Origin of the sequence: Enterobacter sp. ODB01, from assembly GCF_001623605.1 — a bacterium.
Classification (GTDB): domain Bacteria; phylum Pseudomonadota; class Gammaproteobacteria; order Enterobacterales; family Enterobacteriaceae; genus Enterobacter; species Enterobacter kobei.
The window spans coordinates 4,190,863-4,306,205 of the sequence record NZ_CP015227.1; the positions used below are offsets into that span (position 1 = coordinate 4,190,863).

The 115,343-nt window shown below is 56.0% G+C and carries 107 protein-coding genes and 1 tRNA gene (2 of these 108 only partly in view); 28 read left to right on the forward strand and 80 right to left on the reverse strand.

Annotated elements, in window-relative coordinates; translation table 11 throughout:
- A protein-coding gene (rcsB, locus tag A4308_RS19945) for a response regulator transcription factor RcsB (protein WP_003859405.1) crosses the window boundary here: on the forward strand, positions 1-617 show its 3' portion. It extends 34 nt beyond the left edge of the window; only the last 617 of its 651 coding nucleotides appear in the window; its start codon lies beyond the left edge, outside the window; its stop codon occupies positions 615-617.
- Between the two features lie 79 nt (positions 618-696).
- On the opposite strand, the gene rcsC is transcribed toward rcsB, so the two are convergent.
- Positions 697-3,543 (reverse strand): two-component system sensor histidine kinase RcsC, encoded by a 2,847-nt coding sequence (gene rcsC / locus A4308_RS19950; RefSeq protein ID WP_023330948.1) that lies wholly within the window; start codon positions 3,541-3,543, stop codon positions 697-699.
- Positions 3,544-3,677: 134 nt separating this feature from the next.
- Positions 3,678-6,314 (reverse strand): DNA topoisomerase (ATP-hydrolyzing) subunit A, encoded by a 2,637-nt coding sequence (gyrA, locus tag A4308_RS19955; protein WP_014884608.1) that lies wholly within the window; start codon positions 6,312-6,314, stop codon positions 3,678-3,680.
- Positions 6,315-6,460: 146 nt separating this feature from the next.
- On the opposite strand from gyrA, the gene ubiG reads away from it, so the two are divergent.
- The 4 genes from ubiG to yfaE all read left to right on the forward strand — a co-directional run bounded on the left by ubiG (position 6,461) and on the right by yfaE (position 11,307).
- Positions 6,461-7,189, forward strand: coding sequence for a bifunctional 2-polyprenyl-6-hydroxyphenol methylase/3-demethylubiquinol 3-O-methyltransferase UbiG (ubiG, locus tag A4308_RS19960; protein ID WP_014884609.1), 729 nt, complete (start codon positions 6,461-6,463; stop codon positions 7,187-7,189).
- A 347-nt stretch (positions 7,190-7,536) separates the two neighbouring features.
- A complete protein-coding gene (gene nrdA / locus A4308_RS19965; RefSeq protein ID WP_014884610.1) occupies positions 7,537-9,822 on the forward strand; it encodes a class 1a ribonucleoside-diphosphate reductase subunit alpha in 2,286 nt (761 codons plus the stop codon).
- Between the two features lie 100 nt (positions 9,823-9,922).
- The gene (gene nrdB, locus A4308_RS19970) at positions 9,923-11,053 is read left to right on the forward strand and encodes a class Ia ribonucleoside-diphosphate reductase subunit beta (protein ID WP_014884611.1); all 1,131 of its coding nucleotides are present in this window, start codon (positions 9,923-9,925) and stop codon (positions 11,051-11,053) included.
- Positions 11,053-11,307 carry a class I ribonucleotide reductase maintenance protein YfaE gene (yfaE, locus tag A4308_RS19975; protein WP_008500234.1) on the forward strand — a complete coding sequence of 85 codons (255 nt, stop codon included), beginning with the start codon at positions 11,053-11,055 and terminating at the stop codon, positions 11,305-11,307. Before nrdB ends, yfaE begins: the two co-directional genes overlap by 1 nt.
- 81 nt (positions 11,308-11,388) lie before the next feature.
- Here yfaE and glpQ read toward each other — a convergent pair whose 3' ends face one another.
- Together glpQ and glpT are read right to left on the reverse strand one after the other, a co-directional pair.
- Positions 11,389-12,444: a glycerophosphodiester phosphodiesterase gene (gene glpQ / locus A4308_RS19980; protein WP_045268969.1), complete on the reverse strand. Its 1,056-nt coding sequence runs from the start codon at positions 12,442-12,444 to the stop codon at positions 11,389-11,391.
- Between the two features lie 11 nt (positions 12,445-12,455).
- Entirely contained in the window at positions 12,456-13,808 is a 1,353-nt protein-coding gene (gene glpT / locus A4308_RS19985) for a glycerol-3-phosphate transporter (protein ID WP_045281818.1), read from the reverse strand.
- 252 nt (positions 13,809-14,060) lie between these two features.
- Between glpT and glpA the strand changes: the two genes are divergently transcribed.
- Genes glpA through glpC form a run of 3 tightly spaced genes read left to right on the forward strand, consistent with a single transcriptional unit; the run spans position 14,061 to position 18,083 of the window.
- Positions 14,061-15,689 (forward strand): anaerobic glycerol-3-phosphate dehydrogenase subunit A, encoded by a 1,629-nt coding sequence (gene glpA / locus A4308_RS19990; protein ID WP_045134327.1) that lies wholly within the window; start codon positions 14,061-14,063, stop codon positions 15,687-15,689.
- The gene (gene glpB / locus A4308_RS19995) at positions 15,679-16,896 is read left to right on the forward strand and encodes a glycerol-3-phosphate dehydrogenase subunit GlpB (protein WP_014884615.1); all 1,218 of its coding nucleotides are present in this window, start codon (positions 15,679-15,681) and stop codon (positions 16,894-16,896) included. Before glpA ends, glpB begins: the two co-directional genes overlap by 11 nt.
- A complete protein-coding gene (gene glpC / locus A4308_RS20000) occupies positions 16,893-18,083 on the forward strand; it encodes an anaerobic glycerol-3-phosphate dehydrogenase subunit GlpC (protein ID WP_014884616.1) in 1,191 nt (396 codons plus the stop codon). The genes glpB and glpC overlap by 4 nt, the downstream gene beginning before the upstream one ends.
- Positions 18,084-18,115: 32 nt before the next feature.
- Here glpC and A4308_RS20005 read toward each other — a convergent pair whose 3' ends face one another.
- From A4308_RS20005 to tctD, 4 genes are all read right to left on the reverse strand, one after another.
- Entirely contained in the window at positions 18,116-19,315 is a 1,200-nt protein-coding gene (locus A4308_RS20005; RefSeq protein ID WP_045281816.1) for a nicotinamide mononucleotide deamidase-related protein YfaY, read from the reverse strand.
- 93 nt (positions 19,316-19,408) lie between these two features.
- A complete protein-coding gene (locus A4308_RS20010) occupies positions 19,409-19,948 on the reverse strand; it encodes a YfaZ family outer membrane protein (protein ID WP_023330955.1) in 540 nt (179 codons plus the stop codon).
- Between the two features lie 129 nt (positions 19,949-20,077).
- Positions 20,078-21,487: a sensor histidine kinase gene (locus A4308_RS20015; protein ID WP_023330956.1), complete on the reverse strand. Its 1,410-nt coding sequence runs from the start codon at positions 21,485-21,487 to the stop codon at positions 20,078-20,080.
- Positions 21,474-22,148: a transcriptional regulator TctD gene (gene tctD / locus A4308_RS20020; protein ID WP_014884620.1), complete on the reverse strand. Its 675-nt coding sequence runs from the start codon at positions 22,146-22,148 to the stop codon at positions 21,474-21,476. The genes A4308_RS20015 and tctD overlap by 14 nt, the downstream gene beginning before the upstream one ends.
- A 141-nt stretch (positions 22,149-22,289) precedes the next feature.
- On the opposite strand from tctD, the gene A4308_RS20025 reads away from it, so the two are divergent.
- The 3 genes from A4308_RS20025 to A4308_RS20035 are packed head-to-tail and all read left to right on the forward strand — an operon-like array spanning position 22,290 to position 25,239.
- Positions 22,290-23,270 carry a Bug family tripartite tricarboxylate transporter substrate binding protein gene (locus A4308_RS20025; RefSeq protein ID WP_045281815.1) on the forward strand — a complete coding sequence of 327 codons (981 nt, stop codon included), beginning with the start codon at positions 22,290-22,292 and terminating at the stop codon, positions 23,268-23,270.
- 11 nt (positions 23,271-23,281) lie between these two features.
- On the forward strand, positions 23,282-23,713 hold the full coding sequence (locus A4308_RS20030; RefSeq protein WP_014884622.1) for a tripartite tricarboxylate transporter TctB family protein: 432 nt from the start codon (positions 23,282-23,284) through the stop codon (positions 23,711-23,713).
- Between the two features lie 11 nt (positions 23,714-23,724).
- Positions 23,725-25,239, forward strand: a complete 1,515-nt coding sequence (locus A4308_RS20035) for a tripartite tricarboxylate transporter permease (protein WP_045281814.1) — start codon at positions 23,725-23,727, stop codon at positions 25,237-25,239.
- On the opposite strand, the gene menE is transcribed toward A4308_RS20035, so the two are convergent.
- The 8 genes from menE to A4308_RS20075 all read right to left on the reverse strand — a co-directional run bounded on the left by menE (position 25,240) and on the right by A4308_RS20075 (position 33,151).
- Positions 25,240-26,601: an o-succinylbenzoate--CoA ligase gene (menE, locus tag A4308_RS20040; protein WP_045281813.1), complete on the reverse strand. Its 1,362-nt coding sequence runs from the start codon at positions 26,599-26,601 to the stop codon at positions 25,240-25,242. It lies immediately after the preceding gene.
- On the reverse strand, positions 26,598-27,563 hold the full coding sequence (menC, locus tag A4308_RS20045) for an o-succinylbenzoate synthase (RefSeq protein WP_045281812.1): 966 nt from the start codon (positions 27,561-27,563) through the stop codon (positions 26,598-26,600). The genes menE and menC overlap by 4 nt, the downstream gene beginning before the upstream one ends.
- On the reverse strand, positions 27,563-28,420 hold the full coding sequence (gene menB / locus A4308_RS20050) for a 1,4-dihydroxy-2-naphthoyl-CoA synthase (protein WP_013098093.1): 858 nt from the start codon (positions 28,418-28,420) through the stop codon (positions 27,563-27,565). Before menB ends, menC begins: the two co-directional genes overlap by 1 nt.
- Entirely contained in the window at positions 28,417-29,193 is a 777-nt protein-coding gene (gene menH / locus A4308_RS20055) for a 2-succinyl-6-hydroxy-2,4-cyclohexadiene-1-carboxylate synthase (protein ID WP_045281811.1), read from the reverse strand. The genes menB and menH overlap by 4 nt, the downstream gene beginning before the upstream one ends.
- Complete coding sequence (gene menD / locus A4308_RS20060; protein WP_045281810.1) at positions 29,190-30,860, reverse strand: 2-succinyl-5-enolpyruvyl-6-hydroxy-3-cyclohexene-1-carboxylic-acid synthase; 1,671 nt, start codon at positions 30,858-30,860, stop codon at positions 29,190-29,192. Before menD ends, menH begins: the two co-directional genes overlap by 4 nt.
- An 88-nt stretch (positions 30,861-30,948) precedes the next feature.
- Positions 30,949-32,244 (reverse strand): isochorismate synthase MenF, encoded by a 1,296-nt coding sequence (gene menF / locus A4308_RS20065; protein WP_045281809.1) that lies wholly within the window; start codon positions 32,242-32,244, stop codon positions 30,949-30,951.
- An 86-nt stretch (positions 32,245-32,330) separates the two neighbouring features.
- A complete protein-coding gene (gene elaB / locus A4308_RS20070; RefSeq protein ID WP_008500219.1) occupies positions 32,331-32,636 on the reverse strand; it encodes a stress response protein ElaB in 306 nt (101 codons plus the stop codon).
- A 53-nt stretch (positions 32,637-32,689) separates the two neighbouring features.
- Positions 32,690-33,151, reverse strand: coding sequence for a GNAT family N-acetyltransferase (locus A4308_RS20075; RefSeq protein WP_045281808.1), 462 nt, complete (start codon positions 33,149-33,151; stop codon positions 32,690-32,692).
- A 71-nt stretch (positions 33,152-33,222) separates the two neighbouring features.
- On the opposite strand from A4308_RS20075, the gene rbn reads away from it, so the two are divergent.
- Together rbn and A4308_RS20085 are read left to right on the forward strand one after the other, a co-directional pair.
- Positions 33,223-34,140: a ribonuclease BN gene (gene rbn, locus A4308_RS20080; protein ID WP_045281807.1), complete on the forward strand. Its 918-nt coding sequence runs from the start codon at positions 33,223-33,225 to the stop codon at positions 34,138-34,140.
- Between the two features lie 64 nt (positions 34,141-34,204).
- Complete coding sequence (locus tag A4308_RS20085) at positions 34,205-35,209, forward strand: chemotaxis protein (protein WP_014884631.1); 1,005 nt, start codon at positions 34,205-34,207, stop codon at positions 35,207-35,209.
- Positions 35,210-35,312: 103 nt separating this feature from the next.
- On the opposite strand, the gene nuoN is transcribed toward A4308_RS20085, so the two are convergent.
- The 14 genes from nuoN to lrhA form a co-directional block, all read right to left on the reverse strand.
- Positions 35,313-36,770: an NADH-quinone oxidoreductase subunit NuoN gene (gene nuoN, locus A4308_RS20090; RefSeq protein WP_014884632.1), complete on the reverse strand. Its 1,458-nt coding sequence runs from the start codon at positions 36,768-36,770 to the stop codon at positions 35,313-35,315.
- A 6-nt stretch (positions 36,771-36,776) separates the two neighbouring features.
- Positions 36,777-38,306 (reverse strand): NADH-quinone oxidoreductase subunit M, encoded by a 1,530-nt coding sequence (gene nuoM / locus A4308_RS20095; protein WP_014884633.1) that lies wholly within the window; start codon positions 38,304-38,306, stop codon positions 36,777-36,779.
- A gap of 76 nt (positions 38,307-38,382) precedes the next feature.
- Positions 38,383-40,224, reverse strand: a complete 1,842-nt coding sequence (nuoL, locus tag A4308_RS20100) for an NADH-quinone oxidoreductase subunit L (RefSeq protein WP_014884634.1) — start codon at positions 40,222-40,224, stop codon at positions 38,383-38,385.
- Positions 40,221-40,523 (reverse strand): NADH-quinone oxidoreductase subunit NuoK, encoded by a 303-nt coding sequence (gene nuoK / locus A4308_RS20105; RefSeq protein WP_003861496.1) that lies wholly within the window; start codon positions 40,521-40,523, stop codon positions 40,221-40,223. Before nuoK ends, nuoL begins: the two co-directional genes overlap by 4 nt.
- Positions 40,520-41,074 (reverse strand): NADH-quinone oxidoreductase subunit J, encoded by a 555-nt coding sequence (gene nuoJ, locus A4308_RS20110; protein ID WP_008500212.1) that lies wholly within the window; start codon positions 41,072-41,074, stop codon positions 40,520-40,522. Before nuoJ ends, nuoK begins: the two co-directional genes overlap by 4 nt.
- A 10-nt stretch (positions 41,075-41,084) precedes the next feature.
- Positions 41,085-41,627, reverse strand: coding sequence for an NADH-quinone oxidoreductase subunit NuoI (gene nuoI, locus A4308_RS20115; protein ID WP_003861491.1), 543 nt, complete (start codon positions 41,625-41,627; stop codon positions 41,085-41,087).
- A 13-nt stretch (positions 41,628-41,640) separates the two neighbouring features.
- Positions 41,641-42,618, reverse strand: a complete 978-nt coding sequence (gene nuoH, locus A4308_RS20120) for an NADH-quinone oxidoreductase subunit NuoH (RefSeq protein WP_008500211.1) — start codon at positions 42,616-42,618, stop codon at positions 41,641-41,643.
- Positions 42,615-45,338 (reverse strand): NADH-quinone oxidoreductase subunit NuoG, encoded by a 2,724-nt coding sequence (nuoG, locus tag A4308_RS20125; RefSeq protein ID WP_023330966.1) that lies wholly within the window; start codon positions 45,336-45,338, stop codon positions 42,615-42,617. Before nuoG ends, nuoH begins: the two co-directional genes overlap by 4 nt.
- A gap of 54 nt (positions 45,339-45,392) precedes the next feature.
- Complete coding sequence (nuoF, locus tag A4308_RS20130; protein WP_006811381.1) at positions 45,393-46,730, reverse strand: NADH-quinone oxidoreductase subunit NuoF; 1,338 nt, start codon at positions 46,728-46,730, stop codon at positions 45,393-45,395.
- Complete coding sequence (nuoE, locus tag A4308_RS20135) at positions 46,727-47,227, reverse strand: NADH-quinone oxidoreductase subunit NuoE (RefSeq protein ID WP_014884636.1); 501 nt, start codon at positions 47,225-47,227, stop codon at positions 46,727-46,729. The genes nuoF and nuoE overlap by 4 nt, the downstream gene beginning before the upstream one ends.
- Positions 47,228-47,229: 2 nt before the next feature.
- Positions 47,230-49,032 carry an NADH-quinone oxidoreductase subunit C/D gene (gene nuoC / locus A4308_RS20140; RefSeq protein ID WP_014884637.1) on the reverse strand — a complete coding sequence of 601 codons (1,803 nt, stop codon included), beginning with the start codon at positions 49,030-49,032 and terminating at the stop codon, positions 47,230-47,232.
- A gap of 89 nt (positions 49,033-49,121) precedes the next feature.
- Positions 49,122-49,796, reverse strand: a complete 675-nt coding sequence (nuoB, locus tag A4308_RS20145) for an NADH-quinone oxidoreductase subunit NuoB (RefSeq protein ID WP_003861482.1) — start codon at positions 49,794-49,796, stop codon at positions 49,122-49,124.
- A gap of 15 nt (positions 49,797-49,811) precedes the next feature.
- Positions 49,812-50,252 (reverse strand): NADH-quinone oxidoreductase subunit NuoA, encoded by a 441-nt coding sequence (nuoA, locus tag A4308_RS20150; RefSeq protein ID WP_014171000.1) that lies wholly within the window; start codon positions 50,250-50,252, stop codon positions 49,812-49,814.
- Between the two features lie 630 nt (positions 50,253-50,882).
- Positions 50,883-51,821 (reverse strand): transcriptional regulator LrhA, encoded by a 939-nt coding sequence (gene lrhA / locus A4308_RS20155; protein WP_014884638.1) that lies wholly within the window; start codon positions 51,819-51,821, stop codon positions 50,883-50,885.
- 940 nt (positions 51,822-52,761) lie between these two features.
- On the opposite strand from lrhA, the gene alaA reads away from it, so the two are divergent.
- Positions 52,762-53,976, forward strand: coding sequence for an alanine transaminase AlaA (alaA, locus tag A4308_RS20160; protein ID WP_003861471.1), 1,215 nt, complete (start codon positions 52,762-52,764; stop codon positions 53,974-53,976).
- 80 nt (positions 53,977-54,056) lie between these two features.
- Here the strand turns inward: alaA and A4308_RS20165 are convergent, their stop codons facing one another.
- Entirely contained in the window at positions 54,057-55,214 is a 1,158-nt protein-coding gene (locus A4308_RS20165; protein ID WP_045282386.1) for a DDE-type integrase/transposase/recombinase, read from the reverse strand.
- A gap of 177 nt (positions 55,215-55,391) precedes the next feature.
- Between A4308_RS20165 and yfbR the strand changes: the two genes are divergently transcribed.
- Positions 55,392-55,991: a 5'-deoxynucleotidase gene (gene yfbR / locus A4308_RS20170; protein ID WP_014884639.1), complete on the forward strand. Its 600-nt coding sequence runs from the start codon at positions 55,392-55,394 to the stop codon at positions 55,989-55,991.
- A 52-nt stretch (positions 55,992-56,043) separates the two neighbouring features.
- Here the strand turns inward: yfbR and A4308_RS20175 are convergent, their stop codons facing one another.
- From A4308_RS20175 to yfbV, 4 genes are all read right to left on the reverse strand, one after another.
- Positions 56,044-57,876: an SLC13 family permease gene (locus A4308_RS20175; protein WP_023338572.1), complete on the reverse strand. Its 1,833-nt coding sequence runs from the start codon at positions 57,874-57,876 to the stop codon at positions 56,044-56,046.
- A 75-nt stretch (positions 57,877-57,951) separates the two neighbouring features.
- Complete coding sequence (locus tag A4308_RS20180; protein ID WP_014884641.1) at positions 57,952-58,611, reverse strand: sugar phosphatase; 660 nt, start codon at positions 58,609-58,611, stop codon at positions 57,952-57,954.
- A gap of 11 nt (positions 58,612-58,622) precedes the next feature.
- Positions 58,623-59,117, reverse strand: coding sequence for a YfbU family protein (locus A4308_RS20185; RefSeq protein ID WP_008502874.1), 495 nt, complete (start codon positions 59,115-59,117; stop codon positions 58,623-58,625).
- A gap of 92 nt (positions 59,118-59,209) precedes the next feature.
- On the reverse strand, positions 59,210-59,665 hold the full coding sequence (yfbV, locus tag A4308_RS20190; RefSeq protein WP_014884642.1) for a terminus macrodomain insulation protein YfbV: 456 nt from the start codon (positions 59,663-59,665) through the stop codon (positions 59,210-59,212).
- A 337-nt stretch (positions 59,666-60,002) separates the two neighbouring features.
- On the opposite strand from yfbV, the gene ackA reads away from it, so the two are divergent.
- Positions 60,003-61,205, forward strand: a complete 1,203-nt coding sequence (ackA, locus tag A4308_RS20195) for an acetate kinase (protein ID WP_014884643.1) — start codon at positions 60,003-60,005, stop codon at positions 61,203-61,205.
- A gap of 76 nt (positions 61,206-61,281) precedes the next feature.
- Entirely contained in the window at positions 61,282-63,423 is a 2,142-nt protein-coding gene (gene pta / locus A4308_RS20200) for a phosphate acetyltransferase (protein WP_014884644.1), read from the forward strand.
- Positions 63,424-63,537: 114 nt separating this feature from the next.
- On the opposite strand, the gene A4308_RS20205 is transcribed toward pta, so the two are convergent.
- The 5 genes from A4308_RS20205 to A4308_RS20225 all read right to left on the reverse strand — a co-directional run bounded on the left by A4308_RS20205 (position 63,538) and on the right by A4308_RS20225 (position 67,519).
- On the reverse strand, positions 63,538-64,491 hold the full coding sequence (locus A4308_RS20205; protein WP_045281757.1) for a transketolase family protein: 954 nt from the start codon (positions 64,489-64,491) through the stop codon (positions 63,538-63,540).
- On the reverse strand, positions 64,484-65,314 hold the full coding sequence (locus A4308_RS20210; protein WP_023338574.1) for a transketolase: 831 nt from the start codon (positions 65,312-65,314) through the stop codon (positions 64,484-64,486). Before A4308_RS20210 ends, A4308_RS20205 begins: the two co-directional genes overlap by 8 nt.
- Positions 65,311-66,702, reverse strand: coding sequence for a PTS ascorbate transporter subunit IIC (locus tag A4308_RS20215; protein ID WP_014884647.1), 1,392 nt, complete (start codon positions 66,700-66,702; stop codon positions 65,311-65,313). Before A4308_RS20215 ends, A4308_RS20210 begins: the two co-directional genes overlap by 4 nt.
- A gap of 21 nt (positions 66,703-66,723) precedes the next feature.
- Positions 66,724-66,996, reverse strand: coding sequence for a PTS sugar transporter subunit IIB (locus A4308_RS20220; RefSeq protein ID WP_014884648.1), 273 nt, complete (start codon positions 66,994-66,996; stop codon positions 66,724-66,726).
- A gap of 79 nt (positions 66,997-67,075) precedes the next feature.
- Entirely contained in the window at positions 67,076-67,519 is a 444-nt protein-coding gene (locus A4308_RS20225) for a PTS sugar transporter subunit IIA (protein ID WP_014884649.1), read from the reverse strand.
- A gap of 232 nt (positions 67,520-67,751) precedes the next feature.
- On the opposite strand from A4308_RS20225, the gene A4308_RS20230 reads away from it, so the two are divergent.
- Positions 67,752-68,771: a LacI family DNA-binding transcriptional regulator gene (locus A4308_RS20230; RefSeq protein WP_045281758.1), complete on the forward strand. Its 1,020-nt coding sequence runs from the start codon at positions 67,752-67,754 to the stop codon at positions 68,769-68,771.
- 3 nt (positions 68,772-68,774) lie between these two features.
- Here A4308_RS20230 and yfcD read toward each other — a convergent pair whose 3' ends face one another.
- Genes yfcD through yfcF form a run of 3 tightly spaced genes read right to left on the reverse strand, consistent with a single transcriptional unit; the run spans position 68,775 to position 70,649 of the window.
- Positions 68,775-69,341: an NUDIX hydrolase YfcD gene (gene yfcD, locus A4308_RS20235; RefSeq protein WP_006811396.1), complete on the reverse strand. Its 567-nt coding sequence runs from the start codon at positions 69,339-69,341 to the stop codon at positions 68,775-68,777.
- Between the two features lie 55 nt (positions 69,342-69,396).
- On the reverse strand, positions 69,397-69,948 hold the full coding sequence (gene yfcE / locus A4308_RS20240) for a phosphodiesterase (RefSeq protein ID WP_014884651.1): 552 nt from the start codon (positions 69,946-69,948) through the stop codon (positions 69,397-69,399).
- 56 nt (positions 69,949-70,004) lie between these two features.
- Positions 70,005-70,649: a glutathione transferase gene (yfcF, locus tag A4308_RS20245; RefSeq protein WP_014884652.1), complete on the reverse strand. Its 645-nt coding sequence runs from the start codon at positions 70,647-70,649 to the stop codon at positions 70,005-70,007.
- A 141-nt stretch (positions 70,650-70,790) separates the two neighbouring features.
- Here yfcF and yfcG point away from each other — a divergent pair, with 141 nt between their 5' ends.
- From yfcG to A4308_RS20265, 4 genes are all read left to right on the forward strand, one after another.
- Positions 70,791-71,420: a GSH-dependent disulfide bond oxidoreductase gene (gene yfcG / locus A4308_RS20250; RefSeq protein ID WP_014884653.1), complete on the forward strand. Its 630-nt coding sequence runs from the start codon at positions 70,791-70,793 to the stop codon at positions 71,418-71,420.
- A 75-nt stretch (positions 71,421-71,495) separates the two neighbouring features.
- On the forward strand, positions 71,496-71,864 hold the full coding sequence (gene folX, locus A4308_RS20255; RefSeq protein ID WP_014884654.1) for a dihydroneopterin triphosphate 2'-epimerase: 369 nt from the start codon (positions 71,496-71,498) through the stop codon (positions 71,862-71,864).
- Positions 71,865-71,877: 13 nt separating this feature from the next.
- Positions 71,878-72,771, forward strand: coding sequence for a TIGR01777 family oxidoreductase (locus A4308_RS20260; protein ID WP_023330978.1), 894 nt, complete (start codon positions 71,878-71,880; stop codon positions 72,769-72,771).
- A gap of 44 nt (positions 72,772-72,815) precedes the next feature.
- Positions 72,816-73,325, forward strand: coding sequence for a GNAT family N-acetyltransferase (locus A4308_RS20265; RefSeq protein WP_045281759.1), 510 nt, complete (start codon positions 72,816-72,818; stop codon positions 73,323-73,325).
- A gap of 122 nt (positions 73,326-73,447) precedes the next feature.
- Here A4308_RS20265 and hisP read toward each other — a convergent pair whose 3' ends face one another.
- The 15 genes from hisP to pdxB form a co-directional block, all read right to left on the reverse strand.
- A complete protein-coding gene (gene hisP, locus A4308_RS20270) occupies positions 73,448-74,221 on the reverse strand; it encodes a histidine ABC transporter ATP-binding protein HisP (RefSeq protein WP_014884660.1) in 774 nt (257 codons plus the stop codon).
- A gap of 8 nt (positions 74,222-74,229) precedes the next feature.
- On the reverse strand, positions 74,230-74,946 hold the full coding sequence (locus A4308_RS20275; RefSeq protein ID WP_008502590.1) for an ABC transporter permease: 717 nt from the start codon (positions 74,944-74,946) through the stop codon (positions 74,230-74,232).
- Positions 74,943-75,629 carry a histidine ABC transporter permease HisQ gene (locus A4308_RS20280; protein ID WP_014884661.1) on the reverse strand — a complete coding sequence of 229 codons (687 nt, stop codon included), beginning with the start codon at positions 75,627-75,629 and terminating at the stop codon, positions 74,943-74,945. Before A4308_RS20280 ends, A4308_RS20275 begins: the two co-directional genes overlap by 4 nt.
- Before the next feature lie 88 nt (positions 75,630-75,717).
- Positions 75,718-76,500, reverse strand: a complete 783-nt coding sequence (gene hisJ / locus A4308_RS20285) for a histidine ABC transporter substrate-binding protein HisJ (RefSeq protein ID WP_045281760.1) — start codon at positions 76,498-76,500, stop codon at positions 75,718-75,720.
- 226 nt (positions 76,501-76,726) lie between these two features.
- A complete protein-coding gene (gene argT, locus A4308_RS20290) occupies positions 76,727-77,509 on the reverse strand; it encodes a lysine/arginine/ornithine ABC transporter substrate-binding protein ArgT (RefSeq protein WP_014884662.1) in 783 nt (260 codons plus the stop codon).
- 290 nt (positions 77,510-77,799) lie between these two features.
- On the reverse strand, positions 77,800-78,369 hold the full coding sequence (locus tag A4308_RS20295; protein ID WP_014884663.1) for a UbiX family flavin prenyltransferase: 570 nt from the start codon (positions 78,367-78,369) through the stop codon (positions 77,800-77,802).
- An 89-nt stretch (positions 78,370-78,458) separates the two neighbouring features.
- A complete protein-coding gene (gene purF, locus A4308_RS20300; protein ID WP_014884664.1) occupies positions 78,459-79,976 on the reverse strand; it encodes an amidophosphoribosyltransferase in 1,518 nt (505 codons plus the stop codon).
- Positions 79,977-80,009: 33 nt separating this feature from the next.
- Positions 80,010-80,498, reverse strand: coding sequence for a colicin V production protein (gene cvpA, locus A4308_RS20305; protein WP_000262116.1), 489 nt, complete (start codon positions 80,496-80,498; stop codon positions 80,010-80,012).
- A gap of 219 nt (positions 80,499-80,717) precedes the next feature.
- On the reverse strand, positions 80,718-81,404 hold the full coding sequence (gene dedD / locus A4308_RS20310) for a cell division protein DedD (RefSeq protein ID WP_045281761.1): 687 nt from the start codon (positions 81,402-81,404) through the stop codon (positions 80,718-80,720).
- Positions 81,394-82,662 carry a bifunctional tetrahydrofolate synthase/dihydrofolate synthase gene (gene folC, locus A4308_RS20315; RefSeq protein ID WP_014884666.1) on the reverse strand — a complete coding sequence of 423 codons (1,269 nt, stop codon included), beginning with the start codon at positions 82,660-82,662 and terminating at the stop codon, positions 81,394-81,396. The genes dedD and folC overlap by 11 nt, the downstream gene beginning before the upstream one ends.
- Positions 82,663-82,732: 70 nt before the next feature.
- Positions 82,733-83,638 (reverse strand): acetyl-CoA carboxylase, carboxyltransferase subunit beta, encoded by a 906-nt coding sequence (gene accD, locus A4308_RS20320; RefSeq protein WP_014884667.1) that lies wholly within the window; start codon positions 83,636-83,638, stop codon positions 82,733-82,735.
- Positions 83,639-83,792: 154 nt separating this feature from the next.
- A complete protein-coding gene (locus tag A4308_RS20325) occupies positions 83,793-84,452 on the reverse strand; it encodes a DedA family protein (protein WP_014884668.1) in 660 nt (219 codons plus the stop codon).
- A 28-nt stretch (positions 84,453-84,480) separates the two neighbouring features.
- Positions 84,481-85,293, reverse strand: coding sequence for a tRNA pseudouridine(38-40) synthase TruA (gene truA, locus A4308_RS20330; protein WP_014884669.1), 813 nt, complete (start codon positions 85,291-85,293; stop codon positions 84,481-84,483).
- Positions 85,293-86,306, reverse strand: coding sequence for an aspartate-semialdehyde dehydrogenase (locus A4308_RS20335; RefSeq protein WP_045281762.1), 1,014 nt, complete (start codon positions 86,304-86,306; stop codon positions 85,293-85,295). Before A4308_RS20335 ends, truA begins: the two co-directional genes overlap by 1 nt.
- Positions 86,307-86,373: 67 nt before the next feature.
- On the reverse strand, positions 86,374-87,510 hold the full coding sequence (gene pdxB, locus A4308_RS20340; protein ID WP_045269240.1) for a 4-phosphoerythronate dehydrogenase PdxB: 1,137 nt from the start codon (positions 87,508-87,510) through the stop codon (positions 86,374-86,376).
- 113 nt (positions 87,511-87,623) lie between these two features.
- Between pdxB and flk the strand changes: the two genes are divergently transcribed.
- Positions 87,624-88,628, forward strand: a complete 1,005-nt coding sequence (gene flk, locus A4308_RS20345; RefSeq protein ID WP_014884672.1) for a flagella biosynthesis regulator Flk — start codon at positions 87,624-87,626, stop codon at positions 88,626-88,628.
- Between the two features lie 84 nt (positions 88,629-88,712).
- Here flk and A4308_RS20350 read toward each other — a convergent pair whose 3' ends face one another.
- Together A4308_RS20350 and fabB are read right to left on the reverse strand one after the other, a co-directional pair.
- Positions 88,713-89,885 (reverse strand): MFS transporter, encoded by a 1,173-nt coding sequence (locus tag A4308_RS20350; protein WP_045281763.1) that lies wholly within the window; start codon positions 89,883-89,885, stop codon positions 88,713-88,715.
- Between the two features lie 68 nt (positions 89,886-89,953).
- The gene (gene fabB, locus A4308_RS20355; protein WP_014884674.1) at positions 89,954-91,171 is read right to left on the reverse strand and encodes a beta-ketoacyl-ACP synthase I; all 1,218 of its coding nucleotides are present in this window, start codon (positions 91,169-91,171) and stop codon (positions 89,954-89,956) included.
- Positions 91,172-91,329: 158 nt separating this feature from the next.
- On the opposite strand from fabB, the gene mnmC reads away from it, so the two are divergent.
- Positions 91,330-93,327 carry a bifunctional tRNA (5-methylaminomethyl-2-thiouridine)(34)-methyltransferase MnmD/FAD-dependent 5-carboxymethylaminomethyl-2-thiouridine(34) oxidoreductase MnmC gene (mnmC, locus tag A4308_RS20360; RefSeq protein WP_045281764.1) on the forward strand — a complete coding sequence of 666 codons (1,998 nt, stop codon included), beginning with the start codon at positions 91,330-91,332 and terminating at the stop codon, positions 93,325-93,327.
- 97 nt (positions 93,328-93,424) lie between these two features.
- Here mnmC and A4308_RS20365 read toward each other — a convergent pair whose 3' ends face one another.
- Genes A4308_RS20365 through prmB form a run of 6 tightly spaced genes read right to left on the reverse strand, consistent with a single transcriptional unit; the run spans position 93,425 to position 97,973 of the window.
- A complete protein-coding gene (locus A4308_RS20365; protein ID WP_014884676.1) occupies positions 93,425-93,700 on the reverse strand; it encodes a YfcL family protein in 276 nt (91 codons plus the stop codon).
- Between the two features lie 13 nt (positions 93,701-93,713).
- Positions 93,714-94,259, reverse strand: a complete 546-nt coding sequence (locus A4308_RS20370; protein ID WP_063308759.1) for an elongation factor P hydroxylase — start codon at positions 94,257-94,259, stop codon at positions 93,714-93,716.
- Positions 94,259-95,068 carry a sulfite exporter TauE/SafE family protein gene (locus A4308_RS20375; protein ID WP_023330989.1) on the reverse strand — a complete coding sequence of 270 codons (810 nt, stop codon included), beginning with the start codon at positions 95,066-95,068 and terminating at the stop codon, positions 94,259-94,261. Before A4308_RS20375 ends, A4308_RS20370 begins: the two co-directional genes overlap by 1 nt.
- Entirely contained in the window at positions 95,068-95,892 is an 825-nt protein-coding gene (mepA, locus tag A4308_RS20380) for a penicillin-insensitive murein endopeptidase (protein WP_045281765.1), read from the reverse strand. The genes A4308_RS20375 and mepA overlap by 1 nt, the downstream gene beginning before the upstream one ends.
- A 2-nt stretch (positions 95,893-95,894) precedes the next feature.
- On the reverse strand, positions 95,895-96,980 hold the full coding sequence (aroC, locus tag A4308_RS20385) for a chorismate synthase (protein ID WP_014884680.1): 1,086 nt from the start codon (positions 96,978-96,980) through the stop codon (positions 95,895-95,897).
- Between the two features lie 60 nt (positions 96,981-97,040).
- Positions 97,041-97,973, reverse strand: a complete 933-nt coding sequence (gene prmB / locus A4308_RS20390) for a 50S ribosomal protein L3 N(5)-glutamine methyltransferase (RefSeq protein WP_014884681.1) — start codon at positions 97,971-97,973, stop codon at positions 97,041-97,043.
- 145 nt (positions 97,974-98,118) lie between these two features.
- Here prmB and smrB point away from each other — a divergent pair, with 145 nt between their 5' ends.
- Complete coding sequence (smrB, locus tag A4308_RS20395) at positions 98,119-98,670, forward strand: endonuclease SmrB (RefSeq protein WP_045281766.1); 552 nt, start codon at positions 98,119-98,121, stop codon at positions 98,668-98,670.
- 47 nt (positions 98,671-98,717) lie between these two features.
- Here smrB and sixA read toward each other — a convergent pair whose 3' ends face one another.
- The 4 genes from sixA to A4308_RS20415 all read right to left on the reverse strand — a co-directional run bounded on the left by sixA (position 98,718) and on the right by A4308_RS20415 (position 103,391).
- Entirely contained in the window at positions 98,718-99,203 is a 486-nt protein-coding gene (sixA, locus tag A4308_RS20400) for a phosphohistidine phosphatase SixA (RefSeq protein WP_014884683.1), read from the reverse strand.
- A gap of 209 nt (positions 99,204-99,412) precedes the next feature.
- Positions 99,413-101,560: a fatty acid oxidation complex subunit alpha FadJ gene (fadJ, locus tag A4308_RS20405; RefSeq protein ID WP_045281767.1), complete on the reverse strand. Its 2,148-nt coding sequence runs from the start codon at positions 101,558-101,560 to the stop codon at positions 99,413-99,415.
- Positions 101,560-102,870 (reverse strand): acetyl-CoA C-acyltransferase FadI, encoded by a 1,311-nt coding sequence (gene fadI, locus A4308_RS20410; protein WP_032635967.1) that lies wholly within the window; start codon positions 102,868-102,870, stop codon positions 101,560-101,562. Before fadI ends, fadJ begins: the two co-directional genes overlap by 1 nt.
- A gap of 236 nt (positions 102,871-103,106) precedes the next feature.
- Positions 103,107-103,391 (reverse strand): YfcZ/YiiS family protein, encoded by a 285-nt coding sequence (locus A4308_RS20415; protein ID WP_014884686.1) that lies wholly within the window; start codon positions 103,389-103,391, stop codon positions 103,107-103,109.
- 372 nt (positions 103,392-103,763) lie between these two features.
- Here A4308_RS20415 and fadL point away from each other — a divergent pair, with 372 nt between their 5' ends.
- Positions 103,764-105,047 carry a long-chain fatty acid transporter FadL gene (fadL, locus tag A4308_RS20420; protein WP_014884687.1) on the forward strand — a complete coding sequence of 428 codons (1,284 nt, stop codon included), beginning with the start codon at positions 103,764-103,766 and terminating at the stop codon, positions 105,045-105,047.
- 44 nt (positions 105,048-105,091) lie between these two features.
- Here the strand turns inward: fadL and mlaA are convergent, their stop codons facing one another.
- Positions 105,092-105,844: a phospholipid-binding lipoprotein MlaA gene (mlaA, locus tag A4308_RS20425; RefSeq protein ID WP_014884688.1), complete on the reverse strand. Its 753-nt coding sequence runs from the start codon at positions 105,842-105,844 to the stop codon at positions 105,092-105,094.
- 315 nt (positions 105,845-106,159) lie between these two features.
- On the opposite strand from mlaA, the gene A4308_RS20430 reads away from it, so the two are divergent.
- Positions 106,160-107,089 carry a formate/nitrite transporter family protein gene (locus A4308_RS20430; RefSeq protein ID WP_014884689.1) on the forward strand — a complete coding sequence of 310 codons (930 nt, stop codon included), beginning with the start codon at positions 106,160-106,162 and terminating at the stop codon, positions 107,087-107,089.
- A 75-nt stretch (positions 107,090-107,164) separates the two neighbouring features.
- Positions 107,165-107,236 (forward strand) — tRNA-Arg (locus tag A4308_RS20435).
- A 44-nt stretch (positions 107,237-107,280) separates the two neighbouring features.
- Here the strand turns inward: A4308_RS20435 and A4308_RS20440 are convergent.
- The 9 genes from A4308_RS20440 to tssA all read right to left on the reverse strand — a co-directional run.
- Positions 107,281-108,600 (reverse strand): VasL domain-containing protein, encoded by a 1,320-nt coding sequence (locus A4308_RS20440; RefSeq protein ID WP_045134523.1) that lies wholly within the window; start codon positions 108,598-108,600, stop codon positions 107,281-107,283.
- Between the two features lie 95 nt (positions 108,601-108,695).
- Entirely contained in the window at positions 108,696-109,166 is a 471-nt protein-coding gene (locus A4308_RS20445) for a hypothetical protein (protein ID WP_045134524.1), read from the reverse strand.
- Positions 109,167-109,180: 14 nt separating this feature from the next.
- Positions 109,181-109,633, reverse strand: coding sequence for a type VI secretion system baseplate subunit TssE (tssE, locus tag A4308_RS20450; RefSeq protein WP_063308760.1), 453 nt, complete (start codon positions 109,631-109,633; stop codon positions 109,181-109,183).
- Positions 109,626-110,162: a type VI secretion system lipoprotein TssJ gene (tssJ, locus tag A4308_RS20455; RefSeq protein ID WP_023331002.1), complete on the reverse strand. Its 537-nt coding sequence runs from the start codon at positions 110,160-110,162 to the stop codon at positions 109,626-109,628. Before tssJ ends, tssE begins: the two co-directional genes overlap by 8 nt.
- Positions 110,143-111,246 carry a type VI secretion system baseplate subunit TssG gene (gene tssG / locus A4308_RS20460; protein ID WP_045281768.1) on the reverse strand — a complete coding sequence of 368 codons (1,104 nt, stop codon included), beginning with the start codon at positions 111,244-111,246 and terminating at the stop codon, positions 110,143-110,145. The genes tssJ and tssG overlap by 20 nt, the downstream gene beginning before the upstream one ends.
- Positions 111,201-112,964: a type VI secretion system baseplate subunit TssF gene (gene tssF / locus A4308_RS20465; protein WP_023331004.1), complete on the reverse strand. Its 1,764-nt coding sequence runs from the start codon at positions 112,962-112,964 to the stop codon at positions 111,201-111,203. Before tssF ends, tssG begins: the two co-directional genes overlap by 46 nt.
- 21 nt (positions 112,965-112,985) lie before the next feature.
- On the reverse strand, positions 112,986-113,516 hold the full coding sequence (locus A4308_RS20470) for a DUF805 domain-containing protein (RefSeq protein ID WP_023331005.1): 531 nt from the start codon (positions 113,514-113,516) through the stop codon (positions 112,986-112,988).
- A gap of 64 nt (positions 113,517-113,580) precedes the next feature.
- Positions 113,581-114,312 carry a hypothetical protein gene (locus A4308_RS20475; RefSeq protein ID WP_023331006.1) on the reverse strand — a complete coding sequence of 244 codons (732 nt, stop codon included), beginning with the start codon at positions 114,310-114,312 and terminating at the stop codon, positions 113,581-113,583.
- Positions 114,313-114,342: 30 nt separating this feature from the next.
- A protein-coding gene (gene tssA, locus A4308_RS20480; RefSeq protein WP_045281769.1) for a type VI secretion system protein TssA crosses the window boundary here: on the reverse strand, positions 114,343-115,343 show its 3' portion. 595 nt of this gene lie beyond the right edge of the window; the window shows 1,001 of its 1,596 coding nt (coding positions 596-1,596); the start codon falls outside the window, past its right edge; it ends in the stop codon at positions 114,343-114,345.

The window sequence follows — 115,343 nt, forward strand, 5'->3', positions numbered from 1 at the left end:
ATCCGATTGTACTGTTCGGTATTCGCAAATCGCTTGAACAGATCGAGTGGGTGAATGTAGTCGGTGAATTTGAAGACTCTACAGCACTGATCAATAACCTCCCAAAGCTTGATGCGCACGTGCTCATTACCGATCTCTCCATGCCTGGAGATAAGTACGGTGATGGGATTACGCTCATCAAATATATCAAACGTCACTTCCCGGACATCTCGATCATTGTTCTGACCATGAACAACAACCCGGCGATCCTGAGCGCCGTGCTGGATCTGGACATCGAAGGGATTGTGCTGAAACAAGGCGCACCGACCGATCTGCCAAAAGCGCTCGCTGCGCTGCAGAAAGGCAAGAAGTTCACGCCTGAGAGCGTCTCTCGTCTGCTGGAAAAAATCAGCGCGGGTGGCTACGGTGACAAACGTCTGTCACCGAAAGAGAGCGAAGTTCTGCGCCTGTTCGCTGAAGGTTTCCTGGTGACCGAGATTGCCAAGAAGCTGAACCGCAGTATTAAAACCATCAGCAGCCAGAAGAAATCCGCAATGATGAAGCTGGGTGTGGACAACGATATTGCCCTGCTGAACTATCTCTCCTCCGTGACGCTGAGCGCAACGGACAAGGATTGATCACCGCAGTAAATGCCGGGTGGTGTTCGCGCAAGCGAAGCGCCGCCGGGCAAATAAAAAAGGCCCGAAAGGGCCTTTTTTATATCCTCGTTTTCCTGACGCGTTCCGCATAGACCGACAAGGTCTGCTTCAGCACGTCCAGCGTGACCGGTTTCGACAGACAGCTGTCCATGCCTGACTCCAGGCATCGCTGTTTCTCTTCCGCCAGCGCGTTCGCCGTGACGCCCACCACCGGCAACGTCAGGCCAAGCTGGCGGATACGTTGCGTCAGACGGTAGCCGTCCATGTTAGGCATGTTGACGTCACTGAGAACGATATCAATATGATTTTTACTCAGCACATTCAGCGCATCCACGCCGTCATTGGCCGTTTTGCACTGGTAGCCAAGCGACCCGAGCTGGTCTGCCAGCAGTCGGCGGTTAATCGGATGGTCATCCACGACCAGAATCATCATATCGTCATTCACTGACGCCAGACCTTCCGGTGACGGCAATTCACCGGCTCCGTCGTTCTCTTCCAGCTGCACTTTGTAGATGCGTGCCAGCAGGCTCAACAGCTCATGCGGCGTGGCGACACTGTGTACCCACTCTCCCGGCGCACGTTCAACCGGTATGCCAATGTGGCGACGACAGAAGAGTACCGTTCCTCTCCCCTGCCACGCCTGTTCCGGCATCTCGTCGGCGATCAGCACGTCATCCGCGTCCGGCGTCTGGTCTTCATAGCGGCACACCCTCACGCCGCTATGGGTAAGCAGCGCCGTCAGGTAATCATTCAGCGAAGCGTTATTCACCGCCAGCCAGCAGCGCTTATCGCTCAGCCCGTCAACCGTCGCTTTTGCCGGATACTGCGCCGAATAGAGCGGAATACGGATGGTGAACTGGCTGCCCATGCCGGGCTCGGTATCCACCGAGATATCACCGTCCATCATGCTGACGAGCTTCTCACAAATCGCCAGCCCCAGACCGGTGCCCTGGAAGTTACGCTGCACGCCGGTGCCGACCTGGAAGAACGGGTCGAACAGGCGAACCACTTCCTTCGCCGGGATGCCCACACCCGTGTCACGGACGCGAATGCTCAGGTAATCCCCCGCCCGGCAGACGTGTAACACGATACAGCCAATATCGGTGAATTTGATGGCGTTGCTAAGCAGGTTAGAGATGACCTGCTGCAGGCGCATCGGATCGCCGTGCAGCGTCAGCGGCACATCCGGTTCAATAAAGCAGTAGAGCCCCAGCTGTTTACGCACCACCAGCGGCAGATAGTTGGCGCTGATGTGGTTCATCACTTCACGCGGCGAAAACTCCCGCGGTTCGATTTTCAACTGCTCAGACTCAATTTTAGAGAAATCGAGAATATCGCTGATGATTTTCAGCAGCAGACTGGAGGAGTTGTTCATCGCCGTCACCAGCCTGTCGACCCCTTTCGGCAGCTCTTTCGTCTGCAACAGGTCGAGGTTACCGATAATCCCGTACAGTGGCGTACGCAGCTCGTGGCTGACGGTGGCAAGGAACATAGATTTCGACTGGCTGGCCTGCTCCGCCGCCTGCGCCATCTCCTGCAACGACTCCTCCATCTTAACGCGTGCGGAGACATCCACCAGCACGCAAATCGCCACGTTTTCATTACGATAGCGGGAGTGAACAAAGCTGATCTGCAGGTTGGTATGGGTGCTGGTGAGCACGTCGACAAAGTTTACCTGCTGACCGCAGATGATTTGCGTCAACCTTTGACGATCCTCATGCGTCAGCATGTTCAGATAGTTGTGCGCCAGCTCGTTACTCAGGATGTTGGTCCCGTCCTGAGTACGCAGAATACAGATCCCCACCGGTGCCGAGGCGACTATCTTACGGTTAAACTGCTCGTGCTCTTCCAGACGCTGGGCGTCGCTTTCGGCGGGAATAAAGATTCTTCGCTCATACATGCGCGCCAGCGTAAACAGCGCCCCTCCCACCAGCAGGTTGAGCAGAATTGCATTCATAATCAGAATGCGTATCCGCTCCAGCACCATATCGACCGGCAGCGAGTAGACGATACTCAGCGACGACGGTGGCAGGCTTTTTTTCAGCACCAGCTCACGAAAGCCGGAGGTGTAACCAAACCACGAGCGTTCCTGCATCCAGTGCGGATCGACGTTCAAACGGTTATCCGGCCCGGCAAGCGAGATCAGCTGATGTCCGTTTTCATCCAGAATGGTCACACCCATCGGCAGGCTGCCTGGCGTGAAGAAGTTTTCCATGCGGATAGTCTGCTCAATGCCCAGCAGCGCCTGCAGGCGGTTACCGAGGTAAACCGGCGTCAGCGCGTAGAAATAGCCCACGCCCATGCGCGGCCCCTGGCTAATCCAGAAGATGTTATTCCCGCGCTCGTCCTGCGGCGCATTGCGATATTTCACAATACGCTCATGCAGGCTTTTCAGCGCATCATCACGCTCGACGGGCACGTCGCGCAGGCCGAAGTCAGCCATGCAGAGATTTTCGCTGCCAATCAGGAAGACGCGATTGAGATCGTAGGCGGCGGAAAAATTGTCGCGCCAGTAGCGCATAAACCAGGCGAGGGATTCCAGCGACCCGCGCCAGGTGTTGCTCATGGTGGAGCAGTCGGAGTCCGGGAACAGCGGCTGGAAGTCCGGCACTTCGGTTTTGTCATTACGCCCGCGAAGCGCCAGGATGCCGTTTTCCGCCGTCAGTCGGTTTTCGGCAATATACTTCAGCTCCTTCATTACATCAGATGTTCGCTGAATGTAACGCTGGGCCTGATCGGAGCTTAAATTAAACTCCTGGCGGATCTCCGCTTCTTTCTTGTGCAGCGCGTTGACGATGTAGAACACCGACAGCAGGACCACCAGCAACCAAAGCAGGAGCGCCAGCGCCCGGAACAGATAGCGAGAAACTTTCAGCGTGGTACGAAAGGAGACGAGGTATTTCAAAGGGGCGAGGCTCCGCCGTCGGGGTCAAAAGAATGTGGTTAAGGTAGCGGTAAACGCGGCTTGCCGCAACGTTCACTTGTCTGCTTACGTAAAAGAAAAGGGCCGGAATCCGGCCCTTTTTGCGTCAGGAGACATTACTCGTCAGCGTCATCCGCTGCATCATCGTCGGTGTCCGCTTCCGGCGCGATTTCATCGTCACCTTCCGCAACGCTACCGTCGATGGAATCGAGCTCTTCGTCATCCACCGGCTCAGCCACGCGCTGCAGACCCACCACGTTTTCATCTTCCGCAGTACGGATGAGGATAACGCCCTGGGTGTTACGACCCACCACGCTGATCTCAGATACGCGTGTACGCACCAGCGTACCGGCATCAGTGATCATCATGATCTGGTCGGCATCATCGACCTGTACCGCACCCACAACGGAACCGTTGCGCTCGGTAACCTTAATAGAGATAACGCCCTGCGTGCCACGTGATTTGGTCGGGTATTCGCTTTCCGCGGTACGTTTACCGTAACCGTTCTGGGTGACGGTCAGGATTGCACCTTCGCCGCGAGGAACGATCAGGGAAACAACGGAATCTTCACCCGCCAGTTTGATACCGCGTACACCGGTCGCTGTACGACCCATTGCGCGCACGGCGTTCTCTTTGAAGCGCACCACTTTACCGGCCGCAGAGAACAGCATGACTTCATCAGAACCGGAGGTCAGATCCACACCGATCAGCTCGTCGCCTTCGTTCAGGTTCACCGCGATGATCCCGGCGGAACGTGGACGGCTGAACTCGGTCAGCGCGGTTTTCTTCACGGTACCGCTGGCGGTCGCCATAAAGACGTTCACGCCCTCTTCGTACTCGCGTACCGGCAGAATGGCGGTGATACGTTCGTTCGCTTCCAGCGGCAGCAGGTTGACGATTGGACGACCACGCGCGCCACGGCTCGCTTCAGGCAGCTGATAGACTTTCATCCAGTACAGACGGCCACGGCTGGAGAAGCAGAGGATCGTGTCGTGGGTGTTGGCCACCAGCAGACGGTCAATAAAGTCTTCTTCTTTAATACGTGCCGCAGACTTGCCCTTGCCGCCACGACGCTGTGCTTCATAGTCGGTCAACGGCTGATACTTCACATAGCCCTGGTGAGACAGGGTGACCACCACATCTTCGCGGTTGATCAGATCTTCAATGTTGATATCAGAGCTGTTCGCGGTGATTTCGGTGCGGCGCTCGTCGCCAAACTGGTCGCGGACCAGCTCCAGCTCTTCGCGGATCACTTCCATCAGGCGCTCTGCGCTGCCCAGAATGTGCAGCAGCTCGGCAATCTGCTCCAGCAGCTCTTTGTATTCGTCGAGCAGTTTTTCATGCTCAAGGCCGGTCAGTTTCTGCAGACGCAGATCCAGAATCGCCTGGGCCTGCTGTTCAGTCAGGTAGTACTGACCGTCACGTACGCCGAACTCAGGTTCCAGCCACTCAGGACGCGCCGCGTCATCACCCGCACGCTCCAGCATCGCCGCCACGTTACCCAGATCCCACGGACGGGATACCAGTCCGGCTTTTGCTTCTGCCGGGGTTGGCGCGCGACGGATCAGTTCAATGATCGGGTCGATGTTGGCCAGCGCAACCGCCAGCGCTTCAAGGATGTGCGCACGGTCGCGCGCTTTGCGCAGTTCAAAGATGGTACGGCGGGTCACCACTTCGCGGCGGTGACGCACGAACGCGCTCAGGATCTCTTTCAGGTTCATGATCTTCGGCTGACCATGGTGCAGTGCCACCATGTTGATACCGAAGGAGACCTGAAGCTGAGTCTGGGAGTACAGATTGTTCAGTACAACCTCACCCACCGCGTCGCGTTTGATCTCAATCACGATGCGCATACCGTCTTTGTCAGACTCGTCACGCAGCGCGCTGATGCCTTCAACACGTTTTTCTTTTACCAGCTCGGCGATTTTTTCAATCAGACGGGCTTTGTTCACCTGATACGGGATCTCGTGAACAATAATGGTTTCACGGCCGGTTTTAGCGTCCGCTTCCACTTCGGCGCGGGCACGGATGTAAATCTTGCCGCGACCGGTGCGGTACGCTTCTTCAATACCGCGACGACCGTTGATGATCGCCGCCGTCGGGAAGTCCGGGCCCGGGATGTGCTCCATCAGCCCTTCAATGCTGATGTCTTCATCTTCGATATAGGCCAGGCAGCCGTTGATCACTTCCGTGATGTTGTGCGGCGGAATGTTAGTTGCCATACCCACGGCGATACCGGACGAGCCGTTCACCAGCAGGTTAGGGATTTTCGTCGGCATGACGTCAGGGATTTTTTCCGTGCCGTCGTAGTTATCAACGAAATCAACCGTCTCTTTTTCCAGGTCGGCCATCAGCTCATGGGCAATCTTCGCCAGACGGATTTCCGTATAACGCATTGCCGCGGCGGAGTCGCCGTCGATAGAACCAAAGTTACCCTGACCATCTACCAGCATGTAACGCAGCGAGAATGGCTGCGCCATACGGACGATAGTGTCGTACACCGCGGAATCACCATGGGGATGGTATTTACCGATTACGTCACCAACGACACGGGCAGATTTTTTGTAGGCTTTATTCCAGTCATTGCCCAATACGTTCATGGCGTATAGTACGCGACGGTGTACCGGCTTCAGGCCATCGCGGACGTCCGGCAGCGCACGGCCAACAATGACCGACATCGCATAGTCCAGATAGGAGCTCTTCAGCTCTTCCTCGATGTTAACCGGTGTAATTTCTCTCGCAAGGTCGCTCATCTAACCGCTATCCCTCTACTGTATCCCGGATTCAAAGGTCGCAAATTATAACACAGCCGCGGTGATTGAGGTAAACCTATACGCTTTATTCATGGGGATTGCCTGATATACTCCTTTGTCTTGCTAAATAAGGAGTAAAAGCGCCCATGAATGCCGAAAAATCCCCGGTGGCTCACAACGTTGACCACGAAGAGATTGCCAAATTTGAAGCGGTGGCGTCCCGCTGGTGGGATCTCGAAGGTGAGTTCAAACCGCTGCATCGCATTAACCCGCTGCGTCTGGGCTATATCGCGGAGCGTTCCGGCGGCCTGTTCGGTAAGAAGGTGCTTGATGTCGGCTGCGGCGGCGGCATCCTGGCGGAGAGCATGGCGCGCGAAGGCGCGACGGTCACCGGTCTGGATATGGGCTTTGAACCCTTGCAGGTGGCCCGTCTCCATGCGCTGGAGTCAGGGATCCAGGTTGAATACGTGCAGGAAACCGTGGAAGAACACGCGGCAAAACATGCCCACCAGTATGATGTGGTGACCTGCATGGAGATGCTGGAACACGTTCCCGATCCGCAATCCGTGGTGAACGCCTGCGCAAAACTGGTGAAACCGGGCGGTCAGGTCTTCTTCTCAACCATCAACCGTAACGGTAAAGCCTGGCTGATGGCCGTCGTCGGCGCGGAATATGTGCTGCGCATGGTGCCAAAAGGCACGCACGACGTGAAGAAATTCATTAAGCCTGCTGAATTACTGAGCTGGGTTGATCGGACGTGGCTTAAAGAGCAGCACATTACCGGCCTGCACTACAATCCGCTGACCGATAAATTCAAACTCGCCCCGGGCGTGGATGTTAACTATATGTTGCATACAACCGCCAAAAACGACTAACGTCATTCGTTATTCTTATAAAGATTGCGCGACATCATGTTGCGCAATTCTGCCCTCCCGTTGAAGAAATCAGCACTCGATCAAATTTTGAATTTTTTTTCTTAATTATTGACATGTCGTCCAGGCCTTACGGTACGAGGACTTAGCCTTTTTTACCCTTTCACAACCTCAATTTAACGTCAAAATCAACCCTTGTGCTGAAAAGATTCGATACTAGAATACTCACCATATAGCGTTTTTCTTATCGCAAACCCCCTATATGTAGTATTTATCCACAGAGTTAGTCACAAGACGATTCTGTGGATAAGCGGGGGATATTTTTTATTTCACGGACAGGTAAAACCCACATGAATCAGAGTCTGCTGGTGACAAAGCGCGACGGGACGACCGAGCGTATCAATCTGGACAAAATCCATCGAGTTCTCGACTGGGCAGCAGAAGGACTGAACAACGTATCTATCTCCCAGGTTGAACTGCGTTCCCACATTCAGTTCTACGACGGCATCAAAACGTCTGATATCCACGAAACGATTATCAAAGCAGCGGCAGATCTGATCTCCCGCGACGCACCGGATTATCAGTACCTTGCTGCACGTCTGGCGATTTTCCACCTGCGTAAAAAAGCCTACGGCCAGTTTGAGCCGCCTGCGCTTTACGATCACGTGGTGAAAATGGTTGAGCTGGGCAAATACGACACGCATCTGCTGGAAGACTATACGGAAGAAGAGTTCGAGCAGATGAACGGGTTTATCGATCACTGGCGCGATATGAATTTCTCCTATGCGGCGGTGAAGCAGCTCGAAGGCAAATACCTTGTTCAGAACCGCGTTACCGGTGAGATCTACGAAAGCGCCCAGTTCCTCTATATTCTGGTGGCCGCCTGCCTGTTCTCAAACTACCCGCGTGACACCCGTCTGGATTACGTGAAGCGTTTCTACGATGCGGTATCGACGTTCAAGATTTCTCTGCCAACGCCAATCATGTCTGGCGTGCGTACCCCTACCCGTCAGTTCAGCTCCTGCGTACTGATCGAGTGTGGCGACAGCCTGGATTCCATCAATGCGACCTCCAGCGCCATTGTGAAATACGTCTCCCAGCGCGCCGGTATCGGCATCAACGCCGGTCGTATCCGTGCACTGGGCAGCCCGATTCGCGGCGGTGAAGCGTTCCACACCGGCTGTATCCCGTTCTACAAGCACTTCCAGACGGCAGTGAAATCCTGCTCTCAGGGCGGCGTGCGCGGCGGTGCTGCGACCCTGTTCTACCCAATGTGGCACCTGGAAGTGGAAAGCCTGCTGGTGCTGAAAAACAACCGTGGCGTGGAAGGCAACCGCGTGCGTCACATGGACTACGGCGTACAGATCAACAAACTGATGTACACCCGTCTGCTGAAAGGGGAAGACATTACCCTGTTCAGCCCGTCCGACGTCCCGGGCCTGTACGACGCGTTCTTCGCCGATCAGGACGAGTTCGAGCGTCTGTACACCAAATATGAAAAAGACGACAGCATCCGCAAGCAGCGCGTGAAGGCGGTCGACCTGTTCTCCCTGATGATGCAGGAGCGTGCCTCTACCGGCCGTATCTACATCCAGAACGTTGACCACTGCAACACCCATAGCCCGTTTGATCCGGTGGTTGCGCCAGTACGCCAGTCTAACCTGTGCCTTGAGATCGCCCTGCCGACCAAGCCGCTGGAAGACGTGAACGACGAAAATGGCGAAATTGCACTGTGTACGCTGTCTGCGTTCAACCTGGGTGCAATTAAAAGCCTGGACGAGCTGGAAGAGCTGGCCGTGCTGGCGGTTCGCGCGCTCGACGCCCTGCTGGACTACCAGGATTACCCAATTCCGGCCGCTAAACGTGGCGCGATGGGTCGTCGTACCCTGGGTATCGGCGTGATTAACTTCGCCTACTGGCTGGCGAAAAACGGTAAGCGTTACTCCGACGGCAGCGCCAATAACCTGACGCACCAGACGTTCGAAGCCATTCAGTATTACCTGATGAAAGCGTCTAACGAACTGGCGAAAGAGCAAGGCGCATGCCCGTGGTTCAACGAAACCACCTATGCAAAAGGCATTCTGCCGATCGACACCTACAAGAAAGACCTGGATGCGATCGTCAGCGAGCCGCTGCACCTTGACTGGGAAGGCCTGCGCGAGTCCATCAAGACTCACGGTCTGCGCAACTCCACGCTCTCTGCCCTGATGCCGTCTGAGACCTCTTCGCAGATCTCCAACGCCACTAACGGTATTGAGCCGCCGCGCGGCCACGTCAGCATTAAAGCGTCGAAAGACGGCGTGCTGCGTCAGGTGGTACCGGACTACGAAACACTCGGGAACAACTACGAGCTGCTGTGGGAAATGCCAAACAACGACGGCTACCTGCAGCTGGTGGGTATCATGCAGAAGTTTATCGACCAGTCGATCTCTGCCAATACCAACTATGACCCGACGCGTTTCCCGTCTGGCAAGGTACCGATGCAGCAGCTGTTGAAAGACCTGCTGACCGCCTACAAATTTGGCGTGAAAACGCTGTACTATCACAACACCCGTGACGGTGCAGAAGACGCGCAGGACGACATGGTACCGTCAATTCAGGACGATGGCTGCGAAAGCGGCGCATGTAAGATCTAAGCACTTCGCCGGGTGGCACTACGCATACCCGGCCTACGGTTTTGTAGGCCCGGCAAACGCAGTGTTGCCGGGCAATAAAATCTCAACAGGACTCACCGCAATGGCATACACCACATTTTCACAGACGAAAAACGACCAGCTCAAAGAGCCGATGTTCTTTGGCCAGCCGGTCAACGTGGCACGCTACGATCAGCAAAAATATGACATCTTCGAAAAGCTGATTGAAAAGCAACTCTCCTTCTTCTGGCGTCCGGAAGAAGTAGACGTCTCCCGCGATCGCATTGATTACCAGTCGCTGCCGGATCACGAAAAGCATATCTTCATCAGCAACCTGAAGTACCAGACGCTGCTGGATTCCATTCAGGGCCGTAGCCCGAACGTAGCGCTGCTGCCGCTGATTTCCATTCCCGAGCTGGAAACCTGGGTGGAAACCTGGGCGTTCTCCGAGACGATTCACTCCCGCTCTTATACGCATATCATCCGCAACATCGTGAACGATCCGGCGGTGGTGTTTGACGATATCGTCACCAACGAGCAGATCCAGAAGCGTGCGGAAGGCATTGCGCACTATTACGACGAACTGATCGAGATGACCAGCTACTGGCACCTGCTGGGCGAAGGTACCCATAACGTGAACGGTAAAACCGTTACCGTGAACCTGCGCGCGCTGAAAAAACAGCTGTACCTGTGCCTGATGAGCGTCAACGCGCTGGAAGCGATCCGCTTCTACGTGAGCTTCGCCTGCTCCTTCGCCTTTGCCGAGCGTAAGCTGATGGAAGGCAACGCCAAAATCATCCGTCTGATCGCCCGCGACGAGGCCCTGCACCTGACCGGCACCCAGCACATGCTGAACCTGCTGCGCAGCGGCACGGATGACCCGGAGATGGCGGAAATCGCCGAAGAGTGCAAGCAGGAGTGCTATGACCTGTTCGTGCTGGCAGCTCAGCAGGAGAAAGAGTGGGCAGACTACCTGTTCCGCGACGGTTCCATGATTGGCCTGAACAAAGACATTCTCTGCCAGTACGTTGAGTACATCACCAACATCCGTATGCAGGCTGTCGGTCTCGACCTGCCGTTCCAGACGCGTTCTAACCCAATCCCGTGGATCAACACCTGGCTGGTGTCCGATAACGTGCAGGTTGCGCCTCAGGAAGTGGAGGTGAGTTCTTACCTGGTCGGTCAGATTGATTCTGAAGTCAACACTGACGACCTGAGCGACTTCCAGCTCTGATGTCACGCGTTACGTTAAGTCTTTCCGGCACTGAGGTGCTGTGTCGGGAGGAGCATCCTTCTCTGCTGGTGGCGCTTGAGGCGCATCAGGTAGAAGTAGAGTACCAGTGTCGTTCCGGCTATTGCGGCTCCTGCCGCTGCCGTCTGGTCGCCGGCCAGGTGGACTGGCTGACTGAACCGCTGGCCTTTATCAACGAAGGGGAAATTTTGCCCTGCTGCTGCCGGGCAAAAGGCGATATTGAGATCGAGATGTAATTGCCCTGGTTCCCTCTCCCTGTGGGAGAGGGTTAGTTCGTAGGCCGGGTAAGGCGCAGCCGCCACCCGGCAATTCCAGTGTTAATCCTTCAAAAAACTCACCGCTTTATCCGGGAAATCCGTAAACAACCCGTCCACGCCCGCCTGGTTATACAACACCTCATAAAGCTGATTCACGTCCGTGGCATACGGCGGCAGCTGGTCTGCACGCACGGTATACGGATGGACCTGCATCTTGCTGGCATGCGCCTCTTTCACCATCGCCGTCAGCTTGACGTGACCCGGCGTGGAGCCTTCTGCCACCAGCATGTGGTAATCCGGCCCGATGCCGTCAGCGTACTGCGCAATCTGCTTCATCGCGCCCGGCTTAAACATCCAGTCGTAGTTGTAGTTCACCCACTTCCCGTCTGGCTGTTTCTCCTGGGTTTCATTCCAGTCGGTGTAGGCAATCAACTGCACCAGATTGAGATCCATCCCCATCTTCGGCTCCAGCTCGGTTTTAATGCGCTTCAGCTCGGCGGCGTCAAAACACTGCAGGTAAACTTTGTCCTTCTTGCTGGTGTAGCCGTACTGCTTCAGGACCTCCAGGGTTTTCGCGGCAATATCCTTCCCTTCCTGATGATGGAACCACGGCGCTTTGATTTCCGGGTAGATACCGATATTTTTACCGGTCGAGTGGTTCAGCCCCTGAACAAACTCTATCTCCTCCTGGAAGGTGTGAATACGGAAGTCAGATTTGCCCATCGGGAAACGTCCCGGATAGACCTGTAACTTCTTGCCGTTTTCAATCTCGAACCCTTCGGTAAACTTCAGGGAGCGGATCTCCGCCAGGGTGAAATCAATGGCGTAGAAACGGCCATCTTTACGCGCGCGGTCCGGGAAACGCTCCGCCACGTCCGTTACGCGGTCAAGATAGTGATCATGCAGGACGACCAGCTGGTCGTCCTTCGTCATCACCAGATCCTGCTCCAGATAATCCGCGCCCTGCGCATAGGCCATTGCTTTCGCCGGCAACGTATGCTCCGGCAGATAGCCGCTCGCGCCGCGGTGGGCAATCACGATTTTATCCGCCGCCAGCGCGGAGCCTGTCATCAGGCCCGCCAGCAGCAGACCGGTGGTTAAATGAGATAATTTCATGGTCATGTTCCTTATTGACGACGCACCAGCACTTCAGCGTGGTGACGTTTCTCACCGATCATTACGACAATCAACAGCAGTACCGCCAGCACGCTACCGCCAATCATCACCATAAAGCCGCCGTCCCAACCGAAGAAGTCCACGGTGTAGCCCACGATGGCGCTCGCCGCGACTGAACCGCCCAGGTAGCCGAACAGACCGGTAAAGCCTGCCGCCGTGCCCGCCGCTTTTTTCGGTGCCAGTTCCAGGGCATGCAGGCCAATCAGCATGACCGGGCCATAAATCAGGAAGCCGATGACGATCATACAGGCCATGTCTACGCCCGGGTTGCCCGGCGGGTTGAGCCAGTACACCACGGTGGCGATGGTCACCAGGGTCATGAAGAATACGCCTGTTGCACCACGGTTACCTTTAAACACTTTGTCCGACATCCAGCCGCAGATCAGCGTGCCCGGGATCCCCGCGTATTCATACAGGAAGTAGGCCCAGGAGGATTTATCCAGCGCGAAGTGTTTCACCTCTTTCAGGTAGGTCGGTGACCAGTCCAGAATGCCGTAACGCAGCAGATAAACGAACACGTTGGCCACCGCGATGTACCACAGCAGTTTGTTAGGCAGCACGTACTTCATGAAGATCTGCTTCGCGGTCAGCTCTTCTTCGTGCTTCTCGCTGTAATCATCCGGATAGTCGTCTTTATACTCTTCAATCGGCGGCAGGCCGCAGGATTGCGGCGTATCGCGCATCAGCGCGAAGGCAATAATCGCCACCAGAATGGCGCCAAACGCAGGCATGTAGAGCGCAGCGTGCCAGTCGTTGAACCAGGCCATCCCCAGCAGGAACAGCAGCGGCGGAATACCGCCACCCACGTTATGCGCGCAGTTCCACACCGACACAATGCCGCCGCGCTCTTTCTGCGACCACCAGTGCACCATGGTACGTCCGCATGGCGGCCATCCCATCCCCTGGAACCAGCCACAGAGGAACAGCAGCACGAACATAACGGCAATGCTGGAGGTTGCCCACGGCACAAAACCCATGAACAACATCACCGCAGCCGCCAGAATCAGACCGGCGGGCAGAAACACGCGCGGATTCGAGCGATCTGACACGGACCCCATAATGAACTTGGAAAAACCATACGCGATAGAGATCCCCGACAGCGCGAACCCCAGATCGCCGCGTGAAAAGCCCTGCTCCACCAGATACGGCATGGCGAGCGCAAAGTTTTTACGCACAAGATAGTACGCCGCGTACCCGAAGAAGATCCCCAGGAAAATTTGCCAACGCAGACGACGGTATAGCGGATCAATCTCTGCCTCTGGCAGACGCGCCCGATGCGGCGCGGGTTTGAAAATACTGAGCATGACAGCCTCCGTGGCCTTGAATTGAATGAGCAGGTGGCTCGCACCTGAATTCCAGAGCCGGGGATGTTAAGAAATCATGGTGATTGTTACTGTGAATCAACGCACAGATTGTTACAGAAATATGACAGGATGCGCAAAAAAGCGCATGAAATCACGTTTCACTTTCGAATTTCGCGCGTTTATGTTCGAAATCAAACAAACCACAGTTTTCATGTGGCTAAATGATAAAAAAACGAACATTAAGGGAAGACAATGACAATTCACGATCCTCGCTACAGCGATGTGATTATCATTGGCGGTGGTGCCACCGGCGCCGGTATCGCTCGCGATTGCGCCCTTCGCGGATTAAGCGTCACGCTTCTGGAACGCCACGATATTGCCACGGGCGCGACCGGGCGTAACCACGGCCTGCTTCACAGCGGCGCACGATACGCCGTCACTGACGGTGAGTCGGCACGGGAATGTATTGCGGAAAACCAGATCCTCAAGCGTATCGCCCGCCACTGCATTGAACCGACCGATGGCCTCTTTATCACCCTTCCCGAAGATGACCTCGCCTTTCAGGAAACCTTTATCACCGCCTGTAACGCAGCAGGTATTCAGGCGGAGGCCATGGATCCGGCGCGGGCACGGCAGCTGGAACCGTCGGTCAACCCGGCGCTTATTGGCGCAGTGAAAGTCCCGGATGGCACCGTCGATCCGTTCCGCCTGACCGCCGCCAATATGCTGGATGCCCGGGAACATGGGGCGCGCATTCTGACCGGACATGAAGTGACCGGACTTATCCGCGAAGGCCATCGCGTCTGCGGCGTGCGGGTGTTTGATACGCAATACCACGAACACAGCGAGCTGTTTGCCTCCGTCGTCATTAATGCCGCGGGGATCTGGGGGCAGCGCATTGCAGAATACGCTGACCTGTCGGTGCGCATGTTCCCGGCGAAAGGCTCGCTGCTGATCCTCGACCATCGCATCAATAACCATGTGATCAACCGCTGCCGCAAACCGTCTGATGCCGATATCCTCGTGCCGGGCGATACCATTTCGCTGATTGGTACGACCTCAACCCACGTCGACTACAGCGACATTGACTACAACCGCGTGACCGCCGAAGAGGTGGATATCCTGCTGCGTGAAGGCGAGAAACTGGCCCCGGTGATGGCCCAGACGCGTATTCTGCGTGCCTACGCGGGCGTGCGTCCTCTTGTCGCCAGCGATAACGATCCGAGCGGACGTAACGTTAGCCGGGGCATCGTGCTGCTCGACCACGCCGAACGCGACGGCATGGACGGATTTATCACCATTACAGGCGGCAAATTAATGACCTACCGCCTGATGGCCGAATGGGCCACCGATGCAGTCTGCCGCAAGCTGGGGAATACCAAGCCGTGCGTGACGGCAGAACAACCGCTGCCAGGATCGCGTCAGTCCACCGAAAAAACGTTGCAAAAAATCATCTCCCTGCCCGCCCCGCTGCGCGGTTCCGCGATTTACCGCCACGGGGACAGAACGCCGGTCTGGCTCGGCGAAGGTCGGCTGAGCCGCAGCCTGGTGTGCGAGTGCGAAGCCGTCACCGCGGGCGAGGTGCAATACGCGGTGGAGAACCTGACGGTCAAGAGCCTGCTCGATCTCCGCCGTCGCACCCGCGTCGGCATGGGAACCTGCCAGGGTGAACTGTGCGCCTGCCGTGCGGCGGGTCTGCTGCAGCGTTTTCATACCACGACTGCCACCCAGTCGCTCGATCAGCTCAGCGCCTTTTTAAACGAGCGCTGGAAAGGCATTCAGCCTGTCGCCTGGGGCGATGCCCTGCGTGAGAGCGAGTTTACCCGCTGGGTCTACCAGGGGCTTTGCGGTCTTGAGAAGGAGCAACACGATGAAATTTGATACCGTGATTGTCGGCGGCGGGCTGGCGGGCTTGCTCTGTGGCATCAAGCTCACGAAGCAGGGGCTGCGCTGCGCCATTATCACCCGGGGGCAGAGTGCCCTGCACTTCTCGTCGGGATCGCTGGATCTGGTGGACGACACGTACCGCGACAAACTGCCGCCGGAGCACCCGTATCATCGGGTTGGCGCGCAGCATATTGACCGCTTTGCGCTGGAAACCGAAGCGCTGCTGGCTGACTGCGGTGCGCGTCTGAAGGGGAGCGCCAGGCAAAATCATCAACGCATCACGCCGCTTGGCACCCTGCGTTCCGCATGGCTCAGCCCGGAGGAGGTCCCCGTTGCCCCTGTGAGCACAGGACGGGTACGGGTCGTGGGTATTAGCGGCTTTCTGGATTTTCAGCCCCATCTTGCGGCGGCGTCACTGTGTCGCCAGGGCGTGAACGCCGAGACGGCAGAGATAGAACTGCCTGAACTGGATGTCCTGCGCGAAAACCCGAGCGAGTTTCGCGCGGTGAATATCGCCCGCTTTCTGGATAACGAAGACAGATGGCCGCTGCTGTATGAGGCGCTCAGACCGCTCGGTGAAACCTGCGATACGCTGTTGATGCCTGCCTGCTTTGGACTCAGCGATAACCGCCTGTGGCGCTGGCTGTCGGACCGTCTGCCCTGCTCGCTCGGCCTGCTGCCAACGCTTCCCCCTTCCGTGCCCGGCATTCGCCTGCATACCCAGATCCAGCGCCAGTTTGTGGCGCAGGGCGGCGTGTGGATGGCGGGTGACGAGGTGAAAAAAATCACCCTGACGGACGGCGCGGTGAGTGAAATCTGGACCCGCAACCACGGTGATATTCCGCTTCGCGCCCGCTATACGGTGCTGGCAAGCGGCAGTTTCTTCAGCAACGGGCTGCTGAGCAGCCGGGAGGGCATCCGGGAAGCCATTATGGGGCTTGATGTCCGGCAAGGCGCGTCCCGCGCGGACTGGTATCAGAGTGATTTCTTCTCGCCGCAGCCCTGGCAACAGTTCGGCGTGATGGTTGATAACCAACTGCACCCGCAACTGTCCGGTAAGCCCGTCAGGAATCTCTTTGCCATTGGCTCGCTGTTGGGCGGGTACGATCCCATAACTCAGGGGTGCGGTGGCGGGGTCTGCGCCGTCACGGCGCTGTATGTGGCAGAGCAGATTAGCCAGCGCGCGGAGGCGGAACAATGAACGATACCCGTTTTGAAAGCTGCATTAAATGCACGGTCTGCACAACCGTCTGCCCGGTCAGCGGCGTGAACCCGCGCTATCCCGGACCGAAGCAGGCCGGGCCTGACGGCGAGCGTCTGCGCCTGAAGGACGGTAAGCTGTACGACGAGGCGCTGAAATACTGTATCAACTGCAAACGCTGCGAAGTTGCCTGCCCGTCGGATGTGAAAATCGGCGATATCATCCAGCGCGCCAGGGCGCGCTACAGCACGCAAAAGCCGTCCCTGCGCGATGCCATCCTCAGCCATACCGACCTGATGGGCAGCGTCTCAACGCCGTTTGCCCCGCTGGTCAATGCCGCGACCGCCCTCAAACCGGTGCGCCAGCTGCTGGATGCCACGCTGAAGATAGACCATCACCGCAGCCTGCCGAAATATTCTCACGGCACCTTCCGCCGCTGGTACAAATCCGTCGCGGCGGAGCAGGCGCAGTACGCCGACCAGGTGGCCTTTTTCCACGGCTGCTATGTGAATTACAACCACCCGCAGCTGGGCAAAGATCTGCTGAAGGTGCTAAACGCCATGGGAACGGGCGTTCAGCTACTGAACAAAGAGAAGTGCTGCGGCGTACCGCTGATCGCCAACGGGTTTACCGATAAAGCGCGCAGGCAGGCTCAGAGCAATGTCACGTCACTGCGCGAAGCGATTGTCGATAAAGGTATTCCGGTGCTGGCGACCTCGTCCACCTGTACCTTCACCCTGCGCGATGAGTACCCGCATCTGCTGGACGTGGATAATACCGGCCTGCGCGAGCACATCGAGCTGGCGACACGCTTCCTGTGGCGCAAGCTCGATAGCGGGCAGACGTTGCCGCTGGGGAAATTGCCCCTGAAAGTGGTGTATCACACCCCGTGTCATATGGAGAAAATGGGCTGGTCGCTCTATACGCTTGAGCTGCTGCGGTTAATTCCCGGACTTGAGCTGACGGTGCTGGATTCGCGCTGCTGCGGGATTGCGGGAACCTACGGCTTTAAGCGCGAAAACTACGCAACCTCCCAGGCGATTGGCGCCCCGCTGTTCCGACAGATCGAAGAGAGCGGCGCGGATATCGTGGTGACCGACTGCGAAACCTGTAAATGGCAGATCGAGATGTCCACCAGCAAGCGCTGTGAGCATCCGATTACCCTGTTGGCGAACGCGCTGGGCTGAACATGGCCGGGGCGAACGCCCCGGCACAAACATTACTCGACGAACAGCGACTCAACAACGTTAATCCAGCCGTGCTCGCTGGCGACCTCTTTGCCATTGAGCCAGCGGCGCAGCATATTCAGCGCCATCATGGCGCAGACTTCCTGACGCACCGCCAGACTGTGGCGAGTGATGCTCATTTTGACCCTCAGAGCCCAGGTCCCCTCCGGCGTCGCCAGCGCGACGTTAAGGTGTTCCTCATCCAGCCCACCCACGAACAGCGCCAGACCGGCAAAATGTTTAACCCGTCGCTCCGAGGCCCAGCGGGCGGTTTGCGCCAGGGTCTCCTGCTGGAACGGCACCACTTCGCTGGCCAGCAGCGGCGCGCTGGCGCGCGACAATTGCAGCGCCAGCAGGCCACCGGTGAACTGCTCGCTTAAGGTCACGCTCAGCTGACGATCCTGCAGGTGCTTCGCAATCTGCGCAGGCAACCCCTCCGTCCCTTCAAAGATCAGGCTTTCGCCCGCCACGCGCTGCACTTCGGGCCACAGGGCCAGCATCGCCGCTTTCTGCGTCGCCGGTCCTGTCAGCTTGAGCTCAATGATCGGCATAGAGGAGCGATAGCCCATGGACACGCCCGGCGGCAATTGCAGGTGGTCAAGACTCTGGGCCAGATCGCTTTCAGAACGGCCAAACGTGGTCAGTCGCAGGCACAGCGGAGGTTCAGGCAGGGTAAAACGGTCGCGAAGGCGCGGCAGGATCTTCTGCTCAACCATCACTTTAAATTCGGAAGGTACGCCGGGCGTGAAGAACATCAGGCAACGGTTCAGCTGCAGGGCAAACCCGCACGCGGTGCCGACCGGGTTATCAACCAGCTCAGCACTGGCGGGGATTTCAGCTTGCTTGCGGTTGCTGGGGGCCATAACGCGGCCACGTTCGGAGAAAAAGCGTTCCATCTGTGAAAGCCATGCCTCATGCAGCACCAGCCCTTCACCTTTTGCGGTTGCGGCGGCCAGCGCGCTGAGATCGTCACTGGTAGGACCGAGTCCGCCATTCACGATCAGCACATCGCAGTGTTCGCTCCGCTCACGCAGAATGCTGACCAGCGACTCAAGATTGTCGCCTACCGTATTGCGACGCGTTAACGGTAATCCTTGCTCAAAGAAAAGATCGGCAAGCCAGGCAGCATTGGTATCAATAATTTGTCCATGCAGCACTTCGTCGCCGGTGGATAACATCTCCACGTTAATCATTGTGTTCTCCCGCTTATTTGGTGAAAACACTATAGCGCAAACGCGGGAGGGAGAAGAGAGAAACTGGCGCGACGGAACGCCGCGCCGACAGGATTAGAAGCCTGCGCTTACGCCCACATAGGGACCGTCGGCCAGCGCGTTGTCGCGGTTGCCGTCTTTGCCCGCCAGGTTCAGGTAGCGATAGCCCGCCTCGATGGTAATCGGACGCATGATGGTCCAGCGCGCGCCGGCGTTGGCTTCTTCATAGCTGTCGATACCGCTGGAGAGCGAGTCCGGAGAGTAGTAATACTCGCCAAACAGACCGAAGCTGTCGCCAATTTTCCACTGCAGGCCGCCACCCACCGCTGCCGCATACCCTTCGTCACCGTCGTTCGGGTTGGTATAGATACCTTTACCGCCGACGGTCGCCAGGAATGGACCAAGAGGAATGTTCAGACCCAGACCGAGGCTTGCCGCATCGCCGTCGTCATCGTTATGCGTCCAGCCACCGGTCATCGCCAGACCGGAAGTCTCTGTTCCCAGGCCAAAGCCCAGGTGGGTATAGTCCTGACCCGCCGAGCCGTTGAAGCTGATGGCGTTAGCCGCCGCAGATACAACCATCAGGCCGAAGCCCAGTAATGCCACTTTTTTCATTGTCATGATCCCGCGCAATTTTATAGAGAAGTCCCAAAACCGCGAGATTTTAACCTGAGTCTCCCGGGGATCAAGCACTCTGCGTGCGGCGGGGGGGAAGATTGTAACGATTTGAAACTTGCGGCTTTTTTATGCAAGCAACAGAAAGCGCATTTTGACACACAGGCCACCCAGGGATTCACTGCGGTTGAGTTGCAAATGGCTGCGGTGCAGCCGGGCAATGTCACCCGCCAGTGCCAGCCCGATCCCGGAACCGGCAGCGTCCCCAACGTTGTCCAGGCGGTGGAAAGGGAGCATTGCCTGGTGAATTTGATCCTCTTCAATGCCGGGGCCGCTGTCTTCAACGCGCAGCTCAACGGCACCGGCCTCCGCGCGCAGGAAAACGGTCACGGTCCCGCCTGCTGGCGTATATTTAATCGCGTTCTCCAGCAGGTTAGCGCACAGTTCGCCCAGTAGGACGTCATCGCCTTCGATCATGACCGGCTGCTCCACACCGTCGTAACCCAGATCGATCCCTTTGCTCCGCGCCTGCGCCAGTCGGGAGAAGCAGCAGTTCTGCACCACCTGAACCAGATCCACAGGCGAGAACTGACGATCGCCCTGCTCTCTCCCCTTCACCGCCGAAAGCTGCAACAGCCGCTCGGTGAGTACGATAGTCTCATCCAGCGTGGCGTTCATTGCCCGCAGACTCTCCTGCCACAAAGCGGGATCCTGGCGAGTAAGCGCGACAGACACCTGTGTTTTAAGTACCGCCAGTGGCGTTTTGAGCTGGTGCGATGCATCCGCGTTGAAACGTTCCTGACGCGAAAGCACGCCGCGCAGACGGTCGATATAGCGGTTAAAAGCCACAATCAGCAGCCGGGTCTCGGACCAGGGCAGCAGCTCCGGCAGCGGTGCCAGCAGGCCCGGCTCGCGCCGCACCATCAGCGAGGAGAGCTGGCGCATCGGGCGCAACACGCGGCGCAGCATCCAGGCGGTTAGCACCAGCGTCAGCAGCACCAGCAGCCCCTGCGAAACCCAGGATGAAAAGAGCAACTGGCTGGCGAGATAGCGGCGTGACTGGAGCGTCTCCGCAACGTAAATTTCCGCCATGCCAAAAATAGAATCTTGATTCACGGGCTGCAGCAGACGCGCCACCCGAATCGCCTGCCCGCGATATTCGGTATGGTAAAACCACGCCAGCGCGGGGTAGAGCGTGGTACGCGACGTTGCAGGCGGCATCTTCGGCAGATCGTCATAGCCGGAGATCACCCGCCCGTCGGGGTCGACCACCTTGTAATAGAGCCGGTCGTTCATGTTGAGCTCAAAGCTATCAAGCACCACCCAGGGCACGTCCACCGCCAGCTTGCCGTCGCGCACCTCCAGTCGTTCCGAGATGGTGCGGGCAGAGGATAACAGCGTGCGGTCGTAAGCCTGCGTGGCCGCCTGCAACGCGCTGACGTAGCTGTTAAAGGCTGACAATCCCCACAGCAACAGTAGCGGCAGGCCAAGAAAAAGCAGCAGTTGCAGGTAGAGCGACTGCGGCTTAAACCCTCTCATCGCCGCACTCCAGCACGTATCCCAGCCCCCGCAACGTGGTGATCCGCACGCCGCTGCCGGTGAGCTTCTTTCGCAGGCGGTGAATATAAAGATCGATACTTTCAGGGCTGACGTCGTCGTTCAGGCTGAACACCTGGTCAAAAAGCTGCTGCCGCGAAACCGGACGGGTGCGGCGGTGCATCAGCACTTTCAGCAGAGAGAGCTCGCGCGGCGTCAGGGAAAGCGGTTCATCGCGGAGCAGGAAAAAGCCCTCGTCGTCATACTCCAGCTCCCCAAGACGCTGGCGTTCCTGCGTGCGCCCCTCGCTTCTGCGCAACAGGGCACGCAGCCGGGCGTCAAGCTCCTCCAGCTCAAACGGTTTTGGCAGATAATCATCCGCCCCGGCGTTCAGGCCCTTTACCCGGTCCGCCACGTTGCTGCGCGCAGTCAGGAACAGGACGGGCAGCGTCTGCCCCCGTTTTCTGAGGCGATGGACCACTTCCAGGCCGTCAAAACCGGGCATGCCGATGTCCAGAATAGCAACCGCGTAATGTTCTCCCTGCAGCAGATGGTCGGCGGCACGCCCGTCAGACACGCAATCCACGGCGAAGCCCTCCTGCACCAGCGCTTTCTCCAGCCAGTGAGCCAGCTCACGATTATCTTCTGCGAGTAAGAGACGCATGTCACATCCTGTAAAGTTGGTTCCCCATTGAAAGGGAAATGAAAGGTTATTGTTTTAACAATCACGCAACGGAACCGCTACAAGGCGGTTCACATAATCAGAAAAAAGACCCATACCCGTACCCCGGCGTGAGGATAAACGATGAAAAAACACTTACTTTCTACCCTTGCTGCAAGCGCATTCCTGTTGAGTACCTCTGTCGTTCAGGCGCAGGACGCCCCGTCCCGTACCGAATGTATCGCCCCGGCCAAACCGGGTGGCGGTTTCGATCTCACCTGCAAATTGATTCAGGTCAGCATGCTGGAGACGAAGGCCATCGAGAAACCGATGCGCGTGACCTACATGCCCGGCGGCGTGGGCGCGGTGGCCTATAACGCCATCGTCGCACAACGACCTGCGGAAGCGGGGACGGTGGTGGCCTTCTCCGGTGGTTCACTGCTGAACCTGTCTCAGGGCAAGTTTGGCCGTTATGGCGTGGATGACGTGCGCTGGCTGGCGACCGTCGGTACCGACTACGGGATGATTGCCGTGCGTGCCGACTCACCGTGGAAGTCCCTGAAAGACCTGCTCACCGCCATGGAAAAAGATCCGAACAGCGTGGTGATTGGCGCAGGCGCGTCGATCGGTAGCCAGGACTGGATGAAAGCCGCCCTTCTCGCGCAACAGGCGAAGGTTGACCCACACAAAATGCGCTACGTGGCCTTTGAAGGCGGCGGCGAGCCGGTTACGGCACTGATGGGCAACCATGTTCAGGCCGTTTCCGGCGATCTCAGCGAGATGGTGCCCTACCTGAACGGGGACAAAATCCGCGTGCTGGCGGTCTTCTCGGAAAACCGTCTGCCGGGACAGCTGGCTAACGTGCCGACCGCCAAAGAGCAGGGTTACAACCTGGTCTGGCCGATCATCCGCGGGTTCTTCGTCGGGCCAAAAGTGACCGATGCCGAGTACCAGTGGTGGGTCGACGCGTTCAACACACTCCAGCAGACCGAAGCGTTTAAGAAACAGCGCGATCTGCGCGGGCTGTTTGAATTTAACCTGACCGGTAAGCCACTGGATGAGTACGTCAAAAAACAGGTGAATGACTACCGCGAGCAGGCGAAAGCCTTTGGCCTGGCGAAATAACCGGAGGCGCTATGAGCGATCGTATTTTTGCCGGGATATGGCTGCTGCTCTGCGTTGGCGGGATGTTTGTCGCCTGGCAGATCCACAGCGAATACAGCTATGAACCCGTAGGGCCACGCCCCTTCCCGATGGGCATTGTCGGCCTGATGCTGCTCTGCTCGGTGGCGCTGCTGTTGCGCCACCCGGACACCGTCGAGTGGCCACCGCGTCGCATTCTGCAGCGTCTGCTGGTGATGGTCATTGTCCTGCTGATGTACGCCTGGGGCTTTGAATGGCTCGGCTTCCCGGTGGCGACCGCCATCCTGACGATGGTGATCGGCATGCTGTTTAACGCCACCCTGCCTGCGGCAGGGATCTCAGGCGTGGTGATGGGGATTTTACTGTGGTACGCCTTTGACCGCCTGCTGGACGTGACGTTACCGCTCGGCGCCTGGCTTAATTAACGGAGCACGCTATGGATACCTGGATTTACCTCTCACAGGGGTTCGCCGTGGCGATGACCCCGGAAAACCTGGTGATCGCCCTGATCGGCTGTTTCGTGGGCACGATTGTCGGCCTGCTGCCGGGTCTTGGGCCGATCAACGGGGTAGCAATTTTACTTCCGCTGGCCTTTGCCCTGCATCTGCCTGCGGAATCGGCGCTGATCCTGCTGGCAACGGTCTATATCGGCTGTGAATATGGCGGGCGCATCTCGTCGATCCTGCTTAACGTGCCGGGAGATGCGGCGGCGATCATGACCGCGCTGGATGGCTATCCGATGGCGCGACAGGGTCGTGGGGGCGTGGCGCTCTCCATTTCAGCGGTCAGTTCGTTCTTTGGCTCGCTGGTTGCCATTGGCGGCATCATTCTGTTTGCACCTGCGCTGGCCCAGTGGTCTCTGGCGTTTGGTCCGGCAGAATATTTTGCCCTGATGGTGTTTGCCATTGCCTGTCTCGGCAGCATGATGGCGCAAAATCCGCTCAAGTCGTTTTTGTCCGCGCTGATTGGCTTAGGGTTAGCCACCGTCGGCGTGGATGCCAACACCGGGGTCTATCGCTTTACCTTCGACAGCGTTCACCTGTCCGACGGCGTGCAGTTTATCGTGGTCGTGATTGGTCTGTTCTCTGTCTCTGAAATCTTACTGATGCTGGAACATACCAGCAGCGGGCAGACGCTGGTGCGCAAAACCGGCCGGATGCTCTTTAGCGCTAAAGAGGGCGCGCAGTGCATCGGCACCACGCTGCGCTCATCGGTAATTGGCTTCTTTGTCGGCATCCTGCCGGGCGCCGGGGCCACCATCGCCAGCGCCATTACCTACATGACCGAGAAAAAGCTCAGCGGCAACAGCGACAGCTTTGGTAAAGGCGATATTCGCGGCGTGGCGGCGCCTGAGGCGGCCAATAACGCCTCGGCCTGTGGCTCGTTTATCCCGATGCTGACCCTTGGCGTACCGGGCTCCGGCACCACGGCGGTGATGATGGGCGCCCTGACGCTCTACAACATCACGCCGGGACCGGCAATGTTTACCGAGCAGCCGGATATTGTCTGGGGGCTGATTGCCGCCCTGCTGATCGCTAACGTGATGCTGCTGGTGATGAATATCCCGCTGATTGGGCTGTTCACCCGCATGTTGACCATTCCCCTGTGGTTCCTGGTCCCGGCGATTGCCGCCGTCTCTGCTGTAGGGGTGTACGCGGTGCACAGCACCACGTATGACCTGGTGCTGATGGTGGTCCTGGGCGTGCTGGGATACATACTCCGTAAGATGCACTTCCCGATGTCACCGCTGATTCTGGGGTTCGTGCTTGGCGAGATGCTGGAGCAGAACCTGCGCCGCGCGCTGTCCATCAGTAACGGCAATATGTCGATCCTGTGGGACAGCAGCGTCGCGAAGGTCCTGTTAGCGCTGGCAATCATGGTGATTGTGGTGCCGCCGGTATTACGCCTGCTGCGCCGTCGCCAGCGCAAACCGGAGCCGGATATCGGATAATTACGCCGACAGCTGGGCATTCACCCACTGTTTTAACGCCTGGCGGGAGATCTTAATCCCGCCATTTTTTAGCTCAGCCGGCAGTACCAGCCAGTGGACCGGCTGCTCAAAGCGCGCCAGTCTGCCCTGGATCCAGTCAGGAAATTGCGCGATATCCGTTCCCGGCTCGCACTCCACCACCGCCACCGGACGTTGTCCAAACTCGGCATCGTCCAGCGGGACGATAAACACCTGGTTAATCTGCGGGTGTGCGGCGATAACACGTTCCAGCGATTCCGGCTGGATCCCCTCTCCTCCGCTGAAAAAGAGATTGTCTATGCGGCCTAAAATCGTCAGTCGCCCGTTATGCCATTCCCCACGGTCGCGGGTGGCGAACCATCCCTGCGCATTGGTCAACGGCATCAGCGCACCGTCCCGCCAGTAGCCGGAAGCCATACTTTCCGCCCTGATCCAGACTTCACCGTCAACGACCTGCACCTCTCTGCCCGGCAGCGCATACCCTACGTCCTGCTCGCCGTCTGCCTCTTTCGCACAGACGGTAGAGGCAAACTCGGTCAGGCCGTAACCGCAGAAGGAGTGAATACCCTGTTCGCGCGCCTGCTGTGTTAAATCAACGGGGATTGCAGCCCCGCCCAACAGCACCGCTTTCAGTGCAACAGGCTTGTGACGATTAAGCAGACGCCAGAGCTGGGTCGGCACCAGCGAGGCGTGGGTGCAGCCGCGTAACGCCTGTTCCAGAGGTTGTTTCTCGCGCACCGTTAAGCGTGCCCCGGCCACCAGCCAGCGCCATAAAATTCCCTGACCGGAAACGTGAAACAGCGGCAGCGAAAGGAGCCAGTCGTCGTTGTCCCCATAGGGCATCAGCGACAACACGCCGCGTGCGCTGGCAAGGTGGGCGGCACAGGTATGCACCGCCGCCTTCGGTAGCCCGGTCGAGCCGGAGGTGAGCGTCATCGAGGCCAGCCGCGCCGGTTGCCATGCAACGCGGTACGCGTCGGCTGGCTCACGCATGCTCAGGGCAGGAAGAGCGTCGTAGCTGCCGTCCAGCACCAGCGCAAAGCGCAGGGTCATCTGGGGGAGCAGCACGTCCAGCAGCGGACGCGGCAGCTGTGGATTCACTGGAAGAATACGCGCGCCGCACTGGAGCAGCGCCAGCCATACCATCAGCGTTTGCGGGTGGTTATAGGCCAGCAGCAGAACACCGTCACCCTCCTCCACCCCCTGCTGATGAAAGCCCGCTGCAAGGCGATCGATACGCGTGCACAGCTGTTGCCAGCTCAGCGCGTCGTCGTTCAGCCTGAGAGCAGGTTTGTCGGCAAACTGCGCACACCAGTGCCGCCATGGCCAGTCGGTAAAACTCATAGCAGCGGCTCCAGCGCCTCAACGCTGAGGCACGGCAGCGCGCTGTCCGGCCACTGGCGGAGAAGCTGAGCCTGCATCAGGTTCAGCGTATCGAGGCCGGGGACAGCGTCAGGCGTTAACCAGGCGGCAATACGTGCCAGCTGAGTCAGCCCAAGGCTGGACTCAATCGACGAACTGATCACCGCCGTCAGACCCAGCGCATGCGCCGCGGCAACCTGCTCGCGGACCTTCGCCAGGCTGCCGGTTAACGTCGGTTTAATCACCACCGCGCTGACGCCCGGCTCAGCAATAAATTCAAAATCGTCTTCGCGCAGGCTTTCATCCCAGGCGATAGCAATCCCCGTTTCACGAGCAAACGCGCGCGAATCGTCGCGGGTTTTGCACGGCTCTTCCAGGAAGGCGATGCGGCTGCGGTACGCCGGGTTGACGTATTTCGCAAACTGCTGCGCCTTAAGCGGCGTCCAGGCGCGGTTTGCGTCAAGACGCAGGTGCAAATCGGGAATCGCTTCCAGCAGCAGGTTGGCGACCATTCCGTCGCGCACCGCTTCGTAGAGACCGACCTTAATTTTCGCCACTTTCTCGCCCGGCATGGTGGAGAGCAACGCAAAGAGCTCGTCCGGGTCGCCCGTGCAGAGCGGTGCCGCGCGGTAATTGCCCTCTTCCGGCAGGCTGCCCTCCAGTTCTGCCAGCGCACAGCTGATACCAAAGGCCGCAGAAGGCACGTCCGGGAACGCCGGGTTCGCGCCCTCGCGCCACGCACCTGCCCACGCCAGCAGCGCAGCCTGTGTATCATCGAGCGATTCCAGGCTAAAGCCCGGCAGCGGCGAAATCTCGCCCCAGCCTTCTCGCTCACCCTGCTGGAGATGCACAAAGAAGCCATCACGGGTTTTTAACCGCCGTTCACGCAGCACCACGCCCGCGTCCATCGGTATCTGCCAGCGGTAAACCTGCGCGCGACGCATTACGGGTTCCGTTTGTATTTGCTGAAATCAGGCTGGCGTTTTTCGTTAAACGCGTTGCGTCCTTCCTGACCCTCTTCGGTCATGTAGAACAGCATGGTGGCGTTGCCCGCCAGCTCCTGCAGGCCCGCCTGACCGTCACAGTCAGCGTTGAGTGCCGCTTTCAGGCAGCGCAGCGCCATTGGGCTGTTTTGCAGCATTTCACGGCACCAGCGGACGGTCTCTTTTTCGAGATCGGCAATCGGTACCACGGTATTCACCAGGCCCATATCCAGCGCTTCCTGGGCGTTGTACTGACGGCACAGGAACCAGATTTCACGGGCTTTTTTCTGCCCGACAATGCGCGCCATGTAGGAAGCGCCCCAGCCGCCGTCGAAAGAGCCCACTTTCGGACCCGTCTGGCCGAAGATGGCGTTCTCGGCGGCAATGGTCAGGTCACACATCATGTGCAGCACATGACCGCCGCCGATGGAGTAACCCGCCACCATCGCCACCACCGGTTTCGGGCAGGTGCGGATCTGGCGCTGGAAATCAAGCACGTTCAGGTGATGCGTACCCGCATCGTCCTGGTATCCGCCGTAGTCACCGCGCACTTTCTGATCGCCACCGGAGCAGAAGGCTTTCTCACCTTCGCCGGTCAGGACAATCACGCCGATGTTGTCGTCATAGCGAGCATCCGCCAGGGCCTGGATCATCTCCTTGACGGTCAGCGGACGGAAGGCGTTACGCACCTGCGGACGGTTGATGGTGATTTTGGCGATGCCGTCAGCGGATTTGTGGTAACGAATGTCGGTGTAGCCTTCGGAGCAGTCTTGCCATTCGACCGGCGCGTAAAGCATGTTTTCATCAGGATAGATCATAGAGTGTCCTTTGTTCGAAGACGCAGTATCTGAGCCAGACTCGCGGCGACCGCAGCGGGGTTTTCCCGGTGGGCGTTGTGTCCGGCGTTTGGAATTTCATGGCGAACGGCGTGCAGTTCGGCGGCAAGGGCCGCGAACTTTTTATCACGTTCGCCATAGAGGTAATCAAAAGAGAAATAGCGGGTGCTGAGCGCGGGACGTAAATCCGGCTGCCCGGCCAGCGAGGTCGCTTCAAGCATTTTCGCCAGCGTTATGCCGTTGTTTTGGCTGCGCAGGGTAATAAGCGCCTTCCGCTCAGCGTCCGGGAGAGAGGCAAACACCGGCTGCTGGTACCAGTCAGCAAAGACCTTATCCAGCGGTTCGGTGCGAAAACGTGTCGCCCAGCGGTGGTCGGATACCCGCCGCGCATGGCGATCGTCGGCGCTCTGCAGGCCCGGATGTCCGCCCTCAACCATCACGCCCAACAGCCCCTCTGGCTGCTGGCAGGCATGGAACATCGCAATGCGGCCGCCGAGGGAGTACCCCACCATCCAGTAGTTAAGTATGTTGTAACTAATCAGGGTTCGGGTAAGTAACGTACTCATCTCCTCGAACCCCGTCACGGTAATATTCCGGGATTCACCGTGCCCCGGCAGGTCAAGATAGAGCCGGGGATACTCGCTCAGCGTCTCCCCGACAACCTGCCACTCGCGGCAGTCTCCGGAAAAACCGTGCAAAAAGACCAGCCAGGGATAGCCTGGTTTTCCGGTCTGCTGCACGCCTGCGATGATCACAGCTGGCTCACCTGTGCCAGCAGGCTTTGCAGGCTCTGCGCACCGTCGGCATCGTTCACGACCAGCTCAATCAGCGTCGCGCCCGGTTGCTTCCAGGCGCTGCTTAGCGCTGTTTCCAGCTGTTCCCAGCTCTCCGGGCGGTGATATTTCAGGCTGAACATTGCCGCAGCATGTTCAAACTGCACGTTCTGCGGCATCAGATAGAAACGCTCACGCTCGCTCTGGGGCGTTGGCAACAGAGAGAAAATCTGCCCGCCGTTGTTGTTCACGACGATCAGCACAAACGGTGCGGAAGCCTGACGCAGCAGCGCCAGCGCGTTGAGATCGTAGAGCGCGGAGAGATCGCCCACGATCGCCAGCGTCGATTTCGCGCTGGCGCGCTGCACGCCCGCCGCCGTCGAGATCAGCCCATCGATGCCGCTGGCGCCGCGGTTGCTATAAACCGGGTAGCCCGCAGGCAGCTTCGAAAAGGCATCAATCAGACGCACCACCAGGCTATTACCGACAAACAGCTGGCCCTGTTCAGGCAGATACTGACGAATACGGTGCGCCAGACCGGCTTCGCTGAATGTCTCACAGTGCGCTTTGGTGATTTCCCACGCCTGACGAGATAATTCGGGGATTGCCACCGCCCAGGGTTGACGTTTTTCCGCCGGATGCAGGTCCAGCCAGCTCTCAATGTTGCTCACCAGACGGCGGCCACGATGGTGCGCCGGGTCAAGCCGCCCTTCCAGCGGGTCGACCAGCCAGTACTCTTCCGGCGTGCAGGTCGCCTGCCACTGCAGCAGGCGTTTCCCGGTCAGGCTGGCGCCGATCTGGACCACAATCTGCGCCTGTGAAAGCTCAGTGACCGCCTTCGCATTCCCGAGCCAGAGATCGGCGCACGGCAGCGGCTGACCGGTCTGGGAAAGCACATCGCCAATCAGCGGCCAGCCGAGGGTTTGCGCCCATTCGGCGACCCGCCGGCCTTCGGCGGCGCTCATGCGCCCGGCAATAACCACGCCGCGTTTTTGGCGCCAGAAGAACCAGTCGCGCTGTTTCGCGCTCTCAAGATGCGTTTGCCCGCGCAGCCACGGTTTTTCACTCTGCCACCAGTTACCGAGGGAGCGCTGCCAGTCAATGCCGGTATCGTCCAGTTCGCCATACAGCGGCTCGGCAAATGGACAGTTAATGTGCAACGCCCCGCTGCGCAATGTCTCCATGGCGTGATCGACCGTGGAGACCAGCCAGCTTGCCGGAATATCCTGGGTAGGACGCGGCAGCGAAACCGTCTGCGAAGGATGCGAAGAAAAGAGTCCCGGCTGACGAATGGCCTGATTCGCTCCGCAGTCGATAAGCTCAGGAGGACGGTCGGCCGTCAGCAGGATCAGTTTTTCACCGGTTAGCCCGGCTTCAATCAGGGCCGGGTAGAGGTTCGCCACGGCGGTACCGGAGGTGACAATCACCGCCACAGGTTCTTTGCTGACCTTTGCCAGCCCAAGCGCCAGATGCCCAAGGCCACGCTCATCAAAATGGGTGTGGTGAATCAACGCCCGGTTTTCGGCGGCCGCCAGCGTCAGCGGCGTTGAGCGAGAACCCGGTGCAATACACACGTGCCTGACGCCATGGCGCGTCAGGGCTTCAAGGATCACCGCCGCCCAGCGTCGGTTAAAAGAACTTACTGACATGAGATTGTCCGGTATCAAGAATGCGACACAGTATAAATAATAGAAAAAATTGGAATTTTGATATGAATCGGGATTGCGCGAATCAGTATTAATCCCTAAGGAGCAGAGAGCGCAAGCCAGCGGCTTTGTTTTCGATCTCCTGCCACTCCTGCTCCGGGTCAGATCCGCTGACGATGCCCGCCCCGGCGTAGAGCCGCAGGGCGTCATCCTGGACGCGCGCCGAGCGCAACGCCACACAGAACTCGCTTTGATCGGGCGATAAATACCCGGCCGAACCGGCGTACCATTCGCGGTTGAAAGGCTCAACGTTGTGGATAAACGCACGCGCGGGCTGTCGCGGAAGCCCGGCAACGGCGGCTGTCGGCTGGAGCACATGCAGACACAATTCGTCATCGGCCTGTTTTAGCTCCGTCCAGATACAGCGTCGTAAATGCTGGACTTTACGCAGCCGGACGACCTGAGCAGGCAATACCTCAAGCGTCTGCGTATGGTGCTGAAGACGCTGGCAGATATCTTCCACGACCAGCATATTTTCACGCTGGTTTTTATCATCATTCAGCAACCACTCGCCCAGGCGCTGCGCCTGTTTATCATCCGTATGGCTGGCGACGGTGCCCGCCAGCGCTTCGGTGCGCAGCAGCTTGCCACGTCGCCGCCAGAGGCGCTCGGGCGTGGAGCCGAGGAACGCGTTGCGGGCGTCGAATACCATGCAGAAATGATAGCAGTTGAGATTCAGGGCGCGGCTGGCGGCCATCAGAGCGACAGGATTAACCCGCTGTTTACACTGCAGATCGGTGGCCCGGGCAAGCACGACCTTTTCGAAATCGCCGCGCGCGATAGTCTCCGTCGCCTTGCCGATCAGGGTCAACCATTCCGGTTTTTGCGGCAGGTGCGTTTCGCGCTCAACCTGGACAGACAGCGGACGAATGGCTCTGGCTGGACGGAGTTGCTGGAGTAATTCCAGGGCAGTGCGCGCGTCGTCCTGAAGCGAGCTATCGCTCCACAGCTGCAGGCGCAAGGTGGCGTTGCCAGCGGTACGTCGCCAGAGCAGGCGCGGCAGAAAAAGACTGCCCTGCTCCGGGCTGAATGCGTTGAGGCCGCAGATGCGAGTCTCTTTTGGCGCATGTTCTGCACGCAAAAACTGTGAGGCCAGCGCCAGAGAGGAAAATTGGGTGACCGCCCCCAGCGCAGCCAGCTCTTCATCACCGTTACGCTGCTGCCAGTAAAATTGCGGATAGCACTGCTGCTCGCCAAGCCAGGCGAGAGGATCGAAGGCGTCGTTTAACGGGAAAGAGACGTCGAAATGACGCAGGCCGGGTGTGGCGGGTAACGCTTGCGAAAGCTGGGTATGCAGTTGCTCCAGCGCATGGAAAATCGAATTCACGCGAACCTCTCCCTGTTAAAACCGCATATTATACGGGGTACTGAACATAAATAGCAGTACCCACGTATAGGGAGTGGTTAAACGGCTTAACGACGGGCCAGCAGCAGACCCAGCACCAGCCCTACGGCAGCACCCACCCCAATGCCCTGCCACGGTTTTTCATGGACATAGTCATCGGCACGATAAACCGCTTTTTTGGCACGGTAGTAGTAAGTATCAGACGCATGGCTGACGCGGTTTTTCACTTCATGCAGCGCCTGTTCAGCACGGGCTTTTAACTCAATATATTTCTGATCGGCAGGGTCGCCCGAGGAACGTAACACCTCTTCCAGCGTTTCGCTCAGCAAAGCCAGGTCGTCGTCGATACGGGTATCCCAGGATTGAAATGACATATTTTTCTCCATGTTAGTACACCAGTCCGCTAACTATAGACAACGACGTGCCATTACGCCTGTTTCACTTCCCGTGCCATGCCGATGTGCGGGATGCCATCTTCGTCATAAACGTCGGTAACCGGCGTAAAACCAAAATGGCCGTAGAAGGGTTGCAGGTGCGCCTGCGCGCCCAGGTATAACGCCTTGTCCGGCCACTGTTCCCGGCACGCATCCAGCGTTTTTTCCATCAGCTGATAGCCGAGTTTTTCGCCCCGTGCTTTGTTGCTGACAATGACGCGACCTATCACGACGGGCTCAAAATCGTCCTCGCTTTTCAGAATCCTCGCATACGCCACCAGCTCGTTATCCTTCCAGCCGAGGATATGACGGTTTTCCCCTGTGAGATCATCACCGTCGATATCCTGATACGGACAGGTTTGTTCAACCACAAACACTTCGCAGCGCAGTCTGAGCAACGCGTAGAGCGACTTAACGGTGAGCTCACTATGGTGTAAATCTTGCCACTGGATCATCTCTTTCTCCTTCCTGGGGTTCATCACGTTATACTAAACCCCTCCCCGTTCGGCAAAGGGCTGATTGCATTATGGAACTGATTTTTCTGGGGACGTCTGCTGGCGTGCCAACCCGATCACGAAATGTGACCGCGATACTGCTGGATCTTAAACATCCCACCCGTGGCGGACTATGGCTGTTTGACTGTGGTGAAGGGACACAACATCAGCTTTTACATACCGCTTATCACCCCGGCAAGCTGGATAAAATTTTCATCACTCACCTGCATGGCGACCATCTTTTTGGCCTTCCCGGTTTGCTTTGCAGCCGCTCAATGGCCGGTAATGCCAACCCGCTGACGATTTATGGGCCTGTGGGAATCCGGGAATTTGTTGAAACCACGCTACGCCTCAGCGGCTCCTGGACCGACTATCCGCTTGAGGTCGTTGAGATTACCGAAGGCCTGGTTTTCGACGATGGGGATTATCAGGTCACCGCCCGACCGCTTAATCATCCGGTGGAGTGCTATGGCTACCGCATTGAGGAACACGACAAACCCGGCGCGCTGGATGCCGCCGCGCTCATCGCCGATGGCGTAAAGCCTGGACCGCTGTTCCAGCGCCTGAAGCACGGACAGCACGTTACGCTGGAGGACGGGCGCATCATCAACGGCCAGGATTATCTCGCCGCACCTCAGCCGGGCAAAAAACTGGCCATTTTTGGTGACACGGCACCGTGCCCTGCCGCCGTTCAGCTTGCTCAGGGCGTGGACGTGATGGTGCATGAAGCCACGCTGGAGACGGCGATGGAAGAGAAAGCCAACAGTCGGGGCCATAGCTCAACGCGTCAGGCGGCGCTGCTTGCCCGTGACGCAACTGTCGGCAGGCTCATTATCACCCATGTCAGCTCGCGTTACGACGCGCGGGGGTGCGAAAGCCTGCTGGCAGAGTGTCGGGCGCTGTTCCCGGAATGTGAGCTGGCCGAAGATTTCGCTAAGGTCAGCGTTTAGCCCTTCATTTTTCCCTCAGGATGCCGATAACGATTAAAAGGCCAGCATTTCTCTCGAGGGTAGAATGGATAATTTCCAGAAAGATATTGATGACAGGGCGAATCTGACCCTGTCGAACCGTTTTGAACTGTTGCTGTTCCGTCTTGGCACTTCTCTGAACGACAACAAATCCGAGCTGTTTGGTATTAACGTTTTCAAGCTGCGCGAAATTGTACCGATGCCGGAGTTCACGAAACCTGCCGGCATGAAGTCTCCGCTGATGGGGATGGTGAATATTCGCGATCAGGTGATCCCGGTGATCGATCTGGCCGCCGTGGCGGGCTGTAAACCCACCACCGGGCTGAACATCCTGCTGATTACCGAATATGCCCGCAGCGTGCAGGCGTTTGCCGTGGAGTCGGTTGAGAACATCATGCGTCTGGACTGGAAGCAGGTGCACGCGGCGGAAACTGCCGTCAGCGGGCGCTACATCACCAGTATTGCCTGCCTGGACGAGAAGGCCGATACCAACGAACTGGCGATGGTGCTGGACGTTGAGCAGATCCTGTATGACATCACCCCGGCGAACCACGACCTGCACGCCACGAATCTGAAGACCACTAAATTCAACATCAAGCCGGGTTCTGTGGCGATTGTGGCGGAAGATTCCAAAGTGGCGCGCTCGATGCTGGAGAAAGGTTTGCAGGCGATGGAGATCCCGGCGCAGCTGCATATCACCGGCAAAGATGCGTGGGAAAAAATTAGCCTGCTGGCCGCTCAGGCACAGGCCGAAGGTGTGCCGATCACCGATAAGATTGCCCTGGTGCTGACCGACCTCGAAATGCCGGAGATGGACGGTTTTACGCTGACGCGCAAAATCAAAACCGACCCGGTACTGAAGGATATTCCGGTGGTGATCCACTCTTCCCTTTCCGGCAACGCCAACGAAGACCATATTCGCAAGGTGAAGGCGGACGGGTACGTGGCGAAGTTTGAGCTGAACGAGCTGTCGTCGGTGATTGAAGAGGTGCTGGATCGCTCGATGAAGAAGATTGATGGGCCGTTGATTAGCCGCAAGCAGCTGGCTTAGGTCTGGTGCGGGCTGGTGCGGGCTGGTGCCCTCACCCCGGCCCTCTCCCACAGGGAGAGGGAGAAAACCATAAAAAAAACCCGCCGAGGCGGGTTTTTTGTTTTTACATCAACGGCATCGCTCGCTGCACGATATCAATCAGCGGCTGCGGATAGATACCGAAGATCAGCACCAGCAGGGCTGAGATAAGCACTACGATACCACCGGCGCTGTACTGCCAGTTAGATGGCGCATCGCGGTTGAGCTGCTGAGGCGCGCTCAGGTAGAGGCTCACGGCAACGCGCAGGTAGTAATAGAGACCAATCGCGGAACCGATAACCACACCGGCAGTCAGCCACCACAGGTGTGCCTGCACACCGACGGCCAGCACGTAGAATTTACCGATAAAGCCCAGCGTCATCGGGATACCCGCCAGAGAGAGCATCATCACGGTCATCACCGCGGACAGGATCGGACGGTGCCAGAACAGACCACGGTAAGAGAACAGTGAGTCGGCATCCGGGCCACGGTATGGGCTGGACATCAGGCTCACCACGCCGAAGGCGCCGAGGCTGCTGAACAGGTAACCGGCCAGATACACGCCCACGGCTTCCATCGACATTTCACCGCTCTGCAGCGCAATCAGCGCCACCATCAGGTAGCCCAGATGAGAGATGGACGAGTAGCCCAGCAGACGCTTGATGTTGGTCTGGCTCAGCGCCATCAGGTTACCGAAGATGATGGAGACGAACGCGATGATGCCCAGCACCACGCGAACCGCTTCACTGTCACCCACCGGCGCGTACAGGAACAGACGCATGACCACACCGAAGATAGCGATTTTGCTCGCTGTCGCCAGGAAGGTCGACACCGGCGCAGGCGCGCCCTGGTATACGTCTGGTGTCCACAGGTGGAACGGAACCAGTGAGAGTTTAAAGCCAAGGCCTACAATCATCATGCCCAGACCCGCCAGCAGCAGCGGCTCGTGGAGCATGCCGTCGCCGAGGCTCTTGCCGAGCGCCATGAAAGAGAGGTTACCGGACTGTGCGTACAGCAGCGCAATACCAAACAGCAGGAACGAGGACGCAGCAGCAGACAGGATGGTGTACTTGATGCTTGCTTCCAGAGAGCGCTTTTGACGGAAGGCGTAACCAATCAGACCGAACAGCGGCAGAGAGATCAGCTCAATACCGAGGAACAGCGCGGCCAGATGGTTAGCATTCGCCAGCAGAATGCCGCCCAGCGCGGCAATCAGAACCAGCAGATAAAACTCTTCTTTGTTGTCGTTGTAGCCTTCGAGCCATGGGTACGCAAAGGTACAGGTCGCCAGGCTCGCCAGCAGCACCAGACCGGTGTAGAGCATGGCATAGCCGTCAACGCGCATCAGCGGCGTGACGTCCATCGCACCGCCCTGGCCAACAAACCAGAGAGAGACTAACGCGGCGTTCAGGCCGATGACCGACAGCGTGGCATTCAGGAAGTGATTGCGTCGCCACGCAATGGAGAGCATCACAACCACCACCGTCAATCCGACGATCAGCAGCGGTAGCAGCGCAATCAGTTGTTGTGGAGTTATTGTCATGGCGATTTACGGCCTTGTAGTAGAAGCAGAATTAACAAACCACTGCTGGATGTTGCCCATCGCACTGTGCGAGGTATCCAGAATCGGCTGCGGGAAGAAGCCCAGCAGCACCAGCAGTACGACCAGCAGCAGGATGATGAACAGCTCACGCAGCGACATCCCCGGCAGTTCTTGTGCAGCAATTTCGCTCTTCGCTTTACCGAAGTAAGCGCGGTGCAGCATCGCCAGCGAGTAGACGGAAGCGAACACCAGACCAAAGGTGGAGATCACGGTGATCACCGGCACCACTTTGAAGCTGCCGAACAGAATCATAAATTCGCCGACGAAGTTACCGGTGCCAGGCATCCCCAGGGTGGCAACCGCGAAGAACATGGAGAGCGCTGGCAGCCATTTAATTTTGCTCCACAGACCGCCCATCATGCGCATGTCACGCGTGTGCAGACGTTCGTACAGCTGACCACACAGGATGAAGAGGCCGGCAGCGGACAGACCGTGCGCAATCATCTGGATCACCGCGCCCTGGTACGCCAGCTGGCTGCCGGTGTAGATGGCAATCAGCACGAAGCCCATGTGGGAAACGGAGGTGTAGGCAATCAGACGCTTGATGTCGTACTGCGTGAAGGCCATCCAGGCACCGTAGAAGATACCGATCACACCGAGCCACATGGCAATCGGGGCAAACTCAGCGGACGCATTCGGGAACAGCGGCAGCGCGAAACGCAGCAGACCGTAGGCCGCGGTTTTCAGCAAGATGCCCGCCAGGTCAACGGAACCCGCCGTGGGTGCCTGAGAGTGCGCGTCTGGCAGCCAGCCGTGCAGCGGAACCACCGGCATTTTCACCGCGAATGCGATGAAGAAGCCCAGCATCAGCAGGTATTCAACACCGTGCGACATCGGGGTTTTCAGCAGATCTTCGTAGTTGAAGGTCCAGATGCCCGTCGCGTTATGGTGAACAAACACCAGTGCCAGAATGGCAATCAACATCACCAGACCGCTCGCCTGGGTGTAGATGAAGAACTTGGTCGCCGCCGTGATACGCGTTTTACCGTCGGATGCCTTGTGGCCCCACAGCGCGATCAGGAAGTACATCGGCACCAGCATCATCTCCCAGAAGAAGAAGAACAGGAACATGTCGATGGCAAGGAACACGCCGATCACGCCGCCCAGGATCCACATCAGGTTCAGGTGGAAAAAGCCCTGGTATTTTTCGATTTCTCGCCAGGAGCAGAGTACCGCCAGAACACCGAGCAGACCGGTCAGCACCACCATCAGCAGCGACAGACCGTCAATCGCCAGGTGGATGGTGATACCGAAACGTGGGATCCAGGGCAGGATGAACTCAGACTGCCACTGCGGGATGCCCGCAGACTGGGTCAGTGAGTAACCGCCCTGCAACCACAGTTGCAGGCCAAGCGCGAGCGTCAATCCCATGGTGATCAGCGCGATCCAGCGCGGCATCTTCACGCCAAAGCGTTCAGTCTGCCAGCACAGGAAGCCGCCGATGAAGGGAATTAATATTAGCCAGGGTAGTAACATGGCGATTTACATTCCTTTTTAAGGCCCCCAGCAGGGGCCTGATTTTCAACGAATTCGAATAAAATTCACTTAACGATCAACGCAACACCATCAGCAGCGCCAGCACGACAACCGCACCGATGCTCATGGACGCCACATACCAGCGCAGGTAACCGTTCTCGCTGTACAGCAGGCCTTTACCTGCAAAGCGGGAGAGGATCGCCGGGATATTCATCAGGCTGTTCAGTGGGTCGCGCTTCAGCAGCCACGCGATGCCCAGGAACGGCTTAACGAAGATCATGTCGTACAGCCAGTCGAAGCCCCACGCGTTGTACCACCAGGTGCCCAGCAGACGGCCAGGCGCGCTGTTGGCAACGGCGGTTACCAGCGTGCGTTTGCCCAGCCACAGCCATGCCGCAATCAGGATGCCCGCAATAGCGACTACACCGGAGGTGATTTCAAGCGTCAGAACGCGACCGTGCTCAAGCTCGGTGGTGTCTGGCAGTACGCCCTGCAGCGGCGGCACAATCATTGCGCCAACGAAGGTGGACAGTACCAGCAGCACAATCAGCGGCAGGTGGTGGGTAATCCCCTTCCCTGCGTGAGCGTGAATTTGTTCTTTACCGTGGAATACGATGAAAATCATACGGAAGGTATACAGGGAGGTCATGAATGCACCGACCAGACCCGCAACCATCAGATTGATATGACCATTCGCCATGGCACCCGCAAGGATTTCGTCCTTACTGAAGAAGCCCGCGGTGATCAGCGGCAGTGCCGCCAGCGCCGCGCCGCCCACCAGGAAGCAGACATACACCAGCGGAATGGACTTACGCAGTCCGCCCATCTTGAAGATGTTCTGCTCGTGGTGGCAGGCCAGAATCACCGAACCGGATGAGAGGAACAGCAGCGCTTTAAAGAACGCGTGCGTCATCAGGTGGAAAATGGCCGCGTCCCACGCCTGAACGCCCAGCGCCAGGAACATATAACCAATCTGGCTCATGGTGGAGTACGCGAGAACGCGTTTGATGTCGGTCTGTACCAGCGCAGCAAAGCCTGCCAGCACCAGCGTGACCGCACCGACGATACCCACCAGATGCAGAATTTCCGGGGTCATCAGGAACAGGCCATGGGTACGCGCAATCAGGTAGACACCGGCGGTGACCATGGTCGCGGCGTGGATCAGCGCGGAGACAGGGGTTGGACCCGCCATCGCGTCGGCCAGCCATGTCTGCAACGGCAGCTGTGCGGATTTACCCACAGCGCCACCCAGCAGCATCAGCGTTGCCCACCACAGCATGTTGTTGCCTGCTGCGAAGTGCGCTGGCGCCAGTTCAACCATTTCGCGGAAGTTCAGCGTGCCCAGTTCGTTGTAAAGAATGAACAGCGCGAAAGCGAGGAAGACGTCACCCACGCGGGTCACGACGAACGCTTTCATGGCCGCTGCGCCATTCTTCGGATCGGTGTAGTAGAAGCCAATCAGCAGGTAAGAACACAGACCCACGCCTTCCCAGCCCAGATACATCAGCAGCAGGTTATCGGCCAGCACCAGAACCACCATGCTGGCGATAAACAGGTTGGTGTAGGCGAAGAAGCGGGAGTAACCCTCTTCACCGCGCATATACCAGGAGGCGAACATGTGGATCAGGAAGCCAACGCCGGTGACCACGGAGAGCATGGTCAGCGAGAGGCCGTCCAGCACCAGGTTGAAGCCGATGTTGAAATCACCGACCGACATCCAGGTCCACAGCGGCACGCTGAAAGGCTGACGTCCGTTGTTAAAGAAGTCGATCCCCGCATACGCTGTGACCAGCGCAGCCAGACCGATTGAGCCAATGCCCACGGTCGCAGACAGATTCTCAGACCAGCGGCCGCGAGAAAACGCCAGCAGCACGAAGCCAATCAGCGGAAAAATAATGGTTAAGGCAAGCATGTTCATCCACGCAACTCACTTACTGAATCGATGTTCAGATTCTGGCGGCGACGATGGAGCTGCAGCAACAGCGCCAGGCCAATACTCGCTTCGGCAGCCGCGAGGCTGATGGCGAGAATGTACATCACCTGACCATCGGTCTGGCCCCAGTAGCTTCCGGCGACCACGAAGGCCAGCGCGGAGGCGTTAATCATGATTTCCAGACCGATCAGCATAAATAGCAGATTGCGGCGGATAACCAGACCGGTCAGACCCAGAACGAATAAAATCGCAGCGAGGATCAGTCCATGTGTTAAGGGGATCATGCGCGCTCCTCCGTTTTTCTTTTCGCGCGGTCGTCAGTGCGGTTGCTCAGCACCTCGCCAGCACGCTCTTCGCGACCAACGTGGAAAGCAACCACCAGGCCTGCCAGCAGCAGCATAGAGGCCAGTTCCACCGCCAGAACGTATGGGCCAAAGAGCGTGATACCCACCTCTTTAGCGCCGATCGGCGTGCCGTCGATGCCCTGATCGTTCACGCCCAGAATGGCGTAAACAATCACCACCAGCATGATGGCCGACAAAATTGCCGGGCCAATCCACACCTGCGGTTTTAACCACTGACGTTCCTGCTCAATTTCAGAGCCGCCCAGGTTCAGCATCATCACCACGAACACGAACAGCACCATAATGGCCCCGGCGTAGACGATGATTTCCAGCGCACCGGCGAAGTGCGCGCCCAGTGCGAAGAACACCCCGGAGATAGCCAGCAGCGAGATGATTAAGTACAGCAGCGCATGCACCGGATTGGTGTGCGTAATCACTCGTAGCGTAGCCAGGATGGCGATAAGGCCACAGATATAAAAAGCGAATTCCATTGCCCTCTCCTTACGGTAACAGGCTCTTGACGTCGATAGGCTTAGCTTCGTTCTCTGCTTCGCCCTTATCTTTGCCGTCGATTGCCATACCCGCCATCCGGTAGAAGTTATATTCCGGGTATTTGCCCGGACCGGAAATCAGCAGATCCTCTTTCTCGTACACCAGGTCCTGACGCTTGTACTCACCCAGCTCGAAGTCTGGAGTCAGCTGAATCGCCGTGGTTGGGCACGCTTCTTCACACAGACCGCAGAAAATGCAGCGTGAGAAGTTGATGCGGAAGAACTCAGGGTACCAGCGGCCATCTACCGTCTCTGCTTTCTGCAGAGAAATACAGCCGACCGGACATGCTACCGCACACAGGTTACAGGCAACGCAGCGCTCGGAACCGTCCGGGTCGCGCGTCAGCACGATACGGCCACGGTAGCGCGGCGGCAGATATACCGGCTCTTCCGGGTACATCCGGGTTTCGCGTTTGGCAAACGCGTGCAGGCCGATCATCCAGATACTGCGTACCTGGGTACCGAAGCCTACCAGTAATTCTTTTAAGGTCATGGTCTATAGCCCCTTATGGCTGCTGCCAGAGAATGACAGCTGCCGTTACCAACAAGTTGACGAGCGTCAGCGGCAGGCACACTTTCCAGCCGAAGGACATTACCTGGTCATAACGTGGACGCGGTAACGCTGCGCGAATCAAAATGAACATCATCATGAAGAACGCGGTTTTCAGCGCGAACCAGATGAACGGCGGTAAGAACGGGCCATGCCAGCCACCAAAGAACAGCGTTACCATCAACGCGGAAATGGTGACGATACCGATGTACTCGCCCACGAAGAACAGACCGAACTTCATACCGGAATATTCGATGTGGTAACCGTCGGCCAGTTCCTGTTCGGCTTCTGGCTGGTCAAACGGGTGACGGTGACACACTGCCACGCCCGCGATAGCAAAGGTAATAAAACCAAAGAACTGCGGGATAACGTTCCAGATGTCAGCCTGGTTGTTGACGATGTCGGTCATGTTGAATGAACCGGCCTGCGCCACCACGCCCATCAGGGAGAGTCCCAGGAACACTTCGTAGCTCAGCGTCTGCGCGGAAGCACGCATCGCACCCAGCAGCGAGTATTTGTTGTTACTGGACCAGCCTGCGAACAGGACCGCGTAAACCGCGAGGCCTGCCATCATCAGGAAGAACAGAATGCCGATGTTCAGGTCAGCGACCACCCAGGTCGGGCTAACGGGAACGATAGCAAATGCCAGCAGCAGCGAGGTGAAGGCGATCATCGGCGCCAGCGTAAAGATCACGCGGTCCGAGAAGCGCGGGATCCAGTCCTCTTTAAAGAACATCTTGATCATGTCCGCGACCAGCTGGAGTGAACCACCCCAGCCCACGCGGTTCGGTCCGTAACGGTTCTGGAACAGACCGAGCAGACGACGTTCACCGAAGCTCATGAACGCGCCGCAGGTGACCACCACCAGCAGGATAACAATCGCTTTCAGAATGCTCAGCAGGATGTCGATAAGATCCGGCGTTAACCAACTCATGCTTTTGCCTCCTGCAGATTATCAAGACGCGCACCCGCCAGAACCGGCGCGATGCCTGGCATACCCATCGGCAGACCCACCTGCCCTGCTGTCAGACTTTCAGAGATAATCAGCGGCAGGCTGATGGTCTGGCCGTCATAGCTAAAGGCAATGTTCGCACCCGCGTTAACGCCAAGCTTTGCGGCATCCGCCGGGTTGAGCTTGATGTACGGCTGCGGCATACGGGTCTGGAAGACAGGTGAACGCTGGGACAGCTCGTCGCTACCGAACAGATGGTAGTACGGCGCAATACGCCAGCTACCGTCCTGGGCCTGGAAGCTTGCTGGCACGGTCGTGAAGAAATCCAGACCGGTTTCAGACGCTTCAATCAGACGCACGCCCGGATCGCCGTGGCGCAGGGAACCGCCCACTTCAGCCTGGAACTTGTTCCACGCCTGCGGAGAGTTCCAGCCCGGAGCCCATGCGAACGGGATTTGCGAACGCGGCGCAGACGGCTGGTTGTTCCCTTCCATTGAGAAGGCGAACATGGTGTCTTTATCCTGCGGCTGACGCGGTTCGTGTACGCTGATGTTGGCACGCATTGCGGTGCGGCCACTGTAGCGGTGCGGTTCACGTGCCAGTTTCTGGCCGCGAATACGGAAGCTTGCTTCAGGGGCTGCATCTTTAATGCCCGCCAGCTGAGGCAGTTTTTCCACCACCGCGTCGATAACGTGGTCAAGCTGCGTCCAGTCCACTTCACGGCTCTGTACGGTGCTGTGCAGAGAGTGCAGCCAGCGCCAGCTTTCCAGCATCACGGTGTTGCTGTCGTAGTACGCCGGATCATAGACCTGGAAGAAACGCTGTGCGCGACCTTCGTTGTTGATAACGGTACCGTCACTTTCTGCGAAGCTTGCCGCAGAGAGCACCAGGTGTGCTTTGTCCATGATCGCGGTGCGCTGATGGTCGATGACCATGACCAGCGGCGCTTTGGAGAGCGCGGCGTCAACGCGAGCGGCAGAAGCATGGCGATGCAGGTCATTTTCCAGCACCACAACGGCATCCGCAGAACCAGACTCCAGTTCGCTTAACGCCGCTTCCAGCGAGCCGCCGCCAATCATACCCAGACCAATGCTGTTCACCGCACGGGCAATCATGGTCACACCAACATCTGCACCACGGCCTTTCAGCGCTTTAGCCACGTTAGCTGCCGCCTGAATGATCTCCGCGCTACCGGCGTTGGTACCGGAAATAATCAGCGGTTTCTTCGCACCAGCCAAAGCCTGAACAATCACGTCAACCTTGTTTTGCAGATCGCGATCCAGTTCAACGGCGGGAGAGTTGTTGTCCAGCGCGTGGGCGATGGCAAAGCCAAGGCGTGCCTGATCTTCAACCGGCGCGCAGTAGGTCCACGCAGCGATATCGTCCAGACGGGTATTGTCGACGTTGGTCACAAACAGAGGATGCTTCGCACGCTGACCGATGTTCAGGATCGCCGCAATCTGCCAGTCAGCCACTTTCTGCGCCGCAGCCATTTCACGTGCTTTTCCTTTCACCGCCTGACGAACCGCCAGAGCCGCGCGTGCGCCGGTCTGCGTCAGGTCTTCACCCAGCACCAGAACCGCATCGTAGGATTCAATTTCGCGCAGCGCAGGGGTATGAATACCGCCTTCACGCAGCACTTTCAGAACCAGCTGCAGACGTTCCTGCTCGCCCTCGGCGATGCCGGTATAGAAGTTCTCAGCCCCAACCAGCTCACGCAGCGCGAAGTTGCTTTCGATGCTGGCGCGCGGGGAACCGATACCGATCACTTTCTTAGACTGACGCAGAATATCTGCCGCGCCCTGCATCGCCTGCTCAGCGTTCAGGGTAATGAAGTCGTCACCACGGCGCTGAACCGGCTGACGCGGACGGTCTTTCAGGTTCACATAGCCATAGCCGAAACGACCGCGGTCGCACAGGAAGTAGTGGTTAACGGTACCGTTGTAACGGTTTTCGATACGACGCAGTTCGCCGTAACGCTCACCCGGGCTGGTGTTACAGCCGAGGGAACACTGCTGGCAGATGCTAGGCGCAAACTGCATGTCCCATTTACGGTTGTAACGCTCGGAGTGGGTTTTATCCGTGAATACGCCGGTCGGGCAGATTTCTACCAGGTTACCGGAGAACTCGCTTTCCAGCGTTCCGTCTTCCGGGCGACCGAAGTAGACGTTGTCATGCGCGCCATACACGCCCAGATCCTGACCGTCTGCGTAGTCTTTGTAGTAACGCACGCAGCGGTAGCAGGCGATGCAGCGGTTCATTTCGTGAGAGATGAACGGCCCCAGATCCTGGTTACGGTGGGTACGTTTAGTAAAGCGATAGCGACGGAAGCTGTGACCGGTCATTACGGTCATATCCTGAAGGTGGCAGTTACCGCCCTCTTCACAGACCGGACAGTCGTGCGGGTGGTTGGTCATCAACCATTCCACCACGCTTTCGCGGAACTGTTTGGCTTCTTCGTCATCAATCGAAATAAAGGTGCCTTCGGTGGCTGGCGTCATACAGGACATCACCAGGCGACCACGCGTGTCTTCCGCGTTTTGATATTGCTTCACCGCACACTGGCGGCAAGCACCGACGCTGCCCAGCGCCGGATGCCAGCAAAAGTACGGAATATCGAGGCCAAGAGACAGACAAGCTTCCAGAAGGTTGTCCGCCCCGTTGACTTCGTATTCTTTGCCGTCTACATGAATCGTAGCCATTAGCATGCTTCCAGTTGGCTCGGTCGTAACCGAGCGTTAATCAAAATTCTGTCTTTACCAGCGTGCTTTCAGCAGGTTCGGCTGAATCCCATTGATAGAATGGGTATTGCTGAACGGCTGCTTGATGCCTGCTTCGAATTCGTCGCGGAAATATTTAATCGCGCTCTGCAGCGGCTCGACGGCACCCGGTGCGTGGGCACAGAAGGTTTTACCCGGGCCAAGGAATCGACACAGTTGCTCAAGTGTCTCGATATCGCCCGGCTGACCTTCGCCGCGTTCGATAGCACGCAGGATCTTCACGCTCCACGGCAGTCCGTCACGGCAAGGTGTACACCAGCCGCAGGACTCGCGGGCAAAGAACTCTTCCAGGTTACGCACCAGCGAAACCATGCCGATCTCGTGGTCGACGGCCATCGCCAGCGCCGTACCCAGACGGCTGCCTGCTTTACCAATGCTTTCGAATTCCATTGGCAGGTCAAGATGGGCTTCGGTCAGGAAGTCTGTCCCTGCACCACCTGGCTGCCAGGCTTTGAATTTCAGGCCATCACGCATGCCGCCCGCGTAGTCTTCAAGAATTTCGCGTGCGGTGGTACCGAACGGCAGTTCCCAGACACCCGGGTTTTTCACGCGACCGGAGAAGCCCATCAGCTTGGTACCGGCATCCTTACTTGAAGAGATGCCCTGATACCACTCCACGCCGTTGGCGAGGATAGCCGGAACGTTACACAGGGTTTCAACGTTATTGACGCAGGTCGGTTTACCCCATACGCCGGAGCTTGCCGGGAACGGTGGCTTGGAACGCGGGTTCGCGCGGCGGCCTTCCAGGGAGTTAATCAGCGCGGTCTCTTCACCGCAGATATAACGCCCTGCACCGGTGTGCACAAACAGTTCGAAGTCAAAACCCGTGCCCAGGATGTTTTTACCCAGCAGACCGGCTTCGGTGGCTTCGGCAATCGCACGACGCAGGTTTTCCGCCGCTTCGATGTACTCACCGCGCAGGAAGATGTAGCCACGGTAGGCTTTCAGCGCAAACGCGGAGATCAGCATGCCTTCCACCAGCAGGTGCGGCAGCTGTTCCATCAGCAGGCGGTCTTTATAGGTGCCCGGCTCCATTTCATCAGCGTTACACAGCAGGTAACGGATGTTCATGGATTCGTCTTTCGGCATCAGGCTCCACTTCAGACCGGTGGAGAAGCCCGCACCGCCGCGACCTTTCAGGCCAGAGTCTTTCACCGCGTTAACGATGTCGTCCGGCGCCATGCCGCCAAGGGCTTTACGCGCACCGGCATAGCCGTTTTTGCTCTGGTATTCGTCAAGCCATACCGGCTGTTTGTCATCACGCAGACGCCAGGTCAGCGGATGCGTCTCAGCAGTACGAATTACAGTTTTCATTTGTACTGCTCCAGCAGGTCAGGAATCGCTTCCGGCGTCAGATGGCTGTGAGTATCCTCATCAATCATCATGGTCGGCCCCTTGTCGCAGTTACCCAGGCAGCAGGTTGGCAGCAGAGTAAAGCGACCATCGAACGTGGTCTGGCCCGGCTTGATATTGAGTTTCTTCTCAATGGCAGCCTGAATGCCCTGATAACCGGTAATGTGGCAGACCACGCTGTCACAGTAGCGGATCACATGGCGGCCCACCGGCTGACGGAAGATCTGGCTGTAGAACGTGGCTACGCCTTCTACGTCACTGGCCGGAATACCCAGCACTTTTGCGATCGCGTAGATCGCCCCATCCGGCACCCAACCACGCTGTTTCTGTACGATTTTCAGCGCTTCAATGGACGCCGCACGCGGGTCTTCGTAGTGGTGCATCTCGTGCTCAATGGCGGCACGCTCTGCGTCACTCAGCTCAAAAGCCTCGGTTTGTGGTTGTTGATTCTCGTGCATAATTAGCGGTCCACATCTGACATAACAAAATCGATACTACCCAGATACACAATCAGGTCGGAGACCAGACTGCCGCGAATGGCGGACGGGATCTGCTGCAGGTGCGCAAAGCTCGGCGTACGCACGCGGGTACGGTAGCTCATGGTGCTGCCGTCACTGGTCAGGTAGTAACTGTTAATACCCTTGGTCGCTTCAATCATCTGGAAGGATTCTTGCGCCGGCATGACCGGGCCCCAGGAAACCTGCAGGAAGTGAGTGATCAGGGTTTCGATATGTTGCAGCGTGCGCTCTTTCGGTGGCGGCGTGGTCAGCGGGTGATCCGCTTTGAACGGGCCTTCCGGCATATTGTTGAGGCACTGCTCAAGGATGCGCAGACTCTGGCGCAGTTCTTCCACTTTCAGCATCACGCGGGTGTAGCAGTCGGAAACACCGCCGCCCACCGGGACTTCAAAGTCGAAGTTCTCATAGCCAGAGTAAGGACGGGCTTTACGCACGTCGAAATCAATACCGGTCGCACGCAGACCTGCACCTGTCGTCCCCCACTCCAGCGCTTCTTTTGCGCCGTAGGCAGCAACGCCCTGGGAACGGCCTTTCAGGATGGTGTTGCGCAGTGCGGCTTTCTCGTAAGAGGCCAGACGTTTCGGCATCCAGTCGAGGAATTCACGCAGCAGACGATCCCAGCCGCGCGGCAGATCGTGTGCCACACCGCCGATACGGAACCAGGCCGGGTGCATACGGAAACCGGTAATCGCTTCCACCAGATCGTAGATTTTCTGACGATCGGTAAAGGCGAAGAAGACCGGGGTCATCGCGCCGACGTCCTGAATGAACGTGGAGATGTACAGCAGGTGGCTGTTAATACGGAACAGTTCTGACAGCATTACGCGAATCACGTTAACGCGATCCGGCGTAACGATACCCGCCAGTTTCTCAACGGCCAGCACGTAAGGCATTTCGTTGACGCAACCGCCGAGGTACTCGATACGGTCGGTATACGGAATGTAGCTGTGCCAGGACTGACGCTCGCCCATCTTCTCAGCACCACGGTGGTGGTAACCGATGTCAGGAACGCAGTCGACAATCTCTTCGCCATCAAGCTGAAGAATAATACGGAATGCACCGTGCGCAGACGGGTGGTTCGGACCGAGGTTGAGGAACATGAAGTCCTCGTTTTCGGTACCGCGCTTCATGCCCCAGTCTTCCGGCTTGAAGGTCAGTGCTTCCATCTCCAGATCCTGCTTGGCTTTGGTCAGCTCAAACGGGTCGAATTCGGTTGCACGTGCCGGGTAGTCTTTACGCAGCGGGTGGCCGGTCCAGGTCTGCGGCATCATGATGCGCGTCAGATGTGGGTGGCCGTCGAAGGTCATGCCGAACATTTCCCAGGTTTCACGCTCATACCAGTTCGCGTTCGGGAAAAGTTTGGTGATCGTCGGCAGATGCATGTCGTTTTCAGACAATGCCACCTTGAGCATGATATCCGTGTTGCGGTCTATTGAGATCAGGTGGTAGAAAACGGAAAAATCCGCAGCAGGGAGACCCTGGCGGTGAGTACGCAGACGCTCATCCATGCCGTGTAAGTCAAACAGCATGACGTAAGGTTTTGGCAATTTCTTGAGGAAATCGACCACTTCCAGTAATTGTTCACGCTTCACCCAAACAACGGGTACCCCGGTGCGGGTCGCCTGAACGGTAAAGGCATCCGGCCCAAAACGGTTGCGCAGTTCGCCAATGACGGGGTCATCCAGATGATCCCGTGTCTGCCATGCGGCTTCTTGCGCGGTTAAGTCGGTCATATTGTTCACCATTGCAAATGGTCCGTGGTGACTGTTAAGCCTGGCTTCGCGCTATTTGAGTAGTGATATGCGAAGGTGTTCTCCAGGCCCACAGGCGCAAATTAAATTTCGTCAGGCGTACGCAGGTTGGTGACGGCAATACGTTCACCACGTTTACGCTCGCGCTCAGATTGCATGTTCGCGCGGTAGACACCCTGATCGCCAACAACCCATGAAAGCGGACGACGCTCTTTACCGATAGACTCCTGCAGCAGCATCAGCGCCTGCATATAGGCTTCTGGACGCGGCGGGCAGCCCGGGATGTAAACATCCACCGGAATGAACTTATCAACGCCCTGCACAACGGAATAAATGTCGTACATGCCGCCAGAGTTTGCACATGCGCCCATGGAAATAACCCATTTTGGCTCCAGCATCTGGTCATAAAGACGCTGAATAACAGGTGCCATCTTGGTAAAGCAGGTACCGGCTACCACCATCAGGTCAGCCTGACGCGGGGATGCACGCAGTACCTCGGCGCCAAAACGCGCAACGTCATGCACCGCAGTGAATGACGTCACCATTTCAACGTAGCAGCAAGAAAGGCCAAAGTTGTAGGGCCAGATAGAGTTCTTACGACCCCAGTTGACCATATCGTGCATGGCATGTTCGAGTTTGCCCATGTACACGCTTTTGTTGACTTCTTGCTCCAGGGGGTCGGTTACGATCTCCTGTTTTTGCAGGGGGTAACGGTCATTCTCACCGTTAGGATCTATGCGGGTGAGCGTATAATCCATCTTATTGCCTCGCTGTTACTGCTGACGATTAGAGATACTGTTTTCCGGGTTGATGTGTTCACGACGTGAACGCGCAGGCGTCCAGTCAAGCGCGCCAATACGCACCAGATAAACCAGACCGGCCAGTAACACTAAAATGAAAATTGCGGCCTCGACAAAGCCCACCCAACCACTTTCGCGGATGGAGGTCGACCATGCGAACAGGTAGAGCGCTTCCACGTCGAAGATGACGAAGAACATCGCTACCAGATAGAACTTGGCAGACAGGCGTAAGCGAGCGGAACCTACTGAATCAATACCTGATTCGAAAGGTGTGTTTTTGTGCCTTGCACGGGCGCGACCGCCCAGGAACCAGCCGCCGACTAACATCAGGCAGCACAGGCCAATGGCTACAATAAGAAAGATTGCGAATGCCCAGTGATGAGCGATGACTTCTGTGGATGTTGACATACTCATTGCTTACTCATCAAAAGTGATACCGACGACACTGCTCTTGCTGGCAGATAGGCATCACATCGATTCATGGGGAGGAACAAATAACCTTACACTAACTGTCTGAAATGAGACGTAGACAGCAAAATGATGGGGTTTTTTACTCCTTTCTATAACCTTTTGTCAACTTTAACAAAGGTTTCTTCACATTAAATTACATCGAGCGATTCTCATTAACATTTGGTGCCCTTTAACCCTGGTGGGTACATGACTTTCCGTCAAATGCAGGTTGTTGAATCGTGTCCGTTTTGGAAGTAAAAAAAATAACCCTCCTATTTTGACAGGATTTGCCAACGATTCCTCCCCCCAAATAGGAGTATTTTCTTGATCTGAGACACGCTTTTGTTAATTCAACCAAAAAACCAGCAACATATTTGCTGTTTTTTTAACATCGTTAGGTTATGGATGAAGTTAGAACTTAAAACGAACAGAATTTAAGCAAAAGCATTTATGGCATTGATAAATAGAGCCTATTTATGAAGCCCCTTCGTCAAACAGGGATAATTTTGACAAAAAAAAGCCACTGCGTGCGAAAACGACACGAGTGGCTTTTTTTTACACTTACATTTTGTTACCAGAATTTTGAGCGTTTGATCACTCAAAGTCACCTTCAACGATCAGGGAATCATCCCCTCCTTCGGAGGTAACATGCTCGTACTGCCACGGGTTATGGTAGTTTTCCATCGCCTCGAACACCACTTTCGCCAGCTCGTTATGACTGGACGCATTATGGCAAAGCAGATACTCAGTATCTGGCAGCGCAGGAAGACCATCAGATTTACCGAGAACGCGCAGGTCAGGGCTCATCATCTCCACCGGACGGGCCGTTACGCCAAGTCCTGCTTTGACGGCGGCACGCACCGCAGGCAGCGTGGACGCTACATACGCCAGACGCCATGGAATATTGGCTTCATTTAATGCCGTCAGCACCATATCGCGGAAAGGGCTCGGATCGTCCAGTAAAACCAGTGGAACGGGCTCCCCTTTTTGCAACACATATTCAGCCGCGCAATACCAGTGCGTTGGCGATCTGCGCAACGTCAGGCAATCAAACTGCCCGGGACGATGCGTGGTGACCACCAGATCGACCTTATTCTCATTTAACATCTCAACCATAAAAGCATTGCGCTTGACGCTCACATCCAGCGCAAGTTTCGGATAAACCGAACTAATTCGGTTGAGAAGAAACGGTAATATCGTATCCGCTGACTCATCAGATGCCCCTAAGGTTAACACCCCCTGAAGGTTGCTAAACATAAGTGACATACATGCTTCATCATTAAAGCGAAGAATTTTCCTGGCATAACCCAGTAGCTGAATACCGTGTTCCGTTAAGAGCTTATTGCGTCCGTGACGGGCAAAAAGCTCTTTACCGACCAGTTGCTCCAGCCGCTGCATTTGCTGGCTAACGGCGGACTGAGTTCGGCAGACGGCGGCAGCAGCTGCTGCAAAAGTGTTGAGATCGGCGACCGCAACAAACGTTCTCAGCAGATCGAGGTCGAGATTCATTATCGGACGATTTGCATTTATCATATCTATTCACTTTCAGGTTGCTCGTGCGGAGCTGCCCGGGTTGAAGCTGTGTGTGTAACAGTTAAGCAATTCCCTCTGAAGATTTTCCCTCGCATCCCGGCCCGGCAGACTGCCTGACAGATAGTTATTGTGCTGCTTTATATCAACAGTCAGAAAGCACGTTTCATGACGATATTTTTATTCTCTTAAACGTTCAGGATATTTAGATGTTCGCAGGTTTATGTAAATTACATTAAAGGCGTGACACCTTTTCTGCCATCTTTATCGCAGCGCTGTCAACGTAGCAGGAGATGTTTTACACATTCCAGCCAGAGATAACTCTAACAATAACAATCAATTAAATCGGAAAACCAGTTTCAGATATACAACATTTGGGTATCTTTCATCTGCTTTACCTAAAGACATCTTAACCCAAATCCACTTTATTTATAAGTCTTATTGCAATATTAAGGAGTAAAGCGCTTTGTTAAGCTTCTCAACTAATTTTATTAAAATTAACTAAAGTTGCATTTTGTTGGTTAATAATAAATAAATTTTAATTTCGATTAAGGTCATTCATTAATAACACTTAACATTATTTTCACATGAGTAACTTTTAGCCGCTGCAGGGTATTACTGCAAGATTTTTTCAACACTCAGGTTTTACGAAAAGTCACGCAGCGTGACTTCCGTCTCTCCTCTACGGGTCATTTATTTTACACCGGGATAATATCCATTTTTTACAATGATTTTCAGCACAATCACCCTTAACAAACGCATTTGACCTTACGTTACGACAGTAAAAGCGTCAACAAACAGCAAAAAAGATTCACCAGAATTTCACAACATGCACAAAATCTTCTACTGCACACCCTTCAAAACGAAGCGTGGGGGGAGTACATTATTCCGTGCTGACTTCCACGGCAGGGAGTGGCAATAATAGCGAAAAGGTTAAAGGTTCATGTCCCCTATCGAAAAATCCAGCAAGCTAGATAACGTCTGTTATGACATCCGTGGCCCGGTTCTGAAAGAGGCAAAACGCCTTGAGGAAGAAGGCAATAAGGTTCTGAAGCTCAACATTGGTAACCCTGCGCCATTTGGTTTTGAAGCGCCGGATGAGATTCTGGTTGATGTGATCCGCAACCTGCCCACAGCGCAAGGCTATTGCGACTCAAAAGGACTTTATTCCGCACGTAAAGCCATTATGCAGCACTACCAGGCTCGCGGCATGCGTGACGTTACCGTAGAAGATATCTACATTGGCAACGGTGTCTCTGAACTGATCGTCCAGGCCATGCAGGCGCTGCTGAACAGCGGTGACGAAATGCTGGTTCCCGCGCCAGACTATCCGCTGTGGACGGCTGCCGTATCACTGTCCAGCGGTAAAGCTGTCCATTATCTTTGCGACGAATCCTCTGACTGGTTCCCGGATCTGGATGATATTCGCGCGAAGATTACCCCTCGCACGCGCGGCATCGTAATTATCAACCCGAACAACCCGACGGGCGCGGTCTACTCAAAAGAGCTGTTGATGGAGATCGTTGAGATCGCCCGCCAGCACAACCTGATCATTTTTGCCGACGAAATTTACGACAAGATCCTCTATGACGCGGCGCAACACCACTCCATTGCCGCGCTGGCCCCGGACCTGTTGACCGTTACCTTTAACGGCCTGTCTAAAACCTACCGTGTGGCCGGTTTCCGCCAGGGCTGGATGGTACTCAACGGCCCGAAAAAGCACGCCAAAGGCTATATTGAAGGGCTGGAAATGCTGGCGTCTATGCGTCTTTGCGCCAACGTGCCGGCACAACATGCAATCCAGACCGCGCTCGGTGGCTATCAGAGCATCAGCGAGTTTATCGTCCCTGGAGGCCGCCTGTACGAACAGCGTAACCGCGCGTGGGAGCTGATCAACGATATCCCGGGCGTCTCCTGCGTGAAGCCAAATGGGGCTCTCTATATGTTCCCGAAAATCGACGCGAAGCGCTTCAATATTCACGACGATCAGAAGATGGTGCTCGATTTCCTGTTGCAGGAAAAAGTGCTGCTGGTTCAGGGGACGGCATTTAACTGGCCGTGGCCGGACCATGTGCGTATCGTGACGCTGCCGCGCGAGGACGATCTCGAAATGGCTATCAGCCGCTTCGGGCGATTCCTCTCAGGTTATCATCAGTAACGTAGCCATTCTGCCGGGTAGCGCTGCTGTATGACCGGATACATAGGTGACAGATCAGACCGGGAACATAGGTAACACTTTTAGTCTATCCGGAGCACACTCTGGGTTTTTCGGTCGTAGTACGCAAGCGTTATCCCATTAAAGATGATGGCCTCAAGGCCATCATCTTGTTCTTCCAGCATGATGTACTCCCCAGTCAGTGCTTCACTCAGGAACACCGTACCCTTTTTTCCCATATAGAGGGTCCCCCTCGATTTCACCCTGTAGACTGTACCTCCTTCCGGATAAGCATATTCAGGAACACGGCCATCCCAGTGTCGGTTTGAGGGTTGCCATACCGTTCCGGGCGTTGCTCCCGCCAGTGCTTCATGCGGCCTTTCGTAGTTAAATTCTTTCCGGTAGTCACTGAACCACCGCTGTTGTTCTTCCATCGTCATGAAGGTGTTGCCCTGTTTCACCGCACTTTTCAGGGAGCGGTGCATTCGCTCATGGCGGCCATTTTCTTCCGGATGCCCCTTTCTGATACGCTCCGGCCTGATGCCCAGCTTGATTAGCCAGACGGCAAGACGACTTAATCCGGCTATTCCTGTTCCCGCGAAGGGCTGGCCGTTATCGGTTCTAAGCACTTCCGGCAGACCATATTCCAGGAACGCATCCGTCAGGCACTCTCTGACAAAGGGTTCACTCTCACGGTGTGTTCCCCGGCAGCTGAGCAGATACCGGCTGTGATTATCGGTCAGGGTGAAAGGATGGCAGTACTCTCTGCTGAGCAGCCTGAACTTGCCTTTAAAATCAGCGCTCCAGACCTGATTGTTCTCACTGATGATGGTCAGGGGCTGGCGATTGCCTGGTGTTCTGCGTTTTCGTTTTTTATCCGGAACCAGGCCTTCGCGCTTGAGGATATCGCCGATAGTGCTGGCGGCAGGTACGGTAAAATCGACGTGATGATTGAGCAACCACATCCGCAGTTTTTTTGGCCCCCAGTCAGGGTGTTTTTGACGCAGGGCAGTCAGGTGTCCGGCGATATCATCAGGAACCGTCCGGGAGTGGGAGCGTGGCGCACGCGACCGGTCCGAGAGAGATGACAGGTCAGAAGGGTCAAAACGCTGAAGCCATTTATAGCCGGTTTTACGGCTGATGCCAAAAAGACGGCAAAGCGCGGAGAAGGAGTCCGTACCTGCATGGCAGGCACGGATAAAATCAAGGCGTTGCATAGGTCGGGTCTCAGTCCAGGGCATAGCGAGTCTCCTCTTCTATGCCAGTTATAACTGTTACCCATGTATCCGGTCTAAAGTGTTACCCATGTTTCCGGTTCATACCCTGCGCTTACCCGGCCTACAAAATCCGCAAATTTGCATCTTGCCTCCCCTCCCCGCACAATGAAGTCCTGTCGCAGTGAAGACAAAAGGTAACCTATGAGTCAGAGTCATTTCTTTGCCCACCTCTCCCGCCTGAAACTCATCAACCGCTGGCCGCTGATGCGCAACGTGCGCACAGAGAACGTATCAGAGCACAGTCTTCAGGTTGCCATGGTCGCGCACGCGCTGGCCGCCATTAAAAACCGCAAATTTAACGGGCAGGTGAATGCCGAGCGCATCGCATTGCTGGCGATGTACCACGACGCGTCAGAAGTGTTAACCGGTGATCTGCCGACGCCGGTGAAATATTTCAACTCACAGATTGCGCAGGAATATAAGGCCATTGAGAAAATCGCCCAGCAGAAGTTGATCGACATGGTGCCGGAGGAGCTGCGCGATATCTTTGAACCGCTCATCGACGAGCATCAGTATACGGAAGATGAAAAGTCGCTGGTCAAACAGGCCGACGCGCTGTGCGCCTATCTGAAGTGTCTTGAAGAGTTGTCTGCGGGCAATAACGAGTTTTTACTGGCGAAAACGCGTCTGGAAAAAACCCTGGCATCCCGCCGCAGCGACGAGATGGATTATTTTATGCAGGTATTTGTGCCGAGCTTCCATTTATCGCTGGATGAGATTAGCCAGGATTCACCGTTGTAATTTTAGCCGGGTGGCGGCTTCGCCTTACCCGGCCTACGTTTCTGCGCTCACGCTAAAACGGGAATAAAACCGGAATTAACACCACGCACACCACCATCACCAGCACGGTGAATGGCACGCCAATCTTCACAAAATCGCTGAATTTATAATTTCCTGGCCCCAGCACCAGCGTATTGACCGGGGATGAAACCGGCGTCATAAATGCCGCGGAAGCCGCCATCGCCACCATCATCGCAAACGGGTAGGGTGACACGCCCATGGATTTCGCCATCGCCAGCGCAATGGGCGCCATCAGCACCGCCGTGGCGGTATTGGAGATAAACAACCCGATCGTGGCGCACATAATGAACAGGCACACCATCATCAAATACGGTCCGTACCCGCCGCCCATGTCCATGAGCCCTTTAACGATTAAATCTACCCCGCCGGTTTTTTGCAGCGCGAGGGCAAAAGGCATCATCCCCACGATAAGAATGATGCTCGGCCAGTGAATGGCTTTATAAGCGCTCTCGGCGTCGATACAGCGGAATTTCCCCATCAGCAGACAGGCAATGATGGCGGCTATGGGGTTTGGAATTTCATCGGTCAGCATCAGCGCGACCATCAGCACCAGACAAAAAATCGCGTGCGGCGCCTGGCTGTGCGCCGGAGACGCATCGCTCTCCTCAACCGGCATGTTGAGCACCACAAAATCACGCCCTTTTTGCCCGAGTTGGCTAATCAACTTCCAGTTTCCCACCACAAGGAAGATATCCCCCAGCAGGATCGGTTCATCCACGACGGCCCCTTCCATCGCCACGCCGTCGCGCTTCAGCCCCACGACGTTCAGGCCATACCGGGTGCGGAACCCCATTTCGCGCACGGTTTTGCCCAACAGTTCGGACTCGGGGATCAGCGAGACTTCAGCCATACCGACATCCAGCGCCTGATCGGAGAAATACTCCCCGCGCAGCACCATTGGCTCCAGCAGTTGTTCGCTGCAGAACTCGCGCAAATCCACATCCGCAGTGGACATATCGATCAGCAGGACGTCACGCGCCCGAAATTCCGATACGCCATTGACGTTGACGATCACCCGGCGAAAACGGCGCCAGCGTTCCACGCCGATCACGTTCGCCCCATAGCGCTCGCGCAGTTTCAGGTCGTCAAGACGCTGGCCGACCATCGGCGAGCCGGGGCGAATGGCCAGACGCCGTGCCCGCCCGGTGAGGCGGTACTCTTTGATGAGATCGCGGAAAGTGCGCCGCTTCCACCCGTCTTTGTTTTTGTCCTGGTTCTCGCCTTTCAGGGCAAAACGGGTCAGCAGCATATAGACCACGCCCATCGCCAGAATCACCAGACCCAACGGGGTGACGCTGAAAAAGCTGAAGCCCTGAAAACCTTCCCGGAGCAGCTCACTGTTGACGACCAGGTTCGGCGGCGTCGCCACCAGCGTCATCATACCGCTTATCAAACCGGCAAAACTCAGAGGCATCATCAGTCGCGACGGCGAGCTTTGCATCCGCATGGAGACGCTCAGTACCACCGGGATAAAAATAGCGACCACGCCCGTTGAGCTCATAAACGCCCCCAGCCCGGCAACCGTCAGCATCAGATAGATCAGCATTTTGGTTTCACTGCTGCCGGCCACTTTAACCAGCCACGCGCCCATGATGGTCGCCACACCGGTGCGCACCAGGCCGTCGCCAATAATAAACAGGGCGGCAATCAGGATAACGTTAGGATCGCTGAACCCGGAGAAAGCTTCCGGTAGCGTAAGCGTGCCGCTCAGCACAAACGCGACGATGACAAACAGGGCAACGGCATCCATGCGCACCTTGCCTGTGGCGAAGAGAATAATGGCGATTAAAAGCAGGCTCAGGACCCAAATCAGTTCACCGTTCACAACCTATCCTTGTCAGTGGAAGATGAGGAATTTTGCCATAAAAAAGCCCCAGCAACGTGGGGCTAAATCATGGGATTACATTTTTAGCGAGACGGTTACAACGCCATCGGGCGCCTTAGACACCGCCAGTGCCGTCAGGGAATCCAGCACAAAGTCCGCCTCACTCAGCCGGGGAGACCCCGCCGGAACGTTAACGGCAATGACGTGACTCCCGGCGTTCAGCCCGGCCAGCACGCCGGCCGCCGCGTCTTCCACGACCACGCACTCAGCGGGAGCGAGGCCCAGCAGTTCAGCGCCAAGCAGAAACGCATCCGGCTCTGGCTTGCCGCGCTTAACGCGCTCAGCGGTAATGAACACCTCGGGCTTCGGTAAACCGGCCGCTTTGTGGCGGGCATGCGCGACCGGAACAGAGCCGGACGTGACGATAGCCCACGGGATCTGCGCTTCGTTAAGATGTTCAAGCAGCTCGCGTGCGCCAGGCAGCGCGGTGATACCCTCCGTATCGGTGGCCTCAATCTGCTCCAGGTATTTGAACTCCGCCTGAATCTCTTCCTCAGAACGCCCCGCTAAGAAGTGCCGCAACGAGGTTATGGCCTGCTTGCCATGGATGAAATTCAGTACGTCCTGATGGTCGATACCCTGTCTGTCAGCCCAATGGCACCATGAACGCTCCACAACCGGCAGCGAATCCACCAGCGTACCGTCCAGATCAAACAGAAAACCTCTACACTGCACACGCACCTCCGTCAGGCATTAATGATTTGTTGAATTTCGTTGCTGCTTAAATGGTACTGACGCGGGCAGGCGTGCCACGCGCTCAGCATGCGCTGGTATTTATCCCACATTGGGGTCTGCGCGTTAAAGCCGTGGGTACCCGCATCGAAGTGGGTATAACGCCCTTCGGTATTCACCATAAAGCGGACATAGCTCAGATAACGCGCTTCCGTCGCTGCATCAAAGCCTAAGAAGGTGACACGGCGCTCGTCAATGGACTGCTGATCTTTGAGATTAGTCCAGGAAACATGCAGCGCGTGGTACATCTCCATAATGTCGATCACGATGCGGCAGGTTTCTTCTTTCAGCTCACCAAACTCGCGGTCCAGTTCGCGCATTTGCAAACCAAACCCCCGTTCGACGATAGTCTGCAGGCGGCTGTAGCGCGCAGCGTTATCGGGATCAAGCATTGTCATCATTTTGTACTGGTTAGACAAAATCAGACGTTGAGCATGGGTCATTTCCATCTTTCGACTCCTGTAGCGCATTGCACTGTAAAAAAAAGACACGGTAACGGTTTGTTACTGTGCCTTTTTTTGTTAGTCGTTTCGATGATCAATCACAAGTCATCGAGGAATGTTTTATCCAACTGCTTAAAAGCGCGCTTTAACGTGTCCGCCAGCGCCTGGTAATCCGGCTTGCCTTCAACCGGAGCAAGCGCCTGCCCGGCCTCCTCCAGCTTTCCACGGACTTCATAAAACCAGTGTAAAATAGAAGGTGGCAGTGGCGTGATGGACCGTTTTCCTAACCACCACAGCCCCTGCATCGGCAGGCTTAACGCAAAGAGTGCTGTCGCCACGGCCGGGCCAAGCTGTCCGCCTAACGCTATTTGCCAGCACAGGGTAAAAATGGCGACAGGGGGCATAAAGCGAATCGCGTAGCGCGTGGCGCGGATGGTGCGATTCTCAATAAACATTGGCGCAAGGCGCTTTTCCATCGGCCACGTCTTTGCGTAATGCTGTCCCCGACGAAACAGACTGAAGAAATTCACGGTAGGGGTTTCGGGTGTCGACATGGCTGTACCTCAACTTCACGTATAAAAATTAAAATTTTTGTGCAAAACCACAACAGGCTATGACAACGTTCAAAATATTTTGTCATCGCTACCCCGTATCGGGTATCCTGTGCCAGCCTGATTGGGCCATAGACGAGAATCATTCACTCGTCAAATTATCGCACATTATGCCATTGGCTGAAAATTGTGCAAAATGGCATAAAATCATAGTTATTTCTTCCATCATGCCACAATGTTCGTTTGGCATGATGTTAATCATAAATGTCCGAGTCATCATGCGTTACGCTGTTAGACTCACTGACGTTTTTTTAGCCACGTATCAATAATAGGTACTTCCATGTCGAGTAAGTTAGTACTGGTTCTGAACTGCGGTAGCTCCTCACTGAAATTCGCCATCATCGATGCGCTCAACGGTGACGAGTACCTCTCTGGTTTGGCCGAATGTTTCCATCTGCCTGAAGCACGTATCAAGTGGAAGATGGACGGCAGCAAACAAGAAGCGGCTTTAGGTGCAGGCGCCGCTCACAGTGAAGCGCTGAACTTTATCGTTAACACTATTCTGGCACAAAAACCAGAACTGTCTGCTCAGCTGACTGCGATTGGTCACCGTATCGTCCACGGCGGCGAAAAATACACCAGCTCCGTCGTGATCGACGAATCTGTTATCCAGGGCATCAAAGATTCTGCTTCTTTTGCTCCGCTGCACAACCCGGCGCACCTGATCGGTATCGCTGAAGCGCTGAAATCCTTCCCGAATCTGAAAGACAAAAACGTGGCCGTGTTCGACACCGCGTTCCATCAGACCATGCCGGAAGAGTCTTACCTCTATGCCCTGCCATACAGCCTGTACAAAGAGCACGGCGTACGTCGTTACGGCGCGCACGGCACCAGCCACTTCTTTGTGACTCAGGAAGCCGCAAAAATCCTGAACAAACCTGTTGAAGAAGTGAACATCATCACCTGCCATCTGGGCAACGGTGGTTCTGTTTCTGCTATCCGCAACGGTAAATGTGTTGATACCTCCATGGGCCTGACCCCGCTGGAAGGTCTGGTGATGGGTACCCGTTCCGGTGACATCGACCCGGCGATCATCTTCCACCTGCACGACACTCTGGGCATGAGCGTTGACGACATCAACAAAATGCTGACTAAAGAGTCTGGCCTGCTGGGTCTGACCGAAGTCACCAGCGACTGCCGCTATGTTGAAGACAACTACGCAGAGAAAGCAGACGCTAAACGTGCAATGGACGTTTACTGCCACCGTCTGGCGAAATACATCGGTTCTTACACTGCGCTGATGGACGGTCGTCTGGACGCGGTTATCTTCACCGGTGGTATCGGTGAGAACGCAGCTATGGTTCGTGAACTGTCCCTGGGCAAACTGGGCGTTCTGGGCTTCGACGTTGATCACGAGCGTAACCTGGCTGCGCGTTTCGGCAAGTCTGGCTTCATCAACAAAGAAGGCACCCGTCCGGCTATCGTTATCCCAACTAACGAAGAGCTGGTCATCGCGCAAGACGCACACCGCCTGACTGCCTGATTCCACACCGCCAGCAATGCTGGCGGTGCTGTTTTGTAACCCGCCCCGTGTCGGCGGTAACGAAAGAGGATAAACCGTGTCCCGTACTATTATGCTGATCCCTACCGGAACCAGCGTCGGCCTGACCAGCGTCAGCCTTGGCGTAATCCGTGCTATGGAACGCAAAGGCGTTCGTCTGAGCGTCTTTAAGCCAATCGCCCAGCCTCGTGCCGGTGGCGATGCGCCTGACCAGACCACCACCATCGTTCGCAAAAACTCCAATCTGCCAGCGGCTGAACCGCTGAAGATGAGTCACGTTGAGTCGCTGCTCTCCAGCAACCAAAAAGACGTGCTGATGGAAGAGATCATCGCCAACTACCATGCAAATGCGCAGGACGCAGAAGTGGTGCTGGTTGAAGGTCTGGTCCCGACGCGCAAACACCAGTTTGCTCAGTCTCTGAACTTTGAAATCGCGAAAACCCTGAACGCAGAGATCGTTTTCGTCATGTCCCAGGGCACTGATACCCCGGAACAGCTGAACGAGCGTATCGAACTGACACGCAGCAGCTTCGGCGGCACGAAAAACACCAACATCACCGGCGTGATCGTGAACAAACTGAACGCCCCGGTTGACGATCAGGGCCGTACTCGCCCAGACCTGTCTGAGATCTTCGACGACTCTTCCAAAGCGAAGGTCATCAAAGTTGATCCGGCGAAACTGCAGGATTCCAGCCCGCTGCCTGTTCTCGGCGCGGTACCCTGGAGCTTCGATCTGATTGCCACCCGTGCAATCGATATGGCGCGTCACCTGAACGCGACCATCGTTAACGAAGGCGATATCAATACCCGCCGCGTGAAGTCCGTGACCTTCTGTGCGCGTAGCATTCCGCACATGCTGGAACACTTCCGCGCAGGTTCCCTGCTGGTAACGTCTGCCGATCGTCCTGACGTGCTGGTTGCAGCGTGTCTGGCGGCGATGAACGGCGTAGAGATCGGTGCCATCCTGCTGACCGGCGCTTACGAGATGGATCCACGCGTGAGCAAGCTGTGCGAACGCGCGTTTGCCACTGGCCTGCCGGTCTTCATGGTGAATACCAACACCTGGCAGACCTCCCTGAGCCTGCAGAGCTTCAACCTGGAAGTGCCGGTTGATGACCACGAGCGTATCGAGAAAGTTCAGGAATACGTTGCAGGTTACATCAACGCAGACTGGATCGAATCCCTGACCGCGACCTCCGAGCGCAGCCGCCGTCTGTCTCCTCCTGCATTCCGTTACCAGTTGACCGAGCTGGCGCGTAAAGCGGGCAAACGTGTTGTTCTGCCAGAAGGTGACGAGCCACGTACCGTTAAAGCGGCGGCTATCTGTGCAGAGCGCGGCATCGCGACCTGTGTGCTGCTGGGTAACCCGGATGAGATCAACCGCGTTGCGGCGTCTCAGGGCGTTGAGCTGGGTGCGGGCATCGAAATCGTTGACCCTGAAGTGGTTCGTGAAAGCTACGTTGCCCGTCTGGTTGAACTGCGTAAGAGCAAGGGCATGACCGAAGCCGTTGCGCGCGAGCAGCTGGAAGACAACGTGGTGCTGGGTACGCTGATGCTGGAGCAGGACGAAGTTGACGGTCTGGTTTCCGGTGCAGTTCACACCACCGCAAACACCATCCGTCCACCGCTGCAGCTGATCAAAACCGCACCGGGCAGCTCTCTGGTCTCCTCCGTGTTCTTCATGCTGCTGCCTGAACAGGTTTATGTTTACGGCGACTGCGCGATCAACCCGGATCCAACCGCAGAGCAGCTGGCTGAGATCGCTATTCAGTCCGCAGATTCCGCGACTGCCTTCGGCATCGAGCCGCGCGTTGCGATGCTCTCCTACTCCACCGGTACTTCTGGTGCAGGTAGCGACGTAGAGAAAGTGCGTGAAGCGACCCGTATTGCTCAGGAAAAACGTCCGGATCTGATGATCGACGGCCCGCTGCAGTACGACGCCGCCGTGATGGCTGACGTGGCAAAATCCAAAGCGCCGAACTCTCCGGTTGCAGGTCGCGCTACCGTGTTCATCTTCCCGGATCTGAACACCGGTAACACCACCTATAAAGCGGTACAGCGTTCAGCAGACCTGATCTCCATCGGGCCAATGCTGCAGGGTATGCGCAAACCTGTGAACGACCTGTCCCGTGGTGCGCTGGTTGACGATATCGTCTATACCATCGCGCTGACGGCGATCCAGTCTTCGCAGCAGCAGTAATTGTAAGGTCTTGCCGGATGGCGCTTCGCTTATCCGGCCTACAGGACCGTAGGCCCGGTAAGCGCTAGCGCCACCGGGCAACAAAAAGGCGACCACAAAGGGTCGCCTTTTTTATTACAGCAGCTCTCGCGCCGCCGACACGATGTCATGTGCCGTCAGGCCGTACTCCTTCTGCAGGAAGTCCTGCGTCCCCACCTGACCGTAACGCTCTTTCACCCCCACGCGGCGCATTGGCACCGGGCAGGTTTCCACCAGCACTTCCGCCACCGCCGAGCCAAGACCGTTGTGAATGCTGTGGTTTTCACAGGTCACGATGCGCCCGGTTTTCTCAGCGTAGTTTTTCACCAGCATGCGGTCGATGGGCTTCAGGGTGAACATATCAATAACCGCTGCACTGACCCCCTCCAGCTCCAGCTGACGCGCCGCCTCCAGCGCTTCCGCTACCATAATGCCATTGGCGATAAGCGTAATATCGCTTCCCTCACGCAGCACGTTGCCTTTGCCGATGGTGAAGGTTGAGCCCGGCGCATACACGCTCGGGGCCTGCTTACGGATGGTGCGTACCCAGTAGAAGCCTTCCAGATCGATAAGCTGGCGCAGCACATCGTCAAACATCACCGCGTCGGTCACCTCCAGCACCACCGAGTGCGCCAGACCGCGCACAATGCCCATATCCTCAAACGACATATGCGTCCCGCCGTTGTGACAGGCCGTCACGCCAGCATCCGAGGCTATCACCTTCACGTTGTTACGCTGATAGTCCAGGGACATAAACAGCTGGTCGAAGCAGCGTCGGCTGGCAAACGCGGTGAACGTATGCACGAACGGTTTGCGACCGGTGAGCGACAGCCCGGCAGCTGTACCGATCACGTTGGCCTCCATGATGCCGCAGTTAATCACGTGCTGCGGATAATCGCGCGCCACGCCGTCCATCGCCATCGAACTCATCAGGTCCGCTTCCAGGGCGATAATCTCGCTTCCGGCCTCAATCTGCTTTGCCACGAAGCCCGCGTAGACCTTACGCATCTCAACGGCGTCTTTCTGTCCTGCCGGTGCAACCTTAATCATGTGAAGCCTCCAGTTGGCGAATCGTCTCGTTGAGGGCCGCTTTGCTCTCCGCGGTCAATCGCAGGTGGTGCGAATTGCTGAGCTGTTCCAGATACGGCACCCCCTGCCCTTTAATGCTGTCGAGGATCACCACCTGCGGGCGGGCGTCTTTCGCCGGCACGCGCGACGTCACGTCCAGCAGCGCCGGAATGTCGTCTCCCTTCACGGTCACCACGTCAAAACCAAAGGCACGGAATTTCCCTTCGAGGTCAAACGCGCAAATGATTTCATCCAGTTCGCCATCCAGCTGCTGTTTGTTCCAGTCGACGAATACCGTCAGATTGTTCAGACGATGGTGGGCAATAAACTGGAAGGCTTCCCAGCACTGTCCCTCGTTCAGCTCGCCGTCACCGACAATGCAGAAAACCCGATTCGGTCGCCCCGCGAGCTTGTGCGATAGCGCCATCCCGCCGGCAATGGAAATCCCCTGCCCCAGCGAACCGGTGGTCGCATCCACGCCGCGCGTTTTCAGGCGATCCGGATGGCTCGGCAGGCGCGTACCGTTCTGGTTCAGGGTGCTCAGCTCCTCCACCGGGAAGTAGCCCTTGATCGCCAGCGTGCTGTACAGCGCCGGGCCCGCATGGCCTTTCGACAGGACAAAGTAGTCGCGCTCTGGCCAGTCCGGATCCGCCGGGTCGATTTTCATCACCGCGCCGTACAGCACGGCCAGCGTTTCGACCACCGACATGCTGCCGCCGTAGTGTCCAAATCCGAGCTGCGTCAGCGATTTCAGCGTCTCAAGGCGAATCTGGCGCGCCAGCTCGGTTATCTCATTCTCATTCATGATTTGGCTCCGGTATTTTCCTGCGCGTTACCGCCCGCAGGTTTGTTTTTCGCAAACAGGTTGTAGGCCACCAGCAGCGCGAACAGCGCCACGACCAGCCCGGTGATGGCAAGCGGTGACAGGAAGCGCGCCAGGTTACCGAGCACAATCCCCACCGCGCCGAAATCGGCGTCCGAGAAGGTGGTGTTAGCAAAGCCAATCGCGCCCAGCACTGGCAGCAGCAGAACCGGCAGGAAGGTAATCAGCAGACCATTGGCGAAGGCGCCTATCATTGCCCCGCGACGTCCGCCGGTGGCATTACCGAACACGCCCGCCGTTGCACCGGTAAAGAAGTGCGGCACGACGCCCGGGAGGATCAGCACCCAGCTGAACTGCCCGCAGATGAACAACCCGACAATTCCCCCGAGGAAGCTGAACAGGAAGCCAATCAGCACGGCATTTGGCGCATAGGGGTAGACCACCGGGCAGTCCAGCGCGGGGCGTGCGTTCGGCACCAGTTTTTCAGAGAAGCCGGTAAAGGCCGGGACGATTTCCGCCAGAATCAGGCGCACGCCCTGCAGGATGATGAAAACGCCCGCCGCGAAGGTGATCGCCATGATAATGGCATAAACCAGGTAGTTCTGACCGCCGCTGAAGGTGGCTTCGACGTACTCCCGCCCGGCGCTCACCGCCATGATCAGGTAGATAATCATCATCGTCAGGGAGATAGAGATCGAACTGTCGCGCAGGAAGCTCAGGTTCTTCGGCAGGTTCATCTCTTCGGTTGAACGAGAGCCTTTGCCGACCTTGCTGCCAATCCAGCCAGACAGCACGTAGCCCAGGGTGCCAAAGTGGCCGAATGCGATCTCATCGTTGCCGGTGATGCGCTTCATGTAACGCTGCGCAATGGCCGGGAAGAAAGCCATAATCAGGCCGAGGATCAGCGATCCGGTAAAGACCAGCCCTACCCCCTCAAAGCCCGCCACGGTGAGAATTACGCCAATCATGCACGCCATGTAAAACGTGTGGTGCCCGGTCAGGAAGATGTACTTCAGACGGGTAAAGCGCGCGACGATAATATTCGCTACCATCCCAAACGCCATAATCAGCGCGGTAGAGGCACCGTATTTTTCCAGCGCAATCGAAACAATCGCTTCATTATTGGGAATGATGCCCTGAATATTAAAGGCGTGCTCGAACATACCCCCCAATGGATTTAATGACCCCACCAGCACCGTGGCGCCACCGCCCAGCACAATAAAACCAAGAATCGTTTTAATGGTTCCCTTCACCACATCTGAAAACGCTTTTTTCTGCGCAACCAGACCGATCAAGGCAATTAATCCGACCAGCACCGAAGGGACTTTTAAAATATCAACAACGAAATTCAGCGTTTCAAGGATAAACATATCCACCTCGCCTTATCAGGATTATTGTCTTTCGAACCAGGCACGCAGTTGCGCTTCAAGTTCGTTGATATCAATGATGTTATTGATCACCACCAGTTGGCTTTCCGGTACGCTGGCGCTGGCGGCAATATCTTTTGCCATCACGAACAGGTCAGCCGCGCCCGGCGTGGCGGAGGAGAGATCGGAGTGTTCAACCTCGGCGTCAATTTCCAGCTTTTTGAGCACCTTTTTAATGTTCATTTCGACCATAAAACTGCTGCCCAGGCCAGACCCACAAATAGCCATGATTTTCATTGTTGTCCCCTTTAATGAGTAGAGCACGCCCCATCACGCTGGCGCGTAATGTTGTGAATAATCGGATTAAAGAATTAAATCAGAAGCGGTCAATAATGGTTTTAATGTCCTCCAGGGTATTCGCCTGATGTAATTTTTCCATATCTTCGTCGCTGGAAAATAACTCTGCCAGCGATGAGATCATCTCGATATGGCTATGTTTGTCCGGTGCCGCGAGCATAATAATGACATCGACAGGGTCAAACTCCCCGGCACCAAAAGAGACACCCTGTTTTAGTTTTAGTAATGACAACCCCAGTCCTTTGGCGCCTTCTTCCGGCCGCGCATGCGGCATGGCCAGCCCTGGTGCCAGCACATAATACGGTCCTAAAGCATGATGCTGCTGAATGATTGCCGTCACGTATTCCGGTTCAATCACCTGCAGCTCCAGTAACGGTTTCGCGCATATCTCCAGCGCCTGAGGCCAGCTTTCAACACTCTCCTGAAGCGTGATGGTTGTATCATATATCCACTTTTTGAGCACTTTTCACTCCGTCGTCACGCCAAAGATGAGCAAACTTTATTCAACCCATCAATCCTTGACTGCGATCCCGGTCACAAAGATAGCGCTACCAACGATTAACATGCAGAAGTGTGATAGCGCTATCAAAATGCCATCATCGTGTGAAATCACAGCAAAAAAAGGGATTTAAGGCGTATACTGCCTGTCACCTGGAGTGAAGGAATAAGAACGCGTCTGGTCAGCAGGAAGGTGTATGTCTTTAACCCGAAAACGGCGCAGTACCGGAAAAGTCACGCTCGCGGATGTCGCACAGCTTGCCGGAGTTGGCACGATGACCGTCTCCCGTGCGCTCCGCACGCCGGAACAGGTTTCCGATAAACTGCGTGAAAAAATTGAAGCTGCGGTGCAGGAACTGGGTTATATGCCCAATCTCGCCGCCAGCGCACTGGCATCGGCGTCGTCATGGACGATCGCAATGGTTGTTCCTAATCTTTCCGAAGCTGGGTGTTCAGAGATGTTTGCCGGGCTACAGCAGGTGCTTCAGCCTGCCGGATACCAGATCATGCTGGCCGAGTCTCAGCATCGTCTTGAACAGGAGGAAAAGCTGCTGGAAACGCTGCTGGCGTCAAATATTGCCGCCGCGATCCTGCTCAGCGTGGAGCATACCGACACCGTTCGCCACTGGCTGAAAAATGCCTCCATCCCGGTGATGGAGATGGGTGCTATGCGCGCCGACCCGATTGATATGAATATCGGGATTGATAACGTGGCGGCCATGTATGAGCTAACAGAAATGGTTATTAAGCGCGGCTACCAGAATATCGGCCTGCTGTGCGCCAACCAGGAACAGTGGATTTTCCAGCAGCATTTGCAGGGCTGGTACAAAGCGATGCTGCGCCATCATCTGTCGCCGAACCGGGTAATTAACGCCGCCATGCCGCCGAGCTTCTCGACCGGTGCGGCGCAGCTGCCTGAGTTTCTGCTGGCGTGGCCGGAGCTGGATGCGCTGGTATGCGTTTCAGACGAACTGGCCTGTGGTGCGCTGTATGAGTGTCAGCGTCGGCGAATCAAAGTGCCGGACGATCTTGCCGTCGTGGGCTTTGGGGATAGCGACGTCAGCCGCGTCTGTCAGCCGCCACTGACGACCATGGCGGTACCGCATCGAAAGATTGGAATTGAGGCCGGGAAAGCGTTACTGGAACGTCTGAATGATGGAGACTGGCGCGACCATAAACCTATCGCGTCCAGCCTGTGTATGCGGGAAAGCTGTTAAGGCTTATTCAGCCTCTTCCTCTTTTTCCGCTTTATTTTCCGGCTTAGCGGATTCGTTTTTGGCGTTGCGGGTCATCCACAGCGCCAGTGCTTTTAACGAATCCGGCGTGAACTCGTCGCAACGCGCGGTAATCTCTTCCGGCGTCATCCAGCAGACTTCGCTCACTTCTTCTTCCTGCAGGGCGAAAGGCCCGTGGGAAACGCAGCTAAACAGTCCGCCCCAGACGCGGCAATGTTCGTCTTCGAAATAGAACTGCCCGTGTTCAGCAAATGGCACACCGGCAATCCCTAACTCTTCTTCCGCTTCACGACGCGCGGAATCCAGCAGCACTTCATCGGCCTGCACGACACCACCCGCTGTGGCATCCAGCATACCTGGGAGAAAATCTTTCGTGTCCGTGCGACGCTGAACCAGAATCTTGCCCATGCCGTCATGCACAACAATGTAGGTTGCACGGTGACGCAGACGCTCTGCACGCATTTGTTCGCGGCTGGCCTGCGCGATCACTTCATTTTCTTCGCTGACAATGTCAACCCATTCAGTACTTGCCAAATGATTCTGCTCCACCATCGGGAAACCTTCTCGTCTAAGCGCTCTTTCGGCGCGTTTGCAGTTGGGGTGTAACTTACGGATTAATCGCTACCTGCGCAATAACTTGCTGATCATTAAGTGCGATTACGCTCAGGGTATTTCCATCCAGCATGCCATAGCTCGCAGGATATCCGCCTTTGGGTATGCTGACCGACCCCGGGTTAACGTGATAAATTTCACCGCGTTTTTCAGCCACCGGAATATGAGTATGACCGTAAACCAGTACATCGCCAGCCGCGAGTGCCGGGAGATTATCCGGGCCGAAAAGGTGCCCGTGGGTCAGGAACAGGCGGCTGTTTTCCAGCAGTACCTGTTGCCACGGAGCGGTAAGGGGAAAGTGCAGTAGCATCTGGTCGACTTCGCTGTCGCAGTTACCGCGCACGGCAATGATGCGCGAGGCAAACGGATTAAGCTTCTCCGCGACCTGCGCAGGGGCATAGCCTTCCGGCAGCGCATTGCGCGGGCCATGGTTTAACACATCCCCCAGAATCACCAGCCATTGCGCGCCGCTTTGCGCAAACAGAGAAAGCACGCGCTCGGTCGCGGGCAGCGATCCATGGATATCCGACGCAAACATCAATTTCATTCGTCTCTCCCTCGGAAAACACACTGCCCTTATCATACCTGAAGCGTCAGGGCTTATCAGCCCGCGCGCTTAGCGGAGAGTGCCACATAGCGCTGCACAGAGGCGCGCTGCCACTGGAACGCTGCATAATCCACCAGCAGCTGAGGGACTTCATCGCCGTTGAGGATCAGGCGGTTCAGCATCAGCGCCAGGTCGGTATCGGCAATGCACCATTCACCAAACAGGTTCGGATTGCCGTGCGCGAGAAGCGACGTGGCCGTTTCAATCAGTTTTTGGGCGCTGTGCGTACCTTCCGCGCTCAGAGCTGGCTTTTTCACCCCGGCAAACACGACATCTGTCGAGCGCTCTACACGAATCGGCACCAGGTCGCTACGTAGCCACGCCTGGATCTGCCGCGCACGGGCGCGTTTTTGCAGATCGTGAGGATAGATCCGTTCCCACTCGGGCGGCGCAAAACGATCTTCCAGGTATTCATCGATCGCTGATGATTCGCTCAGCGCAAAGCCGTCAACCTCCAGCACCGGCACGCGTCGGGTGAGATCGTAACCCTGCCACTGCGGTTTGAGATGTTCCCCGCCGTCGAGATCAACGGTCTTCAGCGTAAAAGTAAGCCCTTTTTCAGCCAGCGCAACGTACACGCTCATGACATAGGGGGAAAAGAAATTCGCATCGGACCACAACGTGATTAGGGGCTGGTTCATAACATCCTCATCGGCTGATCGGTTTTTTACTCAACATATAATCTCTTTGCCCCGCTGTCACTTGATGAAAACTCACGATTTACAACAATTACCTATACTCAGTTGTCGTGGCACTACTATTCGCATGGACAGGAGTTGAGAATGATTGACCTTTATTACGCCCCTACCCCAAACGGCCATAAGATCACCCTCTTTCTCGAAGAAGCCGAACTGGATTACAGAATCATTCGCGTGGATATCAGCAAAGGTGAACAGTTCAGTCCTCTCTTTCTGGCTATCTCGCCGAACAATAAAATTCCGGCCATTATTGACAATCAGCCGGCCGACGGAGGAAGACCGTTGAGCCTGTTTGAATCCGGCGAAATTTTGCTCTATCTGGCGGAGAAAACCGGCAAACTCCTGAGCGGGGAGCTGCGTGAACGTCACCATACCTTGCAATGGCTCTTCTGGCAGGCGAGCGGACTTGGGCCCATGCTGGGACAGAACCACCATTTTACCGCTTACGCCCCGCAGCCCATCCCTTATGCGATAGAACGCTATCAGGTGGAGACGCAACGTTTGTATGGCGTGCTAAACCAGCGGCTGGAAAAAACGCCGTGGCTTGGGGGAGATCATTACAGCATTGCCGATATCGCCTGCTGGCCGTGGGTGAATACCCATGAAAAACACCGGATTGATCTCGCGTCCTACCCGGCGGTGAACAACTGGTTTGAACGTATCCGTACCCGCCCGGCCACCGAACGCGCACTGCAAAAAATCCAGCAGATTTAACCTTATAGGAGGCTGTGTGCCTGCAAGCCTCTCATGTATTATGGGCGGCAATTACTGACACGGAGAAGACCTGCAATGTCACAGCCAGACGCTATTATTCGTATAAAAAATTTACGCTTGCGTACCTTCATCGGTATCAAAGAGGAAGAGATTGCCAACCGTCAGGATATTGTCATTAATGTGGTTATTCACTATCCCGCCGACAAAGCGCGGGCCAGCGAAGACATCAATGACGCGCTGAACTATCGCACGATAACCAAAAACATCATTCAGTACGTGGAGAACAACCGCTTCTCTCTGCTGGAGAAATTAACTCAGGATGTGCTCGATATCGCACGCGATCATCACTGGGTCACTTATGCTGAAGTAGAGATCGATAAACTTCACGCCCTGCGCTACGCCGACTCCGTCTCTATGACGTTAAGCTGGCGATGCCAGGGATAAACCTGGAGGTTGTATGAAGATTTTGCTGACCGGCGGTACGGGTCTGATTGGTCGCCATCTCATTGCGCGTCTTCAGGCGCTGCATCATGACATCACCGTGGTGACGCGCAGCCCGGAAAAAGCGCGTCAGGTGCTGGGCGCAGGCGTCGACATCTGGAAAGGGCTGGCTGAGCAGCAGAATCTGGACGGCTTTGATGCCGTCATCAACCTCGCGGGTGAACCCATTGCCGATAAGCGCTGGACCGAAGAGCAGAAACAGCGGCTCTGCAGCAGCCGCTGGAACATCACCGAGAAGCTGGTTGAGCTGATTCGCAACAGCCACACGCCGCCGTCGGTGCTGATTTCGGGCTCAGCGACGGGCTATTACGGCGATCTTGGCGAAGTGGTGGTGACCGAGGAAGAGCCGCCCCACAACGAATTTACCCATAAACTCTGTGCCCAGTGGGAACGCATCGCCTGTGCGGCGCAAAGCGATCGTACCCGCGTCTGCCTGCTGCGTACCGGTGTGGTACTGGCGCCGAACGGCGGTATTTTGGGCAAAATGCTCCCGCCTTTTAAGCTGGGACTCGGTGGACCGATTGGCAACGGCCGTCAGTATCTGGCGTGGATCCATATCGACGATATGGTCAACGGCATTCTCTGGCTGCTGGATAACGACCTGCGCGGACCGTTTAATATGGTCGCGCCATATCCCGTGCGTAATGAACAGTTTGCTCACGCTCTGGGGCACGCCCTGCATCGCCCGGCGATATTGCGCGTACCTGCCACGGTGATTCGCCTGATGATGGGTGAAGCGTCCGTGCTGGTATTAGGCGGACAACGGGCGCTACCCAAACGGCTGGAAGCGGCGGGGTTCGCGTTCCGCTGGTATGACTTAGAAGAGGCGCTGGGGGATGTGGTGCGGTGAATATGTTACAGTTGTACGCCATGTTCCGATGAAATGGCGTAACAATGGCAACCATCACCACTCCCCGGCTTCATCTCACCCCTTTCGAACCCACCGACTGGGCCTTCTTCCGCTCGCTGCGTGAAAACCGCGACATCATGCGCTATATGTCCGCCATCGCGCCGGAAAAAGAGACCCGACGCGTGTTTGCCGCGCGCCTGATGGCCGAGCATGTTTTCGTGATCCGTTTTCGGGATGAGGAGACCCCGCTTGGCGATATTGGCCTGCAAATCAGCCCGGCGAATCATGAAGAGGCAGATATCGGCTATACGGTTGTGCCTGCTGCGCAGGGGAAAGGTATTGCCAGCGAGGCGCTGCGCGCGGTGTGTGATTACGCCTTTAACCAGACCGGCGTGAAGGCCATTAACGCGTTTGTGCTGGCGGATAACGGCGGGTCGGTGCGCGTGCTGGAGAAAGCCGGTTTTGTGCGTACGCAGGTACTGGAAAAGGCATATGAAATTAATGGGGTGCGGTATGACGAGTGGGTCTATCGGCTGGAGTGTGGTGCGGTCTGAATGCCGGGCGGCACTGCGGTTTTTGTAGGCCCGGTAAGCGAAGCGCCACCGGGCGATTGGGCTGTACTGCGGTCTGATGCCCTCGTCCCAACCCTCTCCCACAGGGAGAGGGAAAACCCCCGTTATTTCAGGGAGCCTTTCAGGAACTGCTGCAGACGCGGGCTTTGCGGATTCGCTAAGACGTCGTCCGGATGGCCCTGCTCTTCAATTTTGCCCTGATGCAGGAAGATGACGTGGTTAGAAACGTTACGGGCAAAGCCCATCTCGTGCGTCACCACCACCATCGTTTTGCCCTCTTCGGCCAGCTTCTGCATGATGCGCAGCACTTCGCCAACGAGTTCAGGATCCAGCGCTGAGGTCGGTTCATCGAACAGCAGCACTTCGGGTTCCATCGCCAGCGCGCGGGCGATGGAGACACGTTGCTGCTGACCGCCGGAGAGGTGCACCGGGTATTTCATCTGCTGACGCTCGTCGATACCCACTTTCGCCAGGTATTTCACCGCGCGCTCGCGGGCTTCCTGTTTGCTCAGGCCCAGCACCTGAATCGGCGCTTCCATCACGTTCTCCAGCACCGTCATATGGCTCCAGAGGTTGAAGTGCTGGAACACCATGGTCAGACGCGTGCGCAGCAGACGCAGCTGATTCTTATCCGCCACCTTCAGCTGGCCGTCTTTATCGCGTATCAGATTAATATTCTGCCCGCTCACCACAATCGAGCCTTCACTCGGTTTTTCGAGGAAGTTAATGCAGCGCAGGAAGGTACTTTTACCCGAGCCGGATGAGCCGATGATACTGATTACGTCGCCTGCATTCGCCTGCAGCGACACCCCTTTCAGCACTTCATGTTCGCCGTAGCGTTTGTGCAAATCAATAACGTTTAATTTGTTCTCAGCCATCATCTTTCTCAGTGCGTCGAAGAAGGTTTTATATGCTGCAACCAGCGTTTTTCAGCCTTGCGGAACAGGCTAATCAAGACATAAGAGATAATTAAATAGAGCACCGCCGCAATGCCAAACGCGGTAAACGGCTGATAGGTCGCGGAGTTAATATCGCGCGCGATTTTGAGCAGATCCGGCACCGTCGCGGTAAAGGCAAGCGCAGTGGAGTGCAGCATCAGAATCACTTCGTTGCTGTACGCAGGCAGCGCAATACGCAGCGCCGATGGCAGAATAATGCAGCGGTAAAGTTTTACCGACGAAAAGCCATACGCCCGCGCCGCTTCAATCTCGCCATAAGGCACGGAACGAATAGCCCCGGCGAAGATCTCGGTGGTATAGGCACAGGTGTTGAGCGTCAACGCCAGCACCGTACAGTTCAGGCCGCTACGGAAGAACGCATTCAGCATTTCCGTGCCTTTTACGATTTCCAGCGTGTACATGCCTGAATAGAAGACCAGCAGCTGCACGTACAGCGGCGTACCGCGAAAGACATAGGTAAACAGCCAAATGGGGAACTGAATAAATTTATTGTTCGACACGCGGCCAATGGCGAGAAACACCGCCAGAATGCCGCCCATCACCACGGACGAAATCAGCAGCCACAGCGTGATCGCCACGCCGGTAAAGCGATAGCCATCTGTCCACAGCAGGGATTTCCAGTATTCCTGAATAATCTCAATCACAGGTCAGCCCTCTTCACACCCACGGAGTAGCGACGCTCAAGCAGAAGCAGCACACCATTGGAGACGGTCGTAAAGACCAGATAGATCACGCCACAAACCACCGCAAAGTAGAAGGGCTCCCAGGTGCTTTTACCCGCCAGCTGAGTGGCTTTGACCACATCTTCCAGACCGAGCAAAGAGACCAGCGCCGTCGCTTTGAGGATAACCTGCCAGTTGTTACCAATGCCCGGCAGCGCATAGCGCATCATGGCCGGGAACATGATCCGGCGAAACGTTTGTGAAGAGGTAAAACCAAATGCGGTTGCCGCCTCAATGTGACCTTTCGGCACGGCCATATAAGCACCGCGAAAGGTTTCGGTGAAGTAGGCACCGTAGATAAAACCGAGGGTAATAATACCGGCCACCATCGGGTCGATATCAATTTGTCCCAGTCCCATCGCATCCGTTACGCTGTTTAACGCAATCTGCAGACCATAAAAGATGAGCAGCATCAGCACCAGATCGGGTACGCCGCGAATGAGCGTGGTATAGCCTTCAAAAATGAGCGCCAGCGGTTTGTTAGCCGAAAGCTTCGCCCCTGCGCCCGCCAGACCTATCAGCACCGCCAGCACCACGGAGCTGATAGCCAGCTCAAGGGTGACAAGCGCGCCCTGTAAAATGACGCCAGAAAATCCGTACAGCATACCGCGAGCCCTGTCGTATCGTGAGTGGTGAAACCGTGTCTTTTCCCCTCCCGCATCGGGAGGGGCCGCACGTTATTTGACGGAGCGATTAGCCGCCGTACACATTGAAATCAAAGTACTTTTTCGCCAGCTTGTCATAGGTACCGTCAGCGCGCATTTCCGCAAACGCTTTGTTCAGCGCTTCGCGCAGTTCGTTGTCTTCTTTGCGCAGGCCCATACCGGTACCCACACCGAACAACTTCACATCCTTAATGGACGGACCGCCGAACTTGTAATCTTTGCCCATCGGCGTTTTCAGGAAGCCTTCGCTTGCCGCGACTTCATCCTGGAATGCCGCATCAATACGGCCGGCCGTCAGGTCTGCGTAAATATTTTCCTGGCCCTGATAGGAGACAATTTCGATCCCCTTCGGCGCCCAGTGCTCGTTACCGTAGGTTTCCTGGGTGGTGCCCTGCAGCACGCCCACGCGTTTGCCCTTCAGCGACTCAAGCGTTGGCTGAATATCAGAAGACTTCGCCACCACCAGACGTGAATCGGCCGCGTAGAGTTTGTCGGTGAAGGCAATCTCCTGCTGGCGTTTTTCAGTGATGGAGAGCGAGGACATAATTACGTCGATTTTTTTTGCTTTAAGGGATGGGATCAGCGCGTCCAGCGGGTTCTCAACGTAGGTACATTGCGCTTTGATGCGTTTGCACAGCTCATTGGCCAGATCGATGTCAAAACCCACCAGCTCACCCTTTGAATTCTTCGATTCAAACGGCGCATAGGTTGGATCGGTACCAATACGGATTTTCTGCGGAATGGCTGCGAATGCCGCGGTGGCGCTGGAAAAGGCCAGCACCAGAGATAGTGACAACACGAGTTTTTTCATATTTGTCCTCAACAAACTGTCTTCATACGGGATTTTTACGACGACGGGGTGGTGCTAATGTGCCATTAATCCCCACTTTCAGGCAAAGATTAATGCCTTCGGGCCGGGATATTTTGCATTATAAATGCGTAAGTATGCACAAAGCGATCCAATATAGTGCATTTAACGCACCATACTGGATCACCCCTTCGCCTGATGCCTCTTTTCAGTGCATCACCGTCAGGTCTCAGTCACCGTAGACGTTGAAGTCGAAGTATTTCTTCGCCAGTTTGTCGTAAGTACCGTCTTTACGCAGCTCTGTAAACGCTTTGTCAAAGGCGGCTTTCAGCTCGGTATCATCCTTACGCAGGCCAATACCGGTGCCGTCACCAAAGTATTTTTTGTCTTTCACGGACGGGCCTGCAAAAGCGTAGTCTTTCCCGGCTGGCTGCTTCAGGAAGCCTTCGCTCGCGGCGACTTCATCCTGGAATGCAGCATCCAGACGGCCCGCCGACAGGTCAGAGTAAATCAGATCCTGATTCTGATAGGCAACCACGTCGACACCCTTCTCGCGCCAGTTGGCATTGGCATAACCTTCCTGCGTTGACCCCTGGAGCACGCCAACATGCTTGCCTTTCAGCGAGTCGATGGTCGGCTGGATCGGGGAGCCTTTAGCAGCAATCAGACGTGAATCAGCGGCGTAGAGCTTGTCAGAGAAGGCAATCTCCTGCTGACGTTTTTCGGTGATAGAGAGAGAAGAGATAATGGCGTCGATTTTCTTGGCTTTCAGCGACGGAATTAATGCGTCAAAGTCGCTGCCCACCCATGTGCATTTTACCTGCATGCGTTTGCACATTTCATTTCCCAGATCGATATCAAACCCCACGAAATCGCCTTTCGCATCCTTGGAAGAGAATGGCGCGTAGGTTGCGTCTGTACCGATACGAACCGTCTGTGGAAGCGCCGCATAGCTACCTGCCGCCGCACTTAACCCCACCAGCAAAGACAGAGCCAGAACCGTCTTCTTCATACATTTACCCTCAAGTACCGTGATTTTATTATGTATTGTGTTGTGTGTTGTGTTGCAGGCTTCTCTTGCAGGTCTTATGCCACATTGCCGTCTGGTCAAAACTTCGACGTTAAATATGTTAATAAAACGTTGCGATATTGCCTTAATGGTGAAAGATAGCAGGTCTGCCGAACGAACCGGAGAGAGAAAAAGGGAAAAAACGAATTAAATGTCGAGGATATGATCGCCGTTGCATAATTGCCCTGAAACAGGGCAACGTCTCTTTTCATGCACAGCATGTGTGCACAGAATCAGGCTCCCTGCCAGCGGGTGAAGAGATCTTCCGGCAGGTCGATATCAAACTGATCCAGCACGCGGTTGACGGTCTGGTTGATCACATCATCCAGCGACTGCGGGCGATGATAAAACGCCGGTACCGGCGGCATGATCACGGCGCCCAGCTCGGCGGCCTGGGTCATCAGGCGCAAATGCCCCAGATGTAGCGGCGTTTCCCGCACGCAAAGCACCAGCGGGCGACGTTCCTTCAGCACGACATCCGCCGCGCGCGTCACCAGCGTGTCGGTATAGCTGTTCACAATGCCGGAGAGCGTTTTAATTGAACAGGGCAGGATCACCATGCCAGCGGTTTTAAACGAGCCTGAGGAGATGCTGGCGGCGATATCGCGCGCGTCGTGCACGACGTCGGCCAGTGCCTGAACATCACGCAGGGAGAGATCGGTTTCAAGGGAGAGGGTTTGTCGCGCCGCCTGGCTCATCACCAGATGGGTTTCGACTTCCGCTACGTCGCGCAAAACCTGCAGCAGACGTACGCCGTAAATGGCGCCACTGGCACCGCTGAGCCCAACAATGAGTCGTTTCATGATTTTCGCCCTTACTGATTTCAGGGCAGACTGTGCAGGATTTCGCGGGGAGTTGCAAGTGAGGGCGAACGCCCTCACTTGCAGAGAGATTAACCTTCGTTGTGCATCTCTAAACTTTCGAGATCGTTTTGCAGCTGAACGGCTTTCGCATCGTCGTTGCGCAGCGAATCAAGATAGTCAAGGTACTGCTGGTCGACGTCTTTCGTCACATAGACGCCGTTAAACACGGAGCATTCGAACTGCTGAATCTCCGGGTTCTCGGCGCGCACCGCGTCGATAAGATCGTTCAGATCCTGGAAAATCAGGCCATCGGCGCCGATAATCTGACGAATTTCGTCCACTTCGCGACCGTGCGCAATCAGCTCATTGGCGGTTGGCATATCGATGCCGTACACGTTCGGGAAGCGAATTTCCGGTGCGGCAGACGCCAGATACACTTTCTTCGCCCCCGCTTCGCGCGCCATCTCGATAATCTGCTCAGAGGTGGTACCACGCACGATGGAGTCATCCACCAGCAGAACGTTCTTATCACGGAATTCGGCGCGGTTGGCGTTCAGTTTACGACGTACAGACTTACGGCGCAGGTGCTGGCCCGGCATGATGAAGGTGCGGCCAACGTAGCGGTTCTTCACGAAGCCCTGACGGTAAGGTTTATCCAGAATACGGGCAATTTCCAGAGCGATATCGCAGGAGGTTTCCGGGATAGGAATAACCACGTCGATGTCGAGATCGTCCCATTCGCGAGCAATCTTCTCGCCGAGCTTCGTGCCCATATTTACGCGCGCGCTGTAGACGGAAATCTTGTCGATGAAGGAGTCCGGGCGGGCGAAATAGACGTATTCAAACAGGCACGGGTTGCTGACCGGGTTGTCGGCACACTGACGGGTAAACAGCTGGCCCTTCTCGGTGATATACACCGCTTCGCCCGGCGCAACGTCACGCAGGAATTCGAAGCCCAGGGTATCCAGCGCCACGCTCTCAGAGGCAACCATATATTCGGTACGGCCATCGCCAAGGTCGCGCTTGCCCAGCACCAGCGGACGAATGCCGTTTGGATCGCGGAAGGCAACCATACCGTGACCGATAATCATCGCCACGCAGGCGTATGCACCGCGGATCTGGCGGTTGGTCGCAGCAATGGCAGCAAAGATATTGTCTGCTTCCAGCGGGTAGTGACGGAAGTTATCCAGCTCGCTGGCGAACACGTTGAGCAGGATTTCAGAATCAGAGGTGGTGTTAATGTGGCGACGTTTCTCTTCGAACAGCTTTTTACGCAGCTCATGGGCGTTGGTCAGGTTGCCGTTATGGGCAAGGGTGATGCCATACGGTGAGTTGACGTAGAAAGGCTGTGCCTCAGAGGCGCTGGAACTGCCAGCAGTAGGATAACGAACGTGACCGATCCCCATATTACCTTGCAGACGCTGCATATGGCGGGCTTCAAACACATCGTTTACCAGGCCATTCGCCTTACGTAAACGGAAGCAGTTGTTTGCATCAATGGTGATGATACCCGCAGCATCCTGCCCACGGTGCTGAAGCACCGTTAACGCGTCATAAATCGACTGGTTTACCGGCATGAAACCGGCGATACCGACAATACCGCACATTCGTCTTTTCCTCGTTAAGCCACATCTCAGGGTTTATGCCCTGGGCAAAAAACTCGACGAGCTTTGCAGATAGTCAAAGAACCATCTGATGATGAAGCTGAACTCAGGAATGAGCTGCGATTTCTGCCAGTCTTCACTTTTGGAGAACCCGGTGAAGGTATCCAGGAAGAACAGGATGGCGGCCACAATCAGCACACCTCGCAACGCCCCGAAACAGATCCCGAGTACCCTGTCCGTTCCTGACAGACCGGTTTTCTCGACCAGCTGACCTATCACGTAATTGACGATAGCACCAACAATCAGCGTCGCGATAAACAGCACCGCGATGGCGATTCCATTTCGGACCAGTTCATCTTCAAAGCCCGTGAACCAGACAGACAGGTAAGTGTAGTAATGACTGGCAACAAAGAAAGCACAACCCCAAGTCACCAGCGATAACGCTTCACGAACAAAGCCACGGATCAGGCTAACCAGACAGGAAAAACCAATCACCGCAATGATGGCGTAATCAATCCAGACCATATGTGTCCCACGATTTAACGCCCTGTCATCCAGTTCGGGGCGAATTCTAACAGAAAAAGAAAACGTTTGCGTAGGGATTTCCTTCCCGCGCGTAAATAAAAAAGGCGCTGAAAAAATAATCAACGCCACGGTCCTTTTGACATCTCTGTGGACGTCTTCTCCCCCTCACCCCGGCCCTCTCCCTTGAGGGGCGAGGGTTAGGGTGAGGGGGAGATCTTATCAGTTCGCGCTATAGTTCATCACCACACCGCTCAGACCGGAGATCTGCTTCAGCTCACCCAGCGAGCCTTTCAGCTTATCTTTAGACGCTTCCGGCCCCACAAGGATACGGGTAATTTTACCCTGCACCGGCGTGGAAGGTGAAGTGTAAACACGATAGCCCGCGCTGCGCAGTTTACCCACGACCTCGTTAACTTTATCGGCGTTTTTCAACGCGCCCAGTTGCACAACATAGGCTTTGCCGGTCGGGGCTGCGTCTTGCTTCGCTGGCGGAGGGGTTTCTGACGCAGCAGCCAGTTGCTCTTCCGCTTTATCACGCGTTGGCTTCGGCTGCGGTTTCTCTACCGGCTTCGGTTTTTCAACAGGCTTAGGCTTCTCTACCGGTACCGGATCAATCTCGATGTTGTTATTCGCCGCCAGACGCGACGGGTCGAGCGACGGCGCAGCGGCATCGCCCGCGCGAACTTCTTCAGCCGCCCCTTCCGGCGGCTGGGCAGGCAGCGCCTGTGTCGCCGCAGGCAGCATATCCGGTTCATCACGGTCGCCCGGTTTTGGCACCAGCGGAATGGCTGCAAACTCGTCCTGATAATGCTTTTTCTGCCCGTCGAGCAGCCCGGGAAGAATAATCACCCCGAGCGCGACCAGCACAATGGTTCCTGTTAAACGGTTCTGAAACTTACTCGCCACCGGTTCTCCCCGCGTCCATCACTTCCATGACATGTGCCACCGTGTGGAAAGAGCCACACACCAGCACGGTATCTTCTGGTTTAGCATCCGCCATCGCGGCATGCCAGGCCTGAGCCACGCTACTATAGATTGCGCCTTTGCCGAGATGTTCCATCAACTGCTCGGCCGTCGCACCACGCGGCCCCTCAAGAGGAGCACAATACCAGCTATCGACCACACTCTCCATGCAGGCCAGCGTGCCACCGATATCTTTATCATGAAGCATACCGATAACCGCCAGCACGCGCCCGGTTTTTGGTAACGATTTGAGACGTCCTGCGAGGTACGCCGCTGCGTGTGGGTTGTGCGCCACGTCCAGGATCAGGCGCGGTGACTCACTCACAATCTGAAAACGTCCCGGCAGCAGCGCATTCTGAATGCCGTCGCGGATCGCCTGATCGCTGACCGCTAATCCGCTGGCGCGCAATGCCGCCAGCGCGGTTGCCGCGTTAGGCTGTGGCACCTGCGGCAGCGGCAGGTTGTCCAGCATTCCCTGCGCATCGCTAAAGCGCCAGCCGTTATCCTGAACCTCATATTGCCAGTCAACGCCACGGCGCAGCAACAGAGCCCCCTTCTCCTGGGCCACGTCAGCAATAGTGTGCGGCATATCCGGCTCACCGACCACGGCGGGTTTATTCGCCCGGAAAATACCGGCCTTCTCGCGACCAATGCTTTCGCGATCCGGCCCCAGCCAGTCGATATGGTCCAGCGCGATACTGGTGACCACCGCCACGTCCGCATCCACCATATTGGTGGCATCAAGCCGCCCGCCAAGACCCACTTCCAGAATCACCACATCCAGCTGCGCCTGTTTGAACAGCCACAATGCCGAAAGCGTGCCGTACTCGAAATAGGTTAACGAGATATCACCTCGCGCGGCTTCGATTTCCGCGAACGACGCCGTATGCGCCGATTCCGGCAGCTCGCTGTTCTGCACGCGAACCCGCTCAGTGTAACGTACCAGGTGTGGTGAGCTGTAAACGCCAACCTTGTAACCCGCCGCCATCAGGACGGATTCCAGCGTACGGCAGGTAGTGCCTTTACCGTTGGTGCCTGCGACGGTGAAAACGAAAGGCGCAGGTTTCAGCACGCCCAGACGCGCGGCAACCTGGCTTACGCGCTCAAGCCCCATATCAATGGTTTTACTGTGCAGGTTTTCCAGATAAGAAAGCCACGCGGCCAGGGGCGACGTGGCTTGAGGAATGCTTTTATTTTCCATGATGCCCGGTTGTCATTAGCAGGTTATAAAGCAAAAGGGCAGCGCCATCTGGCCCTGCCCTTTTCAGTTATCAGGCCTCGGGTTCCTGATCCGGTACCACCACGCCTTCGCGCGGCTCATCCGGGTTTGGCGCGGGCAGATTCATCAGCTTCGCCAGAACGCTTGCCAGTTTCAGGCGCATTTCCGGACGGCGGACGATCATATCGATGGCGCCTTTCTCAATGAGGAACTCACTGCGCTGGAAGCCCGGCGGCAGTTTTTCACGAACGGTTTGCTCAATGACGCGAGGACCAGCGAAACCGATCAATGCTTTTGGCTCAGCAATGTTCAGATCGCCCAGCATCGCGAAGCTTGCAGAGACGCCTCCCATGGTTGGGTCGGTCAGCACGGAAATGTAAGGCAGACCGCGTTCCTGCATTTTCGCCAGCGCCGCAGAGGTTTTCGCCATCTGCATCAGAGACATCAGCGCTTCCTGCATACGTGCTCCGCCAGAGGCAGAGAAGCAGATCAGCGGGCAGTTATCTTCCAGCGCTTGCTCAACGGCACGCACAAAACGTGCGCCCACGACAGAGCCCATTGAGCCACCCATAAAGGAGAACTCAAACGCCGCGGCGACAACCGGCATTTCATGCAGGGTGCCTTTCATGACGATCAGCGCGTCTTTCTCGCCAGTCTCTTTCTGTGCAGAGGCCAGACGATCTTTGTATTTTTTGGAATCGCGGAACTTCAGCACATCTTTTGGCTCAAGCTCACTGCCCAGTTCTACCAGTGAACCTTCGTCCAGCAGGCTATGCAGGCGGTTACGCGCCGACATACGCATATGGTGGTCACACTTCGGACACACTTCAAGATTGCGTTCCAGCTCTGCACGGTACAGAACCTGGCCGCAGCTATCACACTTAGTCCATACCCCTTCAGGAATGCTCGCTTTGCGCGTTGGGGTAATGTTGCTTTTAATTCGTTCAATCCAGCTCATTGATAACCTTTCTGCCTGAACCTGGTCGTATGCCAGTTTTGCTATAAGAGGCGAATAATGCCATTTTTGCCTCCAACAGACCATGAATGTTGCACATTAAAACATAACAGCCCGAAACTTTGGATAAAAAAGTGGTCGAACCGCCAGCGTGCATTTACTTCGCTTGCTTTGCCGCCGCGCGTTTGTGACGAATAATCTCGATAACGCCAGGCAGTACGGAAAGCACAATAATCGCTACAATCAGTAACTTAAGATTTTCCTGAACCACCGGCAAGTCGCCAAACAGGTAGCCTGCATAGGTAAACAACAGCACCCACAGCAGCGCGCCCACGACGTTATACATCGCAAAATGACGATAGGACATATGCCCCATTCCCGCCACAAACGGTGCAAATGTGCGCACAATAGGCACAAAACGCGCAAGGATAATGGTTTTTCCGCCATGACGTTCATAAAACGCATGGGTTTTATCTAAATAGCTGCGACGGAAAATTTTCGAATCAGGATTGCTGAACAAGCGCTCACCGAACACCCGGCCAATGGTATAGTTGACGGCATCCCCGATAATTGCGGCAATCACCATCAACACCACCATCAGATGCACGTTCAAGTCATTGGTCGGTAGGGCCGATAACGCACCCGCAACAAACAGCAGGGAGTCCCCCGGCAGGAAGGGGGTAACGACCAGACCGGTTTCACAGAACAGAATGAGGAACAGGATGGCATAAACCCAGACGCCATACTGCGCGACCAGTTCCGCCAGGTGAACATCAATATGCAGAATGAAATCAATCAGAAAACGTATTACGTCCATATTGTCTAAGCCTTAATTGCACCTTTGTTTAGTCCGCTAAAAACAGCGGGCCCATTGGCGGTTTTGGCAGGTCAAACCGATCCGGATAGTCTACCGCAACCAGATACAGTCCTTCTGCTTTCGCCGTGGCTGCCGCAAGCGTTCTGTCCTTCGCTGCCAGCAGGTCTGCAATCCAGCTCTCCGGCTGGTGTCCGGCACCCACTTCCATCAGGCTGCCTACAATATTCCGCACCATATGATGTACAAAGGCATTGGCTTTGATATCCACCACCACATACGCGCCAAAACGGCTGACGTTTATGTGCATAACGTTACGCCACGGCGTACGGGACTGACATTGCACCGCACGAAACGACGTAAAGTCATTTTCACCAATCAGACACTGCGCCGCACGATGCATGCGTTCAGCATCGAGCGGTTCATAAAAATGCGTTACGCCCTGGCTTAGCACCGCCGGACGCAGACGCTGGTTGTAGATGACATAGCGGTAGCGACGCGCCGTCGCGCTGAAGCGCGCGTGAAAATCATCCGGCACAGCTTTCACCCAACGCACCGCAATGTCACCAGGTAAATTCGCATTTACACCCAGCGTCCAGGCGGCATCTTTGCGCACGGCAGTGGTTTCAAAGTGGACCACCTGCCCGGTACCGTGAACACCCGCATCCGTACGGCCTGCGCACAGAACGTTAATCGGCTCGTTTGCCACCTGAGAGAGCGCTTTCTCCAGCTTTTCCTGGACGCTACGCACCTCATTCTGACGCTGCCAGCCATAATATTTACTGCCATCGTACTCGATACCGAGGGCAATTTTATGAACCGGCTTTTGTTCCACTTCTGACATCAGTACAGGTACTCCTGCACCAGTTTCTCAGCAATTTTGACCGCCATCAGCGCGCCGCCAAAACGAACGTTGTCCGCAACGGACCAGAACTGAACCTGCTCCGGCATACCGTAATCGTTCCGCACGCAACCGACTGAAAGATGGGCGCTACCGGTGGCGTCACCGACCTGCGTCGGAAACTCGCTCTCTTCGGAAAGTACGATATCTTCACCGCGGCCAAACGCATCGCGCGCTTCTTCCGCCGCCAGCGGGCGCAGGGCTTCAAAACCTACCATCTGCGCGTGACCGTAGAATACCGGCGACTGCACGACGTTTGCGGAGATCATCAGCCCCTCATCCTGCAGAATTTTGCGCGCTTCGTCGACGATAAGGCGCTCTTCGCGCACGGAACCTTCACGATCCGGCAGCAGTGGCAGCATGTTGAACGCCAGCTGGCGACCGAAGAAATCATCCTCATCAATCGGGATACCGTTCAGCAGCTTCGCGCTCTGCCCGGCCAGCGCATCGACGGCCTTTTTGCCATTTGCGGAGGCAGACAGCAGGCTGGTGACGGTGATACGCGACAGGCCACCGTCGTCAATCAGCGGTTTCAGCGCGGTCAGCAGCTGGCTGGTCAGACTGTTCGGTACCGCGATAATATTACGGTTACGGTAGTCAGCCAGGACATACGGGTTGACGTCCGGCACCACCAGCGGCACGTCCGGCTCCATGGCGAACAGACCGCTCAGGTCGATCACCAGACAACCTGAATTGGTCGCCTCTTCGATGTAAGACGCCGTGGCTTCAGCACCTGCGGCGAAAAATGCCAGCTGCGCCTGGGTCCAGTCAAACGCAGCCGCATCCTGGACCATGACGGATTTACCGTTAAAGCGCAGATGCTCACCCGCGCTATCGGTACGCGCCAGCGCATAGATATCGCCCACCGGGAACTGACGCTCAGCAAGGGTTTCGAGCAGGGCTTCGCCCACGGCACCGGTGGCACCTAAAATGGCAATGTTCCAGCCTTCAGACATGGTGGTTTACTCCAGAAATAAAAAAGCGCCCCTGCCGGAGTATCCGACAGGGAGCATTAAGAAGACATTAATGCGCCGGGTGATGAACGGCGTTAAAACCCAGTTTTTTCAGCAGCGTCGCGGCCGTTGCGTCGTCGCACATCACATACAGGGACGACCACTCGCGGCGCTCAACATAGTTCTTACGCAGCTTGTCAAATTCACCCGGGATCCCCGCCACTTTACGCAGCAGCGCATCATCGCGGCGCACATCATACACCAAATGCACCAGCCTTTTCAGCGTTGCCTGATCGAGCGGGCCATGCAGGGTAATGCGGCCAAATTCAGGTGCGGGAAGTAAGGTATCCAGCGCCACCTGCTGCGGATGGCCAATAAACGTGCTGTAGGCTTCAAACACCTGCGTTGTGCCGCGGGCTTTGCCTTCAAGCGTATAGCCCGCGATATGCGCAGTGGCTACGTCCACCTTGTTAAGCAGTTCAACGTTAAGATCCGGCTCCGGCTCCCAGACGTCCAGCACAACGCGGAGGTCTTGTCCTTCATTCAGACATTTCAGCAGCGCGGCGTTGTCCACCACCGGGCCACGGCAGGCATTTATCAGAATAGTGCCAGCCTTCAGACGACGGATCAGTGCTTCATCGGCAAGATGCAGGGACGTATAGGGACCCTCTTTAAACAGCGGCGTGTGGAACGTCAGCACATCGCACTGTTCAACCAGCTCATCCAGCGAGCGGAAATCCCCTTCCTCACCGTTGTCTTTACGCGGCGGGTCGCACAGCAGCGTGCGAATACCTAACGCCTCCAGGCGCTTTTGCAGGCGTCCACCCACGTTACCCACCCCGACGATCCCCACGGTGCGGTCTTTCAGCACAAAACCGTCGCGCTCGGCCAGCATCAGCAAAGAGGAGAAGACATATTCCACGACGGCAATAGCATTACAGCCGGGCGCGGCGGAAAAGCCGATCCCCGCCTGCTTCAGCCATTGGTCATCCACATGATCGGTCCCTGCCGTTGCGGTTCCGACAAACTTAATCGCTTTTCCGGCGAGCAACGACGCATTTACTTTGGTCACCGAGCGCACCATCAGCGCGTCTGCGTCATCCAGTTCGTTGACCGGGATCGGGCGACCAGGGACAGCCTTAACGTTACCCAGGCGGCTAAACAGCTCACGGGCATAAGGCATATTTTCATCAACGAGGATTTTCACGTCTGAGTACCTGTTTGAGAGGAAGTAAACCTGCCAAGTGTGCCATAATCTGGCCGCCAGGCATATACGTCTGCCAGGTTTACGCTGAGTTTTGACTTTAAGGATTTTTGACGATGCAGCCCATTTCAGGTACGCCGCCACGCCCTCCGGGTGAAGGCCCTGTCACGCCAAACGTTGCCGGTGAACAACCGCTATCCACGCAACAGCGCACCGTGCTGGAGCGACTGATCACGCGCCTGATTGCGCTGACTTCACAGCAAAACGCGGAAGTCTGGGCCGGGGTAAAGCATGATTTAGGCGTAAGGAACGACGCACCGCTGCAGTCGCGACATTTCCCTGCTGCCGAGCAAAATCTTAACCAGCGTATTACGACCGCACAGCAGAACCACACCACACGGCAGATTGTCACGCAACTGACCGAGCTGCTCGGCCAGGGAAATAACCGTCAGGCGGTCAGCGACTTTATCCGCCAGCAGTATGGCCAGACGGCCCTGAGCCAGCTGACGCCAGACCAGCTTAAAACCGTGCTGACGCTGTTGCAGAACAATCAGCTGTCGATCCCACAGCCGCAGCTGCGGCCGGCGACCGAGCGTTCGCTGCTGCCTGCTGAGCACAACACGCTGAATCAAATGGTGACCAAACTGGCCGCCGCCACCGGCGAGTCAACAAAGCTTATCTGGCAATCCATGCTCGAACTGTCCGGCGTAAAGGCGGGCGAGTTGATCCCGGCCAAACAGTTTCCCCATCTGGTGACCTGGCTACAGGCGCGCCAGACGCTCAGCACCCAGAGCGCCCCTACCCTGCATACCGTTCAGGCTGCGCTTAAACAGCCGCTGGAACCGCACGAGTTCGAGGCGATTCGGGATTACGCCCAGCAGAACTGGCAGGCGACACCGCAAACGGTACTGACCACCGCGCAGGTGCAGGATGTGCTCAATCAGATCTTCGTGCGCCGCGCCGAGCGGGAAGGCGGCGTACCGGAGGCAAGAAACATTCAGCCGATCTACAGCCCGCTTTTTGCGCCCGTTGTGGAGACGTTCAGAACGCTTTCTGCCCGTCCGGGATTGTTGTTTATTGCGTTACTGATTGCGCTGGCGATTTTCTGGCTGGTTGCTTAACACTGCCGGGTGGCGGCTTCGCCTTACCCGGCCTAAGGCCAGTGCGGTTGTAGGCCCGGTAAGCGAAGCGCCACCGGGCAAAAACTACGACCGGCGAAACGCCACCAGCGTCACCACAATACCCATCACTGCAGAAACAGCACCGGCCAGGAAGACGGACGGGTAGCCAAACGAGGTGGCCAGCAGTCCGGCCAGCGGTCCGGTTACTCCGTATGAGATATCCTGAAACGCCGCATAGCCGCCGAGTGCTGTGCCACGCACCTGCGGGGCCACACGCTTCACGACTTCCACGCCAAGCGCCGGGAAAATCAACGAGCAACCGCAGCCGGTGAGTGCTGCGCCAATCAGCGCGACAGAGGCGACCGGTGCGTGCCACAGCAGCAGCAGGCCAACGGTCTCTATCATCAGCGATGCCACCGCCACCTTCACGCCACCAAAGCGATCCGGCATCCAGCCGAAGAACACGCGCATCAGCACAAACGCCCCGCCAAACGCGGTGAGCGTAAATCCGGCCATCGCCCAGCCGCGGCTCATAAAGTAGAGCGAGACGAACGTGCCAATCACCGCAAAACCTACGCCCTGCAGCGCCAGGCCCAGACCCGGCTGCCAGATTTGGCCGATCACGCTCCACAGGGAAGGACGCTCCCCTTTGTGAGCGGGTAGTACCGAGCCGTTAAACGCCCACGCCAGCAGCGGCAACACCATGGTGGTGGCTGCCAGCGCCGCAAAACCAAACTGGCTGTTGATCAGCAGTCCCAGCGGTGCACCAGCGGCCAGCGCGCCATAGATAGCCATGCCGTTCCAGGACATCACTTTGCCCGAACGAGCAGGCCCCACCAGACCCATTCCCCAGGTCAGGGTACCGGTCAGCAGCTGGCTTTCACCAAAGCCAAGGATTAAACGTCCCAGCACCAGCAGCGCAAATTTATACCCTGCGTCTACCGGCAAAAGCGCGGCTAACAGCCATGCCCCGCCCGCCAGACCACAGGCAAACATCCCCTGTAACGCCGAGCGTTTTGCACCATGCTGATCTGCCAGCCGTCCGGCGTACCCGCGGGTTAACACCGTGGCTAAAAACTGAATGCCCACGGCAATGCCGACCATAGTGTTGCCATAGCCGAGTTCCTGATGAACGAACAGTGGGATCACCGGCAGCGGCAGGCCAACGGTCATGTAGGTCAGAAATACCGCAAAGGCGATTCGGAAAAGGGAAAGGTTACCGGAAGGGGCGCTCTTCTCTGGGATAACAGCCTTCATGCATAACTCCGTGTTGAGGCATAAAAAAAGGGAACCTTCCGGTTCCCTTCTACTATACATTCAAACGCTTATGCTTTGTACTTACGCATTACCAGCGTCGCGTTCGTGCCGCCGAAACCGAAGCTGTTAGACATGACGGTGGTCAGTGTCGCTTCCGTTGGTTTCGTCACGATGTTCAGGCCAGCAGCCTGCTCGTCCATCTCATCAATGTTGATGCTTGGGGCGATAAAGCCGTTTTCCAGCATCAGCAGAGAGTAGATCGCTTCCTGCACGCCCGCAGCACCTAGAGAGTGACCGGTCATAGCTTTGGTGGCAGAAATTGCCGGGCTGTTGTCGCCGAAGACTTCGCGGATTGCACCCAGCTCTTTCACGTCGCCTACCGGAGTAGAGGTACCGTGAGAGTTCAGGTAGTCGATTGGCGTATCAACGCCGTGCATCGCCATCTTCATGCAGCGCACCGCACCTTCACCGGATGGCGCAACCATGTCGGCGCCATCAGACGTTGCGCCGTAGCCCACGATCTCAGCGTAGATATGCGCACCACGTGCCAGCGCGTGCTCCAGCTCTTCAACCACAACCATACCGCCGCCGCCTGCGATGATGAAGCCATCACGGTGCGCGTCGTAAGTACGGGACGCTTTTTCCGGGGTTTCGTTGTACTTGGTGGACAGAGCGCCCATCGCGTCGAACTCACAGGCCATTTCCCAGCCCAGCTCTTCGCCGCCGCCAGCAAAGACGATGTCCTGTTTACCCAGCTGGATCTGCTCAACCGCGTTACCGATGCAGTGTGCGGACGTCGCACACGCGGAACTGATGGAGTAGTTCACACCGTGGATTTTGAACGGAGTGGCCAGGCATGCGGAAACCGCAGAGCCCATGGCTTTGGTGACCACGTACGGACCTACCGCTTTCAGACCACGCGGGCTACGCATTGCGTCAGCACCGAATACCTGCGCTTTAGATGAGCCGCCGGAACCAGCGATAAGACCTACGCGGGGATTGTTCTGGTAAACTTCCGCGCTGAGACCTGCATCTGCAATCGCTTCCTGCATGGAGAGATAAGCATAAATAGAGGCATCGTTCATGAAACGAACCACTTTGCGGTCAATCAAACCGGTGGTGTCCAGTTTGACGTTACCCCATACGTGGCTACGCATACCTGAATCTTTAAACTCTTCAGAGAAAGTGATCCCGGAGCGTCCTTCACGCAGAGATGCCAGGACTTCCTGCTGGTTATTACCGATGCTGGAAACAATGCCCAGGCCAGTAATCACTGCACGTTTCATTCAATACCTCTGTAAGTCGCACTATAGTAAGTTTCGAGTCGCACAATAGCGTACACTTGTACGCCGAACAAGTCCGATCAGACATTTTCTGCGGAAATTTGCACCGATGGACTCACATCGTTAAGATCGTGCCACTGCCTGTCAGACGAGTAACTTACGTGAAACAAAACGCTATACAACCCGCCAACCTCGAATTCAACGCTGAGGGTACACCTGTTTCCCGAGATTTTGATGACGTCTATTTTTCTAATGATAACGGACTCGAAGAAACTCGCTATGTTTTCCTCGACGGAAACCAGCTCAGCACCCGCTTCCCGGAGCATCCGCGGAGCCTGTTTGTGGTCGCGGAAAGCGGATTCGGCACCGGGCTCAATTTTCTGACCCTCTGGCAGGCGTTTGACCAGTTTCACGCTGCCCACCCTGAGGCTACGCTACAAAGATTACATTTCATCAGTTTCGAAAAATTCCCGCTCACCGCGCACGATCTGCGCCAGGCCCATCAACGCTGGCCGGAGCTGGCTACCTGGGCTGAACAGCTTCAGGCACAGTGGCCGCCTCACATTGGGGGCTGCCACCGTCTGATTCTCGACGGCGGACGCGTGACGCTGGATTTGTGGCTGGGCGACATCAACGATCTTACCGATAAGCTTGATGATGCGATGAATCAGACGGTGGACGCGTGGTTCCTGGACGGTTTTGCGCCTGCCAAAAACCCGGATATGTGGAGCCAGCATCTGTTTAACGCAATGGCGCGACTGGCGCGTCCGGGCGCAACGCTCGCCACCTTCACCTCAGCAGGCTTTGTTCGTCGCGGCTTGCAGGAAGCGGGCTTTACCATGCAGAAAACTAAAGGTTTTGGCCGCAAGCGCGACATGCTGGTCGGCAGGATGGAGCAGACGCTGGACATCCCCGCCAGTGCACCCTGGTTTGCGCGCAGCGCCGGCGCGTCACGGGAAGTGGCGATAGCAGGCGGAGGGATCGCCAGCGCACTGCTGTCTCTTGCGCTTATCCAACGTGGCTGGCAGGTGACGCTTTATTGTGCTGACGATGCGCCAGCAGGTGGGGCCTCCGGCAACCGCCAGGGGGCGCTCTATCCCCTTTTAAGCGCGCACGATCCGGCACTGTTCCAGTTTTTCCCGGCGGCCTTTACCTTTGCCCGTCGCCTGTATGATGCCCTGCCGGTGACGTTCGATCATGAATGGTGCGGCGTGACGCAGCTCGGCTGGGATGAGAGAAGTCAGCAAAAAATCGCGCAGATGCTGTCCCTGGGACTGCCGGAAGACATTGCGCGGGCGCTAAGCGCGCAAGAGGCCGCCGACACCACCGGCGTTGAAACCGGCTGCGAGGGCATTCAGTATCCGCTCGGCGGCTGGCTGTGCCCGGCTGAACTGACCGCTGCGGCGATTGACCTTGCGCAGTCACGCGGGCTGACGGTCTACTATGCCCACAAGGTTGAATCGCTGTCCCGAACAGAACGCTGGAATTTGCGTTTTGCTGATGGCAAAGAGGCAAGCCATGCCAGCGTTGTGCTGGCGAACGGACATAGCATCAACCAGTTTATCCAGACAGAATCCGTGCCGGTTTATCCGGTCGGCGGCCAGGTGAGTCATATCCCTACTACGTCCGAACTGGGCAAACTGCGTCAGGTGCTGTGCTATGACGGCTATCTGACGCCACAAAATCCGTCTAATGGTCATCACTGCATCGGGGCGAGCTATCATCGTGGCGAAGCGGATATGCGCTACAGCGAGGCGGATCAACAGCAAAACCGCCAGCGCCTGATTGACTGCTTCCCGGATGCAGCGTGGGCGAAAGAGGTTGACGTCAGCGAAGGCGCGGCCCGCTGTGGCGTGCGCTGCGCAACGCGCGATCATCTGCCGATGATGGGGAATGTGCCGAACTATGAGGCAACGCTTGAAGCCTATCACGACCTTGCAAACCACCAGGAAACGGCGGTAGCTGCACCGGTTTATCCCGAACTGTTTATGCTGGGTGGGCTGGGTTCGCGTGGATTGTGTTCTGCACCGCTACTGGCTGAAGCCTTAGCCGCACAAATGAGCAACGAGCCGCTACCGCTGGACAGAACAACGCTTGCGGGGCTGAACCCGAATCGATTGTGGGTGCGAAAACTGCTGAAGGGGAAGAAGGTTAAGTAGGGTGCGGACGGGTGCCCTCACCCTAACCCTCTCCCACAGGGAGAGGGGATATTCGTAGGCCCGGTAAGCGCAGCGCCACCGGGCGAAATACGATGACTTAGCGTTTAGCCTGCTGGAACAACGTGTCCCACATGCCCAGCACCAGAGACTGGTCGCGCGGGGACAGTTCACCCGCCTGAATCGCCTTTTCCAGGCTGCGGGTGACTTCATCATGCACTGCTTCGGCAGAATGATCGTCTCCTGCCTCCAGCTCGGCAACAGCCAGCGTCAGGTGACCACGCAGATAACCGCTGGCGAACAGCTCATCATCACTGGCGTGTTCCACCATGTCATCAATTAACGCCAGAATGCGTGATTCAAATTCTGCGATCATCTTTTTTCCTCAGTTAAAGATTTTCCGGCCAGGGGAAGCATTCCGCCGTGATCACCGGCGTGTGGTAATAATTCTGTAAAGCCTCGATCAGGCGGGCCGGACGTTCCGGGATGCCTTTCTCAAGATATTCCATCACCTGTGCATGCACGCGGCGCTGGAAGACGATACGGTCTGGCTCGAAGTCGCCTTCGAGGTTGTCACAGCTGACGTTGAACGGGAAACCCGCCGCGACACAGAATAGCCATTCCAGCGCCTGCGGTTTCACTTCCACATCTTCAAACTGGCCCTGGGTTGCGGCGTCGCGTCCGTCCGGACAGTACCAGTAGCCGAAGTCCACCAGCTCGCGACGCGCTTTCCCCGCAATACACCAGTGCGAAATTTCATGCAGCGCGCTGGCGTAAAAGCCGTGCGCAAAGACGATCCGGTTGTACGGCACTTCGGCATCAGCAGGAAGATAGATCGGTTCGTCGTCGCCTTTAATCAGACGGGTATTAAAATCATCAGCAAAGCAGCCGTTAAAAATCTCAATCAGCTGTTCGTAGTTATGCGTACTGTTCATTAGTTCATCCCCAACCAGTGGAGGATCTCCTGTCCATGGCTGTCATAAAGAAGCTTTGCGCTCATGACCGCCGAAACGATGACGATCATCGGGCGAATCAGCTTCTGTCCTTTGCTTAATACCAGGCGCGAGCCCGCGCGCGCCCCCAGGAACTGCCCTGCCATCATGACAAAACCGGTTGCCCAGATGACCTTGCCGCCAATGATAAACAGCAACAGGCCACCAAGGTTAGAGGTCGCATTAAGCACTTTGGCATGGGCGGTAGATTTAGCGAGGTTAAACCCGGCCAGCGTCACAAACGCCAGCGCGTAAAACGAGCCTGCGCCCGGGCCAAAGAAGCCGTCGTAAAAACCGACGCAGCCCCCGGCTATCAGGGCAAACGGCAAGCCATGCAAGCGACGCTGACGGTCTTCTTCACCGAGCTTTGGCATCAGCAGGAAGTAGAGACCGATGCAGATAACCAGAATCGGCAGGATCTGGCGCAAAATATCGGACTGTACGTGCTGCACCAGCAGCGCGCCCGACGTCGAGCCGATAAAGGTCATCAGAATATTGAGCTTCTGATCGGCGAGGCTCACCACCTTGCGGCGGATAAAATAGAGCGATGCCGAAAGCGAGCCGCCGCAGGCCTGAAGTTTGTTGGTGGCCAGTGCCTGAGCGGGGCTCATGCCCGCCGCCAGCAGTGCGGGTACCGTTAACAACCCGCCGCCGCCAGCAAGCGCATCAATAAACCCGGCTAACATGGCAACAAAAAACAGCACCACCAGCAGCAGCGGGGACACCATAAACAGATCGACGAAATTATCCATTAAAGTACATGCTCATCCAGTAGCGCCTGGCAGGAAGGCGGCAACGGAGGCGGTGTCTTCTTCTCAGGCTTAGAGGTTCCAGGTTTTGCCGGTTCAAACCAGCTCTGCAGCTCCGCACCGCAGCCATCGCCTGGCGGAGGTAACAGCTGATCTTCACATTCCAGGCTGTTTGCCGGGCAACGCAAACGAACGTGCATGTGCGCACGATGCTGGAACCACGGGCGCACTTTGCGCAGCCAGTCGCGGTCAGTTCCGGCATCCAGGCAGAGCTGTTGTTTGATGGCCGGATTCACAAAGATCCGCGTGACGTCATTATCTTCTGCTGCCAGCTTGATCATGCTGGACACATCCCGCGTCCACAGGGAGGGCACCACGCGCTTACCGTCACTCGCCACCAGATCCAGCGCCTGCGGTTTCAGAAGTTGCGCGGACGTCCAGCGTGTTTTCGGTAGCTGCAGGAAGATATCGACATCCAGTCCGGTCTGGTGGCTGGCGTGCCCGCCGTTAAAGCGCCCGCCCGCAGGCATGCCCATATCGCCAATCAGCATCGTCCCCAGCCCCAGGTTATGTACCTGGTTTCCCAGTCGCTGAATAAACAGCACCAGGTCAGGGTGACCGAAGTAACGGCGCTGGTCGGTACGCATCACCTGATAAGTATCCGATTGCAGCGGAAGTGCCTGCGCGCCGACGATACAGCCGTTCGAAAAGGCGCCGATAGACTGCGCGCTGCCCGCCACCGGATGGGTGATCTTTTGCCACGGCGTGGCGGCCAGACTGGCTCCACTGGCGAGCAGCGCCAGCAGAGCAATTGCGGTTTTTTTCATGGTTACCAGCGTGGAATGGTGGTCGTCACATCCGCATTCTGCGCGCGCTGGCGCAGGAAGTGATCCATCAGCACGATCGCCAGCATCGCTTCTGCGATCGGCACCGCACGGATCCCCACGCAAGGATCGTGACGTCCTTTGGTGATCATCTCAACTTCTTCGCCAGAGCGGTTAATCGTGTGGCCCGGCACGGTAATGCTGGAGGTTGGCTTCAGGGCAATATTCGCAACAATCTGCTGCCCGCTGCTGATCCCGCCGAGGATGCCACCCGCATGGTTGCTCTGGAAGCCCGCTTTCGTGATTTCGTCGCGATTCTGGCTGCCGCGAAGCTGAACCACGTCAAACCCGTCGCCAATCTCTACGCCCTTTACCGCGTTGATGCTCATCAGCGCGTGCGCAATGTCAGCGTCGAGACGGTCAAACACCGGCTCGCCCCAGCCTGGCGGCACGCCGTCGGCCACCACGGTGACCTTCGCCCCAATGGAGTCACCCTCTTTTTTCAGGCCACGCATCAGCTCGTCCAGCGCATCCAGCTTGTCGGCATCGGCGCAGAAGAACGGGTTTTGCTCAACCTGGTCCCAGTCTTTAATGGCCAGAGGAATATCGCCCATCTGGGTCAGACAGCCGCGAATGACGATGCCAAATTTCTGCTGCAGGTATTTTTTGGCAATGGCACCCGCCGCCACGCGCATTGCGGTTTCACGCGCGGAAGAGCGTCCGCCGCCGCGATAGTCGCGGAAACCGTACTTTTGCTCGTAGGTATAGTCAGCGTGGCCCGGACGGAATACGTCTTTAATAGCGCCGTAGTCCTGAGAACGCTGGTCGGTGTTTTCGATCAGCAGACCAATGCTGGTCCCGGTGGTGCGGCCTTCAAAGACGCCAGAGAGAATTTTGACCTGATCCGGCTCGCGACGCTGCGTGGTGTAGCGAGAGGTGCCCGGACGACGGCGGTCAAGGTCGTGCTGCAAATCAGCTTCAGTCAGTTCGATGCCGGGCGGTACGCCGTCAACGATACAACCTAAAGCCAGCCCGTGCGACTCACCAAAGGTGGTCACGCGGAATATCTGTCCAATACTGTTTCCTGCCATCACGGCTCCGATGTTGTTGTTTGTGTTTGAGCGTTGTGAAACGGGCCGAAGCCCGCTGGATTAATCTTTATAGATACTGAAGTATTCGCGCGCATCGAGCAGCTGCGCTTTGGTCAGCATAAAGACGCCGTCACCGCCGTTATCGAACTCAAGCCAGGTGAACGGCACATCCGGGTACTGCTCTATCAGATGTACCATGCTGTTGCCCACTTCACAAATCAGAACACCGTCGTCGGTCAGGTAATCCGGCGCGCAGGCCAGAATGCGACGAGTCAGCTTCAGGCCGTCAGTGCCTGACGCCAGACCCAGCTCCGGCTCATGACGGTATTCATTTGGCAGATCGGACATGTCTTCAGCGTCGACGTACGGCGGGTTAGTGACGATCAGGTCGTACTGCAGCGTCGGCAGGTCGCGGAACAGATCCGAGCGGATTGGCGTAACGTGATGGATCAGGCCGTGCTCTTCAATGTTGTGCTCGGTGACGGCCAGCGCGTCGGTAGAGATATCGACGGCGTCCACTTCCGCTTCCGGGAAGGCATAGGCGCAGGCAATCGCGATGCAGCCGCTGCCGGTGCACATATCCAGAATGTGCTGCGGCTGATGGTGAATCAGGCCTTCAAAGTGGTTGTTGATCAGCTCACCAATCGGTGAACGCGGCACCAGCACGCGCTCATCAACATAGAATTCGTGGCCGCAGAACCAGGCCTTGTTGGTCAGGTAGGCGACCGGAATGCGTTCGTTGACGCGGCGGATCACCCGCTCAACAATGCGGTGTTTTTCACTGGAGGTCAGGCGCGCGGTGCGCATGTCTTCCGGAATATCCAGCGGCAGATAAAGAGACGGCAGCACCAGCTGAACGGCCTCATCCCACGGGTTATCGGTACCATGACCGTACCAGATGTTGGCGGCGCTGAAGCGGCTAACCGACCAGCGCAACATGTCCTGTATGGTATGCAGCTCGTTTACTGCTTCATCGACAAATATTTTATCCACTCTTTCCTCCAGGGCATGCTCGCATAATTTTCGGCGGCTAGTTTGCCATGAAGACGGCGATAAATCAGCAATGACGCGTCGCGCTTGAGGTTAAAAAATGCGTTTAGTCGGGTACACTATCGGAAATACGAGATGAGAGTGACGAATGAAAAAGAAAACATCGCTCAGCGAGGAGGATCAGGCTCTCTTCCGCCAGCTGATGACCGGGACGCGTAAAATCACGCAGGACACCATTGTCCATCGCCCGCAGCGTAAAAAAATCAGCGACGTTCCGGTCAAACGACTGCTGCAGGAGCAGGCGGATAACAGCCACTATTTTTCAGATGAGTTTCAACCGCTGCTGAATACTCAGGGCGCGGTGAAATACGTGCGCGAGGACGTCAGCCACTTTGAACTGAAAAAATTACGTCGCGGAGATTATTCACCGGAGCTGTTTCTCGATCTGCACGGATTAACGCAGATGCAGGCGAAACAGGAGCTGGGGGCACTGATCGCCGCCTGTCGCCGCGAACACGTGTTTTGCACCTGCGTGATGCACGGCCATGGGAAACATATTCTTAAGCAACAAACGCCGCTGTGGCTGGCTCAGCATCCACATGTTATGGCGTTTCATCAGGCACCCAAAGAGTACGGCGGAGATGCCGCATTGCTGGTGTTGATAGAAGTTGAGGAGTGGCAACCGCCTGAGTTGCCCTGACAGCATGGCGGGAAGCACATTTGCACCCCGCCCTGTCGCACGTCACGTCAGATAGCTTTTGCCATCTTCAGGTTGCACGGACTCATTTGCCAGTTAAAGACCCCTTTGCCGGTTTCGTCGAGGGTGACGTTGGCAATGGCGGATGTGGTGAACATTGGCGGCGTTTCGCCCGGGCACAACTCAGAAACCAGATAGCCAACCAGTGGCAGGTGGGAAATGACCAGTGCGGAAGCGACACCTTCATTGCACAGTGCCTGAAGGTAGGCGCTGACAAGGCCGACATCACCGCATGGCGTCAGTTCAGGAAGAACATCGACACTGGATGGCAGGTTCATACACTCCCCTACCACGTCCAGCGTCTGTTCTGCACGCAGGAACGGACTCACCAGAACGCGTTCGATATCCACTTTTTGGCCTTTAAGCCAGGTTGCCATCAGACGAGATTCGTCGCAACCACAGACTGTTAAAGGACGTACTGAGTCACTGGCGGCATCGAGTGCCGCGTCGCCGTGACGCATGATAAAAACTTGCATATTGCACCGCTTTTGTTAACCAGAATCACCGGCGTTGACTACCCGCGATAAATGCTCTGAGGTAGAAAACCCGATGGCCGGGCATTGTGCCTGATCCATTCGGTGAATGAAACGCTGTTTTTTACCTCAATGGCGTAAGTATAGTCAATCTCTGTTTACAAAATCGCCAGAACAGGTTCATTCACGTCGGGATTTACCCTTCTTTGACCTCAGCTTACGAGGACAGTTTCTCTTGCAGGCCAAAATGTCTGGCCCCGTTCCGCCATCTGCAATAATTCGTCACACGGTGTAAACCGCGGGCCATATTGCGATGCCAGACGTTGCAGAATAGCCACCACTTCACCCGCGCCGAGTGTATCCATGTAACGGAACGGGCCGCCAAGGAACGGCGGGAAACCAATACCAAATACGGCGCCGATGTCGCCATCCCGTGCGCTCTTGATCACCTGCTCACCAAAGCAGCGTGCCGCTTCATTGAGCATCATCATCACACAACGTTCAGCACACTGAACGGCGGAGAGTCTCCCCTGACCTGAGGTCGGGATAAGCCCATAAACAGAAGGGTCGACCTGTTTCTTGCTTTTACGCCCTTTCGCGCCGTAAAGATAGAAACCGCGTTCATTTTTTCTGCCTTTGCGATCGTCCTTCAAAATTGCAGAAACAATATTTGCAGGCGGCGCAAAACGATCGCCATAAGCGGCTTCCAGTACAGGTATAATTTTAGTGCCGGTGTCTATTCCCACCTCATCCAAAAGTTGGATAGGACCAACGGGGAAGCCAAACTTTACCAGTGCCTCATCGACGTGATCAATCTTCTCCCCTTCCGTCAGCAGCCGCATCGCTTCGTTGATGTACGGCGCCAGAATACGGTTGACGTAGAAGCCGGCTTTGTCCGCAACCACGATGGGGGTTTTGCCCTGTTTTTTCGCCAGCTTCACCACGGTAGCGATGGTTTGCGGGCTGGTTGTGGCGTGAGGGATCACCTCCACCAGCGGCATTTTTTCTACCGGGCTGAAAAAGTGCAGACCAATCACCTGCTCAGGACGCGCGGCTTTCGCTGCGATATCGCCGATGGGTAATGACGACGTATTCGAGGCAAAAATGGTATGCGGCGCGCAATGCTGTTCAACGTCCGCCACCATCTGCTGCTTGAGCGCCAGATCTTCAAATACGGCTTCAATCACCAGATCGCGGTGCGCAAAACCGCTGTAGTCCGTCGTGCCGGAGATCATCGCCAGGGTTTTATCACGTTCGCTTGCCTTGATATGGCGGCGCTTGACCTTTTGATCAAGGTTCTGCCAGCTGTACTGCAGCGCGTGGTTGATTCCCTTAGGGTTAATGTCTTTGATGCGTACCGGCAGTTTCCCTTTACTTGCGGTAACGAAAGAAATGCCGCCGCCCATCAGCCCACCCCCGAGCACGCCAATTGCACGCAGCGGAGCAGGCTCAGCCTCGCTGCCCGGATCTTTTTTCACCTCTGTGCTGGCGAAGAAAATGCTGCGCAGCGCCCGTGACTGCGGCGTCATCGCCAGCTCGCCAAAGGCTTTGGCTTCAGCGGCATAGCCGCTACTGCTTCCCTGTGACAACCCGGTTTCAATCACCTCCAGGATCCGTTTCGCCGCCGGGTAGTTGCCTTTGGTTTTTTGTTCGGTCTTTTTGCCCACCATGTTGAACAGGATCGTCCTTCCCAGAGGACCCGCCAGCACACGCTCTCGCACCGGAAGAGGACGTTTTGGCTGGCGACCTTTCAGCGCCAGTTCTACAGCAGCTTCCAGTAAAATCGCGTGGGGAACGACATCGTCAACCAGACCGGCTTTCAGCGCCTGACGGGCGCGCAGCTGCTTGCCGGTGAGAATCATTTCCAGCGCGGTGCTAACCCCTACCAGGCGCGGCAGACGCTGCGTGCCACCAGAACCAGGCAGGAGACCTAATTGCACTTCCGGCAGGCCCAGAACGGTTTTCGCATCGTCAGTACAAATGCGGCTGTGGCAGGCCAGCGCCAGCTCCAGTCCACCACCCAAACAAGCACCGTGGATCGCGGCAATCACCGGGATCGGCAGCGCGTTGATCTCGGCCATTACCTGCTGCCCCTGACGCGCAAGATCTTCCGCTTCCTGCGCGCTTTGCGCCCGGGCGATCATGTTAATGTCGGCCCCGGCAATAAAGTTATCCGGCTTGGCCGAGATAAACACCAGACCGCGAATGGCCTTGTTTTCGCGGATCTGCCTGAGCATCGCGCGAACCTGAGTGCCAAACTCCGCCTTCAGGGTATTCATTTTTTCGTCAGGCACATCAATGGCGATTACGGCGACATTATCGAGGCGAACCGTCAGGTTAAATGCAGATGTCATTTCCATTATTCAGCCTCCAGAACCATTGCAGCACCCAGGCCACCCGCCGCACAGGCGGTCACCAGGCCAAACCCGCCACCGCGGCGACGTAGCTCGTGTAATGTCTGAGTAATCATCCTCGCCCCAGTCGCCGCAAACGGATGACCATAGGCAATCGAACCACCCAGCACGTTGAATTTGCTTTGATCCACTTCACCCGTGGCATGGGCGCGCCCCAGCACATCACGTGCAAAACGCTCGCTTGCCAGCAGCTGTACGTTTGCCAGGGTTTGTGCGGCGAAGGCTTCGTGCATATCAATCAGGGTTAAATCAGCCAGCGTCAGCCCTGCGCGATCCAGTGCCAGCGGCGTGGACCAGGCTGGACCTAACAACATGTCCTGCCAGACATCAATGGCGGTGAAGGCATAGCTGCGCAAATAGCCCAGAGGGGTGATGCCCAGCTCTTTCGCGCGGGATTCGGTCATAAGGATCACGGCGGCTGCCCCATCCGTCAACGGTGTACTGTTGGCCGCAGTCACGGTGCCATGTTTACGGTCGAACGCCGGACGCAGTTTGGCGTAATCCGCCAGCGTCGAGGTACCGCGGATATTGTTGTCTTCAACCAGAGGTTCCCGATAAGGAGGCGTGTAAGCGGTCATCACCTCGTCGGTGAGCTTGCCCTCTGACCAGGCTTTCGCCGCCAGCTGATGTGAACGATGCGCCAGCGCGTCCTGCTGCTCACGGGTAATGCCGTAGGTTTTCGCCATCTGTTCCGCGGTATCGCCCATGCGCAGGCCGGTAGAATATTCTGCGACAGCAGGGGGTACAGGCATCAGGTCGCGCAGACGTAAACGCGAGAAGAGTTTGAGCTTCTGACCGGTCGTGCGGGCTTTGTTTGCATCCACCAGAATACGGGCCAGCTTTTTACTGACGCCAATAGGCAGTACCGAAGAGGAATCGGCGCCTCCGGCGATCCCGGCGCGAATGGTGCCCGCCATGAGGCTTTCCGCCACGTTAGCCACCGCCTGGAAACTGGTCGCACAGGCGCGACTGACACTATAGGCATCCGTATGAACGCTCATCCCGGTGCCGAGGACAATTTCTCGCGCAATATTGGGAGCTTCAGGCATCTGAACCACCTGGCCGAAAACCAGCTGTTCAATGACCTCAGGCGGAATTTCGCTGCGAGCCAGCATCTCCCCCACCACCATTTTCCCCAGATCGACAGCCGGTATGCCATGAAACGCCGTTGCCTGACGCGCAAACGGCGTACGCAAACCACTGACAATGGCAATGCGATCGCCCTGACGGGTAATAAGCGGTAATGCCTGACTCATAACACTCCCCTGTAAAAAATTGACGCAAACGTTAAGTGGTCTGACCTGATAATAGTCTTAACCATTTTTTTACATTGAGCCAATTGGGGAAACGAAAAAGTGCGAGGTAAGACACAGAGAAGAAAAAGAAAATGCCCCGAGGTAAAAGCAAAACGGTAACCCGTAGGTTACCGTTTTTAGTGTTTGCACCCTCTCCCGTGGGAGAGGGTCGGGGTGAGGGCACCAGCCCGCAGGAATTAACGCAGGCCCAGCTGGAAAATCAGCGTTTCTGCTTCGCAGGCAAACACGAAGTCAATATCCAGCTTCACGCCGCCGTCCACCTCGGTGAAGGTAGATTTGATTTCGCACGGATCGGATTCAACATCACGCGCACGCTTGCTCAGCGCGGACAGGGTTTCTTCCGCTTCAGCGCGGTTGGTGAACACACGGCTGTAAGACGCTGTGCAATCGGAGTTGTCCATGATGGTGCCAACATCCATACAGCAGCAAACCGGGGTTTCATCAGCACTGCATTTACTCATAGCTCAATTTCCTCTGTATTCGCGCAGCGCGCGAGATAAACACGATGCTGCTATTTTACGCCCCGGCGCAGGCTCTCTCCAGCCGTTAATGGCGCAAAATCGGATAAGTGACCAATATCACACTAAAAAATGATCTAAAACAAAAACCACCCTTTTGACTGAGTCGCGATGGTCACATTTTTGCCAACCAGATCTCGTTTCATGAAACATGTTTGAAAATATTAATAAACAAACTTGCAACATCCCAGCTGGTCAGACCTATACTCTGGCCACTGGTCTGATTTGTCTGTCAAACCTCAGACCCTACACTTCGCGCTCCTGTTACGGTATGTAACAATTATTGAATAAAAATAACTCAATGAGGTTATGGTCATGAGCCAGAAAACCCTGTTCAACAAGACTGCGCTGGCAGTCGCAGTGGCAATCGTCTCCACTTCCGCCTGGTCAGCGGGCTTTCAGTTAAACGAATTTTCTTCCTCTGGCCTTGGCCGCGCGTATTCTGGGGAAGGTGCAATTGCTGATGATGCAGGTAACGCCAGCCGTAACCCTGCACTGATCATGATGTTCGATCGCCCGACCTTCTCTGCGGGTGCGGTATATATCGATCCTGATGTCAACATTTCTGGCAAGTCGCCTTACACAGGTGCGAGCCTGAAAGCGGACAATATTGCCCCGACCGCATGGGTACCCAACCTGCACTTCGTTGCACCTATTAATGAGCAATTTGGCTGGGGGGCGTCCGTCACGTCCAACTACGGCCTTGCAACTGAATTCAATAACAACTATCCGGCAGGTGAATACGGCGGTAAAACCGATCTTACGACGCTGAACCTGAACCTGAGCGGTGCTTATCGTCTGAACGACAGCTGGAGCTTTGGTCTGGGCTTTGATGCCGTCTACGCTGATGCAAAAATTGAGCGTTACTCCGGCGAGCAGACTGCCAGCCTGCCGAAAAACAGCAATAAAATTGCCAGCCTGAAAGGTGATGAGTGGGGCTATGGCTGGAACGCCGGTATCCTGTATGAGCTGGACAAAAACAACCGTTGGGGCCTGACCTATCGTTCCGAAGTGAAAATTGACTTCGACGGCGATTACAAGAGCGGCATCCTGGCGCCAGTCAACAACCTGGTTCCAGGCGCGGGTACCACCATTCCATGGGGTACTTCAAACCAGACAGTTCCAGGTTCACTGTCGCTGCATTTACCAGAAATGTGGGAAGTCTCCGGTTACAACCGCGTGGCACCACAATGGGCTATTCATTATAGCCTGGCCTACACCAGCTGGAGCCAGTTCCAGGAGCTGAAAGCAACCGGCAACAATGGTCAAACGCTGTTCTATAAGGATGAAAGCTTCCACGACGCCTATCGTATTGCGTTGGGTACCACCTACTACTACGATAAAAACTGGACTTTCCGCTCCGGTATCGCATTTGACGACAGCCCGGTTCCGGCAGACAAACGTTCCATTTCCATTCCGGATCAGGACCGCTTCTGGTTAAGTGCTGGTGCGACATATGCGTTCAACGAGAATGCGTCCATCGATGCGGGCGTATCTTATATGCACGGTCAGAAAGTGACGTTCCAGGAAGGTCCGTACGAGTTTACCTCTGAAGGTAAAGCCTGGCTGTTCGGTACGAACTTTAACTACGCGTTCTAAGCGCACTGAAATCGAAAAAGGTGAGCATCGCTCACCTTTTTTATTTATTCCGAATCGATATCTTTGAGTTCGTTTTCGATAGCCTTCGCGTTTGGATTCTCCTCCGGCTTCAGCTTGCCACCGTTGGCAATAAAATCGTGATTCTGGAAGTATGCTTCACGCACCATAATGTAAGGATCGGAAGACTGGCGCAGCAGACCGTCTGAGTCGAGCAGTTGCGCGCGGGTTTCAATCCCTTCCACCGTCCATTTACCCACCGACAGCGGCCAGGTCAGCCACGACAGGACCGGATACAACGTATCGACCATATCGCCACCATCATCACGCACGGTGAAGCTGCCATAGAACGGCAGGTGGACATACGGACCATAACCTACGCCATAATGCCCCAGGGTGCTGCCGAAGCGGTGCGGTTGTTCACGCTGCAGTTTCGGGTTCGCCATGCCTGCGACGTCAATAAAGCCGCCCATCCCCAGAATGGAGTTCAGGAAGAAGCGGGTAAAGTGCACCATCCCCTGATACGGGTTACCCTGCAGGAAGTAGTTCACCATAACCGCGGGCTCTTCGAGGTTGCTGGTAAAATTGCTTAGCCCATTACGCGCAGGCTGTGGAACATAATCGCGCCATGCCACTGCCACCGGCCGAACCACATACGGATCCAGCACGTTGTAGTTGAAGCTATACATGGAGCGGTTAAATCCTTCGAGAGGATCGGAGCGTCCCGTTTGCTCCCCGGAGCTGGCGCAGCCCACAAGCATCGTCATGCCCAGCGCAAGCGCCGACAGCCGAAGTTTCATAAATATCTCCCTGTTCAGTATGGCTATCGTTGATTGCCATCCGTAACGAAGCATCTGGCGCTCCGTCTGTAAACGTGCAAGTGATTGTAACAGCACGTTTACCGATGTCTATGAGCACAAGCACGGGCAATAAACACCGTGGCTCTGATCTCAGCATAGCCTGGCTTTTGGAATTCGTTTCGCTGGCAATTTTATAATGCCTTTGAAAGAGATGTCTCACCTTTGTTGTCATTGCCGCCAATTTAAGAGCATCCCCACAGGCATCCTGATAAAAGCCGCTACGCTTAAAAGAAAGATCAACCTCCGGGAGCCGTTATGAAAGAAGTGGGTGAAGACAAAATTGCAGAGAGCAAAGAGGATATTGAAATTGAGAGCGAGGAGAAAGCGCGCGGCGAGAAGATAGAAGTTGATGAAGATCGCCTCCCCTCCCGCGCGATGGCAATTCACGAACATATACGCCAGGATGGCGAAAAGGAGATGGAGCGCGATGCCATGGCCCTCTTCTGGTCAGCCATCGCTGCGGGACTGTCAATGGGCGCGTCACTGCTCGCAAAAGGGATATTTCATGTTCAACTTGAGGGTGTCCCCGGCGGTTTTTTACTGGAGAACCTCGGCTATACCTTCGGCTTTATTATTGTCATCATGGCCCGCCAGCAGCTGTTTACTGAAAACACGGTGACTGCCGTTCTGCCAGTGATGCAAAATCCAACCCTCGGCAATTTCGGTTTATTGTTGCGTTTGTGGGGCGTGGTCCTGCTGGGTAACATTATAGGCACGGGTATCGCCGCCTGGGCGTTTGAATATATGCCGATCTTTGATGAACCTACCCGGGATGCGTTTGTGAAAATTGGCATGGACGTGATGAAAAACACGCCGGCCGAAATGTTCGCAAACGCCATCATCTCCGGCTGGATTATCGCCACGATGGTGTGGATGTTTCCTTCCGCAGGCAGCGCCAAAATTGTGGTGATCATACTGATGACCTGGCTGATTGCCCTGGCGGACACCACGCATATTGTGGTCGGTACCGTTGAAATACTTTATCTGGTCTTTAATGGTACGCTTCACTGGACTGATTTTTTCTGGCCGTTCGCCCTTCCGACTCTGGCCGGGAATATCTGCGGCGGAACGTTTATCTTCGCGCTGTTAAGCCATGCACAAATCCGTAACGACATGTCTAACAAACGCAAAGCTGAGCTAAAGGCGCAGGAGAATGAGGGCAATTCGGCAAAAAAAACGGGCTGAATGGTGACTCTTTGAGCAGTCAGGCGGCGATGCGCTTAACGCAAAGTGTAAATAACGCTATACTCGTGCCGCCTCGTCCCCTTAGTTAAATGGATATAACGAGCCCCTCCTAAGGGCTAGTTGCAGGTTCGATTCCTGCAGGGGGCACTTTGACCTTTCTCTCTTTTTTCAGCCAATTTCGCCCCATCAACTCATTGAACAGAGGCGTCCTGTTTTATTTGAGCATAACGCGTTGCCAGTTGTTTTAAATGCAGCTCAAGTTGAGTCTTCTCCCCTTCAGGAAGTACATTTCCAGCAGGATACTGCGACAGTCGTCGGAGCTGTTCTTCAGCCGGTATCGATTGATTAAATGACTGCATAGCGGAAAAAACCACTGACTTCAGCTCACTGACGGTCATGTATTTCCCCTTCTGCTCATCCAGACCGTTCAGGCGGTGACTCAACTTCTCCAGCGTTGCCATCCCCTGATGCCAGCCGTTCAGTTGTTCTGTTGGTAACGCCGCGGCATTCCGTTGCTGCTGCCACTGCTGAACCAGAGGCTTAGCCTGCTCCGGCCACAACATCTCAGCCTGTTCCGTGAGTTTTCGGCTGTAAGTCATACTCCAGTCGAGAGGCAATTTATCCAGCAGGGCAAGTTGCTGCTGCGTTTGCGCGATCGCTGTTTTCGGTAACGAAGATTGCTGGCGCAACGTTTTAAGCTGTTCAGGTGACAGAGGTGCAGGCAAAGGTGACAATGAGGCTGCAAGCTGAGCCTGTAGCGGGTCAGTACGGTGAAGATACTGCCACCCCCATAATGCAAGTGCGCTTATCACCAGCATGGTCCCCATGCCGGCGACGAAAGATTTCCACTTTTTCATCTGACCGGGTATTGCCGTCTGAACGTCAACATTCGCCGGGTACTCCGACTGTGCGACATACACCCATTTTACTGCTTCGTTCCGGGCGTTATCTTCTTCAACAGGACTACTGGCAGAGACGGTTGCTCCCTCGCTGTTTTCCAGCCGGACAGCACTGTTGTGCATCAGGGTACGCAACGTATCCAGCTGGCTATGATGCTTAAGCTCCAGGCGCTGCAGCACCTCCCCCAGCGCGGTGAGCCGTTGCTCAGCCTGGTACAGCTGGCTGAGGTCGCTGTAATTGAGCGGGAGCGAGCGCATCCGTTGCTGCAGACGCTGACTCAGGCTGCTGAGGATTTCCATGCGGGCATGAACCGGCTGTGGCCACATCGCCCCCCACTGATGACTAATCAGCGCCTCCAGTATCGCCAGACCTTCATTGAGCCCGAATAATCCGGCCAGCTGCGTCCGAGCCAGCGTGTACCAGGCCAGCGTCTGAAGCTCCACGCCGTTCTGCTCAAACAGTGAAAGACAAAGTTTTTCGACATGCCGCCAGTTAACGTCTGGACGCGCCGGATGGGTGAGCTTACTCAGCTCATCACGCAGGGCGGTATAGTCCGGTAGCGTGCGCGGGTCGCCGCCGGTTTTGATTTTACGTGGGATAATGTCATTCATGGCCAGTCGTCCATTTGGCGTATCAGGAGTAAGTGAAGGTCGTCGTTTATGCGGCTTCGCGTGCTGCATATTCAGAGGGGCTGCAGTACCCGCAGCTATGGCAGAAGCGCCAAAATCAGACCAAAAAATGTGCTCTCATCAAAACGCTCTCCAGAACGTGATAATGCACCCGCCGGAGTATAGGTCCAGTCGCTCACCGTACCTGAACGCATAAATAAACGCCCCAGTGACGACATGCTTCCTTTAGTGTGGAAGGCCGCTTCCACACATCCGGTCACGCCCTGACCGTACAAAAATACCGGCGTAAACGTTACAGATCGGTCGTCGTAATGCAGGACGATACCGGGAATGTCAAAAGCCCCGCCTTCCACCAGCAGGTCCGTGACCGATGCAGTGAACAGCTCCATATTCAGTCCGGTACCTGTCAGCCACGCGTCCATTTGCTCCTGAAGCTGTGCCATTCGCTGGTGGAACGCTGCAATATCGGCCTGAGTTTTGCTGGTAAACGAAACCGGAACTGGCTGTCTGGCCTGTAGTTTTTTGAGGAACTGTGATTTTTCTGACATGGTGTTTTCTGGCCTTACAGACGAGTTTTCGTATCGAGATATTGCTGTTGCTTAAGATGCCGCAGGAGAACCCGCCCTTCCGGCATAAACTCGGTGCCGTAGCGCACCTGGCCGATACCTTTGAGCTCAGCATCAATGGCATAACGCAGCTCGCCAGGTACGTTTTGCTCCAGCAGGACCACATCTATCCTTTTCAGGCGGGGTTCATATTTGAGCAGGACAGCCGACAGGGTGCCCATCAGTTCATGGGCGGTACCTGGCATACCCTGGAGGATTTTGGTCATATCCGGCAGGCCATAGTCGGGCAGATGCGCCAGTGTGCCGGCGCGACAGTTGAGAACGCGCTGCATGTTATCCAGTACCGACAGAATGACCTGATTTTCCTCGCTGACCTGATGAAGATCTAAGCCGCCGGTGAAATTGCCGTAAAGCGTTTCATAAAGTGAAGGACTGGATGACTCACTCATCTTTCAGCACCTGCAGGGTCAATCGGTTGTTGCCCGCCTCAATAACCCGTGCTTTATCCGGATCAAGATCATCACGGCTCAGCACAACGCGCCAGGTATTGTTCGTCTGGTCCGGCGACATAAACATCCCTGCCACTGCCACGTACTGAGCGTCCTCCTCCATTGGCATATCCACCGTCGCAGCACCGCCCGGTTGCAGGCGGATATCTTTCTCTGCCACCAGATCTGCATTAATGGCCTCACTATCGGCTTTAAACAGAGACGGGTAGTCCGTGCTGTCGAAGGTCTTACGGTCTTTAAGTTGATAAATACGCACCACTGTCGACAGTGCTACACCACCGGCGTTGTTGTTCACGGCCTCGCGGGCACGGATATCGAGGTGGAGAATTTTTACCTGCTTATAAAAAATAGATTTGGTCACAGCAACGGTGCCGTCAGTCACTTTTTGAGTCAGCCCACAGCCCGTCAGCATCAGTGTGATACTGGCGGCCAGCGCAGCCAGAGGAAATTTACCAGCGGTAATCGCCATCTTCATCGGTCTCCCTGCGGTGTATATTTTCCTGTACCCGCTCATAGCGGCCAAGATTGATGGTTATTGTTTTGCAATGTGCGGCAGTGTTCGCCGCATTTAGCGGCCGCATTACGGCGGTGCGGCCCAACTGTACTGCGCCGACCTCAGGTTTAATGCTCATTGTCGCGTCCGGCAACAGGCTACGATCGACACACAACTGCAGGCGAACGTCGAGCCGTGACCCAAGATACACATGCAGCAATGCCATTAAATCCGTGTGAAGCTCGCCGCCTGGTAACCAGCCCTGTACTTCAGCCGGATTCGAGGTGTACAGACGCATCAGTACCTGACTGTTCACATCGGTGGCATAGCTGCCCATCACCGGGCGATTTGTCAGGGAGACGGGCTGGCTGACGCTCATGGTCAGTGGCTTCTTCAGCGGCACACGGCGTTTGTCATGATGCCAGATTTTCGCCTGCGTGTTGGGTGCCAGCAGGCGCACCAGCGAGGCCATGCCTTCTGCGGTACGCCCCGGCAGTAACATGACCGGCAGCAGTGCCAGAAAGCGCGAAGCCGGGGTCGCGATACTGTCCGTGCAGCCGTTAATCCCGAGCCCGGCCAGTCCCAGCAGGTACTGCGAGGTTTTGTCCTTACCGCCTTCTTCGAAAGTCGCCGGGTATGAATATTTACGCCAGATACGGTAATACTGGGTAATCAGCCGATGGTTAAAGATATCGAGGAAATCCGCGGTGGCCTCATACCCTTCCCGTCGCTGGGTAATGTCATCGATATAGTGCGTCGGCAGTGGAGACTCCACGCCGTAGAGCCCCATAAAGGTGATACGTACAGTCGGCGGAAGATGCGGATACTCAGGCTGCTCAATCCCTTTGATTTCAGATGCCGGAAAACTCATGCCTGGATGGGGCCGGAAGCGCACCGGCTCATGCCGTACCTGCCATGTGCTGCCGGTGACCGGTTTATCCGGCTGGCTCTGCTCCAGCAACCGACAGAAACGGTAAAAATTCATGTATGGCAGCCGGTCACCCAGCAGCGCTATCAGCCGGGCAGGCGCGGACTGTGGTTCTCTTTCCACCGGATACATTTTCCTTCTGGCTGTACGATGAGGGTGAGCTGGTTGAACTGGTTCATATCGGCATAAAGCGCAAAGAATCGGTTGAGCATTTCGCCGAACAGGTGAATATCGCCCTCACCAGTGAAGCCGTTGCTGTCGAGGGTCACTTCGATATCCAGCCCCCGCAGGAGGTAACCCTGCTCAAAACGTTGAAGGCGATGATGCGCCACCTGCTGAATCGCCTCCAGGCGTCGGGTGTTCAGTTCATCTTCCTGCCAGTTATACAGTGCAAGCGTCCCGCGCAGCACTTCAGCGGTGCTCATCATATTCAGGAATCCGGAGCCAAGGTGGCTCAGCACCCGCCAGTGGAAACGGTCTTCCGCTGGCGGGTAAACAGGCAGCGTTGGTTTGCAGAGGTTGCGTACTGAAAGTTGTGTACTGACCACCTGCTCACAACGGTCAAGCAGCGTGCTTTGTAGCGCACGGCGCGGCAGCTGGCCGTTGGTGCCGGTGATTTGCAGCGAGACAGCTTCACGCTCAAACAAGCGGTCATCTTCCCACTGGTGGCCACCGAGGATAAGCCAGGTGTCATACAGCCCGGTCACGCTGCGCTTCACACGGGTGTGGTAGTAACGGGGTGGTGCATGACGGCGCATCATCCCGCCCTTGTGCCTGAAGCTGCTGAACGGCACATACTCTGCATCACCGGTCCGGTTTGAGCCTGTCACCGAATCCACCGAATAAATCTCGGTGTGTCCGTCCTGCAGACGTTTGGGGCGCAGCAGGTACTCACTTTCAAGCCCGGTAATGGTGAGCGGGTCAGCTTCCAGTGTGAACAGGTTAATCACCGGCACACAGTGCAGACGAACCGCGTCATCGGTGACCGGCAGCTCTGATGGCCACGGTGTGCTGAACACGACTTCAATGTCGAAATACTCCGCTCCGGCAGGCGGTGTAATGCCCTCAAGGCCGTTAAGGTGGACAAACATAAACTTGTCGCGGAAGGTGAAATACTCCAGTAGCAGCTGGTAACCACTAAAGGCGGTATCACCCTTCGGCCACAGCCCGTCTTCCTCCGCAAACCCGCCCGGTGAGAAATACCCGTCGAGGCGAATACGGTCGGTCTGTCCGGGCAGACGCATATACAGGGCAGCCTGTCGTTTGGTCAGCATCAGGTTCAGCTGGCTGCTGACCGGGGCGTCCGCCCCGAGATAAAGACTCAGGTGGCTGAGGTCCGCATGGGACCAGTCCGCCTGGGTGCTGCAGGCAAAACGCATCCGCAGCAACGAGCGCCCGTCCGGCTCAGTGGCCATGGTCACCCGGGAGATATTCAGCGGATTGAGCATCACATCGCGGGTGGTGCGGTAACGGCAAACCGTGTTTTTCGGCCCAACCGGGCGGGAGTATACTTCCAGACCCGCGGGCATCACTTCCGCCATCTTAACAGTCTGAAGCGCAGGCGTGAACGCGACCACCGAGAGTGACGGAATGGTTCGCAGGTAGTGTGGCCAGAGCATACTGACCAGCCCTTCGGTCAGTTCCGGCAGGTCGTCATCGATCTTCTCCCGTAGCCGTCCCATTGAGAAAGCAAAGCCTTCGAACAGCCGTTCAACATACGGATCCGGTGTGCCGGCCTTATCCAGGTCGAGCATCGCTGCGCGATCGGGGTGGGTTTGCGCGAACTCTTTCGCGGCTTCACGCAGGTAGCGCATTTCTGCGTCGTAATAACGCAGGGTTAAATGATCCATAAAAATAAATCCCTCAGGTAATTAATTCATCGAATCAGAAGATGAGATCGGGTGTTTTATTTTTGTTGGTTTACTACATAACCAGACCAGGGCAAAAGCAACCATAATGCTGACACTTATGGTGAAACCTTTAGCTACCTGCTGGCTTGAAACCTCATCCAGAAAATGCCGGAGGACGTAATACATCAGGACAGCTAACATTAGTAAAATAAAAATTTCCAGAAGCATCAGGCTCCCAAACCACCATCCTGACTTTCCAGTATCGTGCATGCGACGTACACCAAGCGCAAGAAAAGGAAAGAGTAAAATCAAAGATCCAAATGTGCGCAAAGGAAGATAAATAAAATAGGCCCAAACCAATGCAATGCCTCCGGCACTGGTTTTATCCGCCATGACATCAACGCGCAGGAAATAGCTCCCTGCACCGATAAGAAAGAAAACAATCAGGTTGATAATAATAAATAACCAAAACTCCTGCCGGGTAGCTACCCCTTGATATATGAAACTTTTTTTCCACGCAGACCAGTAGCAACCCCAAAGACTCTCCGGCATAAATCCCTCTAATTAGACATGCAATGTAATTGACAACGTAATCCATGATGAGATGTGGTATACATCATCCATTCATCATCATTAGGAGATATAAAGGAATCAGCAGGATGTCTCCGGTCAGAGTGACTGGGGTCATCAATACATTGAATGCAAGCTTCCCTCCGTCCATACCTGCACTGGATGTGTACCTATAAAAACGAACCTGATAGCTGTCATTGAGAGATGCTTCACCCGGTATGGCTCCTCCGAATCTTGACTTATTGATAATAACACCTCTGATCTCAACAGACCGTTGATAGAATCCGTCTTTTAATCGAAAAGAGGCATCCGTAAGCCGGGTTCTTTCTTTAAACGTTAATGATGATGCGGGTTGTCGAGTTTTTACATGAATGAACTGATTAAATCCGGCGTTACCATAGCCCTGATAATCGCTGACAAGACTAATATCTATATACTTACTGCTTCCGATTGCCTTAAGTGGAATATCTTTCATTAGTTTATTGAGTGATAGCAAAGCATTGCCATTCTGAGTGACAAAATACACATTTTTCTTACCAATAAAACCGACACCTTCAGATGGAATATCAATAATTCCTGTTGCGCCTGAGAGCGACTTAGTACTCAGATTGACATTTTTGTATTCAAAAGCGGACTGGATTTCATCACTATATGCTTCAACTCGTTCAGAATGCCTGCTGTTATCATTTGGATTACTCAAGGCCCAGAGAATTGAAGTACACCCACTTAATATCACGGTTGATAAAAATAGCAGTACAGCTAAATATTTTTTGCTCATTATTTTCTCATTAGTCTTATTAAAAATAAATTACGCGCACAAGACAGAAGCACGAACCGGATCAATCGCAATCAGTCCAGCCAGCAACTCTTCCATTAGTGGATTCAGGCGCACCTTATCAGCCTCACTGCGACCGGCTTTCAGGCGCAGGAGTTTCAGATGGCGGGCCTGTACCTCGAACAACAGTTCAGGCTCCCAGTCACTGAGGGTCACTACACGGGCACGCTCACCCAGCTCAGCAAACAGGTGCACCGCCAGGTCATTCTTACCGTACTGCTCAGCAATGCGTCCCATCAGCAGACGCAACAGCCACCTCTGACGATCGGTGATCATGCCCGGTCGGGTCTGCAACCAGCCCAGCGCGGCATCCGGGCCTTCACTGTCGGCCAGCGCCACGGCTTCCGGCTCCAGCGCCAGAATGTCGTCGTTACCGGCGGTGGCCGGGGCTGATGGCGTATCGTTGTCCCACCCACCAGTGGTATCAAGCACGCTCTGCTGGATCCAGTTCAGCGTCACTTCATCCGCAAAGGGGGTACCGTCACTGAACGCCAGCGTTTCAAGCCCGGCCAGACGGGTAAGCAGCCCTTTCAGGTCAGCGACAATAATGTCGGCCAGCGTCTCCTGCCCCGACTTCGTCAGCGCCTGGTGGATATACCACTGCAAATCCAGCCACAGGTGATTGGCACCACGTGAAAAGGTGCTGTCGGCCGTTTCCAGCATTTCAGTCCAGTTCTGCTGCAGGTAGAGACGTTTGAGTAAAGCGCGTTGATCCGCCCTTGGCGGCTCAATGCGTGTGCGCCCCTGCGCATCCGGGGCAGGAATGGCCCGCAGGGTATCGTGACGCAGGCTTTTCATCAGATGGTGTGCTGACAGCCAGCCGTCCGGCTGCTCGCGCAGATATTCAGTAAGGGTACGGGCCTGGGCCAGCAAATCCTGACCGGAGGTGATCCGCCCGATGGCCGGGGCATCGCTGTGGCTGGCAGCCGAAGGGGTTTCGCTGGTACTGGCATTCTGAGGTACCACCGCATCCA

What these genes read in the sequence shown, in the direction of transcription:
- nuoB (WP_003861482.1), bottom strand. Translation starts at nt 49,796, where the DNA reads ATGGATTATACGCTCACCCGCATAGATCCTAACGGTGAGAATGACCGT.
- A4308_RS20375 (WP_023330989.1), bottom strand. Translation starts at nt 95,068, where the DNA reads ATGGATAATTTCGTCGATCTGTTTATGGTGTCCCCGCTGCTGCTGGTG.
- A4308_RS20025 (WP_045281815.1), top strand. Translation starts at nt 22,290, where the DNA reads ATGAAAAAACACTTACTTTCTACCCTTGCTGCAAGCGCATTCCTGTTG.
- glpA (WP_045134327.1), top strand. Translation starts at nt 14,061, where the DNA reads ATGACAATTCACGATCCTCGCTACAGCGATGTGATTATCATTGGCGGT.
- A4308_RS20350 (WP_045281763.1), bottom strand. Translation starts at nt 89,885, where the DNA reads ATGAAGGCTGTTATCCCAGAGAAGAGCGCCCCTTCCGGTAACCTTTCC.
- nuoA (WP_014171000.1), bottom strand. Translation starts at nt 50,252, where the DNA reads ATGAGTATGTCAACATCCACAGAAGTCATCGCTCATCACTGGGCATTC.
- A4308_RS20415 (WP_014884686.1), bottom strand. Translation starts at nt 103,391, where the DNA reads ATGAGTAAATGCAGTGCTGATGAAACCCCGGTTTGCTGCTGTATGGAT.
- A4308_RS20010 (WP_023330955.1), bottom strand. Translation starts at nt 19,948, where the DNA reads ATGAAAAAAGTGGCATTACTGGGCTTCGGCCTGATGGTTGTATCTGCG.
- yfcG (WP_014884653.1), top strand. Translation starts at nt 70,791, where the DNA reads ATGATTGACCTTTATTACGCCCCTACCCCAAACGGCCATAAGATCACC.
- nuoJ (WP_008500212.1), bottom strand. Translation starts at nt 41,074, where the DNA reads ATGGAATTCGCTTTTTATATCTGTGGCCTTATCGCCATCCTGGCTACG.
- menE (WP_045281813.1), bottom strand. Translation starts at nt 26,601, where the DNA reads ATGAGTTTTACCGACTGGCCATGGCGGCACTGGTGTGCGCAGTTTGCC.
- nuoI (WP_003861491.1), bottom strand. Translation starts at nt 41,627, where the DNA reads ATGACCTTAAAAGAATTACTGGTAGGCTTCGGTACCCAGGTACGCAGT.
- lrhA (WP_014884638.1), bottom strand. Translation starts at nt 51,821, where the DNA reads ATGATAAATGCAAATCGTCCGATAATGAATCTCGACCTCGATCTGCTG.
- fadJ (WP_045281767.1), bottom strand. Translation starts at nt 101,560, where the DNA reads ATGGAAATGACATCTGCATTTAACCTGACGGTTCGCCTCGATAATGTC.
- A4308_RS20005 (WP_045281816.1), bottom strand. Translation starts at nt 19,315, where the DNA reads ATGATTAACGTGGAGATGTTATCCACCGGCGACGAAGTGCTGCATGGA.
- yfaE (WP_008500234.1), top strand. Translation starts at nt 11,053, where the DNA reads ATGTCACGCGTTACGTTAAGTCTTTCCGGCACTGAGGTGCTGTGTCGG.
- yfbR (WP_014884639.1), top strand. Translation starts at nt 55,392, where the DNA reads ATGAGTCAGAGTCATTTCTTTGCCCACCTCTCCCGCCTGAAACTCATC.
- A4308_RS20430 (WP_014884689.1), top strand. Translation starts at nt 106,160, where the DNA reads ATGAAAGAAGTGGGTGAAGACAAAATTGCAGAGAGCAAAGAGGATATT.
- A4308_RS20325 (WP_014884668.1), bottom strand. Translation starts at nt 84,452, where the DNA reads ATGGACGTAATACGTTTTCTGATTGATTTCATTCTGCATATTGATGTT.
- nuoG (WP_023330966.1), bottom strand. Translation starts at nt 45,338, where the DNA reads ATGGCTACGATTCATGTAGACGGCAAAGAATACGAAGTCAACGGGGCG.
- tssE (WP_063308760.1), bottom strand. Translation starts at nt 109,633, where the DNA reads ATGAGTGAGTCATCCAGTCCTTCACTTTATGAAACGCTTTACGGCAAT.
- flk (WP_014884672.1), top strand. Translation starts at nt 87,624, where the DNA reads ATGCAGCCCATTTCAGGTACGCCGCCACGCCCTCCGGGTGAAGGCCCT.
- nuoC (WP_014884637.1), bottom strand. Translation starts at nt 49,032, where the DNA reads ATGGTGAACAATATGACCGACTTAACCGCGCAAGAAGCCGCATGGCAG.
- argT (WP_014884662.1), bottom strand. Translation starts at nt 77,509, where the DNA reads ATGAAGAAGACGGTTCTGGCTCTGTCTTTGCTGGTGGGGTTAAGTGCG.
- A4308_RS20220 (WP_014884648.1), bottom strand. Translation starts at nt 66,996, where the DNA reads ATGAAAATCATGGCTATTTGTGGGTCTGGCCTGGGCAGCAGTTTTATG.
- A4308_RS20295 (WP_014884663.1), bottom strand. Translation starts at nt 78,369, where the DNA reads ATGAAACGACTCATTGTTGGGCTCAGCGGTGCCAGTGGCGCCATTTAC.
- sixA (WP_014884683.1), bottom strand. Translation starts at nt 99,203, where the DNA reads ATGCAAGTTTTTATCATGCGTCACGGCGACGCGGCACTCGATGCCGCC.
- rbn (WP_045281807.1), top strand. Translation starts at nt 33,223, where the DNA reads ATGGAACTGATTTTTCTGGGGACGTCTGCTGGCGTGCCAACCCGATCA.
- nuoN (WP_014884632.1), bottom strand. Translation starts at nt 36,770, where the DNA reads ATGACAATAACTCCACAACAACTGATTGCGCTGCTACCGCTGCTGATC.
- tctD (WP_014884620.1), bottom strand. Translation starts at nt 22,148, where the DNA reads ATGCGTCTCTTACTCGCAGAAGATAATCGTGAGCTGGCTCACTGGCTG.
- purF (WP_014884664.1), bottom strand. Translation starts at nt 79,976, where the DNA reads ATGTGCGGTATTGTCGGTATCGCCGGTTTCATGCCGGTAAACCAGTCG.
- truA (WP_014884669.1), bottom strand. Translation starts at nt 85,293, where the DNA reads ATGTCAGAAGTGGAACAAAAGCCGGTTCATAAAATTGCCCTCGGTATC.
- A4308_RS20470 (WP_023331005.1), bottom strand. Translation starts at nt 113,516, where the DNA reads ATGCCGGAGAGTCTTTGGGGTTGCTACTGGTCTGCGTGGAAAAAAAGT.
- tssF (WP_023331004.1), bottom strand. Translation starts at nt 112,964, where the DNA reads ATGGATCATTTAACCCTGCGTTATTACGACGCAGAAATGCGCTACCTG.
- nuoL (WP_014884634.1), bottom strand. Translation starts at nt 40,224, where the DNA reads ATGAACATGCTTGCCTTAACCATTATTTTTCCGCTGATTGGCTTCGTG.
- A4308_RS20230 (WP_045281758.1), top strand. Translation starts at nt 67,752, where the DNA reads ATGTCTTTAACCCGAAAACGGCGCAGTACCGGAAAAGTCACGCTCGCG.
- nrdB (WP_014884611.1), top strand. Translation starts at nt 9,923, where the DNA reads ATGGCATACACCACATTTTCACAGACGAAAAACGACCAGCTCAAAGAG.
- A4308_RS20365 (WP_014884676.1), bottom strand. Translation starts at nt 93,700, where the DNA reads ATGATCGCAGAATTTGAATCACGCATTCTGGCGTTAATTGATGACATG.
- ubiG (WP_014884609.1), top strand. Translation starts at nt 6,461, where the DNA reads ATGAATGCCGAAAAATCCCCGGTGGCTCACAACGTTGACCACGAAGAG.
- hisP (WP_014884660.1), bottom strand. Translation starts at nt 74,221, where the DNA reads ATGGCTGAGAACAAATTAAACGTTATTGATTTGCACAAACGCTACGGC.
- yfbV (WP_014884642.1), bottom strand. Translation starts at nt 59,665, where the DNA reads ATGTCGACACCCGAAACCCCTACCGTGAATTTCTTCAGTCTGTTTCGT.
- nuoF (WP_006811381.1), bottom strand. Translation starts at nt 46,730, where the DNA reads ATGAAAACTGTAATTCGTACTGCTGAGACGCATCCGCTGACCTGGCGT.
- accD (WP_014884667.1), bottom strand. Translation starts at nt 83,638, where the DNA reads ATGAGCTGGATTGAACGAATTAAAAGCAACATTACCCCAACGCGCAAA.
- fadL (WP_014884687.1), top strand. Translation starts at nt 103,764, where the DNA reads ATGAGCCAGAAAACCCTGTTCAACAAGACTGCGCTGGCAGTCGCAGTG.
- folX (WP_014884654.1), top strand. Translation starts at nt 71,496, where the DNA reads ATGTCACAGCCAGACGCTATTATTCGTATAAAAAATTTACGCTTGCGT.
- glpT (WP_045281818.1), bottom strand. Translation starts at nt 13,808, where the DNA reads ATGCTCAGTATTTTCAAACCCGCGCCGCATCGGGCGCGTCTGCCAGAG.
- A4308_RS20035 (WP_045281814.1), top strand. Translation starts at nt 23,725, where the DNA reads ATGGATACCTGGATTTACCTCTCACAGGGGTTCGCCGTGGCGATGACC.
- glpQ (WP_045268969.1), bottom strand. Translation starts at nt 12,444, where the DNA reads ATGAAATTATCTCATTTAACCACCGGTCTGCTGCTGGCGGGCCTGATG.
- yfcD (WP_006811396.1), bottom strand. Translation starts at nt 69,341, where the DNA reads ATGGTGGAGCAGAATCATTTGGCAAGTACTGAATGGGTTGACATTGTC.
- A4308_RS20015 (WP_023330956.1), bottom strand. Translation starts at nt 21,487, where the DNA reads ATGAGAGGGTTTAAGCCGCAGTCGCTCTACCTGCAACTGCTGCTTTTT.
- A4308_RS20445 (WP_045134524.1), bottom strand. Translation starts at nt 109,166, where the DNA reads ATGTCAGAAAAATCACAGTTCCTCAAAAAACTACAGGCCAGACAGCCA.
- nuoM (WP_014884633.1), bottom strand. Translation starts at nt 38,306, where the DNA reads ATGTTACTACCCTGGCTAATATTAATTCCCTTCATCGGCGGCTTCCTG.
- tssG (WP_045281768.1), bottom strand. Translation starts at nt 111,246, where the DNA reads ATGTATCCGGTGGAAAGAGAACCACAGTCCGCGCCTGCCCGGCTGATA.
- fabB (WP_014884674.1), bottom strand. Translation starts at nt 91,171, where the DNA reads ATGAAACGTGCAGTGATTACTGGCCTGGGCATTGTTTCCAGCATCGGT.
- nuoH (WP_008500211.1), bottom strand. Translation starts at nt 42,618, where the DNA reads ATGAGTTGGTTAACGCCGGATCTTATCGACATCCTGCTGAGCATTCTG.
- alaA (WP_003861471.1), top strand. Translation starts at nt 52,762, where the DNA reads ATGTCCCCTATCGAAAAATCCAGCAAGCTAGATAACGTCTGTTATGAC.
- A4308_RS20370 (WP_063308759.1), bottom strand. Translation starts at nt 94,259, where the DNA reads ATGAACAGTACGCATAACTACGAACAGCTGATTGAGATTTTTAACGGC.
- ackA (WP_014884643.1), top strand. Translation starts at nt 60,003, where the DNA reads ATGTCGAGTAAGTTAGTACTGGTTCTGAACTGCGGTAGCTCCTCACTG.
- nuoK (WP_003861496.1), bottom strand. Translation starts at nt 40,523, where the DNA reads ATGATCCCCTTAACACATGGACTGATCCTCGCTGCGATTTTATTCGTT.
- menB (WP_013098093.1), bottom strand. Translation starts at nt 28,420, where the DNA reads ATGATCTATCCTGATGAAAACATGCTTTACGCGCCGGTCGAATGGCAA.
- menC (WP_045281812.1), bottom strand. Translation starts at nt 27,563, where the DNA reads ATGCGTCGCGCGCAGGTTTACCGCTGGCAGATACCGATGGACGCGGGC.
- mlaA (WP_014884688.1), bottom strand. Translation starts at nt 105,844, where the DNA reads ATGAAACTTCGGCTGTCGGCGCTTGCGCTGGGCATGACGATGCTTGTG.
- elaB (WP_008500219.1), bottom strand. Translation starts at nt 32,636, where the DNA reads ATGTCATTTCAATCCTGGGATACCCGTATCGACGACGACCTGGCTTTG.
- A4308_RS20165 (WP_045282386.1), bottom strand. Translation starts at nt 55,214, where the DNA reads ATGCCCTGGACTGAGACCCGACCTATGCAACGCCTTGATTTTATCCGT.
- nuoE (WP_014884636.1), bottom strand. Translation starts at nt 47,227, where the DNA reads ATGCACGAGAATCAACAACCACAAACCGAGGCTTTTGAGCTGAGTGAC.
- A4308_RS20075 (WP_045281808.1), bottom strand. Translation starts at nt 33,151, where the DNA reads ATGATCCAGTGGCAAGATTTACACCATAGTGAGCTCACCGTTAAGTCG.
- hisJ (WP_045281760.1), bottom strand. Translation starts at nt 76,500, where the DNA reads ATGAAAAAACTCGTGTTGTCACTATCTCTGGTGCTGGCCTTTTCCAGC.
- A4308_RS20280 (WP_014884661.1), bottom strand. Translation starts at nt 75,629, where the DNA reads ATGCTGTACGGATTTTCTGGCGTCATTTTACAGGGCGCGCTTGTCACC.
- A4308_RS20210 (WP_023338574.1), bottom strand. Translation starts at nt 65,314, where the DNA reads ATGAATGAGAATGAGATAACCGAGCTGGCGCGCCAGATTCGCCTTGAG.
- aroC (WP_014884680.1), bottom strand. Translation starts at nt 96,980, where the DNA reads ATGGCAGGAAACAGTATTGGACAGATATTCCGCGTGACCACCTTTGGT.
- smrB (WP_045281766.1), top strand. Translation starts at nt 98,119, where the DNA reads ATGAAAAAGAAAACATCGCTCAGCGAGGAGGATCAGGCTCTCTTCCGC.
- glpC (WP_014884616.1), top strand. Translation starts at nt 16,893, where the DNA reads ATGAACGATACCCGTTTTGAAAGCTGCATTAAATGCACGGTCTGCACA.
- mepA (WP_045281765.1), bottom strand. Translation starts at nt 95,892, where the DNA reads ATGAAAAAAACCGCAATTGCTCTGCTGGCGCTGCTCGCCAGTGGAGCC.
- A4308_RS20440 (WP_045134523.1), bottom strand. Translation starts at nt 108,600, where the DNA reads ATGAATGACATTATCCCACGTAAAATCAAAACCGGCGGCGACCCGCGC.
- folC (WP_014884666.1), bottom strand. Translation starts at nt 82,662, where the DNA reads ATGGAAAATAAAAGCATTCCTCAAGCCACGTCGCCCCTGGCCGCGTGG.
- cvpA (WP_000262116.1), bottom strand. Translation starts at nt 80,498, where the DNA reads ATGGTCTGGATTGATTACGCCATCATTGCGGTGATTGGTTTTTCCTGT.
- fadI (WP_032635967.1), bottom strand. Translation starts at nt 102,870, where the DNA reads ATGAGTCAGGCATTACCGCTTATTACCCGTCAGGGCGATCGCATTGCC.
- A4308_RS20215 (WP_014884647.1), bottom strand. Translation starts at nt 66,702, where the DNA reads ATGTTTATCCTTGAAACGCTGAATTTCGTTGTTGATATTTTAAAAGTC.
- yfcE (WP_014884651.1), bottom strand. Translation starts at nt 69,948, where the DNA reads ATGAAATTGATGTTTGCGTCGGATATCCATGGATCGCTGCCCGCGACC.
- yfcF (WP_014884652.1), bottom strand. Translation starts at nt 70,649, where the DNA reads ATGAACCAGCCCCTAATCACGTTGTGGTCCGATGCGAATTTCTTTTCC.
- A4308_RS20260 (WP_023330978.1), top strand. Translation starts at nt 71,878, where the DNA reads ATGAAGATTTTGCTGACCGGCGGTACGGGTCTGATTGGTCGCCATCTC.
- tssJ (WP_023331002.1), bottom strand. Translation starts at nt 110,162, where the DNA reads ATGGCGATTACCGCTGGTAAATTTCCTCTGGCTGCGCTGGCCGCCAGT.
- A4308_RS20205 (WP_045281757.1), bottom strand. Translation starts at nt 64,491, where the DNA reads ATGATTAAGGTTGCACCGGCAGGACAGAAAGACGCCGTTGAGATGCGT.
- A4308_RS20265 (WP_045281759.1), top strand. Translation starts at nt 72,816, where the DNA reads ATGGCAACCATCACCACTCCCCGGCTTCATCTCACCCCTTTCGAACCC.
- glpB (WP_014884615.1), top strand. Translation starts at nt 15,679, where the DNA reads ATGAAATTTGATACCGTGATTGTCGGCGGCGGGCTGGCGGGCTTGCTC.
- A4308_RS20335 (WP_045281762.1), bottom strand. Translation starts at nt 86,306, where the DNA reads ATGTCTGAAGGCTGGAACATTGCCATTTTAGGTGCCACCGGTGCCGTG.
- A4308_RS20030 (WP_014884622.1), top strand. Translation starts at nt 23,282, where the DNA reads ATGAGCGATCGTATTTTTGCCGGGATATGGCTGCTGCTCTGCGTTGGC.
- gyrA (WP_014884608.1), bottom strand. Translation starts at nt 6,314, where the DNA reads ATGAGCGACCTTGCGAGAGAAATTACACCGGTTAACATCGAGGAAGAG.
- menD (WP_045281810.1), bottom strand. Translation starts at nt 30,860, where the DNA reads ATGTCAGTAAGTTCTTTTAACCGACGCTGGGCGGCGGTGATCCTTGAA.
- nrdA (WP_014884610.1), top strand. Translation starts at nt 7,537, where the DNA reads ATGAATCAGAGTCTGCTGGTGACAAAGCGCGACGGGACGACCGAGCGT.
- A4308_RS20475 (WP_023331006.1), bottom strand. Translation starts at nt 114,312, where the DNA reads ATGAGCAAAAAATATTTAGCTGTACTGCTATTTTTATCAACCGTGATA.
- A4308_RS20185 (WP_008502874.1), bottom strand. Translation starts at nt 59,117, where the DNA reads ATGGAAATGACCCATGCTCAACGTCTGATTTTGTCTAACCAGTACAAA.
- A4308_RS20085 (WP_014884631.1), top strand. Translation starts at nt 34,205, where the DNA reads ATGGATAATTTCCAGAAAGATATTGATGACAGGGCGAATCTGACCCTG.